The organism is Pseudonocardia abyssalis, assembly GCF_019263705.2.
Lineage (GTDB): Bacteria > Actinomycetota > Actinomycetes > Mycobacteriales > Pseudonocardiaceae > Pseudonocardia > Pseudonocardia abyssalis.
This window is the reverse complement of record NZ_JADQDK010000001.1, coordinates 454,101-566,572: the sequence shown is the minus strand read 5'-3', so window position 1 is coordinate 566,572 and position 112,472 is coordinate 454,101. Positions and strand designations below refer to the sequence as shown.

115 protein-coding genes and 2 pseudogenes (2 of these 117 cut by a window edge) are annotated in these 112,472 nt (G+C 72.6%); 47 read left to right on the top strand and 70 right to left on the bottom strand.

Going from position 1 to position 112,472, the window contains the following annotated elements; translation table 11 throughout:
• On the bottom strand, positions 1-238 hold the 5' end (the start) of the coding sequence (locus I4I81_RS02735) for a 7TM domain-containing protein (protein ID WP_225924888.1). Its footprint begins 875 nt before the window's first position; 238 of the gene's 1,113 nt are visible here — the first part of the coding sequence; it begins with the start codon at positions 236-238; the stop codon falls past the left edge of the window.
• 144 nt (positions 239-382) lie between these two features.
• On the opposite strand from I4I81_RS02735, the gene I4I81_RS02730 reads away from it, so the two are divergent.
• On the top strand, positions 383-595 hold the full coding sequence (locus tag I4I81_RS02730; protein WP_218602039.1) for a hypothetical protein: 213 nt from the start codon (positions 383-385) through the stop codon (positions 593-595).
• On the opposite strand, the gene I4I81_RS02725 is transcribed toward I4I81_RS02730, so the two are convergent.
• The 25 genes from I4I81_RS02725 to I4I81_RS02600 form a co-directional block, all read right to left on the bottom strand.
• A complete protein-coding gene (locus I4I81_RS02725) occupies positions 544-1,065 on the bottom strand; it encodes a hypothetical protein (RefSeq protein ID WP_218602038.1) in 522 nt (173 codons plus the stop codon). The genes I4I81_RS02730 and I4I81_RS02725 overlap by 52 nt on opposite strands.
• Positions 1,066-1,477: 412 nt before the next feature.
• The gene (locus I4I81_RS02720; RefSeq protein WP_218602037.1) at positions 1,478-2,044 is read right to left on the bottom strand and encodes a hypothetical protein; all 567 of its coding nucleotides are present in this window, start codon (positions 2,042-2,044) and stop codon (positions 1,478-1,480) included.
• 52 nt (positions 2,045-2,096) lie between these two features.
• Positions 2,097-2,666, bottom strand: coding sequence for a hypothetical protein (locus I4I81_RS02715; protein ID WP_218602036.1), 570 nt, complete (start codon positions 2,664-2,666; stop codon positions 2,097-2,099).
• Positions 2,663-3,502: a sugar-transfer associated ATP-grasp domain-containing protein gene (locus I4I81_RS02710; protein ID WP_226363707.1), complete on the bottom strand. Its 840-nt coding sequence runs from the start codon at positions 3,500-3,502 to the stop codon at positions 2,663-2,665. The genes I4I81_RS02715 and I4I81_RS02710 overlap by 4 nt, the downstream gene beginning before the upstream one ends.
• Before the next feature lie 83 nt (positions 3,503-3,585).
• Positions 3,586-4,827 carry a 7TM domain-containing protein gene (locus tag I4I81_RS02705; RefSeq protein WP_218615780.1) on the bottom strand — a complete coding sequence of 414 codons (1,242 nt, stop codon included), beginning with the start codon at positions 4,825-4,827 and terminating at the stop codon, positions 3,586-3,588.
• A 156-nt stretch (positions 4,828-4,983) separates the two neighbouring features.
• The gene (locus tag I4I81_RS02700; RefSeq protein ID WP_218604818.1) at positions 4,984-5,739 is read right to left on the bottom strand and encodes an MSCRAMM family adhesin SdrC; all 756 of its coding nucleotides are present in this window, start codon (positions 5,737-5,739) and stop codon (positions 4,984-4,986) included.
• A gap of 67 nt (positions 5,740-5,806) precedes the next feature.
• On the bottom strand, positions 5,807-6,472 hold the full coding sequence (locus tag I4I81_RS02695; protein WP_218604819.1) for a response regulator transcription factor: 666 nt from the start codon (positions 6,470-6,472) through the stop codon (positions 5,807-5,809).
• Entirely contained in the window at positions 6,469-7,881 is a 1,413-nt protein-coding gene (locus I4I81_RS02690) for a sensor histidine kinase (RefSeq protein WP_218604820.1), read from the bottom strand. The genes I4I81_RS02695 and I4I81_RS02690 overlap by 4 nt, the downstream gene beginning before the upstream one ends.
• A 240-nt stretch (positions 7,882-8,121) precedes the next feature.
• Positions 8,122-8,436 carry a DUF202 domain-containing protein gene (locus tag I4I81_RS02685; RefSeq protein WP_218604821.1) on the bottom strand — a complete coding sequence of 105 codons (315 nt, stop codon included), beginning with the start codon at positions 8,434-8,436 and terminating at the stop codon, positions 8,122-8,124.
• Between the two features lies 1 nt (position 8,437).
• Positions 8,438-8,809: a YidH family protein gene (locus tag I4I81_RS02680; RefSeq protein ID WP_226363706.1), complete on the bottom strand. Its 372-nt coding sequence runs from the start codon at positions 8,807-8,809 to the stop codon at positions 8,438-8,440.
• A gap of 82 nt (positions 8,810-8,891) precedes the next feature.
• The gene (locus I4I81_RS02675; protein WP_218604822.1) at positions 8,892-9,947 is read right to left on the bottom strand and encodes a hemolysin family protein; all 1,056 of its coding nucleotides are present in this window, start codon (positions 9,945-9,947) and stop codon (positions 8,892-8,894) included.
• Complete coding sequence (locus I4I81_RS02670) at positions 9,940-11,265, bottom strand: hemolysin family protein (RefSeq protein WP_226363705.1); 1,326 nt, start codon at positions 11,263-11,265, stop codon at positions 9,940-9,942. The genes I4I81_RS02675 and I4I81_RS02670 overlap by 8 nt, the downstream gene beginning before the upstream one ends.
• A gap of 79 nt (positions 11,266-11,344) precedes the next feature.
• A complete protein-coding gene (locus tag I4I81_RS02665) occupies positions 11,345-11,983 on the bottom strand; it encodes a DedA family protein (RefSeq protein WP_226363704.1) in 639 nt (212 codons plus the stop codon).
• 93 nt (positions 11,984-12,076) lie between these two features.
• A complete protein-coding gene (locus I4I81_RS02660) occupies positions 12,077-12,925 on the bottom strand; it encodes a TerC family protein (RefSeq protein ID WP_218615779.1) in 849 nt (282 codons plus the stop codon).
• A gap of 87 nt (positions 12,926-13,012) precedes the next feature.
• Positions 13,013-13,423 (bottom strand): hypothetical protein, encoded by a 411-nt coding sequence (locus I4I81_RS02655; RefSeq protein WP_218603310.1) that lies wholly within the window; start codon positions 13,421-13,423, stop codon positions 13,013-13,015.
• A 319-nt stretch (positions 13,424-13,742) separates the two neighbouring features.
• Positions 13,743-13,910, bottom strand: a complete 168-nt coding sequence (locus I4I81_RS02650; RefSeq protein WP_218603309.1) for an LPXTG cell wall anchor domain-containing protein — start codon at positions 13,908-13,910, stop codon at positions 13,743-13,745.
• Positions 13,911-13,928: 18 nt separating this feature from the next.
• Positions 13,929-14,210, bottom strand: a complete 282-nt coding sequence (locus I4I81_RS02645) for a GlsB/YeaQ/YmgE family stress response membrane protein (RefSeq protein ID WP_218603308.1) — start codon at positions 14,208-14,210, stop codon at positions 13,929-13,931.
• A gap of 145 nt (positions 14,211-14,355) precedes the next feature.
• Positions 14,356-14,532 (bottom strand): CsbD family protein, encoded by a 177-nt coding sequence (locus I4I81_RS02640; RefSeq protein WP_218603307.1) that lies wholly within the window; start codon positions 14,530-14,532, stop codon positions 14,356-14,358.
• A 366-nt stretch (positions 14,533-14,898) separates the two neighbouring features.
• Entirely contained in the window at positions 14,899-15,489 is a 591-nt protein-coding gene (locus I4I81_RS02635; RefSeq protein WP_218603306.1) for a rhodanese-like domain-containing protein, read from the bottom strand.
• Between the two features lie 95 nt (positions 15,490-15,584).
• Positions 15,585-17,072, bottom strand: coding sequence for a multicopper oxidase family protein (locus tag I4I81_RS02630; protein WP_218603305.1), 1,488 nt, complete (start codon positions 17,070-17,072; stop codon positions 15,585-15,587).
• Positions 17,069-17,299: an SHOCT domain-containing protein gene (locus I4I81_RS02625; RefSeq protein WP_218603304.1), complete on the bottom strand. Its 231-nt coding sequence runs from the start codon at positions 17,297-17,299 to the stop codon at positions 17,069-17,071. Before I4I81_RS02625 ends, I4I81_RS02630 begins: the two co-directional genes overlap by 4 nt.
• 46 nt (positions 17,300-17,345) lie before the next feature.
• On the bottom strand, positions 17,346-18,572 hold the full coding sequence (locus tag I4I81_RS31735) for a TSUP family transporter (RefSeq protein ID WP_443690149.1): 1,227 nt from the start codon (positions 18,570-18,572) through the stop codon (positions 17,346-17,348).
• Between the two features lie 34 nt (positions 18,573-18,606).
• Positions 18,607-19,992, bottom strand: a complete 1,386-nt coding sequence (locus I4I81_RS02610; protein ID WP_218603302.1) for an MBL fold metallo-hydrolase — start codon at positions 19,990-19,992, stop codon at positions 18,607-18,609.
• Positions 19,993-20,038: 46 nt separating this feature from the next.
• Positions 20,039-20,347, bottom strand: coding sequence for a rhodanese-like domain-containing protein (locus I4I81_RS02605; protein ID WP_225924880.1), 309 nt, complete (start codon positions 20,345-20,347; stop codon positions 20,039-20,041).
• Between the two features lie 113 nt (positions 20,348-20,460).
• Complete coding sequence (locus tag I4I81_RS02600) at positions 20,461-20,730, bottom strand: metal-sensitive transcriptional regulator (RefSeq protein ID WP_267461537.1); 270 nt, start codon at positions 20,728-20,730, stop codon at positions 20,461-20,463.
• 631 nt (positions 20,731-21,361) lie between these two features.
• On the opposite strand from I4I81_RS02600, the gene I4I81_RS02595 reads away from it, so the two are divergent.
• The 6 genes from I4I81_RS02595 to I4I81_RS02570 all read left to right on the top strand — a co-directional run bounded on the left by I4I81_RS02595 (position 21,362) and on the right by I4I81_RS02570 (position 28,832).
• Positions 21,362-21,553 carry a helix-turn-helix transcriptional regulator gene (locus tag I4I81_RS02595; RefSeq protein ID WP_218603300.1) on the top strand — a complete coding sequence of 64 codons (192 nt, stop codon included), beginning with the start codon at positions 21,362-21,364 and terminating at the stop codon, positions 21,551-21,553.
• Positions 21,554-21,621: 68 nt separating this feature from the next.
• Positions 21,622-22,857, top strand: a complete 1,236-nt coding sequence (locus I4I81_RS02590) for a tyrosine-type recombinase/integrase (protein ID WP_218603299.1) — start codon at positions 21,622-21,624, stop codon at positions 22,855-22,857.
• 504 nt (positions 22,858-23,361) lie between these two features.
• Positions 23,362-23,553, top strand: a complete 192-nt coding sequence (locus tag I4I81_RS02585; RefSeq protein ID WP_218603298.1) for a helix-turn-helix transcriptional regulator — start codon at positions 23,362-23,364, stop codon at positions 23,551-23,553.
• Between the two features lie 3 nt (positions 23,554-23,556).
• The gene (locus I4I81_RS02580; protein WP_218603297.1) at positions 23,557-24,840 is read left to right on the top strand and encodes a tyrosine-type recombinase/integrase; all 1,284 of its coding nucleotides are present in this window, start codon (positions 23,557-23,559) and stop codon (positions 24,838-24,840) included.
• A gap of 157 nt (positions 24,841-24,997) precedes the next feature.
• Positions 24,998-26,836: an SNIPE associated domain-containing protein gene (locus I4I81_RS02575; RefSeq protein ID WP_218615778.1), complete on the top strand. Its 1,839-nt coding sequence runs from the start codon at positions 24,998-25,000 to the stop codon at positions 26,834-26,836.
• 223 nt (positions 26,837-27,059) lie between these two features.
• Positions 27,060-28,832 (top strand): TerD family protein, encoded by a 1,773-nt coding sequence (locus I4I81_RS02570; protein WP_218615777.1) that lies wholly within the window; start codon positions 27,060-27,062, stop codon positions 28,830-28,832.
• A gap of 193 nt (positions 28,833-29,025) precedes the next feature.
• Here the strand turns inward: I4I81_RS02570 and I4I81_RS31515 are convergent.
• Positions 29,026-29,115 (bottom strand): annotated as a pseudogene (locus I4I81_RS31515) (4-hydroxy-2-oxovalerate aldolase family protein); the annotation flags it as partial.
• 1,246 nt (positions 29,116-30,361) lie between these two features.
• Here I4I81_RS31515 and I4I81_RS02560 point away from each other — a divergent pair.
• The 12 genes from I4I81_RS02560 to I4I81_RS02505 all read left to right on the top strand — a co-directional run bounded on the left by I4I81_RS02560 (position 30,362) and on the right by I4I81_RS02505 (position 40,870).
• A complete protein-coding gene (locus I4I81_RS02560; RefSeq protein ID WP_218604415.1) occupies positions 30,362-31,150 on the top strand; it encodes a phosphatase domain-containing protein in 789 nt (262 codons plus the stop codon).
• A gap of 102 nt (positions 31,151-31,252) precedes the next feature.
• A complete protein-coding gene (locus I4I81_RS02555; RefSeq protein ID WP_218604414.1) occupies positions 31,253-32,578 on the top strand; it encodes a hemolysin family protein in 1,326 nt (441 codons plus the stop codon).
• A complete protein-coding gene (locus I4I81_RS02550) occupies positions 32,571-33,641 on the top strand; it encodes a hemolysin family protein (protein WP_218604413.1) in 1,071 nt (356 codons plus the stop codon). Before I4I81_RS02555 ends, I4I81_RS02550 begins: the two co-directional genes overlap by 8 nt.
• 53 nt (positions 33,642-33,694) lie before the next feature.
• Positions 33,695-34,066 carry a YidH family protein gene (locus I4I81_RS02545; protein ID WP_226363703.1) on the top strand — a complete coding sequence of 124 codons (372 nt, stop codon included), beginning with the start codon at positions 33,695-33,697 and terminating at the stop codon, positions 34,064-34,066.
• 1 nt (position 34,067) lies between these two features.
• Positions 34,068-34,382 (top strand): DUF202 domain-containing protein, encoded by a 315-nt coding sequence (locus I4I81_RS02540; RefSeq protein WP_218604412.1) that lies wholly within the window; start codon positions 34,068-34,070, stop codon positions 34,380-34,382.
• A 141-nt stretch (positions 34,383-34,523) separates the two neighbouring features.
• Complete coding sequence (locus I4I81_RS02535; protein ID WP_226363702.1) at positions 34,524-36,056, top strand: sensor histidine kinase; 1,533 nt, start codon at positions 34,524-34,526, stop codon at positions 36,054-36,056.
• Positions 36,053-36,718 carry a response regulator transcription factor gene (locus tag I4I81_RS02530; protein ID WP_218604411.1) on the top strand — a complete coding sequence of 222 codons (666 nt, stop codon included), beginning with the start codon at positions 36,053-36,055 and terminating at the stop codon, positions 36,716-36,718. Before I4I81_RS02535 ends, I4I81_RS02530 begins: the two co-directional genes overlap by 4 nt.
• Before the next feature lie 67 nt (positions 36,719-36,785).
• Positions 36,786-37,577 carry a hypothetical protein gene (locus tag I4I81_RS02525; protein WP_218615776.1) on the top strand — a complete coding sequence of 264 codons (792 nt, stop codon included), beginning with the start codon at positions 36,786-36,788 and terminating at the stop codon, positions 37,575-37,577.
• A gap of 162 nt (positions 37,578-37,739) precedes the next feature.
• Positions 37,740-38,966, top strand: coding sequence for a 7TM domain-containing protein (locus tag I4I81_RS02520; RefSeq protein ID WP_218615775.1), 1,227 nt, complete (start codon positions 37,740-37,742; stop codon positions 38,964-38,966).
• A gap of 92 nt (positions 38,967-39,058) precedes the next feature.
• Positions 39,059-39,985, top strand: a complete 927-nt coding sequence (locus I4I81_RS02515; RefSeq protein WP_218615774.1) for a sugar-transfer associated ATP-grasp domain-containing protein — start codon at positions 39,059-39,061, stop codon at positions 39,983-39,985.
• Positions 39,982-40,326, top strand: coding sequence for a hypothetical protein (locus tag I4I81_RS02510; RefSeq protein ID WP_218606368.1), 345 nt, complete (start codon positions 39,982-39,984; stop codon positions 40,324-40,326). The genes I4I81_RS02515 and I4I81_RS02510 overlap by 4 nt, the downstream gene beginning before the upstream one ends.
• Before the next feature lie 148 nt (positions 40,327-40,474).
• Complete coding sequence (locus tag I4I81_RS02505; RefSeq protein ID WP_218606369.1) at positions 40,475-40,870, top strand: hypothetical protein; 396 nt, start codon at positions 40,475-40,477, stop codon at positions 40,868-40,870.
• A gap of 11 nt (positions 40,871-40,881) precedes the next feature.
• Here I4I81_RS02505 and I4I81_RS02500 read toward each other — a convergent pair whose 3' ends face one another.
• Positions 40,882-41,103 carry a hypothetical protein gene (locus I4I81_RS02500; protein WP_218606370.1) on the bottom strand — a complete coding sequence of 74 codons (222 nt, stop codon included), beginning with the start codon at positions 41,101-41,103 and terminating at the stop codon, positions 40,882-40,884.
• Between the two features lie 142 nt (positions 41,104-41,245).
• Between I4I81_RS02500 and I4I81_RS02495 the strand changes: the two genes are divergently transcribed.
• Both I4I81_RS02495 and I4I81_RS02490 read left to right on the top strand, forming a co-directional pair.
• On the top strand, positions 41,246-42,397 hold the full coding sequence (locus I4I81_RS02495; protein WP_218615773.1) for a 7TM domain-containing protein: 1,152 nt from the start codon (positions 41,246-41,248) through the stop codon (positions 42,395-42,397).
• Positions 42,398-42,443: 46 nt separating this feature from the next.
• On the top strand, positions 42,444-43,199 hold the full coding sequence (locus tag I4I81_RS02490; protein WP_218605331.1) for a DUF8692 domain-containing protein: 756 nt from the start codon (positions 42,444-42,446) through the stop codon (positions 43,197-43,199).
• A 175-nt stretch (positions 43,200-43,374) separates the two neighbouring features.
• Here the strand turns inward: I4I81_RS02490 and I4I81_RS02485 are convergent, their stop codons facing one another.
• The 5 genes from I4I81_RS02485 to I4I81_RS02465 form a co-directional block, all read right to left on the bottom strand.
• Positions 43,375-43,572 carry a hypothetical protein gene (locus I4I81_RS02485; RefSeq protein ID WP_218605332.1) on the bottom strand — a complete coding sequence of 66 codons (198 nt, stop codon included), beginning with the start codon at positions 43,570-43,572 and terminating at the stop codon, positions 43,375-43,377.
• On the bottom strand, positions 43,569-44,930 hold the full coding sequence (locus tag I4I81_RS02480) for a HAMP domain-containing sensor histidine kinase (RefSeq protein ID WP_218605333.1): 1,362 nt from the start codon (positions 44,928-44,930) through the stop codon (positions 43,569-43,571). The genes I4I81_RS02485 and I4I81_RS02480 overlap by 4 nt, the downstream gene beginning before the upstream one ends.
• A gap of 9 nt (positions 44,931-44,939) precedes the next feature.
• On the bottom strand, positions 44,940-45,653 hold the full coding sequence (locus tag I4I81_RS02475; protein WP_218605337.1) for a response regulator: 714 nt from the start codon (positions 45,651-45,653) through the stop codon (positions 44,940-44,942).
• On the bottom strand, positions 45,650-45,862 hold the full coding sequence (locus I4I81_RS02470) for a hypothetical protein (RefSeq protein ID WP_218605334.1): 213 nt from the start codon (positions 45,860-45,862) through the stop codon (positions 45,650-45,652). Before I4I81_RS02470 ends, I4I81_RS02475 begins: the two co-directional genes overlap by 4 nt.
• A 100-nt stretch (positions 45,863-45,962) precedes the next feature.
• Positions 45,963-46,160 carry a CsbD family protein gene (locus I4I81_RS02465; RefSeq protein ID WP_218605335.1) on the bottom strand — a complete coding sequence of 66 codons (198 nt, stop codon included), beginning with the start codon at positions 46,158-46,160 and terminating at the stop codon, positions 45,963-45,965.
• Positions 46,161-46,338: 178 nt separating this feature from the next.
• Here I4I81_RS02465 and I4I81_RS02460 point away from each other — a divergent pair, with 178 nt between their 5' ends.
• Positions 46,339-46,602 (top strand): GlsB/YeaQ/YmgE family stress response membrane protein, encoded by a 264-nt coding sequence (locus I4I81_RS02460; RefSeq protein ID WP_218605336.1) that lies wholly within the window; start codon positions 46,339-46,341, stop codon positions 46,600-46,602.
• 868 nt (positions 46,603-47,470) lie between these two features.
• Positions 47,471-48,382, top strand: coding sequence for an NAD-dependent epimerase/dehydratase family protein (locus tag I4I81_RS02455; RefSeq protein WP_218615772.1), 912 nt, complete (start codon positions 47,471-47,473; stop codon positions 48,380-48,382).
• Positions 48,383-48,625: 243 nt separating this feature from the next.
• On the opposite strand, the gene I4I81_RS02450 is transcribed toward I4I81_RS02455, so the two are convergent.
• The 5 genes from I4I81_RS02450 to I4I81_RS02430 all read right to left on the bottom strand — a co-directional run bounded on the left by I4I81_RS02450 (position 48,626) and on the right by I4I81_RS02430 (position 53,416).
• Positions 48,626-49,099: a hypothetical protein gene (locus I4I81_RS02450; RefSeq protein WP_218615771.1), complete on the bottom strand. Its 474-nt coding sequence runs from the start codon at positions 49,097-49,099 to the stop codon at positions 48,626-48,628.
• Positions 49,100-49,152: 53 nt separating this feature from the next.
• The gene (locus tag I4I81_RS02445; RefSeq protein ID WP_218601395.1) at positions 49,153-50,136 is read right to left on the bottom strand and encodes a catechol 2,3-dioxygenase; all 984 of its coding nucleotides are present in this window, start codon (positions 50,134-50,136) and stop codon (positions 49,153-49,155) included.
• A gap of 153 nt (positions 50,137-50,289) precedes the next feature.
• Complete coding sequence (locus tag I4I81_RS02440) at positions 50,290-50,868, bottom strand: flavin reductase family protein (RefSeq protein WP_218615770.1); 579 nt, start codon at positions 50,866-50,868, stop codon at positions 50,290-50,292.
• A gap of 90 nt (positions 50,869-50,958) precedes the next feature.
• Complete coding sequence (locus tag I4I81_RS02435) at positions 50,959-51,741, bottom strand: FadR/GntR family transcriptional regulator (protein ID WP_218601397.1); 783 nt, start codon at positions 51,739-51,741, stop codon at positions 50,959-50,961.
• A gap of 97 nt (positions 51,742-51,838) precedes the next feature.
• Positions 51,839-53,416, bottom strand: a complete 1,578-nt coding sequence (locus I4I81_RS02430; protein ID WP_226363701.1) for a 4-hydroxyphenylacetate 3-hydroxylase family protein — start codon at positions 53,414-53,416, stop codon at positions 51,839-51,841.
• A 253-nt stretch (positions 53,417-53,669) separates the two neighbouring features.
• Between I4I81_RS02430 and I4I81_RS02425 the strand changes: the two genes are divergently transcribed.
• Positions 53,670-54,506 (top strand): alpha/beta fold hydrolase, encoded by an 837-nt coding sequence (locus I4I81_RS02425; protein ID WP_225924463.1) that lies wholly within the window; start codon positions 53,670-53,672, stop codon positions 54,504-54,506.
• Between the two features lie 96 nt (positions 54,507-54,602).
• Entirely contained in the window at positions 54,603-55,571 is a 969-nt protein-coding gene (locus tag I4I81_RS02420) for a zinc-binding alcohol dehydrogenase family protein (RefSeq protein ID WP_218601419.1), read from the top strand.
• A 33-nt stretch (positions 55,572-55,604) separates the two neighbouring features.
• On the opposite strand, the gene I4I81_RS02415 is transcribed toward I4I81_RS02420, so the two are convergent.
• The 4 genes from I4I81_RS02415 to I4I81_RS02400 all read right to left on the bottom strand — a co-directional run bounded on the left by I4I81_RS02415 (position 55,605) and on the right by I4I81_RS02400 (position 58,571).
• Positions 55,605-56,651, bottom strand: a complete 1,047-nt coding sequence (locus I4I81_RS02415; protein ID WP_218601399.1) for a 2,3-butanediol dehydrogenase — start codon at positions 56,649-56,651, stop codon at positions 55,605-55,607.
• A 74-nt stretch (positions 56,652-56,725) separates the two neighbouring features.
• A complete protein-coding gene (locus I4I81_RS02410) occupies positions 56,726-57,151 on the bottom strand; it encodes a VOC family protein (protein WP_218601400.1) in 426 nt (141 codons plus the stop codon).
• The gene (locus I4I81_RS02405) at positions 57,148-57,516 is read right to left on the bottom strand and encodes a putative quinol monooxygenase (protein WP_218601401.1); all 369 of its coding nucleotides are present in this window, start codon (positions 57,514-57,516) and stop codon (positions 57,148-57,150) included. Before I4I81_RS02405 ends, I4I81_RS02410 begins: the two co-directional genes overlap by 4 nt.
• A gap of 26 nt (positions 57,517-57,542) precedes the next feature.
• A complete protein-coding gene (locus I4I81_RS02400) occupies positions 57,543-58,571 on the bottom strand; it encodes an LLM class flavin-dependent oxidoreductase (protein WP_218601402.1) in 1,029 nt (342 codons plus the stop codon).
• A 186-nt stretch (positions 58,572-58,757) separates the two neighbouring features.
• Between I4I81_RS02400 and I4I81_RS02395 the strand changes: the two genes are divergently transcribed.
• Positions 58,758-59,066, top strand: a complete 309-nt coding sequence (locus tag I4I81_RS02395; RefSeq protein ID WP_218601403.1) for a hypothetical protein — start codon at positions 58,758-58,760, stop codon at positions 59,064-59,066.
• 86 nt (positions 59,067-59,152) lie between these two features.
• Positions 59,153-59,935 carry an acetoin reductase gene (locus I4I81_RS02390; RefSeq protein WP_218601404.1) on the top strand — a complete coding sequence of 261 codons (783 nt, stop codon included), beginning with the start codon at positions 59,153-59,155 and terminating at the stop codon, positions 59,933-59,935.
• 7 nt (positions 59,936-59,942) lie between these two features.
• Here the strand turns inward: I4I81_RS02390 and I4I81_RS02385 are convergent, their stop codons facing one another.
• Both I4I81_RS02385 and I4I81_RS02380 read right to left on the bottom strand, forming a co-directional pair.
• Entirely contained in the window at positions 59,943-61,646 is a 1,704-nt protein-coding gene (locus tag I4I81_RS02385; protein ID WP_218601405.1) for a sigma-54-dependent Fis family transcriptional regulator, read from the bottom strand.
• 89 nt (positions 61,647-61,735) lie between these two features.
• Positions 61,736-62,899, bottom strand: a complete 1,164-nt coding sequence (locus tag I4I81_RS02380) for an LLM class flavin-dependent oxidoreductase (protein ID WP_218601406.1) — start codon at positions 62,897-62,899, stop codon at positions 61,736-61,738.
• Positions 62,900-63,130: 231 nt separating this feature from the next.
• Here I4I81_RS02380 and I4I81_RS02375 point away from each other — a divergent pair, with 231 nt between their 5' ends.
• From I4I81_RS02375 to I4I81_RS02355, 5 genes are all read left to right on the top strand, one after another.
• Positions 63,131-63,637, top strand: a complete 507-nt coding sequence (locus I4I81_RS02375) for a flavin reductase family protein (RefSeq protein ID WP_218601407.1) — start codon at positions 63,131-63,133, stop codon at positions 63,635-63,637.
• Between the two features lie 15 nt (positions 63,638-63,652).
• Positions 63,653-64,744 carry a 3,4-dihydroxy-2-butanone-4-phosphate synthase gene (gene ribB, locus I4I81_RS02370; protein ID WP_218601408.1) on the top strand — a complete coding sequence of 364 codons (1,092 nt, stop codon included), beginning with the start codon at positions 63,653-63,655 and terminating at the stop codon, positions 64,742-64,744.
• 27 nt (positions 64,745-64,771) lie between these two features.
• Positions 64,772-65,941, top strand: a complete 1,170-nt coding sequence (locus I4I81_RS02365) for an acyl-CoA dehydrogenase family protein (protein WP_218601409.1) — start codon at positions 64,772-64,774, stop codon at positions 65,939-65,941.
• Between the two features lie 11 nt (positions 65,942-65,952).
• The gene (locus I4I81_RS02360; protein WP_218601420.1) at positions 65,953-67,107 is read left to right on the top strand and encodes a CaiB/BaiF CoA transferase family protein; all 1,155 of its coding nucleotides are present in this window, start codon (positions 65,953-65,955) and stop codon (positions 67,105-67,107) included.
• Positions 67,108-67,303: 196 nt separating this feature from the next.
• Entirely contained in the window at positions 67,304-68,749 is a 1,446-nt protein-coding gene (locus I4I81_RS02355; protein ID WP_218601410.1) for an aldehyde dehydrogenase family protein, read from the top strand.
• 58 nt (positions 68,750-68,807) lie between these two features.
• On the opposite strand, the gene I4I81_RS02350 is transcribed toward I4I81_RS02355, so the two are convergent.
• The 15 genes from I4I81_RS02350 to I4I81_RS02280 all read right to left on the bottom strand — a co-directional run bounded on the left by I4I81_RS02350 (position 68,808) and on the right by I4I81_RS02280 (position 87,472).
• Positions 68,808-70,430, bottom strand: coding sequence for a GMC family oxidoreductase (locus I4I81_RS02350; protein ID WP_218601411.1), 1,623 nt, complete (start codon positions 70,428-70,430; stop codon positions 68,808-68,810).
• Positions 70,431-70,742: 312 nt separating this feature from the next.
• Entirely contained in the window at positions 70,743-70,904 is a 162-nt protein-coding gene (locus I4I81_RS02345) for a VOC family protein (protein ID WP_218601412.1), read from the bottom strand.
• Positions 70,905-70,924: 20 nt separating this feature from the next.
• Positions 70,925-71,620, bottom strand: a complete 696-nt coding sequence (locus I4I81_RS02340) for a maleylpyruvate isomerase family mycothiol-dependent enzyme (protein ID WP_226363700.1) — start codon at positions 71,618-71,620, stop codon at positions 70,925-70,927.
• Positions 71,617-73,281, bottom strand: a complete 1,665-nt coding sequence (locus I4I81_RS02335; protein ID WP_218601422.1) for a (2,3-dihydroxybenzoyl)adenylate synthase — start codon at positions 73,279-73,281, stop codon at positions 71,617-71,619. The genes I4I81_RS02340 and I4I81_RS02335 overlap by 4 nt, the downstream gene beginning before the upstream one ends.
• Complete coding sequence (locus tag I4I81_RS02330; RefSeq protein ID WP_218601413.1) at positions 73,262-75,355, bottom strand: acetate--CoA ligase family protein; 2,094 nt, start codon at positions 75,353-75,355, stop codon at positions 73,262-73,264. The genes I4I81_RS02335 and I4I81_RS02330 overlap by 20 nt, the downstream gene beginning before the upstream one ends.
• Positions 75,356-75,428: 73 nt before the next feature.
• Positions 75,429-77,003, bottom strand: coding sequence for an FAD-dependent monooxygenase (locus I4I81_RS02325; protein WP_218601414.1), 1,575 nt, complete (start codon positions 77,001-77,003; stop codon positions 75,429-75,431).
• A gap of 3 nt (positions 77,004-77,006) precedes the next feature.
• Positions 77,007-77,822: a fumarylacetoacetate hydrolase family protein gene (locus tag I4I81_RS02320; protein WP_218601415.1), complete on the bottom strand. Its 816-nt coding sequence runs from the start codon at positions 77,820-77,822 to the stop codon at positions 77,007-77,009.
• A complete protein-coding gene (locus I4I81_RS02315) occupies positions 77,819-78,910 on the bottom strand; it encodes a cupin domain-containing protein (RefSeq protein ID WP_218601416.1) in 1,092 nt (363 codons plus the stop codon). Before I4I81_RS02315 ends, I4I81_RS02320 begins: the two co-directional genes overlap by 4 nt.
• Positions 78,907-80,253 carry an MFS transporter gene (locus I4I81_RS02310; RefSeq protein WP_218601417.1) on the bottom strand — a complete coding sequence of 449 codons (1,347 nt, stop codon included), beginning with the start codon at positions 80,251-80,253 and terminating at the stop codon, positions 78,907-78,909. The genes I4I81_RS02315 and I4I81_RS02310 overlap by 4 nt, the downstream gene beginning before the upstream one ends.
• A gap of 211 nt (positions 80,254-80,464) precedes the next feature.
• The gene (locus I4I81_RS02305; protein ID WP_218615769.1) at positions 80,465-80,761 is read right to left on the bottom strand and encodes a hypothetical protein; all 297 of its coding nucleotides are present in this window, start codon (positions 80,759-80,761) and stop codon (positions 80,465-80,467) included.
• 70 nt (positions 80,762-80,831) lie between these two features.
• Complete coding sequence (locus I4I81_RS02300; RefSeq protein WP_218615768.1) at positions 80,832-81,308, bottom strand: (2Fe-2S)-binding protein; 477 nt, start codon at positions 81,306-81,308, stop codon at positions 80,832-80,834.
• Positions 81,309-81,318: 10 nt separating this feature from the next.
• A complete protein-coding gene (locus tag I4I81_RS02295; protein ID WP_218603928.1) occupies positions 81,319-83,667 on the bottom strand; it encodes a molybdopterin cofactor-binding domain-containing protein in 2,349 nt (782 codons plus the stop codon).
• Positions 83,668-83,934: 267 nt separating this feature from the next.
• On the bottom strand, positions 83,935-84,759 hold the full coding sequence (locus I4I81_RS02290; RefSeq protein ID WP_218603927.1) for a PaaX family transcriptional regulator: 825 nt from the start codon (positions 84,757-84,759) through the stop codon (positions 83,935-83,937).
• A gap of 408 nt (positions 84,760-85,167) precedes the next feature.
• Positions 85,168-85,944 carry a polyamine aminopropyltransferase gene (locus I4I81_RS02285; RefSeq protein WP_226363699.1) on the bottom strand — a complete coding sequence of 259 codons (777 nt, stop codon included), beginning with the start codon at positions 85,942-85,944 and terminating at the stop codon, positions 85,168-85,170.
• A gap of 76 nt (positions 85,945-86,020) precedes the next feature.
• Entirely contained in the window at positions 86,021-87,472 is a 1,452-nt protein-coding gene (locus I4I81_RS02280) for an amidohydrolase family protein (RefSeq protein ID WP_218603925.1), read from the bottom strand.
• A 97-nt stretch (positions 87,473-87,569) separates the two neighbouring features.
• Between I4I81_RS02280 and I4I81_RS02275 the strand changes: the two genes are divergently transcribed.
• The 4 genes from I4I81_RS02275 to I4I81_RS02265 are packed head-to-tail and all read left to right on the top strand — an operon-like array spanning position 87,570 to position 90,364.
• Positions 87,570-88,457 (top strand): LysR family transcriptional regulator, encoded by an 888-nt coding sequence (locus I4I81_RS02275; RefSeq protein ID WP_218603924.1) that lies wholly within the window; start codon positions 87,570-87,572, stop codon positions 88,455-88,457.
• 52 nt (positions 88,458-88,509) lie between these two features.
• A complete protein-coding gene (locus tag I4I81_RS02270) occupies positions 88,510-89,424 on the top strand; it encodes a fumarylacetoacetate hydrolase family protein (RefSeq protein ID WP_218603923.1) in 915 nt (304 codons plus the stop codon).
• Positions 89,421-89,744, top strand: coding sequence for an MBL fold metallo-hydrolase (locus I4I81_RS31375; RefSeq protein WP_308187728.1), 324 nt, complete (start codon positions 89,421-89,423; stop codon positions 89,742-89,744). Before I4I81_RS02270 ends, I4I81_RS31375 begins: the two co-directional genes overlap by 4 nt.
• Positions 89,741-90,364 (top strand): MBL fold metallo-hydrolase, encoded by a 624-nt coding sequence (locus I4I81_RS02265; RefSeq protein WP_308187727.1) that lies wholly within the window; start codon positions 89,741-89,743, stop codon positions 90,362-90,364. Before I4I81_RS31375 ends, I4I81_RS02265 begins: the two co-directional genes overlap by 4 nt.
• Here I4I81_RS02265 and I4I81_RS02260 read toward each other — a convergent pair.
• The gene (locus I4I81_RS02260; RefSeq protein WP_218603922.1) at positions 90,256-90,681 is read right to left on the bottom strand and encodes a hypothetical protein; all 426 of its coding nucleotides are present in this window, start codon (positions 90,679-90,681) and stop codon (positions 90,256-90,258) included. The two genes, I4I81_RS02265 and I4I81_RS02260, sit on opposite strands and share 109 nt — an antisense overlap.
• Positions 90,682-90,765: 84 nt before the next feature.
• Here I4I81_RS02260 and I4I81_RS02255 point away from each other — a divergent pair, with 84 nt between their 5' ends.
• The 4 genes from I4I81_RS02255 to I4I81_RS02240 all read left to right on the top strand — a co-directional run bounded on the left by I4I81_RS02255 (position 90,766) and on the right by I4I81_RS02240 (position 95,511).
• Positions 90,766-91,125, top strand: a complete 360-nt coding sequence (locus I4I81_RS02255; protein ID WP_218603921.1) for an ArsR/SmtB family transcription factor — start codon at positions 90,766-90,768, stop codon at positions 91,123-91,125.
• Positions 91,118-93,256: a heavy metal translocating P-type ATPase gene (locus tag I4I81_RS02250; RefSeq protein WP_226363698.1), complete on the top strand. Its 2,139-nt coding sequence runs from the start codon at positions 91,118-91,120 to the stop codon at positions 93,254-93,256. The genes I4I81_RS02255 and I4I81_RS02250 overlap by 8 nt, the downstream gene beginning before the upstream one ends.
• 79 nt (positions 93,257-93,335) lie before the next feature.
• Entirely contained in the window at positions 93,336-93,710 is a 375-nt protein-coding gene (locus I4I81_RS02245) for a hypothetical protein (RefSeq protein WP_218615767.1), read from the top strand.
• Positions 93,711-94,173: 463 nt separating this feature from the next.
• Positions 94,174-95,511 (top strand): PP2C family protein-serine/threonine phosphatase, encoded by a 1,338-nt coding sequence (locus tag I4I81_RS02240; RefSeq protein WP_218604096.1) that lies wholly within the window; start codon positions 94,174-94,176, stop codon positions 95,509-95,511.
• A 10-nt stretch (positions 95,512-95,521) separates the two neighbouring features.
• Here I4I81_RS02240 and I4I81_RS02235 read toward each other — a convergent pair whose 3' ends face one another.
• On the bottom strand, positions 95,522-96,055 hold the full coding sequence (locus I4I81_RS02235) for a hypothetical protein (RefSeq protein WP_218604095.1): 534 nt from the start codon (positions 96,053-96,055) through the stop codon (positions 95,522-95,524).
• A gap of 273 nt (positions 96,056-96,328) precedes the next feature.
• Here I4I81_RS02235 and I4I81_RS02230 point away from each other — a divergent pair, with 273 nt between their 5' ends.
• Complete coding sequence (locus I4I81_RS02230; protein WP_218604094.1) at positions 96,329-97,498, top strand: acyltransferase family protein; 1,170 nt, start codon at positions 96,329-96,331, stop codon at positions 97,496-97,498.
• Between the two features lie 58 nt (positions 97,499-97,556).
• Here the strand turns inward: I4I81_RS02230 and I4I81_RS02225 are convergent, their stop codons facing one another.
• Positions 97,557-98,426 carry an EamA family transporter gene (locus tag I4I81_RS02225; RefSeq protein WP_225924462.1) on the bottom strand — a complete coding sequence of 290 codons (870 nt, stop codon included), beginning with the start codon at positions 98,424-98,426 and terminating at the stop codon, positions 97,557-97,559.
• On the opposite strand from I4I81_RS02225, the pseudogene I4I81_RS02220 reads away from it, so the two are divergent.
• Positions 98,386-99,264, top strand: a pseudogene (locus I4I81_RS02220) (LysR family transcriptional regulator); the annotation flags it as partial. The gene I4I81_RS02225 and the pseudogene I4I81_RS02220 sit on opposite strands and share 41 nt — an antisense overlap.
• Before the next feature lie 531 nt (positions 99,265-99,795).
• Here I4I81_RS02220 and I4I81_RS02215 read toward each other — a convergent pair.
• Positions 99,796-101,556: a hypothetical protein gene (locus tag I4I81_RS02215; protein WP_218604099.1), complete on the bottom strand. Its 1,761-nt coding sequence runs from the start codon at positions 101,554-101,556 to the stop codon at positions 99,796-99,798.
• Between the two features lie 111 nt (positions 101,557-101,667).
• On the opposite strand from I4I81_RS02215, the gene I4I81_RS02210 reads away from it, so the two are divergent.
• Genes I4I81_RS02210 through I4I81_RS02200 form a run of 3 tightly spaced genes read left to right on the top strand, consistent with a single transcriptional unit; the run spans position 101,668 to position 104,661 of the window.
• On the top strand, positions 101,668-102,840 hold the full coding sequence (locus I4I81_RS02210; RefSeq protein ID WP_218604097.1) for an acyl-CoA dehydrogenase family protein: 1,173 nt from the start codon (positions 101,668-101,670) through the stop codon (positions 102,838-102,840).
• Positions 102,841-102,845: 5 nt separating this feature from the next.
• A complete protein-coding gene (locus tag I4I81_RS02205) occupies positions 102,846-103,997 on the top strand; it encodes an acyl-CoA dehydrogenase family protein (protein ID WP_218604093.1) in 1,152 nt (383 codons plus the stop codon).
• A 49-nt stretch (positions 103,998-104,046) separates the two neighbouring features.
• Positions 104,047-104,661, top strand: a complete 615-nt coding sequence (locus I4I81_RS02200) for a ribonuclease H family protein (RefSeq protein ID WP_218616514.1) — start codon at positions 104,047-104,049, stop codon at positions 104,659-104,661.
• A 3-nt stretch (positions 104,662-104,664) separates the two neighbouring features.
• On the opposite strand, the gene I4I81_RS02195 is transcribed toward I4I81_RS02200, so the two are convergent.
• The 6 genes from I4I81_RS02195 to I4I81_RS02170 all read right to left on the bottom strand — a co-directional run bounded on the left by I4I81_RS02195 (position 104,665) and on the right by I4I81_RS02170 (position 110,355).
• Positions 104,665-105,696 (bottom strand): uroporphyrinogen decarboxylase family protein, encoded by a 1,032-nt coding sequence (locus I4I81_RS02195; protein ID WP_218602846.1) that lies wholly within the window; start codon positions 105,694-105,696, stop codon positions 104,665-104,667.
• A 28-nt stretch (positions 105,697-105,724) separates the two neighbouring features.
• On the bottom strand, positions 105,725-106,684 hold the full coding sequence (locus I4I81_RS02190) for a quinone oxidoreductase family protein (RefSeq protein WP_218602847.1): 960 nt from the start codon (positions 106,682-106,684) through the stop codon (positions 105,725-105,727).
• Positions 106,681-107,538, bottom strand: a complete 858-nt coding sequence (locus I4I81_RS02185; protein WP_218602848.1) for a dioxygenase family protein — start codon at positions 107,536-107,538, stop codon at positions 106,681-106,683. The genes I4I81_RS02190 and I4I81_RS02185 overlap by 4 nt, the downstream gene beginning before the upstream one ends.
• A gap of 18 nt (positions 107,539-107,556) precedes the next feature.
• Entirely contained in the window at positions 107,557-108,336 is a 780-nt protein-coding gene (locus I4I81_RS02180) for a citryl-CoA lyase (protein ID WP_218602849.1), read from the bottom strand.
• Entirely contained in the window at positions 108,329-109,474 is a 1,146-nt protein-coding gene (locus I4I81_RS02175; RefSeq protein WP_218602850.1) for a CaiB/BaiF CoA transferase family protein, read from the bottom strand. The genes I4I81_RS02180 and I4I81_RS02175 overlap by 8 nt, the downstream gene beginning before the upstream one ends.
• Before the next feature lie 80 nt (positions 109,475-109,554).
• Complete coding sequence (locus I4I81_RS02170; RefSeq protein WP_218602851.1) at positions 109,555-110,355, bottom strand: IclR family transcriptional regulator domain-containing protein; 801 nt, start codon at positions 110,353-110,355, stop codon at positions 109,555-109,557.
• A gap of 140 nt (positions 110,356-110,495) precedes the next feature.
• Between I4I81_RS02170 and I4I81_RS02165 the strand changes: the two genes are divergently transcribed.
• Positions 110,496-111,923: an amidohydrolase family protein gene (locus I4I81_RS02165; protein WP_218602852.1), complete on the top strand. Its 1,428-nt coding sequence runs from the start codon at positions 110,496-110,498 to the stop codon at positions 111,921-111,923.
• Here the strand turns inward: I4I81_RS02165 and I4I81_RS02160 are convergent.
• Positions 111,920-112,195: a GlsB/YeaQ/YmgE family stress response membrane protein gene (locus I4I81_RS02160; RefSeq protein ID WP_218602853.1), complete on the bottom strand. Its 276-nt coding sequence runs from the start codon at positions 112,193-112,195 to the stop codon at positions 111,920-111,922. The genes I4I81_RS02165 and I4I81_RS02160 overlap by 4 nt on opposite strands.
• A 214-nt stretch (positions 112,196-112,409) precedes the next feature.
• Here I4I81_RS02160 and I4I81_RS02155 point away from each other — a divergent pair, with 214 nt between their 5' ends.
• Positions 112,410-112,472, top strand: partial view of an isopenicillin N synthase family dioxygenase gene (locus I4I81_RS02155; RefSeq protein ID WP_218602854.1) — the 5' end (the start) only. 954 nt of this gene lie beyond the right edge of the window; 63 of the gene's 1,017 nt are visible here — the first part of the coding sequence; its start codon is at positions 112,410-112,412; its stop codon lies off the right edge, out of view.

Below are 112,472 nucleotides of genomic sequence, written 5' to 3'. Positions count from 1 at the left end.
CGATCGACGATCCGGCCACCCCGGTGCTGATCTGCGCGAGCACTACCGTCGCGGACCCGTCCGGGCCGGTGACCCGCACGATCTCCTCCTCCCCGATCTCGGCCCGGTGACCCGCGGTGTCGAGGCCGCCCGGGAGCAGCAAGATGATCAACACGGTTGCCGCGAGAGCGGCCACGGCCAGCACCGCGGTGACCGCGGCGGGCAGGGGACGAAAGTTCCTGGGGCGGGGGGTCGACATCAGCACGGCGCCGACGTTAGGCACGTCTCATGAGGGCGGGATGCGGTTCCGATGAACGACCCTTCACCCGTACGGGGACGCAGATGATCGAGGCTTCATCTTGTGCGCACCGTCATTTCATCAACGGAGACCACGGTGGACACCATGAACCGGTACCCACGTCCGACGACGTCCCACCCGCCCGTGCGCCGGACGCTGCGGTCCCGGCTGGCCCTGCCCCTGGCCGTGCTGGCCGTGCCCGTCGCGACGGCCCTGGGCGGTGCGCTGCTGGCCGCCGGTCCGCCAGCAGTCACACCCCTGTCGGATCAGACCGTGCAGCTCGGCTGCGCCGGCGACGGCGCCTGCGCCCAGCCCTGACCCCCGAGCGCCGATCCGGGCGCCCAGCCCGCGCGGCCCCGTCCGGATCCCTGGGCGGGGCCGCTGCACACAGGTTGGCTGTCAGTCGCTCTCACCGTCCTCCCCCTCGCCTCTCGTACCGGCGGCGACGACCGCACGGTCAGATCGGCGCGGCCAAGTCCGTCCGCGACGAGCGTCGCGGTGTCCCGCAGCACCTGCTGCACGCACCCCCGACCCAGTGTGTCCAGCGCGTGCGGATACCACGACTCGGCGTCGATCTTCTCGACCGAGACACGGGCGCAGGGGTTGAGCTCGAGGACCACCTCGCACTCTCCGAGCAGCGGGTCGCGGTCGTCGCCCTCCTCCTGCGCGAGCGAGGGCAGCGCGGCGGCCACGGCGGGCAGCGCAATCACAGAGCCGAGCATCGGGATGCGCCGGCCGGCTCGGCGGGTCAGGACGCAGGCGCTGCCGATGCCTGCCGCGTCGCACACCAGGAGCCGGGTGCGCCGTACCAGTGCGGCGGCGGCCCGGACCCGACCAGTTCGGGATCGCGGTCACTGTCCCGGATGAGCATGGCCCGGACCACGATGCAGTCCTGATCGGCCTCCCGTCCCCGGAAGCGGCGGACGAGATCCCCTCGGTCGCGGCCTCGGGCGGTGCCGTCAACACGGTGGCCGCGGCACGGCACCCGGCCGACCTCGAACGCCTGCTGCAGCTCACCGACGAGTTGCTCGCCATCGGGCAACTCGCCGCGAGCTGCTGCTCGGCCTGTACTTCGACGAATCACAGCGCCGTGGTCACGAGCCGCTTCGACCGCCCGGTGGGCAGTATCAGGCCGACCAGGCTCGATGCTTGGCCCGGCTGCGCCAGATGCTCGGCGACCCCGGCCGGAGCGCGGTGCGGTCACAGGTTCAGGCATTGCCCCTGCTTCTGCTTCGCGACGTTGCCGCCGCCGGCGGGCGGCGGAAAGTTGTCCTGACACTGCAGGCCGTTGCCGACGACGTTGCCGGTGATCACCAGGCCGCCGGTGTTCTTGTTGGCCTGCACGCTGCCGACGATGTCGTTGCCGGTCAGCTCGACCTGGCCGAGGTTTTCCTCCAGCGCGACGTCGCCGGTGATCGTGGTCGCAGAGATGAACACCGGCCCGCCCTTGCGGAGCTGGATGCTGTTACCCAGCTGCGAGTCGCGCACGTCGACGCGGGCCGGGCTCTCCCCCTGGATGCTGCCATTGGTCTCGATGCCGGTGGCCACGAGGGTGGCCCGGGACTTGACGACGATCGACCCGAGCACCGTGGTCCCGTCGAGGGTGCAGGTGGAGTCGTCGGGGACCAGCAGGTTGCCGGCGACGGTGACCGCGCCGAGCGTGCCGCGGCACTCCAGGTCGGCGGCATGGGCTGCGGGAGCGAGACCGACGGCGAGGGGCAGGGCGATCGCGGTGACGGCTGCGGTGCGCAGTGTACGGGTGAACATTGTTCCTCCATGGGTGATTCGAGTGGCGGGTAGGGGTCGGGGGTCCACGGAATCAGTCGCCCTCCTCGTCGTCACGGGACTCGTCTTCGCCGTCCCGGTCGGTGTCGGAGTCCCGGTCCGTGTCGGAATCCGCCGGTTCCTGGTCGGTGTCGTCGGCGTCGGCGCTGTCGGACTCCCGCGCCCCTTCGGAGTCGGCGCCGCTCGATCGGCCGTCGTCGGACTCGCCGGTGCCGCCGTCGCTGGACTCGCCACGGTCGGGGTCACCGCCGCCGGAGTCACCGTCATCGGAGTCACCGAGGGTGTCGCGTCGGTCGGTCGCGTCGTCGGGAGGCGGCTTGTCGGACACGGACCGGTCGGCGTCGTCCGCGAGGGACCGCTCGTCCTCGTCGACGTCTGTGGTGGGGTCGTCCGGGACCCCGACGTCCGGGACGAGGCTGCTCAGCTCGGCTTGTTCCTGCGGGTCGAGCACCACCTCGCGGGTGGCGGTCGGTTCCAGCTCGAGCGTCCGGTCGGATCCGGGTTCACCGAACCAGAGCGCACCTCCGAGGACCGCGCCGGCGCCGGTCGCGACGGCCCAGCGCCCGATCAGCCACGGCCACCCGTTCTCCGGTTGCCAGGTCATGCCGCCACGTCCGGCGGGAGGATGTCGAGCAGCCCGCGCCCGGTCACGTTCTGGATCTGCAGGCCGGGCCGGGCGTTGACCTCCAGCAACATCGGTCCGCGGTCGGCGTCGACGACGACGTCGGCGCCGAGGTAGCGCAGGCCGGTCGCGGCGGAGCAGCGGCGGGCCGCGTCGATCACCGTCTCCCAGTGCGGGACCCGGCGCCCGGTCAGCCGGTTGCCGGTGTCGGGGTGGGTGTCGATCGAGTCCCCGCCCATCCAGGCTCGCTCGACGGTCCCGGTCGCCAGGTCCACGGACGCGCCGATGGCCTTCTGGTGCAGGTTCGCGCGCCCGCCGCTGGCCGAGGTGGGCAGCCGCAGCATCGCGGTGAGAGGTTGGTCGTCCACGCAGATGACCCGGATGTCGGGCAGCCCGCGGAACGACATGTCGTCCAGCACGGGGTGCGCGCGGATCAGCGGTTCGACGAAAGCGACGTCGTCACCGCGGGGCGAGTACTCGCCGTCGAGGATGCAGCGGACGTGCTCGCGCACGTCGCCGACGGTGATCGGGCGGCCCGAGGCGGATTCCCACCCGTCACCGGCCGGGTTGCGCCGGGCGGCCAGCAGGATCCCCGAACCTCCCAGGCTCTGGCTCGGTTTGAGAGCGAACGAGTCCGGCAGTGCGGCCCAGTCCGTGCGGGCGAGCATGCACCGGGAGTCGATGACCAGCAGGGTGTCGGCGACCGGCACGTCGTGCGCGGTCAGGACCCGCTTGGTGGCCACCTTGTCGTTCACCAGGCGGACGGCCTGGGGTGGGTTCGCACGGGCGATCAGCTGGTTGCGGGCGTTGAGGCCCATGATGCGATCCCAACGGCGTACACGCTGCGGGCGAGCCGCGCGGCCGGGCAGGGACGGGGTGCTGCGCAGGGGGGTCAGGATGCTCATCGCTTCGTCATCTCTCGGGTCGTGGCGGGGCCGCCGGCCGTGGGGATGTCCGGCGGGCCGGTGGGCAGGTCGTTGCGGGTGGGGGTGGCCAGCCGCACGGTGGCGTCGCCGGTCCCCCCCGGGATCTCGTCGGACTGACCCCGGCCGAACCGGAGCAGCTCGCTGAGCCGCAGGCCTCGGTAGGTGCCGGCGAGCCCGGCCCACACCGCGCAGGCGATCGCGAGGGTGAGCGGGGCGACGGTCGCGAGGTCCCGCACGACCGGGGCGAGCATGAGTGCGGTCACGAGCAGCGCGACCACGGTGGTGGCGGCGGCGTCGCGGGCCGCGTCGCGCCACCCGTCGAGGTCCCAGGTCTCCCAGAGCCGCTCGACCATCACGGCCGTGACGACGACGGGAAGCGCGGTGCCCCAGATCGCTCCGGTGCCGCCGCCGGCGAACTGGGTGATGGCGACGAGCACCACCGACACGACCCCGACGAGCACCGCGAGCCGGGCCACCCGGGGCAGCCGGAACCGTCGCAGCAGGGGCTGCACGACGAACCCGGCGGCGACGATGACCACCGTCAGGCCCACCCCGGCGACGAGGCCGGCCTGGGTGTAGCCGATCGCGAGCAACACCGGTGAGAATGTGCCGAGGGTCTGCACGCCGACGAACACCCGCAGCAAAACCACCACGAGAACCGCGAGCGGTAGCAGCGCGAGCAGCTGCAGCGGGCCCAGCGCGGGGGTCTGCGAGAGCAGGGTGGCCAGCGTCGAGGGGGCCCGGTCGGCGCCGGGGGTGGTCAGCAACTGCTGACCCACCTGCACCTGCAGGCCGGTGAGCTCGGAGCGGCCCAGCAGGACCGGATTGGACCGCTCGCTGCGGTCGGTCACCGAGAACCGGACGCTCTTGGGCTGCCCGGCGATCTGCAGAGCGCCGTCCACGATCGGCCGCTCCTCGCGGCCCAGCGACGACGCCACGGTGATCGTCTCAGCGTCCTCGAGGTCGAAGCCGAGGTCCTCGGCGATGCCGGTGTCGATCGACGACGCGGACGCCCCGGTGTCGATGCGGGCGACCGCTTCGACGGTGCGCCCGTTCGGGCCGGTGATGCGGACCAGCTCCTGCTCGCCGATCGTCGCACCTGCGCCTGATGTCGACTCACGGTCCGGGGTGAGCAGGACGCTGAGCCCCAGCACCAGCAGAGCACCGACGGCAAGCAGGACCTGGATGGCAGCGGGGGTGCGGGCGATTCGGTTCACAACGACGAGCTTGCGGGCCACACATGAAGCGGAGCCCCGGCTTCGATGAAGGCCTCCTCATGATGGGCCATGGGGCAGGAGGCGACGCTCGCCCGAGCCCGAACACGGCGACGCCCGGCCGGTGTCCCCGGCCGGGCGTCGCTTCACGTCTGCTCGTCAGTCCTGTTCGGACTCCGCGCCGTCCTCACCGTCACCCTCCGAACCGCCGTCCGAGGCTGCATCGCTCTGCGGCTGCTCGCTGCCCTCGGAGTCGCCCTCGCCTCTGGTCTCAGCGGCAGCGCCCTCACCCGCGCCCTCACCAGAATCACCGGCATCACCGTCGGACTCACCGCCATCACTCTCGGCGGCTGCATCACCCTCGAATCCACCTTCGCCCTCAGACCCGCCGGCATCACCTTCGGACCCGTCAGAGCTCGTGCCCCCATCCGAGTCCGCACCCTCCCCCGGGTCCGCATCGGTGCCGGTGTCTGCACCGGAACCCGGGTCCTCCTCGAAGGCGCCGGGCCCGCCTGCACCGACGTCCTCGGTCGCGCCGTCCTCCTCGCCCGCAGCACCCGGCACCACCGGATCACCACCACCGGCTCCGGCGGCGGGTTCGGCTCCCGACCCACCCGCCGCCTCCGACCCGGGCGACGGGGCCGTGAACGGAGACATGCCCGGGGTGAAGGTCAGCTCCGCGGGCGCTACCGCGCCCACCGCCGCCGGCACACCGGTGAGCAGCTCAGCCAGCTCCAGGACCGTTCCGCCGCCGCCGATCGTGGCGGTGTCGTCGGCCGGCTGGACCACGGCGGCCCCGGCGTCGAACCAGCCGTCGGCAAGGCCCCAGGTCGCCGCGCCTGCAACGAGCGGGAGAGCCAGGACGGTCGCCAGGACACCGCGTTGTCGTCTGATCGTGCTCTTCACCGGTTCCACGACCTCCATGGTGACCGCCCACCCGCAAGCGCACGTGAGAACCTGATGAAGGTTCCTTCATGGTCGCTCATCCGCACCGGTACCCCATCCTGCGGACCGTCGTGATCTTCTCGGCGCCGATCTTGCGGCGCAGCTGGCGGATGTAGACGTCGACGACGTTGGAGCCCGGGTCGAAGTCGAAGCCCCACACGTGGTCGAGCATCTGCTCCCGCGACAGCACTTGTCCGGGGTGGCGTAGCAGCAACTCCAGCAGGGCGAACTCCCGCGCGCTCAGGTCGACCGTGCGGCGGTCGTCGGTCTGGGCCCGGCGGGTCCGCAGGTCGAGGGAGAGCCCGTCGACGCTGAGCAGCGTGGGCTCGGCGACGCTACCGGGCGCGCTTCGCAGCCGCAGCCGGACCCGGGCCAACAGCTCCTCGAAGCGGAACGGCTTGGTCATGTAGTCGTCGGCGCCGCCCTCCAGACCGGCCACGGTGTCGCGCACCCCGTCGCGTGCGGTGAGGATCACCACCGGCATCGCGATCCGGGCCTCGCGCAGCTCACGCAGTACCGCGTATCCGTCGCGGCCGGGCAGTCCGATGTCGAGGACCATCAGCTGGTACTGCCCGGACATCGCGTGGTCGAGCGCGGCGTGGCCGTCGGCGACCACGCTGGTGAGGAAGCCGTTGGCGCGCAGGCCCTTGTCGACGAACCGCGCGATGCGATCCTCGTCCTCGGCGATCAGGATGCGGTTCACGCCGTGTCGTCCTCTCTGTGCTCGATGCGTTCGTGGTGACCCGCGGGCTGGGGCAGGTGCAGGGAGAACCGCGCACCGTGGCGATACGTCGTCTGCAGCTCGACGTGCCCGCCGTGCCCCTCGGCGATGGCTGTGACGATCGTGAGGCCGAGCCCGGCGCCGGTGTGGTTCGCCCGGGCCCCGCCGGCGGAGCCGCGCGAGAAGCGTTGGAAGATGGCCTCGGCGTCCTCGGGGCGTACCCCGTCGCCGGTGTCGGCGACCCAGAACGACGCCTCCGCCGCCGTCACCGCCGACCCGAAGCGGATGACGTCCCCGGCCCGGGTGTGGCCGACGGCGTTGTGCGCGAGCTGGATGACCGCCTGGGTCACCCGTTGCCCGTCGAGGAGACCCTCGCCCTCGGCGATCGACTCCAGCTCCCAGCGCCGGTCCCCGAGCGCGCCCAGCTTGGCGTAGATGTCGCTGGTCAGGTCGACCAGGCCCACCTCCCCGGCGACGACGAAGTCGGGACGTTCAGCCTTCGCCAGCAGCAGCAGGTCCTCGACGATCCGGCCCATCCGGTCGAGCTCGTCGGTGCACAGCCGCACCACCTCGGCGCGCTCGGCCGGGTCGTCGTCCCCGACGAACTCCAGGTTCCCGCGGATGATCGTGATCGGGGTGCGCAGCTCGTGGCTGGCGTCGTCGAGGAACTGACGCTGCGCGCCGAATGCATGCTCCAACCGGTCCAGCATGCCGTTGAACTGCTCGGACAGGGCCGCGATGTCGTCGCGGCCCTCCACAGCGATCCGCTCGGTGAGGTCGTCGTGGCTGATTCGGGCCGCGGCGCGGCGCACCAGGTTCACCGGCTCCAGGATCTGCCCGGACACCACCCACGACGCGATGGCCGCCACCACCAGCCCGATCGCGCTGACCAGCACCAGCGTGCGGATCGTCTCGTCGATCTCGCGGATCTCGCGGTCGATCGCATACGCGACGACGAAGGTGCCGTCGGCGTTGCCCACGTCGTCGACGACCGGCACCTTGACCCAGCGCAGCCGGCCGTCCCGGGTGGGCAGGATGTCGGTCGACGCGGGGTTGGCCACGATCTGCTGCCACCGGCTGGCACGCTCGGCCAACGCGATCGCCTCCCGGCCCCGCTGCGGCACGATCGCGCCCTCGGCGGTGATGCCCAGCACGATCTCGTCGTCGTCGAGGAACTGCCGGGAGATGTGCCGCTCCAGCAGCTCGGTGCCGTTCTCGTAACGCGCACCGGTCTCCTGGTCCACCCCGGCCGCGGCGAACTGCTTGAACTCCTCGGCCTCCTGGTTCAACGCGTCAGTGGCGTCGCTCTCCGCCTCGGCGACAAGCAGATTACGGGTGACGACGACGACGGTCACCAGCGCGACCAGCAGCAACAGCACCAGCCACGCCATGATCCGTAGACGAGCCGGGACGACCAGCCTGCGGCGCCCGGTTGCGGCGCGGCGGGGAATCTCGCCTGCGGACCGCAGGTCACGAGTGGAGACATGCGTCGGAGCCGGCGGGTCGACCTCAACCGGCCGACCGGCCCGCACTCGCTCCTCGTAGACCACAGTCCCTGCATCCTGCCCGTGCGACGGGTCCCGAGGCCCGCTGGATGAACGATTCCTCATCTACGGCCGCGGGCGATCCCCTCACCGAGCGGCCGGGAGAAGCATCGTCGTCACCGCCAGTACCCCGACGAGCACGACGACCGCGGTCACCGTCGCCACCACGGCCGGCACCGCTACCGCACGGCCGGTCATGGACGCCGCACGGAGCCTGCGCATCCGCGACGGTGCCACCACCGCGGAACACAGCACCCCACTCACCAGCAGCATCACCCCGGCCACCGCGCCCGGCCCACCCGGCGCAGCGTGCAGGACCAGCGCCCCTGCGCCGAGCGCGGTCCATCCGGTGCGCTGCCAGGCGAGCGCGGTGCGCTCCCCCGCGGCTGCCGCCACCACCACGTCAGCGACCGATCAGCAACAGCACGAGCACCCCGGCGCCCACCACGACAATCCCGCCGGCGAGCAACCGCACCGTGGTGCCGCCGACCGCGATCGGGAGGTCCTGGCGGATGGCGCGCTCCGCGCGGTCCCATCGCGCGTAGCTCCGGACCGCGACCACCACGGCCAGCACCACCAGCAGCACCGCCAGGCCGTCGCGCAGCAGCGCGGGAGTCAGGTCCGGCACCAGGCTGGCCAGCGCCACCCCGCCCGCGATCAGTGCCAGCGCGGTGCGGATCCAGGCCAGGAACGTGCGCTCGTTGGCCAGCGAGAACCGGTAGTCCGGGTCATGACCGACTTCCCGCAACGGGGGCCGGCGACGCGGCAGGGCCACTCAGCCCACCCGACCAGCACAGCAGCGAACGTGGGTCCCTCGGCCTGCGTCGTCCATGACGACCATCATCGCCGTCGCTCGTTCACGTGCTGCGCTGGGACGCGACAGGTGTGGCGGCCCCGTCGCTGATGTTCCCGACCAGCCGTTCCAGCACATCCTCCAGTGCGACCACCCCGGCGAGCCCGCCCTTCGGCGCCGGAACGGCGGCCAGGTGCGCACCGGTATCGCGCATAGCGGCCAGTGCGTCGCGCAGGGAGTCGTCCGGGGCGAGCGTCGGCCACGGGCGCGCGAGCTCCCCGGCCGTGCGGGTGTCGCCGTGCCGGTGTGCCAGGGCGTCCTTGACGTGCAGGTAGCCCACCGGGTCGCCGTTCGCGTTGACCACCGGGAACCGGGAGAATCCACTGCGCGCGGTGGCATGCTGGACCTGCTCCCCGGTGGCTGCGGAGTCGATCACTACGAGCTCGTCGCGGGGCAGCAGCACGGAGTCCACGGTCAGCTCGTCGAACGCCAGCGCCCCGGTGAGCAGCTCCTGCTCGTCGTCGTCGAGCAGGCCCTCCTGCCGCGACTCGGCGATCAGCCCGCCTACCTCGTCGGAGGTGAAGGTGGTGGCGACCTCGTCTCGGGGGGTCACCTTCATCAGCCGCAACACCCCGTTCGACACCGCGTTCAACGAGAAGATCACCGGCTTGAGGATCATCGTGACCAGCGCCAGGGGTGGTGCCAGGACGAGCGCGGCCCGCTCCGGACCGGCGATCGCGATGTTCTTGGGCACCATCTCGCCCAGCACCATGTGCAGGAACACCACGATCGCCAGCGCGATCGCGAACGAGACCGGGTAGACCAGCGGCTCCGGCAGCCCGACCGCGGCGAACGGCACCTCCAACAAGTGCGCGACGGCCGGCTCACCCACCGCACCCAACCCCAGCGAGCACGCGGTGATGCCCAGCTGGGCGCACGCCATGTTCAGCGACACGTTCTCCATCGCCCGCAGCGTGGTCCGCGCAGCACGCGAGCCCTGCTCGGCGCGCGGCTCGATCTGCGTGCGCCGCGCGGAGATCAGCGCGAACTCCGCGCCGACGAAGAACGCGTTGCCGGCGAGCAGCAGCAGCCCCAGCAGAACTCCGCCCCAGTCACCCATCGGTCGGCTCCCGTTCCTCGACGCGCATCTCGACGCGGTCGACCCGCCAGCCGTCCATCTGCTCGACGCGCAGGTGCACCCGCTGGTGGTCGACCTCCTCGGTCACCGCGTCCCCTGCCCGCGGAACCCGCCCGAGCCGGTCGACGACCAGCCCGCCGAGGCTGTCGAAGTCCTCACCATCGGGCAGTCCAACACCGGTAACCTCGGCGACCTCGTCGGGCCGTAGCAGGCCCGACAGGGACCAACCACCGTCGGTACGGCGGGCCCGGTCCCCGCCGGGGTCGTGCTCGTCGGCGATGTCCCCGACGATCTCCTCGATCAGGTCCTCCAGCGTCACCACCCCCGCGGTGCCGCCGTACTCGTCGACGACCACCGCCATCTGCAGGCCCTGGCCGCGCAGCTGCCGCAGCAGCGGATCGAGCTCCTGGCTGCCTGGTACCGGCAGCGGGTCCACCATCAGCTCCCCTACGGTGCGGCGGTCCCGCTCCGGCTCGGGCACGCCCAGGGCGTGCTTGACGTGCACGATCCCGACCACGCTGTCGACCCCGCCGCGCAGCACCGGGAACCGCGAGTAGCCGGTGCGGTCCACCGCGTCGAGCACGGCGTCAGCGGAGTCGGTGGTGGACAGGAACGTCACCTGGAACCGCGGCGACATCACGTCGGCGGCGGTGCGGTCACCGAAGGCGAGCGAGCGGGTGACCAGCTCCGCGGTCGGCCCGGCCAGCACCCCCTGCTGCGCGGAGCGGCGCACCAGCGACCCCAGCTCCTGCGGGGAGCGGGCCGAGCGCAGCTCCTCCTGCGGCTCGATGCCCAGCAGCCGCACGACCCGGTTGGCGGCACCGTTGAGCAACCGCAGCAGTGGACCGGCGGCCCGGGAGAAGCCGCGCTGGGCCCCGGCCACGGCCTTCGCCACCGGCAGCGGCCTCGCGATCGCCAGGTTCTTGGGCACCAGCTCCCCGAACACCATCTGCACGAACGTCGCCAGCACCAACGCCAGCCCGATCGCGAGGGCGGCCGAGGTGGCCTCGGGCAGACCCCATGCGGTCAGAACCGGGCCGAGCAGGGCGGCGACCGATGGCTCGGCGAGGAACCCGACGATCAGGCTGGTCACGGTGATGCCCAGCTGCGCACCCGAGAGCTGGGTGGACAGCGACCGCAGCGCGGCCAGCACACCCTCCGCACCGCGGTCTCCGTCCTTGGCGGCACGTTCCACGGTGGACCGGTCGACGGTCACCAGGCTGAACTCCGCGGCGACGAACAGCGCGTTGGCGGCCACCAGCGCGACCGCGACGGCCAGCAGCACCCACTCGATCAACACGGTCGGCCTCGCAGCGGTTCGAGATGGTCCACGGACTCATGGAATCGGACATCAGGGACTTTCGCTTGCTGTGAGTGCATCAATTCGCGTCCCTGTGAGCCGTCGTCGAGGTCCCGGTAGCTCGGCGCGAGGAAGCGCGTCGTAGGACGAGTACACCCACCGCGACGAGGACGAGCCCGACGACGACGCTGCTGGCCACGCCGGTCCATTCCTCCAGGACGGTCCAGTTCTCGCCCAGGTACCAGCCCAGACCGATGAGTAGGGCGTTCCAAATGCCGCTGCCGATGGTGGTCAGCAGCAAGAACCGGCACACCGGCATACCGGCGACACCGGCCGGGACGGAGATGACGCTGCGGACGAACGGGATACAGCGGCCCAGCAGCACCATCTTCCCGCCGTGCCGGTCGAACAGGTCCCGGCCGCGTTCGAGATCGCGCCGGCTCGCGATGACGAACCAGCGCCGCCCGGCGAGGTCGTGGAGCCGGTCGTAGCCCAACCACACCCCGAGGTAGTACACGACCAGCGAACCGGCCACCGCGCCCGCGGTCGCGGCGGGCCAGACCAACACCGGATCGATCGCCCCGGTCCGGGCCCGGAACCCGGCCAGCGGGAGCACCACCTCCGACGGGATCGGTGGGAAGAAGTTGTCCAGGAAGATCAGGAGGCCGACCCCGGCGGCGCCCAGGGTGTCGAACAGGCCGAGCACCCACTCCGTCACCGGTGCCGCTCCCCGTGGAGGCGCAAGCTCGGTCGTAGCGGGTGCGGCAGGATTCCTTCCTGTCAGGTCCGCTCGGCGGCTGGCGGGGTGTCGTCATGTGGGTGGATGGTGGCCCTGCGGATCACGGTCCGGGGCGGGAGCGGGGGTGGTTTGCGGCCCGCTCTTGACGTAGGCCGGGCGCAGGTGGACCGGCTCGACCGGCTCCGCCGAGGTCTCGGTCCGGCGGGCTCGGCGTCGGGCAGCCACGGTCTGGTAGCGCAGGTTGAGGACCTCGACCAGGATCGCGAACGCGATCGGGCCGTAGACGTAGCCCTTGGGCAGGCCGGCGTCGAAGCCTTCGGCGACCAGGCTGGCCCCGATCAGCAGCAGGAACGCCAGCGCCAGCATCTTCACCGTGGGGTGGCGGTTGACGAAGTCGCTGATGAACCCGGCCGATACCAGCATGATCCCGATGGCGATCATCACCGCGGCGACCATGATGTACAGCTCGTCGACCATCCCGACCGCGGTGATCACCGAGTCCAGCGAGAACACCACGTCGAGCACCACGATCTGACCCAGGACCGCGGCGAACGATGCCTGCCCGGCCCCGGGACCATGCCCGTCAGAGCCTTCGAGCCGGTCATGGATCTCGTACGTGCTCTTGCCGAGCAGGAACAGCCCGCCCAGGATCAGGATCAGGTCCCGGCCGGAGATCTCCTGGCCCAGAATGGTGAACAGGGGCGCGGTCAGCCCGATCAGCCACGACAGCGAGAACAGCAGCAGGATCCGGGTGACCAGCGCGAGCAGTAGCCCAATGGTCCGGGCCCGCTTCTGCTGATGGGCGGGGAGCTTGCCGGCCAGGATCGAGATGAACACGACGTTGTCGATCCCGAGCACGATCTCCAGCAACAGCAGGCTGGCGAACGCGATCCACAGCTCGGGGTTGCTCAGCAGTTCCACCAGACCTCCTGGTCAACGGGACAGAAACCAGCGGCGCACGCAGGTCTCGGTCGACGAGCCGGCACCCGTCGCGGCGAGCACAGCACGTCAGATACCGAGATCCCCGCCGACGTCGTCGAACCCGCCATCCCCCATACCCGCATCGCCGAATTCCGCACCGGCCGGATCGTCCCCGCCGGTCATCTCGCCGTCGCCTCCCATATCGCCACCGGAGTCCTCGCCCTCACCCGCGCCGTCACCACTGGCGTCCTGGCTCGGGTCGTCGAGGAACGCGCCGGCGATCGAGGTGCCGATGAACGCCCCGGCGACACTCGCCAGCAGGGAACCCGCCAGCATCCCACCCATGCCCATGCCCGCACCCCGGTTGGCGCCCAGGGTGCGTTCCATCGTTCCGGGCTCGCGCATCTCCGCGCGGGTGGCCGTGCGGGCCAGTGACTGCGGATCATCGGCGGTGTCCCGCTCGGGCTCCGGGGTCGAGGCGCTCAGCTCGGTGAGCACCTGGCGGCGCTGCTCGGGGGTCAGTCAGCTTGGCGAAGGCCTCGGCGTGGGCCTGTTCCACGGTCTCCGGGGGCGCGGTGCGCAGCATGTAGCGATATCGCTCCACCGCGACCTCATCCCGGTCGAGGCCCGCGCCCCGCTGATCCGGCGCCCGCGGCCCCGTCGCGGGGGAAACGTGCCCACCCGGATCGGCGGTGCGCCCGTGGGCGTCGCGGCCATCGTCACGCTGACGTGCGGGGTCTGTTCCGAAGATCTTGTCGAGCAAGCCCACGAGAGGCCACTCCCTTCCGGTCGTCGAGACGGGTGAAGTCGAGGTCGCTCAGCGCACTGACCGCGGCCCGGACCGTCGCTTGAGGTAGAGGTAGCCGCCGGTGGCCAAGAACAGCACAGCACCGAGGACGGTGAGCCAGAACAGCCCTTCGATGATCGCGCCGATGACAGCCACGACCAGCCAGATGACGAGTAGTACAGCGAGGAACGCAATCATGATCAGCTCTCTTCGGGGTCAGTGGCGGATGCCGCGGCGGCGGCGTCCGTAGAGGCCGGAGACGAGGGCGACCCCGACGGCGGCGATGGCGATCTGCAGGACGATCTCGATCCAGTCGATGCCGGGGGTGACCGCGACGCCGAGATTCTGGGCCAACAAGGTGCCCAGGACCGCGCCCAGCGCACCGACGACGATGGTCAGCCAGATCGGGATGGGCTGCTTGCCTGGCAGGACCAGACGCGCCAGCGCGCCGATGATCAAGCCGACGACGAGCGCAGTGAAAATGCCGGTAACGGTCACGTGTCACTCCTTCGTTGTAGGAGGCCCATACCTCCCAAGAGCAGCGGATGAACAAGGCAAGCCCCCGCGCGGATCGGGTCCAACGCGGGGGCTCGCGCGAAGCGGCGGCACCGCCGAGGTCGAGGACACCGCGAGTCAGGAGAACTCAGGGCTTCCTGACGGCGTCCTTGACGTGCTCGCCGGCCTGCTTGACGTTGGCCTTGCCCTGGTCGGCCTGACCGTCGCGCTTGAGGTCCTTGTCGTCAGTGGCCTCGCCGGCGGCCACCTTGCCCTTGCCCAGGGTCTCCTCGACCTTGTTCTTGGCCTTGTCCACGAAACTCATCTGCATCCCCTCACTGTCGCCTCGGCCGAAGCCGAGCGGCTGCCGGGATCGGTGCCGGCCGGTACCGGAACCTCAACCGACTAGGTAAAGAACTATTTACCTAGACCGGACCCTTTCAAACATCGCTCCAGCGTTCCACGATCGGTGCAGTGTTGTGGGCCGCCCGGCCGCGGCGTACGACCACGTCGGCGGTCGCCCCAGTACGAGCTCACCACCTCTGCCACCGGGGCCATCGTCGGTCGGCGGCACAGGCGGCGGCGATGCGCAGCGCGGACGCCGAGGCGGCTCGGCAACCGTAACTCTCCGCGATCATCGTAGGCCCCGCTCAGGGAGCATCCAGCACTGTGCGTTGCGTGCGCTTGACGTTCACGCCACCTTCCGGGTGACGGGAAGCTGCGCGAGTACCTCGGCTGGCGTGCGGTCGCGGGGCCCGCGGTTGTACGGCAGCGCGGACAGCACCCGCCCCATCGTGCAGGTGTCGGTCAGCGCGGAGACGGTGAGCCCGGCGCCGATTCCACCGGTGAGAAGACGCGCCTTCGGCACCCGCAGCCCAGCGGCGAGCCCGGCGAGCACCAGCGCTCCGGCGACGAGGCGGATCTGGCGCTCCAACGACCAGCGGGTCCGGCCACGGACGACGTCACCACCGACTGCGGAGTACGCGGCGATGCCGCCGTCGAGGACGTGGACGCCTTCGGCTCCGACTCCGGCGAGACGCTGATGGGCCTGCGCGGCCCGCGTGCCGGACCGGCAGACGAGGACGACCCTCCGGTCGAGCCGCGCAGCGAGCAGCTCGGAGTGGTCGCCGACCATGGTCAGCGGCACGTTGTAGGAACCGCGGATGTGCTCGGTCTCGAACTCCGCGGGGCTGCGGACGTCGATCACGGTCACTGTGCCGCGCTTTCCCAGCCAGGCGCGAAGAGTCCTTGCGTCGATATGGCGGGGGCTGGTGTGAGCCAAGGGGGGTCCTTGTCGGTAGGGGTTCTGCGCTGACTGGTGATCGAGCCGACGGCCGCGGCCAGGCGCGGGCGGCGGACGGCGGAGCTGATTCCGGCTCATGGGCGGACGTTGACGGTGGCCATCATCCCGGCGTCTTCGTGGTCGAGGATGTGGCAGTGGTAGACGCTGCGCCCCGAGTAGGTGGTGAACGGGATGTGGAGCCGGACCCAGCCGCGGGCGGGGACGAGGACGACGTCCTGCGGTACGCCGGCCGGTGGGGTGGCGTCGCTGAGTTCGATTACGGTGAATGGCCATATGTGCAGGTGGAACGGGTGTGCGAGCGGGCCGGGGTTGGTGATCGTCCATTCCTCGGTGGCGCCCAAAGTGACGTTCTGGTCGTCGCGGTCGGGGTCGAAGGTGCGGCCGTCGATGGTGAAGGCCATTCCGCCCATGCCCATGCCCATCTGGAAGGCGATCTCTCGCCGCGTGGTCACGGGTCCGGCGGCGGGCGTCTCGGCGGGCAGGGTGGTCGGCAGCGGCGGTGCGGTGACCGGGGCCCCGGCGGTGACCATGGTGGCGAGGGTGACCGGCCCGCTGCTCGCGGTGCCGCCGCCCATCATTTCGTCCATGCCGCCGCGGTCGACGGCCTCGGCGATCAGCGGGTAGCGGCCGGTGCCGGTGCCGGTGCCGGTGCCGGTGGGGCGGACGATCACGTCGGCCCGGTTGCCCGGGGCGAGCAGCACCCGGTCCGCAGCGACGGGGGCGGGCAGGAAAGTGCCGTCCTGGGCGACGTGGACGAGTTCGTGCCCGTCGAGCCGAATCGACAGCACCCGGGACACGCAACCGTTGATGACCCGCCAACGCTGCGTCGCACCGGGGACGGCGGGGATGGTGGGCTCGTGCTGGCCGTTGACCAGGACCAGCTCGCCCTGGCGGCCCATCGCCCGGTCCATGGCGCCCACCTCTGCGAGCCCGCCGGCGTCGTCGAGGGTGGTGTCGGTGACCAGCAGCACCCGGTCCTCGACGACGGGCAGGTCGGGGTCGGGCCCGGGTGGGGCGACCAGCAGTGCGCCGGCGAGCCCGCCGAAGATCTGACCGGCCACCATGCCGTGGTGGTGCGGGTGGTACCAGAAGGTGCCGGCCGGGTGATCAGGTGGGATCCGGTAGAGGTAGTCGAACGAGGCGCCGGGGTCGACGCGCAAGAACGGGTTGTCGCTGTTGCCCTGCGGAGTAACCCGCAGCCCGTGGGTGTGCAGGTTGGTCGGCTCGTCGAGCCGGTTGGTCAGGCGCACCGCGAGCTCGTCTCCGGGGCGCACCCGTAGCGTCGGCCCGGGTGAGGTGGCGTTGTAGCCCAGCGCGCGGGTGTCGTGTCCGGCCAGCCGCACCCCCGCCGCGGCGGTGAGCTCGACCTGCAGCCGCCCGTCCGCGCTGTCGAGGACCTGCGGTTGGCGCAACTCCGCTCCGGTGTCGGCGGGCTGCAGCCGGCCGCCCGTCCTCACGCCCGAGCCGGTGGCAACCCAGCCCGTCGCGCCGATGGCGAGGCTAGCGGCGCCGAGCCCGCCCAGGACGATCGCGCGGCGCCGGCTGATCGGTGCCGGGGTCATGTCAGCGTGTCGCGGCGCTGGCGGTACTCCTCGTCGTTGATCTCGCCGCGGGCGTAGCGCTCGTCGAGGATCTGCCGGGCCGAGGTCGGCCCCGCCACCGGGGCGGTGTCCGCGCCGGGTCTGCGGTTCTGGGTGAGCCGGTAGGCGAGGTAACCCAGCAGCACCAGGCCGATCACTACCAGGGTCGGCCAGACCCAGAACCAACCCATCATCGAGCCGTCCATCATGGTCGTTCCACTCCCTCGTCTCGTCGTGCCAGTTGTGGTCTGCAGATCAATCGCTGGTGAGTGCGTCGAGCGCGGCGCGGATACGCACCCCGGCCTCGTCCGCGACGGCGCGCAGGTCCTCACGCTCGGGGATGGTGACCATGATCTGAGGGTCCAGGGCCGAGACGATGCTGCGGGTGTCACCGTCGGCGCGGACCACGACGTTGCACGGCAGTAGCAGTCCGATCTGGCGGTCGACGTCGAGGGCGCGGTGGGCGAGCTGGGGGTTGCAGGCGCCCAGAATGATGTAGGGCTCCATGTCGTGGCCGAGCTTCTCCTTGAGGGTGGCGCGGGCGTCGATCTCGGTGAGAACCCCGAAACCCTGCTCCAGTAGGGCCGCCTTGACCGCGGGGACGGCCTTGTCGTAGGGCAGGTCCAGGGTGATCGTCATTCCGTAGTCCATTGCAAATGTTCCATTCGTCGAGTTGTCGGTCGTGTGCTTCAGCCGCTGCTCAGTGCGGCCGGTGCGAGAAGCGCGGCGGCGGCGACGCCGACCGCCACGGCCAGGATGAGGTAGGCGAACCCGCGCCGCAGCGCTGCGGCCGGGAGCCGGTTCGCCACGCGCCCGGCGGCCAGGGACGCGAGCAGGGCAGTGCCGGCGAATACGGCGATCACGCCGTAGTCCACGGTCGCGGCGGCGGCGGCGTGCGCGGACAGCCCGGCCAGCGAGGTGATCGTGACGATCGCCAGCGAGGTGGCGATGGCCTCGGCGGCGGTCAGCCCGAGTAGCAGTCAGGGCGGGCACGATGATGAACCCGCCACCCACGCCGAACAGGCCGGTCAGCACCCCGACCCCGGCGCCGGCGGCGAGCGCCTTGGGTAAGCAGCTGCGCCAGTCGACCCGCCCGTCGCGGATTCGGCACGCGCCGCCGGTCGCCTCCTCGGGGTTCCCGCGCAGCATCCGGACCGCGACCATGACCATCAGCGCCGAGAACGCCACCAGCAGCCATCGATCGGCGATCAGGCGGCCGAGGGCGGTACCCGCGAAGGCGGTGGGAACTCCGGCGGCGCCGAACACCAGCGCCACCGGCCACCGGATCACCCCGGACCGCAGCCGCACCGCCAGCCCGCCCGCCGCCGAGACGGCCACCACCAGCAGCGACCCGAACAGCGCGGCCTCCACCGGCTGGCCGACCCCGTAGACCAGGGCCGGGACGGCCAGGATCGACCCACCGGCACCGAGCAGCCCGAGTGCGGCGCCGATGACCAGCCCGAACACGCCAGCGAGGATCATGACTCCTGCCTCGGGCTTCGGAGCCGGGTCCCGGTCACGCGGTGGTGGTCAGCGCGACACCAACATCGGCAGCGTCGCCGAACATGTCGTCAACAACCACCACCGTCCGCCCGGCGCGCGCGAGCAACGATGCGGCCGCGGTGGCGCGGTAGCCACTGCCGCAGTGCACCCACACCGCACCGTCAGGCACCTCGGCGAGCCGGCCGTCCAGCTCCGGCAACGGGACGTGCACCGCGCCGCGCACGTGCGAGGCGTCCCACTCGGTAGCCAGCCGGACGTCGAGGACCACCTGCGCGGGCGGCAGATCCGCGACCCGCCCCCCGGACAGCTCCGCGGCCAGGTCGGCGAAACTCGCGCTCGGCAGCCCGGCCAGCCGCCCGGCGTCTTCGGCCAGCTCCCCGGGCTCGCCTGTGGCCGCCGCGACGACGTGATCGACGCCGATGCGGACCAACTCCCGCTGCGCCTGCGCGACCTGCGCCCGGTCCTCGCCGAGCAGGGTGATCGGTGCGTCGTGAGGCGCCATCCAACCCAACCAGGTCGCCATCGGCCCGTCCAGGCCCAGGCTCACCGTCCCGGTGAGGTGCGAGTCGAGGTAGGCCTTGCGGTTGCGCAGGTCGACCACCCACTCCCCGTCGTCCAGCCGGCGCGCCAACTCGGCCGGGTCGGCCGTCATCGGCGGGCGCAGGTCCACCGGAGCCGGGCCGGCGCTGTTCAGCGCGCCCATGTGCGCGTAATAGGCGGGGTAGGCACCCAACCCGGACAGCGTCTCGCGAACGAACTCGTCGCGCGCCAGCCGCAACACCGGGTTGACCTCCCTCTCGTTGCCGACCGTGGAGTCGTTCCCGGACGCGGGGCTGGCGGTACAGAAGCTGCCGAACCCGTGGGTCGGCCACACCTGCGCCCCGTCAGGTAGCTCCTCGGCCATCGACGCGGCCGAAGCGTGCTGGGCGCGGGCCAGGGTCTGCGCGTGCTCGTCGCCGAGCAGGTCGGTGCGCCCGGTAGTGCCGTAGAGCAGCGACCCGCCGGTGAACACCCCCTGCGGTCCGTCCGCGCCCTCCAACACGTAGGACAGGTGGTGGAAGGTGTGCCCCGGGGTGCCCAGCACCCGCAACCGCAGCCGCGGCGAGGCCTCCAACACGTCACCGTCGACTACGCTCGTGCGTTCGAACGCCAGGTCGTCCTGCGCCGACATCACATATGCCGCTCCGGTGAGACGCGCGAGCTCCAGACCACCGGAGACATAGTCGTTGTGCACATGGGTCTCCACGACATGGGTGATCCGCACCCCGAGCCGCCCGGCCAATGCCAGGACCCGGTCCACGTCGCGCTGCGGGTCGACCACCACCGCCACCTCACCATCGGAGGCCAGATAGCTGCGGTCACCCAGCGAGGATGTCTCGATCACTTCGACGTCGATCACAACAGATCTCCTTCGTCTCGTCGGTTCGGCCAGGTCGGTCGGGCGCTCATCGGGCGCCGGTGTCCACCGGGCGCCCGGAGCTGATCCAGCCGGCGGTCCCGCCGCCCACCGACACCGGTCGCGCCCCGGCCGCGGTCAGCGCCTCGGCCGCCTTGGCACTGCGGCCACCGGACTGGCAGATCACGTACAGCTCCTGTCCGGCGTAGCGGCCCGGGTCGGTGATCACCCGCTCTAGCGGCACGTTCACCGCGCCGGGCACGTGACCGGCCGCGAACTCCTCGGCGGAGCGCACATCCACCACGGCCACATCGCTGCGACGTCCCGTCGCGAACAGCTCCACATCAACCTCGCGCATCTGCACGACGCATCACCTCCTCATCAGGGATACTCAGGGGGGTATCCGCAAAACACAGCTCTGCCATCGGTCACAGCCTCAGAACAACCCGGAGTGAGACCCGGAGGCGTTGATCAGGCCAGCGAGAGGAACAGCTTCTCCAACTCGTCCTCGGTCATCGGCGGCTGCTCACCCCGCTCCCGGGCCGCCTGGCAATGGCGCATCCCACTCGCGACGAGCTTGAAACCGGCCCGGTCCAGGGCGCGGGAGACCGCGGCGAGCTGGGTCAGCACCTCGGCGCAGTCCCCACCCCCCTCGATCGCCCGAACCACACCGGCCAACTGCCCCTGCGCACGCCGCAACCGCACCAACGCGTCACCCACCAGCGCGGGAGTCATCTCCACGTCACACCTCCACACCCGACAACATACCCCCGGGCGTATCCATTCCCGAAGCCACGCCGACCTGGTCGCCACGCTTCCTGCTGACTTGCAATCTTGCGAATCGACCCGATACCCGCCCAGATGGGTCAAGCCACGTGTGGTGCAGCTGGTACCCCCGCAGAGCTCGGAAGATCGCCTCGCCTGGTGGCTGGCGCGTTGGCGGCACCGCGGTGATGCGCGATACGTGCCAGGGCGACGTCGCCACGCGCCGAGGCGACGTCGCCGGTGACGCCGACGCCGTCCACCAGGCTGGTCGTCAGCCGGGTAAGCCTGACCAGCCCGGTGGTGGAGACCGAGCGGAGGATGCGGCAGACGTGATCAAGTCCCAATCGGTATCGAACGCCCGCGGCATGCTGGGCAGCAACGCCAGGACCACGGATAGGCAACGCTGCGACCACGTTCGTTGTGTCGCGATCCAGTCTTGGTCGACCGAGATGTAGGCGGCGCACGGATCGGCGTGTGATAGAGGCGCGATCCCTGCTTCAGGAGGAGCCGCGAACCCGACAATCACCGCCACCGACCACGCGAAGCAACGCAGCCACAGCAACGGCCGCGAATCCTCCGGATCGAGACACAACATCCGGAGGCATCGATGGAGAGTAAGCCGCACCAGCTGTGGGGCGTTCACGAGGTCGCCACCTACCTCGGCGTTCCCGTCGCCACCCTCTACCAGTGGCGGCACCGCGCGTACGGACCCCGGGGCCGCCGTGTCGGCCGCTACATCCGCTACGACCCCGACGACGTCCGCAGATGGTTCAGCGACCAGAGCGAGACAGTCACATGATCTCCGCCGCCGCGGCGTCAAGCGGCAGGTGCCGGCGAGGTCACCAGCCGACGCACCTCGGGTAGCCGATGGCCACCGTCGACGACAACTGGTACACGCAGATCAAGCGGCCGGACGGGACCACGCAGAAGGTCCCCACCTCGCGCCACGGTGTCGGGTCCCGGTGGCTGGTCCGATGGCGCGACGACGCGGGCACACCACGGAAGAAGTCCTTCGTTCGCAAGGCAGACGCCGAACGCGCCGCGGCCGAGATCGAGACCGAACTGGCACGAGGGACCTACCTCGACCCGGACGCCGGCATGATCCGCTTCCGCGACTACGCGGAGCAGTGGCGACAGTCGCAGTTCTCCGATCCCGGGACCACCTACCAGGTCGGAATCAGGTTCCGGCTCCACGTGTACCCGACGTTCGGGCATCTGCCGCTGCGCACCATCACCCCGTCGGTCATCCGCCAGTGGACGAGCGGCCTGCGGATGGCGCGCAGCTACCAGCGCACGATCTTCGCGAACGTCTCCCAGGTCTTCGGCGCCGCCATTGCGGACGACCTCATCGCCAAGAACCCCTGCCGGTCCGGCACCGTCCGCAAACCGGTCCCCGACCCGCGCCCGATCACCCCGTGGCCTGCCCAGTGGGTGGCCGGCGTCCGCGATGCCCTTCCCGCCCGGTACGCCGTCCTCGCCACCCTCGCCGCAGGCGCAGGCTTGCGGCAAGGCGAGATCCTGGGTCTCACCCCCGACGACATCGACACCCGGCAGGGGACAGTCCACGTCCGACGGCAGGTCAAGCTCACGGCCGGCAACCAGCCCTACCTCGCCCCACCGAAGGGCCGGAAGACCCGGTCCGTTCCCGTTCCCCCATCGGTGATCGACGCCGTCCTCGATCACCTGACCGACCTACCCGCCCAGACGCTGACGTTGCCGTGGGACCGTCCAGACGGAGACCCGCTCACCGTCTCGCTGATGCTCACCAGTCGGGAGTCCACGCCGGTGAACCGGCACTACTTCAACGCGAAGATCTGGAAGCCGGCCCTCGTGGTGGCCGGAGTCCCGCCGACGCGGGACAACGGCTGTCACGCGCTTCGGCACTACTACGCGAGCGTCCTGCTCGACGGTGGCGAGTCCATCAAGACGGTCAGCGAACGCCTCGGCCACGCCGACCCGGCCTTCACCCTGCGTACCTACACCCACCTCCTTCCGAGCAGCGAGAGCCGAACGAAGGACATCATCGAAGCGGCGCTGCCGGCGCTCCCCCGGCGTCCCGGGTCGCGCCCATGTGCCACAGATGTGCCACGATCTTCGAGATGATGTTCATTCATGCAGGTCAGCGCACTACGTCTCGCTCTACTACGACGTCTGATCGAGGCGTTTTCCTGACCTCCGGGTCTGGCCCGAAACGGCGGTTGACCAGGCAAGACGTCTCTCGACGTTTGCCGGCGTCAACCGCCGTTTCTCGTGCTCGTGCGCCCCAGGTGCGCCCCAAACGAAGATCGTCTTCCGGCATCTCGCAACGCTGTGACCTGCACGCTCAGGACAGCGCGCAATGCGGGCCGATAGAGCTCGATCATGCCCGTGCGCCCTAAAGGGTCCGATGATCTTCGAAAGTCCGGTTCGACGAACGAATCGTCAGAGCGGCGTCTTCGATGGCCAACCGGGGCGTGCACGACCGACTTGTCGATCCTCCACAACCAGCACGGCCCGACCACGACCTGACCACGCCCCCGACCACACCGAGCACGACGCAGCCACGCCTCGACCGATCGCCCGCCGCAGCGTTGACAGGCATCGCGATCCCTCGATCGGAGGCCTGCCGTGGACGACCAGCCCGAGCCGCTCTGGGGCATCCCCGAGGTGGCGCAGTACCTGCAGATCCCCGTCGCCACGCTCTACCAGTGGCGCCACCACCACTACGGCCCGCCCGGGCGCCGCGTCGGGCGCTACGTCCGTTACGACCCCGCCGAGGTCCGGCGCTGGTTCACCGAGCAGTCCGACGGCGCCGCCTGACCTATGGCCCACGTCAACGACGCCTGGTACGTCGAGCGACGCCAACTCGACGGCACCACCCGCCGCCATAAGACACCGCGGCACGGGTTGGGCAAGCGGTGGATCGTGCGCTGGCGCGACCACGCCGGCGAGGACCGCAAGCAGTTCTTCGACAGGAAGAGCGACGCCGAGCAGGCCGCGGCCCGCCTCGACACCGAGCTCGCCCGCCGCACCTACATCGACCCCCGCGCCGGCGAGATCGCCTTCCGCGATTACGCCGAGCAGTGGCGCCTGGGCCAGTTCGCCGACCCCAACACCGCCTACCAGGTCCGTGCCCGGCTGCAGCTGCACGTCTACCCGAAGCTCGGGAACCTGGCGTTGCAGGTGATCACGCCCTCGCACATCCGCAGCTGGCTGCGCGGCCTCACCGTCTCGCTCAGTTACCAGCGCACCCTGTTCGCGAACGTCTCCCAGATCTTCACCGCCGCGGTCGCCGACGACATCCTGGCCAAGAACCCGTGCGCCAACCGCACCGTGCGCAAGCCCGTCGCCGACCCGCAGCAGATCGTGCCGTGGACCGCCCGGCAGGTCACCGAGGTCCACCGAGCCCTGCCCGACCGCTACGCCATCCTCGCGCTGCTCGCCGCCGGCACCGGCCTACGCCAGGGCGAGATGCTCGCGCTGTCCGCCGCCGACATCGACCTCGATCGGCGCAGCCTCCAGGTCCGGCGCCAGATCAAGCTCACCCCCGGCAACCAGCCCTACTTCGCCCTGCCCAAGGGCCGCAAGATCCGCACCGTCCCTCTGCCCGACTCCATGCGCGACGCACTGGCCGAGCACCTCGCACGGTTTCCCGCCCGCTCGGTCACCCTCGGCTGGGACGGGACCGAGGGCAAGCCCACCACCGCCGAGCTGATCCTCACCACCCGCGAGCGCAAGCCGGTCAACCGGCACTACTTCAACGCCAAGATCTGGAAACCCGCCCTCACCGCCGCCGGCATCGCGCCCACCCGCGAGAACGGCTGCCACTCCCTGCGCCACTACTACGCCAGCGTCCTGCTCGACGGCGGCGAATCCATCAAGACCGTCAGCGAGCGCCTCGGCCACGCCGACCCCGGGTTCACCCTGCGCACCTACACCCACCTGCTCCCCCAGAGCGACACCCGCACCCGCGACATCATCGACACCGCGTTCCGAGCGCTCCCCCCGCGGAGGCCGACGAGCGGTGCCCCGGCCGCGCACGCGCGACACCCCTCCGGCCCGACGAGGCCACGACGCGCACCCGGCTATTTCGGTCCACAGGGCTGACGCCGGCCGGGAACCTGTCGACCACACGAGGACCACGGGGCGACCACGACCCGACCACCCACCGGTTCCGGACACAACAGGTGAAACGCCCTGAGCAACGGGCGCGATGGCAGGGGGACGGACGGTCACGATCCGTCGTACGAGGGGGACGAACGGTATGGCGATCTTCGGGGGACGACGGCGCGCTGCGGACCTGGAGGTCGAGCTCGCCCGTGCCCACACGACGCTCGCCGAGCTCGGCGCCATGGACCACGTCGAGCGAGCCGCCCGCCGCCAGGCCGCGGAGCAGCAGCTCGCCCAGGTCCTCGCCGAGGAGCACGCCGCCCGCCGCCGCGTCACCGACGCCGAACTGGAGCTGGGTCAGCTCCGATCGCTGCTGATCGAGACGCGCGACCAAGAACTGCTGCAGTCCGCCGGGGTCTACGAGTTCACCCACCCGCTGGAGAACTCCGTCGCCTACAAGGACCGCCTCCAGCGGCTCCGCGCCGACATCAAGGCCGAGGTCACCGCCCGGCACGCGGTCACCGGCAGCGTCGACTGGCAGGTCAACGGATCACGCCAGCAGGGCGCGAAGATGGTCAAGGACTTCTCCACCCTCATGCTGCGCGCCTACAACGCCGAGGCCGACAACTGCGTGCGCACCGTCCGCCCGCACACCCTGGCCAGCGTCTGCCAGCGCCTGGACAAGACCCAGCGCACCATCGCCAAGCTCGGCGCCACCATGTCCATCGCGGTCAGCCGCAGGTACCACGCGCTGCGGACCACGGAGATCGAGCTGACCGCCGACCACCTCGCCATGGTCGAGGCCGAACGCGAACGCATCCGCGCCGAGAAGGAGGCCGCCCGCGAGGAGGAACGCGCTCGCCGCGAGTTCGAGCGGCAGCGCGAGAAGCTGCTCAAGGAGCAGGCCCACTACCGCACCGCCTACGACCGCCTGCTCGCTCTGCCCTCGGCCGACCCCGCCGCCGTCACCGAGCTGCGGGCCCAGCTCGAACGGCTCGGCACCGACATCGCCGCGGTCGAGGCTCGCGCGGCGAACACCCGGGCCGGCTACGTCTACGTCATCAGCAACATCGGCTCGTTCGGCGACCACGTGGTCAAGATCGGCATGACCCGCCGTCTGGACCCCATGGACCGCGTCCGCGAGCTCGGCGACGCCTCCGTCCCGTTCCGCTTCGACGTCCATGCCCTCGTCTTCAGCGACGACGCCGTCGGCCTCGAAGGGCGCCTGCACGCCGACCTCGCCGAGCGCCGCCTGAACAAGGTCAACCAGCACCGCGAGTTCTTCCACACCACCCCCGCCGAGGTCCGTGACCTCCTCACCCGCGCCGCCGGCAGCCATCTGCTCGAGTACACGGAATCCGTCGACGCCCTGGAGTGGCGCGCCAGCGGCGCGACCACGACCGCCGCGCCCGCCCCGCCGACGCCCACACCACCGCCACCGGCCACCGCGCCCGAGCCCCCGGCAGCACCCGCGCCCGCTGCGGACCACGACGGCCCCGCCCTGCGCACCGACGAGCGGATCGCACTGACCACGACGCACCTGCGGCTCGTGCTGCGGACCGACGACGACACCGAGGCCGACCCGATCGCGTTCCTGCTCACCCACGCCGGCGAGGTCCGCACCGACGCCGACATGGTGTTCTACGGCCAGCCCGACCACGGCAGCGGCGCGGTCACCCTGGCCGCCGACGAGACCGGTGCCGCGACCACGCTGCACCTGACCCCGCGCAAGATCCCCGCCGACGTCACCGAGGTCCTCGTCGTCGCTCAGCTCCCCGCCGACCACAGCGATCCCGGATCGGCGCACCTGATCGACCTCGACACCGGTCAACCTCTCGGCCACCTCGCCCTTCCCGCCACCGGCCCCACCGGCCTGATCCAGCTCGCCGCTCTGCAGCGCAGCGACGGCCAGTGGCACCTCCAGATGGCAGCGGCCGTCCTCGATCACGACCTCGCGGCCCTCGCCGCCGCAGCCGGGGTGTCAGTCGACTGAGCTAACCGGAACGCCCCCGTTCCGCACCGACCACGGTCGGACCACGTCAGAAGGGTCCCTTCTGACATATCTCGCTGCCCCGTGGTCACCTGGTCCCACCGACCGGTACAGCCGACGAGTAACAGGCCGGTCAACCGGCCCGATGTCCGGGCGAGACCAGGCCCCGGCACCGCGACCCGATTCCGGGCGCGCCGACGGCAGCCCGGTGGATGGGGGCGCGACGATGGGTTTCGGGTTCCGGGTCGGCGTGCCCGGACTGGGCATCCGCGTGTCGACCCGCGGAGTCCGGGCCTCGGCCGGGCCGCGGATCGCGCGCGTCAGCGTCGGGTCCGGTGGCACCCGGGTCTCGAGCGGCCTCGGCCCGTTGTTCGCCTCGACCTCGCTGAGCAGCGGCCGCCGCACGACCACCACCCGCCGCAGCGCCCCCCGCGCCCGATCCACCGGCCCCTCGCCCGCGCAGCTGGACCGCGCCCGACGCGCCGCCGAACGCGCCCAGGCCGAGGCCGAGCGCCACGCCCGCATCGCCGAGCTCCGCGAGCTGCGCCGCCGCTCCACCAGCGTGCACCTGCAGCAGTTCCCCACCGCGCACGCACCCGACATCCCGCCACCCCCCGCACTCACCCCGGCATGGGCCACCGCCGAGGCCGAGGCGTTCCACCTGCGCGGCATCGGCCGGTTCTCCCGATCTGCCCGAGCCGCCGCACGCGCCGCCGCGGCCCAGGACGCCACGACCTACCTCGCCGCCGAGCAGACCCGCCTCACCCGCCTCCACCACGACCTCGACCGCGACGCCGCCACCTGGTGGCAGGCCGTGCTCGCCAACGACGAGCAGACCGTCTGCGACGCCGTCAACGCCGCCTTCGCCGACAACCCCGCCGCCGGCTGCGCGGTCGGCCTCGAGGACGCGGTGCTCTCGGTCGTCCTGCGCCAGCAGGACATCGACACCCTCCCCGACCAGACCCCCGCACTGACCTCCGCCGGCCGCCCCACCCTCAAGACCCTCACCAAGCGCGACCGCACCCTGTGGTGGCTCACCGTCTTGGGCTCCAACGTCCTCGCCACCGTCGCCGAAGCCCTCGCCACCGCACCCGCCGTCGACGCCGTCGACCTGGCCGTCCTGAGCCGCATCCCCGACACCGGGCGACTCGGCGTCGTCGCCCACGGCCGCTGGACCCGCCACGCCCTCGCCGCCGCCACCCTGCGCACACCCGAGGACGCCCTACGGTTCCTCGACCTGGGCGAGGACGTCACCTGCACCGCGAGGACCACCACCACCCGCATCACCGCTATCGACACCGCCACGAACCCGGGCCTGCAGGCACTGGTCGACACCGCGATCGACGACGGCCTCGACGACCACCACCCCGAGCCCGCACCCGAACAGGTCGACCCCTACGCCATCGTTCCCTTCGCCGACTGGACCGCTCAACCCCCGCCAGCACTTCCGGCCCCGACGCAGGCTCAGCCCCTCACACCCGGCCAGAACCTCGTGCTCCCCGACGACGCCGAGACCGACCTGGCCCTCGACTTCCGCTTCACCGGAGCCGACGCCGACCTCACCCTGCTCCTGCTCGCCACGGACGGGCGCGTCCGCGGCGACACCGACTTCGCCTTCTACAACCATCCCGTCACCGGAGGCGGCGCAGCCCGGCTCCTCGGCAAGACAGCAGCGGGGACGCACACCGTCGAACGCGCCTCGGTGCGCCTGGCCGCACTCCCCCACGACGTCCGCCGCATCGCGATCTCCATCAACATGGACGTCGACACCGGCCTGACCTGCGGAGCCCTCCACGACGCCGCACTGACCATCACCGGCCCCAGCACCGCCTGGACCATCCCCACCCCGGCCGACCCGCAGATCCGCGCCATGGTCCTCGCCGAGCTCTACCGCCACACCCACGACACCCGACCGGTCTGGAAGCTCCGCTCCGTCGGCCAGGGCTGGGCCGACGGCCTCGCCGGACTCGCCCGCGCCCACGGCGTCGACATCACCTGAGAACCGGACCGCCGACCACGCGCGACCACGGACCGACCACGGCTCAACCACGACTTGTACGGTGGCGGAGCCCCGTTCGAACCCCATCCCGCCGTGTGTCAGACCGCCGGCTCTCGAGCGAGGCCCCGGCGACGCAGCCGACGATCAAGGCATCGCGGCACTCCGCGCAGCGAGCTCACCAGCGCCGGCTTCGCTACTTCCGGCCGGCCAGCTCCAGGGCGATGTCGACGATCATGTCTTCCTGGCCGCCGACCATCCCTCGGCGTCCGACCTCGACGAGGATGCCGCGGATAGAGGGAGGTGGGGGGGCAAACCCCTCACCCCTGCCTTGCAAACGTGCGGTGTCCGGCCTGTTCGGCCTTACCCTGCAGGTGAGCGAGATGCGGCCGCTGCCCAAGATGCCTCCATTGGATGCCACCGGCTGCGACCAGACGCCGTCGTGGATGCCGCGGTGTCTCATGTGGACGGTCGTGGCGCGCGCCGGTCGATCCCGGCGCGAACTCCTTCAGTCCCTCGTCGTCCGCGCCGGCAAGCTCCGGAACAGGTGATCAACCGACCTCCGGCAACCGTCAAGCCGCGGATACCAAGATCGGGGTCATCGGTCCGTGCGAGCGTCGCGTACCCGTTGAGCTGGCGCCGTTGATGGCCAGCACGGCTGCGTTGTACGTGGATGACCGGTCTCCATTGACAGAGTCATTGAGAGGCAGCTTCCCCCTACAAACGGCGGTCTCGTCCTGGCTAGGGGTTGTATCGATGACGTCCGGACCGCGGCCACGGTGCCCTCGACCTGCGACGTCCTTACGGCGCTGAGCGCGACGGGCTGGCGACCTTCCACGAGAGGGCAGGGACCCAGCCACAGGCAGGAGCCGGTTCCGACCGTCATCTGCGGCACCGGTCGTGCCAATCGGTTCCGTCTCCGTAGCGGATCATGAGGCTCAGACTCGTGGTGAGCACGACACCGATCCCGGCGACAGCCATCCACCCAGGGATGCCAGACCCAGTACCGCTGCCTGGCCCGGGTGCGGAGCGCCTGTCAGCTGCACGAAGATCACGCGGTCGCCGCGGAACACCACACCCGATGACGTCACCGTCCCGGTCGGGCTCCCGCCGAGCGCCCGGAGGACGTCCAGTCGGGCCTTCTCGACCCGGTGGCCACGGGCCCGATCTGGCACAGTGGAACCCAGGTGCCGGGAAGCAGGCGCCGAGAGGACGTGCGTGTGGAGAGGCATTCGGGTCAGAACCCACCGCCCGCAAAGGCGACATTGCTGGTCAGGACGGCGTATCGGCTGGAGACCGGACTGCGTGAGGCGGCGTCCCGGGTCGCCCTGCGAATAGGCTGGACCGCAGCGGTCCTGCCCTACCCCGGATACGGGACGCAGGGCCGTGCACGGGTGCTGGGGCGGGTCCTGCTGGCACCCACAGCCACCGATCCGGCGGCTCGACGAGGGGTTCCGGGTTGGCAGCGGTTGTTGACCCTCGAGCGGCCCGGGGTGGATGTCGTCGTGGAGCTGGGTGGGTCACGACGGACGGTGCGAAGCGACGAGGGTGGCATCGTCGACGCCACCCTCGATGTCCGAATGCCCGAGGGGCGGGCCACCGCCACGCTGACCGTCGGTGAGCGGTACGACACGGCGACCGTGCACGTCGCTCCCGACGATGCCCGTCTCGGCGTGGTGTGCGACATCGACGACACCGCATGGGTGACGAACCTCCACGACCCGCTGCGGGCGGTGTGGCGCACCCTGGCCCGGTCCAGCGGCGGCCGCCGGGCGGTGCCGGGGATGGCCGGCCTGCTCCAGGCCCTGCGCGGGCGCTACCCCGACGCCCCGGTGGTGTATCTGAGCAACGGCCCGTGGAACCTCGCGGGGCCGGTGGCCCGCTTCCTGGAGCACAGCGGGTTCCCGGCCGGGCCGCTGCTCATGACCGACTGGGGAATCACGCCGCGGGCGTGGTTCCGGGACGGGCAGGCACACAAGCGGTCATCGCTGGAGCGTCTGGTCGAGGACTTCCCGCAGGTGAGTTGGGTGCTCATCGGTGACGACGGCGAGCACGACCCTGACCTCTACGGTGAGTTCGCCGCGCGGCACCCTGATCGGGTGGCCGCGATCGCTCTGCGTCAGGTCGTGCCCCGACCGCGTGAGCGGGCCGTCGCGGACGATCCGCCACCTGATTCCGATCACGACGGATCGACGGCGGCACGGGCGCCGTCGGGAACGCTGGTCGTGCGGGCCCCGGACGGGACGGGGCTGCTGCGCGGGCTCCGCGACGCCCTCGGTGTGGAGCCCGACCGCGCGGGCGACGACGACGTCGGGTGGTGATCCCGCACCGCACATCAGCGGGGAACCACAGCGAGCGAAAGTCCCTCATGTCCGATTCCATGGGCGCATGGACCATCCCGAACCGTTACGCGACCTCCTGTGGTGATCGAGTGGGTGTTGCTGGTCGTCGCGCTGGCCCTCGTCGCGGCCAATGCCCTGTTCGTCGCAGCCGAGTTCAGCCTGGTGACCGTCGACCGGTCCACCGTGGAGCGCGCCGCGCAGGACGGTGACAACGGGGCCGACGGCGTGCTGACAGCGCTGCGCTCGCTGTCGACCCAGCTGTCGGGTGCTCAACTGGGCATCACCGTGACCAGCCTCGTCGTCGGGTTCCTCGCCGAGCCGTCGCTGGCCACGTTGCTCGGACCTGTCCTGACCGCGGCCGGGTTACCGGAGGCCACCGCGCTCGCCGTCGCGATCGGGCTGGCTCTGGTGCTCGCGACGTTCGTGCAGATGGTCTTCGGCGAGCTCGTGCCGAAGAACCTCGCGATCGCGCGCCCACTGCCCGTCGCGAAGGCGGTCGCCGGGCCACAACGGGCCTTCTCCCGGGCAGTCGGTCCACTGCTGAGCTTCCTGAACGGCACCGCCAACCGGATCGTCCGGCTGTTCGGGATCGAGCCCCAGGAGGAGCTGCGTTCGGCCCGCTCCCCGCAGGAGCTGGGGTCGCTGGTGCGCCGCTCCGCCCAGGAGGGGGTGCTGGCCGGTCCGACCGCGGACCTTGTCACCCGCTCGCTGGCGTTCGGGGACCGCACCGCCGCCGACGTGATGACGCCGCGGTTCCAGGTGACGTTCCTGGCCACCACCGACACCGCCGATTCGGTGCTCGATGCCGTGGAACGCACCGGCCACTCGCGGTTCCCGGTCCTGCGCGGGGGCGTCGACAGCGTGGTGGGGATCGTCCACGTCAAGCACGCGCTGGCGGTGCCGGAACCCGAGCGTGGTGGCCGCACCGTCGCCGACCTGATGGTCCCCCCGCTCCCGGTGCCCGGCAGCCAGGAGCTGGACCCGCTGCTGCCGCTGCTGCGTGCGCAGGGCCTGCAGATGGCCGTCGTCGTCGACGAGTACGGGGGCACCGCCGGCGTGGTCACGCTGGAGGACCTGATCGAGGAGATCGTCGGGGACATCGCCGACGAGCACGACGCGCGAGGCGACCGCGCCGTCCCCGCGGACGACGGGGGCTGGACGCTGTCGGGCCTGCTGCGCCCCGACGAGGTCGCCGAGCTCAGCGGGATCCGGCTGCCCGAGGGGGACGACTTCGACAGCCTCGGCGGCCTGGTCGTCGACCGGCTGGGTCGGGTCCCACGGGCCGGTGACACCGTCACCGAGGAGATCGACGGGCACCGCGTACAGCTGCGCGTCGAACGCATGGACGGCTGGCGGGTGGACCGGGTCGGGATGTCGGTCGACGGGACGGAGCAGGTCGATGGGTGACGGCATCGCGATCCTCGTCGGGCTCGCCCTGCTCGCGGGCAACGCGTTCTTCGTCGGCGCCGAGTTCGCCCTGATCTCGGCCCGGCGCACCCAGATCGAGCCCCGCGCGGAAAGCGGCTCCCGCGCGGCGAGGATCACGCTACGGGCCATGGAGAACGTCTCGCTGAACATGGCGTGTGCGCAACTCGGCATCACCGCGTGCTCGCTGGGTCTGGGTGCGGTGGGGGAACCGGCCGTGGCGCACCTGCTGGAGGTGCCGTTCGCGGCGGTCGGACTGCCGGAACCGCTCGTCTACCCGGTCTCCTTCGCGATCGCGCTGGCGATCGTGGTGTTCCTGCACATGGTGCTGGGCGAGATGGTGCCCAAGAACATCGCCATCGCCGGCCCGGAGCGTGCCGCGCTGGTGCTGGGGCCGCCGTTGGCACTGGTCACGATGGTCCTCAAGCCGGTGATCCTGCTGCTCAACGGGGTGTCCAACCTCGTGCTGCGGATGCTCAAGGTGACGCCGCGGGACGAGGTCGCCACCACCTTCACCACCGACGAGGTGGCCGGGCTGATCGCCGAGTCGCGGCAGGAGGGACTGCTCGACGACGACGAGGAGGAGCTGCTGACCGGGGCGCTGGAGTTCGCGGAGCTGACGGTGGACGCAGTAGTGCTGCCCCGCGACGCCCTCGTCGTCATCGACGCGGACGCGACCGGGAGCGAGGTGCAGGCGGCCACCGCACGCAGCGGCTTCTCCCGCTTCCCGGTACTCGGCGCGGACGGGGAGCCGGTCGGCTACCTGCACGTCAAGGACGCCCTGGCGCACCGTGGCGGCGACGCCCGCACCGCCGGCGAGCTGGCCCGCCCGCTGCCGACGCTCTCCCGTGACGACACGCTGCGCGACGCGCTGGCCGTGATGCGCGACGCCGGCGCACACCTGGCCGCCGTCCCGGCCCCGCAGGGCGGGCTCGCCGGGGTGGTCGCACTGGAGGACGTGCTGGAGCGACTGGTCGGGCAGATCCACGACGGGGCCGCCGCCCCCGTGGCGTCCCGACCTGGCACCCCGGCCGGGGGACGGTGATGATGGACGCCGTGGACGACGCGACAGCCGAGTACCCCGGTCTGGCGGACTGAGTGGCCCTGCCACGGCGCCGGCCACCGCTGCGGGACGTCGGCCACGACCCCGACTACCGGTTCTCCCTGGCCAACGAGCGGACGTTCCTGGCCTGGATCCGCACCTCGCTCGCGCTGATCGCCGGCGGGGTGGCACTGGCCAGCCTGGTCCCGGAGCTGACCCCCGAGGCGTTGCGCGACGGCCTGGCGGTGCTGCTGGTGGTGCTGGCCGTCGTCGTGGCGCTGCGCAGCTACGCGCGGTGGGACCGGGCCGAGCGCGCCATCCGCCAGGACCTCCCGCTGGCGGTCGGGGGAACCACGGTGCGGATACTCGCCGCGGGGATCGTCGTCGTGGGTGCCGGGGTGCTCGCGCTGCTGCTGCTGGGGCGCTGACGTGCCGGCCGTCGTCGCGGGAGAGCGCACCGCGTTGGCCTGGCAGCGCACCGGATGGACCGCCATCGGGGCCGGGGCGGTGGTCCTGCACGCCGCACCGTCGTGGCCGGGCATCGTCGCGGGCGTCATGTTGCTGGTGAGCGGGGTGCTCTGCTCCGCGGTCGTGGCTCCGTCGCGGATGCGGGTGCTCGCGGGGAGCGATGCCGACGGCCGTGGGGTGGCGGCGCCGGCGGCGGTGGCCGGGGTGTCCGCGGTCGTGCTCGTCGTCGGGGTACTCGCAGTGGTGACGGTGCTCCTCCCGGCCCGAGGCGGCTGAGGCCCGGCCCGCACGTCCTCGGTGGTCATGCGGCATACGGCGGCAGATGAAGAAGTCCTCATCCAGTGTGCCCCCGGCCCGGCCCGCGGGCAGGATACGGAGACTGTGGCCCACGACGAGCGAGTGCGGAGTGCACGGCCGGTGGACGCCGGCCCGCCCGCGCCGACGCACGTCTCCACCCGCGATCTCCGGTCTTCCCACGAGATCCCGCGCCGAGACGCGACCCGTCGCCGGCTGGTCGTGCCCGCCCGGCTGCGGATCATGGCGTGGCTGGTGCTGCTGCTGCTGGTGGCGCTGGTGACCGTCGTGGTCGTCACCCGCAACCTGCTCGTCGCCGAGGCGCAGAGCGACGCCACCGACGCGCTGAACCAGGAGGCCGAGGAGTTCAAGCAGTTCGCCGCGGCCGGTGTGGACCAGGAGACCGGCGCCCGGTACGCGAACGGCACCGAACTGCTGGAGCGGCACATCTCGCGGCAGTACCTCGACGACGACGAGATCGTGCTGGGCGTCACCGCCGACGGCATGATCGTGCCGCAGCGGGGCCGGGAGGCGATCGCGCTCGCGGAGCGGGACAACCGCTGGCAGCAGATCGTGGACAACCCGGCGACCACCGACATCCTCCCGACGCGCGACGGGCAGCTCCGCTGGATCAAGGTGCCCATCGTCGACGACGAGGGCAACCCCGACGGCACCTTCATCGTGGCCTACGCGATCGACCGCGAGACCCGCGAGATCGACAACACCATCCGCACGCTGGTGATCGTCAGCGGGATCGGGCTGATCGTCGCGGCCGTCGCCTCGTGGGTGGTGTCCGGGCAGATCCTCGAACCGGTCAACCTGGTCCGGCGCGCCGCCGCCCAGATCAGCCACGACGACCTCACCGAGCGGATCGCGGTGGAGGGCCACGACGACATCGCCGCGCTGTCCGACCAGTTCAACGGCATGCTCGACCGGCTCGAACACGCCTTCGGTGCACAGCGCCAGTTCCTCGACGACGCCAGCCACGAGCTACGCACCCCGATCACCATCATCCGCGGCAACCTGGAGTTCGTCGAGGACGACGACCCGCGGGAGCGGGCGGAGGTCGTGCGCCTGTGCACCGACGAGCTCGACCGGATGAGCCGGATCGTCGAGGACCTGCTGCTGCTCGCGAAGTCCGAGCGGCCCGACTTCGTCAGCGCGGAGGAGGTCGGGTTGGTCGATCTCACCAGCGACATCCACGCCAAGCTGAGCCTGCTGGGCGACCGTCGCTGGGAGCTCGAGTCGATCGCCGAGGGCGACGGCCTGCTGGACGCGCAGCGGGTGACGCAGGCGGTCATCCAGCTGGCGCACAACGCCGTCGTGCACACCCTGCCGGGGGACGTGATCCGGTTCGGGTCCGCGGTGACCGCAACCGAGGTCACCTTCTGGGTCGCCGACACCGGCCCCGGGGTGCGTCCCGAGGACGCTGAGGCGATCTTCCAGCGGTTCTCCCGCGGCTCCACCGGCGGCGCACGGGCCAACCACACCGGTGCCGGGCTCGGCCTGACGATCGTCACCGCGATCGCGGAAGGCCACGACGGGCACGTCGAGCTGCGGACGGCGTACGGCCACGGCGCACGCTTCTCCCTGCACCTGCCCCAGCCCGCGGGCTACCACGAACGCATCGACCACCGAGAGGACAGCACGGCGTGAACCGCATCCTGATCGCCGAGGACGAGGACCGCATCGCGCGGTTCGTCGACAAGGGCCTGCGCGCCAACGGCTTCCTCACCAGCATGGTCTCCGACGGTCACGCCGCGCTCGACCACGCCCTCTCCGGCCAGTACCAGCTGATGGTCCTCGACATCGGGCTGCCCGGCCGCGACGGCTACGCGGTGCTGCGCGAACTGCGCGAGGCCCGGGTCGCGATGCCGGTGGTGATCCTCACCGCGCGCGACGGGGTACGCGACACCGTGGCCGGGCTGGAGGGCGGCGCCGACGACTACATGACCAAGCCGTTCCGCTTCGAGGAACTCCTCGCCCGCGTGCGGCTGCGGCTGCGCAGCGCGCCGGGCAGCGTCTCCGAACCCACCCTGCTCAGCGTCGACGGACTGTCGCTGGACCTGCGCACTCGCCGGGCCCAGACCGACGACCGGCGCACCGTCGACCTGAGCGCCCGAGAGTTCGCCCTGCTGGAGCTGCTGCTGCGGCACCCGGGGCAGGTGCTGTCCCGCGAGCAGATGCTCGACCACGTCTGGGGCTTCGACTTCGACCCGGGCTCCAACGTCGTCGACGTCTACATCCGCCAGCTACGCCGCAAGATCGGACCGGAGAAGATCACGACGGTCCGGGGAATGGGGTACCGGTGCGGCTGACCCCGGATGAAGAAACCTTCACGGGACCTTCATGCGTCCCTCGGAACGTGCCGACAGCATGGGATGCGTGGATCAGGTGAAGAGCAACCTCAGACGACAGCGCGGCGTCCTCGCGACCGTCCTGGCGCTCCCGCTCGTCGCGGGCACGGCGACCTGGGGCCTGGCCGACGGCTGGTTCGCCGGCGGTGCCGCCGTGGTCCGGTCGGCCGACGACAGCACCACCACGATCGGTGACGGCGCGGGGTCGGTCCCTCAGCTTCCCCCCGAGCTGCTCAGCGGCGAGCCCGCGCTACCCGGGGCTACTACTCCGGCACCGGCCGCTCCGGCACCCGGGACCGGGGCGTCCCCGCTCACCGCCACGGCACCCGGGACCGGCGGCGCCGGATCGGGGACCGGCCCGGCGCCCGGCGCCGGTGGCGGTGGCGGTGGCGGTGGCGGTGGCGGTGGCGGTGGCGGTGGCGGTGGCGGTGGCGGAGGTGTCGCCGCCGAGGAGGATCCGGGTGACGGCGACGAGGTCACGGAGTCCGGCGCGGACGGCGACTCCGGCGAGGACGGCGACTCCGGCGAGGCGGGCTCCGACGGAGACGCCGGCGGGGCGGACGTCGGCGAGGGTGAGTCCGACGGCGGTGACTCCGGCGGCGGGGAGTCCGACGGCGGTGACTCCGACGGCGGGGAGTCCGACGGGGGTGAAGCCCGCGAGAGCGACGAGGCCGATTCCGATGGGCGCGACGCCGACGCCCCAGAGGCCCGGGAGAGCAACGAGTCCGGCTCCGAGTCATCCGAATCCGAGGGTGGTGACTCCGACGGGGGTGACTCCGACGGGGGTGACTCCGAGGAGGGTGACTCCGAGGAGGACTGACCTCCGCCGACCCACGTGGACCTGACGAACGCCCGGCCGAACCGGCCGGGCGTTCGTCGTGTGTCGGGACGTGAGCGGCGTCTCCACCGGAACGGCGGATCATGAGGGCGCCTTCATCGAAGCCGGGCGTCCGTTTCATGTGCGGCACGCAGGCTCGTCCTCGTGAACCGAATCGCCCGTACCCCCGCTGTCGTCCAGGTCCTGCTCGCCGTCGGTGCTCTCCTGGTGCTGGGGCTCAGCGTCCTGCTCACCCCCGACCGCGAGTCGGCCCCCGGTGCCGGGGCGACGATCGGCGAGCAGGAGCTGGTCCGCATCACCGGCCCCAACGGGCGCACGGTCGAGGCGGTCGCCCGGATCGACACCGGCGCGTCCGCGTCGTCGATCGACACCCGGATCGCCGAGGACCTCGGCTTCGACCTCGACACCGCCGAGACGATCACCGTGGCGTCGTCACTGGGCCGCGAGGAGCGGCCCGTCGTCGACGGCGCACTCCAGATCGCCGGACAGCCCATGAGTACCCGGTTCTCGGTGACCGACCGCAGTGAGCGCTCCAACCCGGTCCTGCTCGGCCGCTCCGAGCTGGGTGCCCTCCAGGTCCAGGTCGGTCAGCAGCTACTGACCACTCCTGGCGCCGACCGGGCCCCGTCCACCCTCGCCACGCTGCTGTCCCAGACCCCTGCCCTGGGCCCGCTGCAGCTGCTCGCGCTGCTGCCGCTGGCGGTCCTCGTGGTCGTCCTGCTCCGGGTGTTCGTCGGCGTGCAGACCCTCGGCACGTTCTCCCCGGTGCTGCTCGCGATCGGTTACACCCAGGCGGGGCTCGTCGCCGGGGTGGGCCTGACGGTGGTCATCGTGGCGGCCGGGTTCGTGGTCCAGCCGCTGCTGCGCCGCTTCCGCCTGCCACGGGTGGCCCGGCTCGCCGTCCTGGTCGGGGTCGTCTCCGTCGTGCTCGTCGCCATCACCCAGTTCGCCGGCGGCGGCACCGGGGAGATCTGGGGGACCGCCCTCCCCGTCGTCGTCACCGCCGTGATGGTCGAGCGACTGTGGGAGACCTGGGATCTCGACGGCTGGCCGGACGCGGCCCGGGACGCCGTCGCGACCACCGCGGTCGCGCTGCTGGTGACCGCGCTGCTGCTGGCGCCGGTCATCCGGGACCTCGCGACCGTCGCCCCGCTCGCCCTCGCGATCGCCTGCGCGGTGTGGGCCGGCCTGGCCGGCACCTACCGCGGGCTGCGGCTGAGCGAGCTGATCCGGTTCGGCGGTGGCCGGCCGGACGTGACCGCCCCGGCGACCGACGCCGCCACCGAGCGGATCGCCACACCCACCCTGACCGACCTGCCCGCCGGACCGACCGCGCCCGCCGAACCCACCCGGGAGCTGGCCCGACGGTGAACGGCCGCCGGCGAGCGACCCCGCACCCCCCGAACCCGAATCCGACCCCGCGCCAGCGCCCCGCGCCGGCCGATCCCGAACGAGGAACAGCGATGAGCATCCTGACCCCCCTGCGCAGCACCCCCTCCCTCCCCGGCCGGTCCGCCCGCCCGGCCCGCGTGCGTCGCTGGGACCGCATCATGGGCCTCAACGCCCGCAACCAGCTGATCGCCCGGGCGAACCCACCCCGCGCGGTGCGCCTGGTCAACGACAAGGTCGCGACCAAGCGGGCCCTGACCGCGCACGCCGTGCCGGTCGCCGACACCCTCCTCGTGATCGACTCCCGGCGCACGCTCGCCCGGCTGGACCTCGACGCCCTCCCGGACTCCTTCGCCCTCAAGCCGAGCCAGAGCCTCGGCGGATCGGGCATCCTGCTCGCCGCCCGGCGCCGGGCGGACGGCGACGGATGGGAGTCCGCCTCGGGCCGCCCGATCACCGTGGGCGACGTCCGCGAGCACGTCCGCTGCATCCTCGACGGGGAGTACTCCCCCCGCGGTGACGACGTCGCGTTCGTCGAACCGCTCATTCGCGCCCATCCCGTGCTCGACGAGATGTCCTTCCGGGGGCTCCCGGACATCCGGGTCATCTGCGTCGACGACCGGCCGCTCACCGCGATGCTGCGGCTGCCCACCTCGGCCAGCGGCGGGCGCGCCAACCTGCACCAGAAGGCGATCGGCGCGTCGGTCGACCTGGCGACCGGCCTCGTCGAGCGGGCCTGGATGGACGGGCGGTCGATCGAGACCCATCCCGACACCGGCAACCGGCTCACCGGGCGCCGGGTCCCGCACTGGGCGACGGTCGTCGACGCGGCCCGCCGCTGCTCCGCGGCCACCGGCCTGCGCTACCTGGGCGCCGACGTCGTCGTCGACGCCGACCGCGGCCCACTGCTGCTGGAGGTCAACGCCCGACCCGGCCTGCAGATCCAGAACGTCACCGGCCGCGGGCTGCTGGACATCCTGCCCTCGGAGGTCGCGGCATGACCTGGCAGCCGGAGAACGGGTGGCCGTGGCTGGCCGGACGCTGGGCCGTCGCCGCCGGCGCCGGCGCACTGCTCGGGGGCGCGGTCTGGCTCGGCGAGCCGGGACCGGACCGGACCCTCGCCCTGGAACCGACCACGGTCCGCGAGGTGGAGCTCGACCCGCGCGAACAGGCCGAGCTCAGCAGCCTCGTCCCCGACGCCGACCCGCCGGACGCGCCCGCCGTCGACACCGTCGATGAGCCGGACGAGGCATCCGATGGTCCCGACGCAGACGCCGGGGAACCGGATCGTGACGCCGGGGTCGCAGAAGGCGGCGAGGACCGCGGCGAGGACGGGGACTGAGTTCGCACCCATTCACCTTGCATCCACATGCTCGGCCGTGATCCCGGCACCACCGCAGCAACAGACCCGACGCCTAGGAGCACGCCGCGAGAGCCGTAGCGACCGTCAGTGATCGGAACCCACCGACCCGGCCGCCGTCACCCGCGACGTGCACCTCCGCTGCGTCGGGTCCCAGCGGCCCGACGAACCTGGCTCGGACCCCCGTGCAGCCTGGCCCGAGATCGAGGCGCTGGCGTTCCTCGTCGCCCCGGTCGACGTCGTGATCGAGGTCGACGGGGTCCGCACTCGGGAGCGGCTGCCCGCGGGCGTGTCGGCGACCCGGGCTCCGCTCGCACCGGGTGCCGTCGGAGCGGAGGCGGTGCGCGGCGGGGTCGTCGTGGCCACGGTGCGCTCCCCGTGGGAGGTCGGGGCGGCGCGGGAGGTGCAGGATCTCGGTTACCGGTTCACGGCGAGCACGGCACGGTGCCCGTACGGGTGCGACCGGACCGCCGGGCGGGTCGAGGTCCCTGTACCGCCTGCTCCGCCCGGCCTCGCCCGCTGCTGAGCCCCGATGGATCAGGGCCTGCTGAAGTCGCAGTCGCCGTCGTCGGCACAGCCGAGCCGGACGGTCTGGTCGGTCAGCGGTACGACCGGCGGCGGGGCGGTGGTCAGCAACGCGCCGCCGAGAGCCGTCCCGACCGGCACGGCGAGCACCGCCAGTGGCACGGCCAGCCGGGACCACAGCGTCCGGCGCGCGGGGCGCAGCAGGGAAGACGGCTCACGTGGGTACCGGTTCATGGTGACCATCGTGGTTCCCGCGCATGAAACGACGGCGCGGAGAAGATGAAGCGTCGATCATCTGACCCACGATGGGTGAAGGGTCGTTCATCCAATCCGCACGCCGCCCTCATGAGCCGTCCTTAACGTCGGCGCAGTGCTGATGTCGACTCCCCGCCCCCGCCTCCCTCGCCACCCCCGGACCCTGCCCGCCGCGGTCACTGCCCTGCTGGCCGTCGCCACCCTCACCGCTGCCGCACTGATCACCCTGCTGCTCCCCGGTGGACCGGACTCCGCAGGCCACCGCGCGGAGGTCGGCGAGGAGGAGCTGGTCCGGGTCACCGGCCCGGACGGGGCCGGGGCGGTAGTGCTCGCGCAGATCAGCACCGGGGTGGCCGGATCGTCGATCGACACCGACCTGGCCGACGAGCTGGGCCTGCCGCGCACCGACGCCGACCGCGTCACCGTCACCTCGGCGTACGGCGTACAGATCCGGGACCGCGTGCCCGCAACGGTGCAGCTCGCCGGACAGCCGCAGAGCACCCGGCTGGTCGCCGTCGACCTGCTACCGGGGGAACCGGTGCTGACGATCGGCCGATCCGAGCTGGGCGGCCTGCTCGTCCGTCCGGGGATGCGCCTGCTCTCCGAGCCCGGACCGGTGCGGGATGCGCCCGCGCTGGGGTCGCTCCTCACCTCCAGCACCGCGCTCGACGCCGTGCAGGTGCTCGCGCTCATCCCGGTCGCGGCGCTGCTCGTGGTGCTGCTGCGCACCCTGGTCGGGCTGCGCACGCTCGGCACCTTCTCCCCGGTCCTGCTGTCGCTGGGTTACACCCAGTCGGGGCTCGTGGTCGGGCTCGGATTGACGGCGATCCTGCTGGTCTCAGGGCTGGTGGCGGTACCGGTGCTCGCGGCCACCCGAATGCCCCGCATCGCGCGCCTGGCCGTGCTGGTCGGGATCGTGTCGGTCGTCCTGGTCGGCGTCACCCACCTGGCCGGCCCCGGGGTGGGTTCGGGCTGGAGCACCGCGCTGCCGGTCGTCGTGACCGCGGTGGTGGTCGAGCGGCTGTGCGAGGCCGGGGAGCTCGACGGGTGGGGACGTGCCGGAACTGAGGCGCTGCTCACCCTCGTGGTCGCGGTCGGGGTGACGCTGCTGCTGTTCGTCCCGGCGGTCGGCGACGTCGCTTCCGCACACCCGCTCGCGGTGGCCGTGGCCGCCGTGCTCGCCGCAGCGCTCACCGGCACCTACCGGGGCGCCCGCCTGCTGGACCGGTGGATTCGGCCCGTGGCCGATCGGGCCGAACCGGTCGTCGCGTAACCCCTCGATGCCCTTCATGTTCGCCCTCCGGCTACCGTCCGGCCACATGACGTCCACAGGCCCGTCACCCGGTCGGGTCGGCCGGACGCTGCTGGTCGCGGCCGTGACGGTTGCGGTCACCGTGGCCGTCCTCGCCGCCTTCGTCGTGCTCGCCGGCCTGCTCGATGTGCGGTTCGAGGACTTCAGCCGCGACCCGGCGACAGTGACCGGCGGGTCGTTCCACGCCGGCTACCTGTCGCAACTGTTCGTGCTGGGGTGGAACCTCGCTGCCGCGGTGGCCCTGTTCTCGGCCGCGGTCCTGCACCGGGTCGGGCACTCCGCGGGCGCCCGGTTGCTCGTGGCGGGTGGGGCCATCACCGCCGCGATGGCCCTGGACGATCTGCTGCTGCTACACGACGCCGTCTACCTCGCAATCGGCATCCCTGAGTCGCTCGTGTACCTGCTCTACGGCCTGGCGATCGGCGCCTTCACCATCGGTTTCCGCGGCCGGTTGGGCCCGGCGGTGCTGCTCGTCGGTGGTGCGGCCGTGATGTGGGGAGCGTCGGCGGTGATCGATCTGACCCTCGGGGGCGCGGGTGCGTCGTTCGTGTTGGAGGACGGGTCCAAGGTGGTGGGCGTCGCCCTGTGGTCGGTGATGCTCGTCCGTCAGTCCTATGCCGAGCTCGGCGTGCTCCTGCCGGCCGGCGACGACCCGGAGACCCGGTCCCGGCACCGTCGTCAGCCGATCCGTCGCCGGGCGGCCCCGCCCCGGCCAACGGGGAGTCCCGCTCACGCACAGGCGGGTCACCTGACGAACGACTGACGATCGGCGCGACCGGCGCCCGCGGCGGTCGCCGATCCACTAGAACTGGTGGTGGTGGCCGCCGGACCGTCGTTCCCGGGAGTGCGGTATCCGTGGACGGAAGCGGCTGGGGAGCCCGCCGAACCCACTGGACGCAGCTCCTGGTGACACCTGGGGAGAGGGGACGGTCCGGTGGTCATCCACCGGTCGGGGCCGGCGACATGGTGGCGTCGGGCGCCGGCGCCAGATCCTGGCGCTGGGTGACGGTCGGGACCGCCACCGGCGGGATCGGCGCGTCGGTGAGGGGAACCGGTTCGGGCTCGTCCCCCACACCGCAGCCGGCCACGGTGAGGCAGCCGAGCAGGACGAGGGCCGCGACGCGACGGGGCATCATGTGGCCTCCGGCAGTTCGACGACGAACCGGGCGCCACCGCCCGGACGGTCCTGCACGTCAACGGTGCCACCGTGCCGGGCGACGTGCTGGGCGACGAGCGCCAGCCCCAGGCCGGTCCCCACATCGTCACCTCGTCGTCCGGCCCGCAGACCACGGGTGAACCGCTCGAACACCTGTTCCCGCAGGTGCGCGGGCACACCGGGACCGGCGTCGTCCACCTCGACGCGGGCTCGTCCGGCGTGCCGGGTCACCCCGATCCGCACCGGCCCGCCGCCGTGGTGGTCGGCGTTGTCCAGCAGGTTCACGATGATCCGGTCGAGCCGCCTGCGGTCGCCCTGCACGAACACCGGCGACCCGTCGCGGTCGACGCCGGGCGTCGGCGCCGGCCGCACCGCGACGACGGCGCTGACGAGCTCGCCGAGGTCCAGGGTCTCGGTGGGATGGACGTCGTCGGACTCGTCCCGGGAGATCTCCAGCAGGTCGACGACCATCCGCTGGAAACGGTCGACCTCGCCGGTGAGCAGGTCCAGGGCCTGCCGGGCGGTGCCCCCGAACTCGTCCCGCCTGCGTTCCAGCACCGCCGCGGCGTTGGCCATGGTGGTGAGCGGGGACCGCAGCTCGTGGCTGACGTCCCCGGCGAACCGGATGTCGCGGCGCACCCGGCGCTCCAGGGCGTCGGCCGTGTCGTTGAACGACGAGGCCAACGGGGCGAGGTCGGGATCGGCACTCGCCGGAAGACGTGAGCCCAGATCCCCACCGGCGACGCGTGACGCCGCGTCGGTCAGCTCCGTGAGTGGGCGCAGCGCCCGTCGCGCGACCCAGGACCCGAGCGTGACGCCGAGCAGGACGCTGGTGGCCACACCGGCGATGAGCACACCGCTGAGGAAGCGGAAGGTGCGGTCGAGCTGAGGAAGCGGGTAGAGCTCGACGTAGGCCGAACCGTCGGTGGCGACCGGCATGGTGACCGCGATGACCAGTACGCCGTCGACCACCACCCGCTGCCGGGCCGGGAGTCCACCGTCGGCGAAGTCCATGAACGGCCCGGGCAGGGACTCCGGGTCGACCTGCCGACCGCTGGTGAGCCAGCCGTCCCCACGCCGGAGCAGGACGGTGGAGTCGGAATCGGTGGTGAGCCCGGCCAGGAGATCGCGCAGGCCTCCCGACCCGGCCCGGAGCGATGCCTCGACCAGCCGGACGTTGACCGTCGCCTGGACGACGGCGCTGTCCTCACGCTGACGCAGCATGTAGCCCGACGCGAGGTTCCAGGTCACCGTGGCCAGCGCACCCGTCAGCACCAGCGAGACCAGCCCGAACGCCACCGCCACCCGCCAGCGCAGGGACAGCTTGACGACACGCACACGGTCTCCTCAGTCGGCCTGGCCGATCTTGTACCCGCTCCCGCGGACGGTCAGTACACACCGCGGGTCGTCCGGATCGCGCTCGACCTTGCGGCGCAACCGCCGGATGTGGACGTCGAGCAGGCGGGTGTCGCCGAAGTAGTCGTACCCCCAGACCCGGCGCAGCAACTCCTCCCGGGTGACGACGCGCCCGGCCGCGGTGGCGAGTTCCAGCAGGAGGCCGAACTCGGTGCGGGTCAGGTGCACCGGCTTCCCGTCGCGCAGGACCAGCTGCTCGTCGGGTCGGACCTCGAGGTCGCCGACCCGCACAGCCGTCGCGCCGGCGCCCGGGCCCGGCTGCCTGCGACGCAGGAGCGCCCGGATCCGAGCGACGAGGACCGCGGCGACGAGAGGCTTGGTGACGTAGTCGTCGGCACCCGCCTCCAGGCCCGCGATGACGTCCCGGTGGTCGGTCCGCGCGGACACGATGATGATCGGCAGGTCGCCTCGGGCGCGCAGGGTCCGGCAGACGTCCAGGCCGTCGACGCCGGGCAGCATCAGGTCGAGCAGCACGACGTCGACCCGGGTGTCGGCCAGCGCGGCCAGCGCCGACTCCCCGTCGGGCGCCTCGACGACCTCGCAGCCCTCGTCAGCCAACGCCAGACCGAGCGCCTGCCGGATCCGGACGTCGTCCTCGACCAGCAGCAGGCGCGTCGGCGCGTCGGTCCTGCGGTCGGTACTCAGCGTCGGACCACGACCCAGCCGCGCAGTCGGTAGGACGCGAGACGGTGCAGCATCTCCGCGAAGGATCCGGCCGGGACCTGCCCCCGCAGTTCCCGCGCAGCGACCGAGACCTCACGACGGACGACGTCGGCCGGGACCAGATCGGAGAACTCTTCGGTGAGGCGGCGGACCACGTCGGACCGGTCGACGGTGGACGGTTGACCGGGCATGGGGCTCCCCTCGTCGTGCGACTCCTGCCGATACTGGCCGATCCGGGCCCGTCGCGCGCCTGACGCTTGTCTGACGATCGGTGCAGGCATCGTCCCTACGTCACTTGCCGGTCACCGCGTCCTTGACCTTCGACGCCGCATCCTTGACCTTCTCTCCCGCCTGCTTCAGCGCGCTCTCCCCCTGGTCGGCCTGGCCCTCCGCCCGGAGCTGGTCGTCGCCTGTGGCGTCACCGACTGCCTCTTTGCCCTTACCCGTCCACTCCTGGGCCTTGTTCTGGATCTTGTCGTCGGCTCCCACGGGACCTCCTCGTATCGGTGATGGGTCGACGTCGAAGTTAGGCCTGCGCCACCGTTCGCGCTGTCAGGACCGGGCTGGAGGACGGATCGTCAGGAGATCGTCAGGCGCGGGACCGTTGGCCGACGGCGGCACGGGGAAGTCCTGGAGAGCTCACCGAACTTCATCCCTAGGAGTAGTCATGATCGGATTCATCGTCGCCGGCCTCGTCATCGGTGCTCTCGCCCGGCTGATCAAGCCCGGCAAGCAGCGACTGAGCGTCGTCGCGACCCTCCTGCTCGGCCTGGCCGGATCGGTGATCGGCGGAGTGATCGCGAACCTGCTCGGCACCGGTGACATCTTCGAGCTCAACGTCCTCGGCTTCATCGTGGCCGTCGTCGCCGCGGTCGCACTGATCGGCGTCGCCGAGACCCTGAGCGGTCGCCGGGCCGTGAACCGGACCTGACGGCATCGATCACCCCCGGTGCGCCGTCCGGCACTGATCCGCGCAGATGGACTCATGTGCGGCGCCGACACCGGCTTCCTGCTTGAGTGGCCGGGACGTAGGGGTCGAGAGGAACCCTGTGCAGCCCCTACAGCAGGACCTCTACCGACGGGCGCGCTCAAACCCCGGCAAAGCGCGACGAGGTCGAACAGGTCCACGTCGCCTTGCTGGGTCAGGCCCGGGATGACGACGATCAAGGCGTCGGCCACACGAATCCGGTACTCCGGGCGGCCGCGATCCATCGCCTCCGCCACCAGAGCGTCGGATGCTGCTTCGGCCGCATCCGCTCTCGTCACTGAGATCCCGCCGGCCAGAGGATGCACGTTCTCCGCACCGGTGCTGAGCACGCCTACAGTGCAGGTGATGTCCATCCCCGCAGAATGACGGCTTCGGGGCGGACTGAGAGTTGCGGCGTCGGTGGTGCACCGCCGAGGGGGAAGTGACGGGGGCTGCGGCGATGACCCGTCGACCACGCATCGACCCACACTCACGTCCAGCAGCCGTGGTCGCTCCAGGCCGCCGAAACGGCACGATCGGCACGCCGTTCCAGCCCACGATCGGACAGACTCCCCCGGTGCTCGTGCGCCCCAGATGCGCCCCAAACGGCCGTTCGATCTTCATCTGCGCAGCTCAGAGGCCTACGACCCGCTCCACTACGACGTCTGATCGAGACGTTCCGCCGATCTCCTGATCAGCGCCGATCGGCGGTCGACCAGGTACCACGTCTTCTGAGGGGTGCCTGCGTCGACCGCCGTTCTCGTGCTCGCGTGGACCCGACCCCCGTCAGCCGGACATGCTCCGGCCCCCCGGGAGTGCTTGACTCGGCCTCATGAGGATCTTCTTCACCGGCGGCAGCGGCAAGGCCGGGCACCACGTCGCGCCCTACCTCGCCTCCCGCGGCCACCAGGTCACCAACGCCGACCTCACCCCGCTCGGCCACGACGACGTCACCGACCTGCGGGTGAACCTCACCGACGCCGGCGCGGTCTACTCGGCGCTGGCCGGCGTCCCGACCCAGGACGACTTCGACGCCCCCCGCCCCGAGCCGTACGGCGGGTCGGCCTACGACGCGGTCGTCCATTTCGCCGCGGTCCCCCGCCCCCTGCTCGCCTCCGACCAGGCCACCTACGCGACCAACGTCCTCGCGCACTACAACGTCCTGGAGGCCGCCACCGCCCTCGGCATCCGCAAGATCGTGTTCGCCTCGTCGGAGACGACCTACGGCGTCTGTTTCGGGCGCGGTGATCGCAAGCCCCTCTACGTCCCGGTCGACGAGGAGCACCCGGTCGTCCCCGAGGACTCCTACGCCATGTCGAAGGTCGCGGGCGAGGTGACCGCGCGGTCCTTCCACGCCCGCACCGGCGCCGACGTCTACGGACTGCGCATCAACAACGTCATCGAACCCCACGAGTACACCGAACTCTTCCCGGCCTTCCTCACCGACGCCGGCCTGCGCAGGCGCAACCTGTTCGCCTACATCGACACCCGCGACCTGGGGCAGCTGACGCTGCGCTGCCTGGAGACCGACGGGCTCGGCTACGAGGTCTTCAACGTCGCGAACGCCGACATGTCGGTCGCCGCCACCACGAGCGAGATCATCGACCGGTTCTACGGCGGTGTGGAGGTGCGGCGTCCGATGGGCCGCGACGAGACGTTCTACTGCATCGACAAGGCCCGCCGACTCCTCGGCTACGAGCCGCAGCACTCCTGGCGCGACGTGCTGCCCGACCCGGGCCTCTGACGGGCACCGGCCGTTGGACAGCGCCGGCGGGTCGCGACGGCAGGCCGCGAGCCGACTCCCGTTCGGTGGTGTCCGGGGGAGCGGCGGCCGTCGTCGCTCAGCTGCGGACGGGCGCGCGGATCGACGCACTCGTCGATCTCGCTCGCGACGGTGCCCACCGGTGCGGCGGAACGGGTCACCGCGCTGCTCTCGGTCCGGTCTCCGCACATCCGCTCGGATCGCGGCTCACGAACGCCGACGGCGTCACACCCGCCCAGCGCCGGAACGCGCGGGTGAAGGTGCCGACGTCGCGGAATCCACCGCGACCCCCACCGGTGTCCCCTCCAGCAGCGGCCGCCGCGCGAGCAGGAGGCGCTGCTCCCGGATGCAGCGCGCCGGCGAGTCCCCGTCCTCGGCGAACAGGGACTGCAGCAGGCGCAGGGAGATGTGGTGCTCGCGGGCGAGCCACCGGGGGTCAGCGAAGAGGCCGTCGCGACCGGCGTCGACGGGGCCGTGGCATCCGGCGGTCCGGTCCTGGAAGGACAGCACGGTCCCCCGACCGTTCGGCAGGTCGATCGGCGCGGCGGACCAGGCGATCGGCAGCAGGGAGCCGTCGCGACGGGTGGAGATCGGGCATCCGCAGACCGAGCCGGTCGCGCCGGCGGGAACGGCGGGGCGGGGGGCCCGCCCGGGTCTCAGGGCGCCCGACCAGCGCCGGAACGGCGGTCGACCGGGCATCACGTCTCCGACGCGACGCCGGCCCCGACCGCCGTTCTCGTGCTCGGGCGCCGTCAGGTGGCGACGTTGAAGAAGCTGTCCGGCAGCTGCCCGCCGTACCAGACGATGGCCTTCTCGATGTTCGCACCGTCCCAGATGATCGGCTGCCAGTCCGGGCCGTGGATCGGGTAGCCGCCGGAGAACAGCTCGACGCGGTTGCCGCCGGGCTCGAAGACGTAGATGAAGAACGCCTGCGTCAGGCCGTGCTTGCCGGGGCCCGCGTCGATCGGGGTGCCCTCCTCGACGAAGGTGTCCGCGGCCCGCAACAGGGTCTCCGGGGTGTCGAGGTAGTAGGCGATGTGGTGCAGGCGGCCGCGCTCGCCCATGCCGTCGCGCATGATCGCCAAGTCGTGGACCTGCGAGGTGACCGACATCCACACCCCGATGTCACCCTCCGGGGTGCGGGCGGCCTCGCGGAGCTTGAACCCGAGGACGTCGGTGTACCAGTCACGGGCCTCGTCGACGTCGCGGGCGGTGATGTTGAGGTGGTCGAGGCGACGCGCCCCGATCCCGGGGGTCGGGAACTTCACGCACTGGCTCAGCAGCGCGGACGGCGTGTCGGACTCGAAGCGTTCGAAGTCGTAGAACAGCTCGGTGCGGTGCCCGAACGGGCCGGTGAAGCTGAGGGTGTCGCCCTGGGCGAAGCGCGAGCCGCCGGCCTCCAGCTTGTGCTCGACGCCCTTGTCCCGGAACCGCCGCGCCCAGCCCTCGACCTGGTCGGGCTCGGCGACCTGCCACGCCATGTGCCCGAGACCGGGCTTCGGGCCCTCGGTGAGGATCGTGGAGTAGCGGGCCCACTCCCCCGCTCCGCGCAGGTACACCGACTGGCCCTCGCGGTGGGTCTCGTGCAGGCCCAGGACGCGGGTGAAGAAGTCCAGGGACTCGTTCGGCTTGGGGGTGAACACCTCGACGTGGTGCAGGTTGTGCACCCGTGGGGTGCTGACCTCCATGTACTCGCGGGTGTCGGGCTGGGTCTCGGGCTGGGTCACGGTGGTCACGTGGCCGTCTCCTTCCTGGGGCGGGTCGCAGTGGCCGGTGGGTCCGGGCTGCGCCTGCGGTGGGTCCGGTCGTGGTGCGGGCGTGCGGCATCGCCCGCCGCCCGATGGCCGGGCAGCGGTGGGATCCGTGGGAACGTGTGGGGTGTCGGGAGGTCAGATCCAGCCGGCGACGAACTCCCGGCTCAGCTCCTCCATGGCCTCGACCTGCAGGGGCAGGGCGATGGGCGTCGATCCGCGGGTGCTGCGCCCCGAGGAGTCCAGCCCCTCGCCGCGGCGGTGGAACGATCCGCCGTAGAACAGCAGGGGCTCGCTGTCCCGGATGGCGATGGCCTCGACGAGGCCGAGGTACAGCACGTGGTCGCCGCCGTCGTAGGAGCGCCACGGCGTGCACTCCAGGGTGGCGTGGGTATGGCGCAGCCGGGGGGCGTGGCGGCCGTGCTCCCACTCGATGACCGCGGCCTGGTCGGGGCGCCCGGCGAAGGTCATGGCCACCCCGATCTGGCGGGAGGAGAGGACGTTGACGGTGAAGGGCCGGTCCTGCAGCAGCGGGCACGCCCTGGACGTGCGGGCGAGGGACACCAGGATCAGCGGCGGATCGAGCGACACGGAGCTGAACGCGTTGACCGTGGCCCCACGGGGCTGGTCGTCGTGGGTGTAGCTGACCACGGTCACCCCGGTGGCGAACCGCCCGAGGCACGAGCGCAGCTGCCCGGGCTCGATCACCTCCGTCACGGTGTCCGGTGTGCCTGCTCCGGGCGTGGTCGGGCTCCCCATGGTGGCTCTCTCCCTCGTCGGACGAACCGGGTCGATGTGGACACGTCGTCAGCCGACGTCGTGCGTGGCGGTGCTGCCGGTGGGGCTCAGGTCGATGTGGACGACCGGGGACTTCTCCGGCTGGGCGATGCTGACCATGTCGACCCGGTGCAACCGGGTCGCGGTCTCCAGGCGCTTGCGGTCCTTCGCGCGGATGGCCTCGAGGATCTGCCCGTGCACCCGCAGGTTGTGGTCGATGGTCTCCTCGTGGCCGTCGGTCCAGACGGCCCGGACCAATGCGCCGGTCAGGACGGTGACCAGGCTGTCGTAGATCGAGGTCAGCACGGTGACGCGCGTCGAGGCGGCGATCGCCCGGTGGAACTCGACGTTGGCCTCGAAGAACCCGCGCGGGTCGCCCGCGGAGGTGGTCATGCGCTGCAGACCGCGCTCCATCGCGACGTGGTCGTGCGGGGTGGAGTGCTGCAGCGCGAGGTTGTTGAACATCTCCTCCAGCAGCATGCGGGACTCGAAGATCTCCAGCGGCGGGATGGTCAGACCCTGGAACCACAGGTCCAGCGCACCCAACCGGACACCGGGTGGCTGGTCGGCGGTGAACACGCCACCGCTCGGACCGGGCTTGACGGTGATCAGCTCCCGCTCCCGCAGCAGCCGCAGCGCCTCGTTCATCACGCCGGGGCTCACCTCGAACCGGCTGATCAGCTCGGTGCGCAGCCCGAGCCTGGTCCCGGCCGGGTGCCCGGAGCGCAGGATCTCCATCTCGATCCGGTCCGCGATGTCCTCGGCCCGCGAGGACGTCCCGCGCACCGCCTTCGGACCCGTCTCCCTGACCACGTGTGCCTCCCTGCCGCCGCATCCGTCAGCCCGTCCCGCGGGCCGTGCCGGCGCCAGTGTCTCGGGCGCCGGCACGGCCGCGGGCGCGTACCCGTCCTCAGCGACCGCTACCGCCGTTGTGCCGGACGTCGTCGTTGTCGACCAGGTCGGGCACGGTCCAGCCGTTCAGGTCGTACTCGGACATGCAGCGGTCGACCATCTCCTGGTAGCCGGCGATCTGACCGGTCTGCAGCTGGCCCAGGTAGGCCTCGATCCGCAGGTTCTCGTGGTTGCCGGAGTAGTTGCGCTCGTAGAGCTCGTGGCGCCCGCCGAACTCCGACCCGATCGCGTCCCAGATCAGCTTCATCAACTTGACCCGGTCCTCGGCCGACCGCCCGCCGGAGCCGCGCACGAACTGGTCGAGGTACGGGCGGAGCTCGGCGTTCTTCCAGTCCTCCGCGCTCGACGGCAGGTAGATCAGCGCGCTGGCGACGTCCTGCTCGAAGATCTCCTTCGCCCGCGGGTAGGCCTGGGTCATCATCAGCCGGTAGACCCCGGCGGAGTCCGGGTTGGGCACGTAGGTGCCGTCCGCCCACTGGGCGGGGTTGTCGACCATCGAGTCGACGCAGGCCCAGAACAGGTTGCGCAGGCAGACCAGCTCGCCCACCCGCGTCTGGACCCCGCGGAAACCCGACGTGCCCGTCATCTCCAGGGCCTTGGTGAGCAGCCCGACCAGGAAGTCGAACTTGACCGCCAGCCGCACACAGCCGTGCAGCATCGCCCGGAACACGAACCCGGACCCGGCGAAGAAGTTGTTGGCCTTGTCGACGTCGTAACAGAAGACGCTGTCCCACGGGACCAGTACGCGGTCCATGACCAGGATCGAGTCGTTCTCGTCGAGCCGGCTCGAGAGCGGGTAGTCGAACGGGCTGCCGTTGGTGGCGGCGTTGAGCTCGTAGGACTGGCGGCAGATCAGCTTCAGCCCGGGGGTGTTCATCGGGACCATGAAGATCGCCGAGAACTCCTTGGACTTCACCGGCAGCGGGCCGTAGTTGCCGACGAAGTTGTAGTGGGTCAGCACCGAGTTGGTGGCCACCACCTTCGCCCCGGACACGATCAGTCCCTCGTCGGTCTCCTCGACCACGCGCATGAACACGTCACCGGCCGCCTCCATCCCCAGATCCCGGTCGACCGGCGGGTTGATGATGGCGTGGTTGACGTAGAGCAGCCGCTCCTGCGCCTCGGCGTACCAGCGCTTCGCGTTCTCCTGGTACGGCGCGTAGAACTCGGTGTGCGAGCCCAGCGTCGACAGGAACGCCGCCTTGTAGTCGGGGCTGCGCCCGAGCCAGCCGTAGGTCATCCGGGCCCACGCGGCCGAACCCTCCGCTCCCGCGCGCAGCTCGGCCGGCGAGTAGGGCGCCTTGTAGAACGGGTGGGTGAACCCGCCGTTGCCGGTGTCGGTCGGCACCGCGAGGGTGCCCTCGTTCGCCGGGTCGTGCATGGCGTCGTAGAGCCGGGCGACCATCCGGGCGGTGTTGCGGAACGCCGGGTGCTCGGCGACGTTCTGCACCCGCTCACCGTGGATCCACACCTCTCGACCGTCGTCGAGGCTCTCCAGGTACTCCGCGCCGGTGAAGGGCCGACGGGAGTTCTCCCCCGCGGTCGCGGCGGACGTCTCGCTGATCGTCTGCGTCACTGCAGCACTTCCTTCGTGGGAGATCGACGTCCCGCCGGGTCGGACCTGATCCGACGAGGCCGGGGACGGGCTGGAAGGTTTGTGATTCTGCATGAAGGTAACGCGCACCGCGCTCAGCGTCAACGGGGCATCTACCTGCGGATCGGTGGACCAAGCGCTCTGGGTCACACCTTCTACGTAGCGAATGTTCTTGCTACTGTTCGAGCGAACCGGGGGTGGTGTCGCGCCCCGAACCACGAACGAGAGGTCAGTGATGACCCAGACCGTGACCGAGGCGGACCCGGAGATCGGCCGGAGCATCCAGGCGGCCGGGATCCGCACGAACTACCACGACCAGGGCACCGGAGCGCCGGTGCTGCTGGTGCACGGGTCCGGTCCCGGTGTCTCGGCCTGGGCCAACTGGCGCGGGGTCCTGCCCGCCCTGTCGACCGAGCGGCGGGTGATCGCGCCGGACGTCGTCGGCTTCGGCTACACCGACCACCCGACCGGCTTCGAGTTCACCCGGCAGGCGTGGGTCGACCATCTCGTCGGCCTGCTCGACGCCCTGGACCTGCCGACGGTCTCCGTCGTCGGCAACAGCTTCGGCGGCGCGCTGGCGCTCTGGCTCGCCGACCGCCACCCCGACCGCGTCGACCGGCTCGTGCTCATGGGCAGCGCCGGCACCCGTTTCCCGCTCACCCCCGGCCTGGACGCCGTCTGGGGCTACGAGCCCTCGGTCGAGAACATGGCCGCCCTGCTCGAACTGTTCGCCTACGACCGGTCGTTGCTCGGACCCGACCTCGCGCGGCTGCGCTACGAGGCCTCGATCCGCCCCGGCGTCCACGAGTCCTACTCCGCGATGTTCCCCGCACCCCGCCAGGACGGCGTCGACGCCCTCGCCCTGCCCGACGCGTCGTTGCGGGCGATCCGACACGACACCCTCGTCGTGCACGGCCGCGACGACCGCGTCATCCCCCTGTCCTCCTCGATTCGCCTGAACGAGCTGATCCCCCGCTCACAGCTCCACGTGTTCAACCGGTGCGGGCACTGGACACAGATCGAGAAGGGCGCCGAGTTCGTGCACCTGCTCCGCGGTTTCCTACCCGCCTGATCCCTGCCGGGCGAGCCGGAATCATCACCGTCGGATCTCCGTTACGCGGGGTACCGATCCGGAGGAGCCCCGATGACCGTCGCCGTCCCGGCCACCATGCGCGCCGTCGTGCTCGACGGACCCGGGCCGCCCGCGGCGTTGCAGGTCAGGACGATCCCCGTCCCGCACCCCGCACCCGGCTGGGTGCTGATCCGCGTGACGGCGTCCGGCCTCAACCGCTCCGAACTGCACACCCGCCTCGGTCTCGGCGAGGGCGTCACCTTCCCGCGGGTTCCCGGCATCGAGGCGACCGGAGTCGTCGCCGTCTGCCCCGGCGGCGAGTTCGATCCCGGTCAGCAGGTCGCGGCCATGATGGGTGGTATGGGCCGCACGTTCGACGGTGGCTACGCCGAGTACACCTGCGTGCCGGCGACCCAGGTCATCGCCTTCCGCAGCGACCTCGACGCCGCCACCCTCGGAGCGGTCCCCGAGATGCTCCAGACCGCGTACGGCGCCCTCACCGTCGGGCTCGACGCCCAGCCCGGACAGACGTTGCTGATCCGCGGCGGGACGTCGTCGATCGGGCTGGCTGCCGCCGTCCTGGCCAAGCGGCGCGGCCTGGCGGTCCTGGCGACCACCCGCGACCTGGGCCGGGCCGACGTGCTGCACCGCGCCGGGGTCGACCACGCCGTACTCGACGACGGCGCCGTCGCCGCGCGGGTCCGCGCGATCGTGCCGGACGGCGTCGACGTCGCCCTCGAGCTCGTCGGCACCCCGACGCTGCCCGACACGCTCGCCGCGACGCGCGTCCACGGCGTGGTCTGCTTCGCGGGAATGCTGTCCAACCGCTGGACCGTCCCCGACTTCTACCCCATCGAGTACCTGCCCCGCGGCGTCCGCCTCTCCGCCTACGGCGGCGACGCCTCCGACCTCCCGCCCGCCGTGCTGCAGGAGTTCCTCGACGACGTCGCAGGCGGCCGCGCCGTGGTGCCCCTGGACCGCACCTTCGACCTCGACGGCATCGTCGAGGCGCACACCCTCATGGAGCACGGCGGCACCGCGGGCAAGCTCGTCGTCGTTCCCTGATCCCCCGTTCCCCGATCCCCCGTTGCCCGAGCCTCAGCGCGTCGGGTCGACCAGCACCTTCATCTTCTGCCCGGCGCGCAACGCCTCGAAGCCCTCCGCGAGCACGTCCCCCATCGCGATCTGCTCGACCCAACCGGTGGTGTCGTAGTGCCCGCGGGCCATCAGGTCGATGACGGCCCGGTAGTCGTCACCGGTGTAGCAGAGGGTGCCCTGGATGCGGGCCTCGCGGAGCACCAGCTGGATCAGCGAGGTCTCCAGAGGCTTGTCGTAGATCGCGACGCTCACCAACGCCTTCGTCGGGCCCAGGCACAGCAGCGCCCCCTCGACCGAGGCCCGCACGCCCGCGGCGTCGAAGGCGGCGTCGACCCCGCGGCCGTGGGTGTGGTCGGCGACGAAGGCGGGGACGTCGGTCGTCGTCGGATCGAGGGTACGCGCGCCGAGCCCCTCGATCGCCGCCCGGCGCACGGCGGACGGCTCGACGACCAGCACGTCCTCGATGCCCCGCCCCCGCAGCGCGAACCACAGGCCGATGCCGATCGGACCGGCGCCGAAGACGATGCTGGTGCCGTCCGGCGCGGCGTCGCTGAGCATGGTGGCGTGGTAGGCCACCGACATCGGCTCGACCAGCGCGCCGAGCTCGGTCGAGACGGAGTCGGGCAGCTTGTGCGCCATGATCTGGTCGATGACGGTGTACTCGGCCATCCCGCCGTCGGTGGACAGCCCGTGGAAGCCGACGCTGGTGCAGATGTTGTAGCGCCCGGCCAGGCACGGTGCGCACTCGCCGCACCGGTACACCGGCTCGCACGCGATGCGGTCGCCCTCGGACAGGCCGGTCACACCCGTCCCGACCTCGACGACGGTCCCGGCGAACTCGTGACCGAGCACGACGGGCAGCTGGTCGTGGGTGAGCGGGTGCGGCTCCGTCGGCACGAAGATCGGACCGTCGAAGTACTCGTGCAGGTCGGTACCGCAGATCCCGTTGAAGCCGACCCGGACCCGGACCTGCCCGGCGCCGAGCCCCGGCTCCGGTACGTCGGTGACCGCGATGTCGTTGCGCCCCCGGTAGACGACTGCTCGCATGCTTCGAACTCCTCGTGGTCTCGGGTTGTGGATGAGGGAAGGTTCTCGGCGGCCGGCGGTGGGCTCCGCGACCGTCACCCGTTGCGGTGGAACAGCTCCAGCTGGATCCCGTCGGGGTCCCGGAAGACGATCGCCGAGTACTTCCGTGCCGCTTTGTCGATCACTCCGGAATGGGGCACACCGATCTCGTCGAGCCACCGGGCCCACGCGTCGAGATCGGACCGCTTCCGCACCCCCCAGGCGATGTGGTCGAGCCCTGCCCGTTGCTCGTCGAACGCCCCGCCGTGGTGCCCGTCGTGGTGGTGCAGCCCGATGAGCAGCCCGGTCCGCCGGTCGAGCAGCAGGATCGCGTACCCGCCGTCCTCGTCCCCGTGGTGGCGGGCCTCGCCGGGTAACCGGTCGAGGTCGAACACGCGCGTGTACCAGGCGGCGGACGCCTCCACGTCGGAGACCGTGGGCGAGAAGTGGTGCACCCCGGTGGTGGGCGGGGCCCCGGTCATCGGGCGTCGGACTGCGTGTAGCCGAGGAACGGCGTCATGTAGGTCGAGCCGAACCCGTCGAGGATCTTCTTCGCCGCCTCGTCGGGCCGGCCGTAGACGACGAACCCGTCGATGGTGACGAGCCGGCCGAACTCCTCGGCGAACCGGGAGAACGTGTCCTCGACGTGGGTGACCACCGCGGCCGAGTCGCGGTAGCTCTCGTAGATGTGGACCACGGTGCGGTCACTGCTGACGCTGTAGTCGTAGGCGTTCGAACCCGGCTCCTCGCGGGTGGCCGCCACGAGCGGGGTGATCGCCTCGGTGAAGGCGTCGTAGTCGTCGGGCCGCAGTGCTGCGGTGACGACCCAGTAGATCTCGTCGCGCATGATGGTCGCCTCTCGATGGACGCTGGTCAGACCGTGGCGGTGGTGGGCTCGAGCCGCTGCTGCACCGCGGGGATCACGTGGTCGGCGATGTACTGCACGCGTGCGGAGCCCGACTCGACCGTCTCGCCGGGGAACTGCGCCCAGAAGTGGAAGTCGCGGATCTGCGGGTTCTGCTCGGCGAGTGCGGTCATCTCCTCGATACCGGCGGCCGCGTCCCAGAGCTTGTAGACGCCGAAGTCCAGGAGCTGCTGGGGGGTGTCGAAGTGGTCCGGCACGCCCGACCCCTCGAACGAGCCCCACTCGATGTACTTGTTGACCTGGTACAGCACGTGCTCGCCGATCCGGGCCCACTCGCGTTCGGGATCCTCGGCCAGCACCACCCACTGGCTGGCGTAGATGGCGCCGTCCTCGAGGCTCTTGCCGTTGGCGACCAACGCGTCGAGGTACACCTGGAAGTGGTCGTTGGACAGCGTGATGACCCCGTCGCCCAGGCGCGCGGCGCGCTCCAGCCCCTTGGGGGCCACGGCGCCGATGGGCATCCGCGGCGTCTTCTCCGCCATCGGTGTGACCCGCACGGCCGGCATCGACAACCGCTTGCCCTCGTAGCCCGCGTCGCTCCCGCTCCACGCGGCACGGATGATCGCGATCGCGTCCTCGAACAGGCTCGGCCGCTGCTTGCGGACCCGACCGAACGCGGTGAACTCGCGCTCGTTGTAGCCGAGCCCGACGCCGAGGTCGAACCGCCCGTCGGTGATCAGCGACAGGGCGTTCGCGTCCTCGGCCAGGCGGACCGGGTTGTGCAGGGCGGCGACGATGATGTTCGTCGCGAGCCGCATCTCCGTCGTGCGCGCCCCGACGGCCGCGGCGGCGATCAGCGGCGAGCAGGCGTAGTCGTCGGGCGCGAAGTGGTGCTCGCTGAACCACGCGGACCGGAAGCCGAGCTGCTCGGACCAGACGGCCTGGTCGATCGTCTCCCGGTACAGCCGGCCGATCGGCTGGCTCCACTGCGCGGGGTTGCGGAAGTCGTACCAGAGACCGAAGGTCGGTGCGGGCATCGTCGTCCTCACTCGGGGTCGGATCGAGACCGGCACGTCGTCCGCCGGTCGAGGGAGATCACGGTCACACGACCGGGGCCCGCGGTGCTGTTCGGTTCTGGGACACATCCGGCGTCCCACGTCCGTACGGCGACGCTGTGCCAGGAACGGACACCGCATGCGGGGAGAACCGGCGAGACTGCCCGCATGCACTTCGTCATCAGCACCGGTTCGGTCGAGCTCGTCGACCCGCAGGACGTGACGGCGTTCTCCGTCCACTGCCCCGCAGAGCTCGACGACGGGGATCTCGCCGCGAGTGCCGAGCGCGCCGGGCTGGGCGAGGTCCTCGAGTCGGGCCACGTCATGGTGCCCGTCGCGACGATCCGCCGGATGGCCGGCGACCGGGTCGGACCGGGGTGGGAGGACGACCTCGCGGGGATGCTCGCCTACGCCGCGCGCAAGGGCTGGACCAGCGAGGACGGCACCCGGGTGCGTGCGCACGTCGAACGGACCTGAGCGCCCGATCTGTTTCAAGACCGAACACCCGCCGGTCGGATGCCCGCCGAGACTGGTCGTCTCAACGTCGAGCGGAGGGATGCGTCATGGGTGACATCTCGGGGTCGGTCGCACTGGTGACCGGGGCGGCACAGGGCATCGGGCGGGCCATCGCACTGCGGCTGGCCCGCGACGGCGCCGACGTGGCCGTCGTCGACCTCAACGACGCCAAGGCCGCGACGGTGGCCGACGAGATCCGCGCGATCGGTCGCCGGAGCGCGTCGATCCGGGCCGACGTCAGCGATCGGGACCAGGTGTTCGCCGCCGTCGCGCAGGCCCGTGCCGAGCTCGGACCGCTCGACATCATGGTCAACAATGCCGGAATGGTGCAGGTCGAGCCGCTGCTCGACGTCACCCCCGACAAGCTGGACGCGATCATCGGGGTGAACCTCAAGGGCGTGGTCTGGGGCATCCAGGCCGCGGCGGCGACGTTCCGCGAGCACGGCACGAAGGGCGCGATCATCAACGCGTCGTCCATCGCGGGGCACGACGGCTTCGCCATGCTCAGCGCCTACTGCGCGACGAAGTTCGCCGTGCGGGCACTGACCCAGTCGGCCGCGAAGGAACTGGCCGCGGACGGCATCACCGTCAACGCCTACTGCCCCGGTGTCGTCGACACCGACATGTGGGTCACGGTCGACGAGGAGTTCGCCCGCCATACCGGGGCCGAGAAGGGTGCCACCTTCGAGCAGTTCGTGGGGACGATCGCGCTCGGCCGGGCCGAGACGCCGGACGACGTCGCCGGCTTCGTCTCCTACCTCGCCGGGCCCGACGGCCGGTACATGACCGGTCAGTCCGTGCTGATCGACGGGGGCATGGTCTACCGCTGAGGCGCGGTCAGGTCAGGTGGAACTCCCGCATCTTGCGGTAGAGCGAGGATCGGGAGATCCCCAGCTCGGCGGCCGTCGCGGCCTTGTTGCCGTCGTGCGCGGACAGCGATGCGCTGATCGCGTCGGCCTCCGCAGCCTGAATGGCGGTGAGCCCGGCCCGGGCCGCGTCGCGCGACCACCGCGCCGGCAGGTCCGCGACGTCGAGCACCGGTCGGCGCTGGTTGCCGATCCAGCGCCGGAACTCCTCGAGCTGGCGGTGGTTGCCGGGCCACGGGTGGCGTTCGACGAGGTCGACGGCCGCCGGGGAGAGCACCGGCATCGTCGCGCCCTGGTCCACCAGTCGCCCGGTGATGTCCTGGGGGCGCCGGCGCAGCGGCGGGACCTCGAACGGCTCCGAGGCGAAGCGGTCGAGCACGGACTGCAGCGCGGGCCCGGCCTCCACCCCGGTCGGCGTCCAGGTCGCGATGACCCGCAGCGCGCCGCCGGACCGCGGCAGGCCGTCGAGGATCCGGCCCAGCGACCGGGACGCGCCGAGGGTGAGTGACTCCAGGTGCGACAGCAGCAGCGCCGGCTCCGCGGGGTCTTCCACGGTACGGGTGAGGAGTTCCCGTGCCACCGCGAGCCACTGCCTCGACCCGACCTCCTCGGCCTCGGCGCCGTCGAGCTCGGGCAGTGGCCCCGATGACCCGAACGTCTCCTGCACCAACGTCCGCTTCCCGACACCGGACTCTCCCGTGACGAGGAAACGGTCCGAGCCGCGGGACACCGACCGCAGGCGGGCGGGCAGGTCGGACCAGTGCGGGGTGCGCGGCGCGATGGTCAGGCCACCCGGCGACGCGGCGGCCGGGGAGTCGTCAGCCGGGGGGTCGGCGACGATCACCAGTCCGACCACCGAGCCGGCGTGCTCGATCGCCCGCCAGCTGATCTCCTCGGAGCGCTCGAGCACCACCTCGGCCGTCCGCACCCGACCGGCCGCCACCTGGTTCCACAGTGAACGGTGGTCGATGCCGAGCTTGGCCCCGGCCTTGTTGGCGATGACCGTGTCCCCGTTCACCACCACGACAGCGCTGTCCGCCCGTCGTCGCTCGGCCAGGAAGTGGTGGAGCAGCTCGCGCTCGCGCAGCGTGCTGGCGCCGTAGAGCTGCTCCTCCACCTCTCTGACGAGCTTGAGCAGCGTGGCTGCCATGAGCGGGCTCGCGTCCTGGTTCAGGCTGGTGACGCTGAGCGTGCCCGCGACCCGTCGCGTGATGGGGTGGCGGATCGCGGCGCCCGCGCACGTGAAGGGGTGCAGGGCCTCGGCGAAGTGCTCCGATCCGTGGATGGTGATCGCTTGCGCGGTCTCCAACGAGGTACCGAGTCCGTTGGTGCCGACGACGTCCTCGCTCCACCGGGTGCCGACGACCGCGGAGTTGCGGTCGAGCAGCGCGCTCAGCCGGCTGTCCTCGTCCCAGCGCCAGAGCATGGTGCCGTCGGGGGCGCTGAGCAGGAGGCTGGTGTTGGCGCCGATCAGGACCTCGGCCATGGAGCTGAGGACCGGTACCGCGACCCGCGCGATCTTGGAGTCGAGCGGGGCGTCGCCGGGCAGGATCGCCACCGTGTCGGGGCTGACGCCGCTGAGCCGGCTGCGGCGCCAGGAGTTCGCGATCTCCGGGCGCAGCACAGAGCCGGGCCGGCTGCCGTTCTCCAGCCATTCGCGATCGTCGTCGATCATGAACCCATCCCTCCGGGGCACCCCGTCCAGCGTCCCCGATCCTCCGCGCGGCGTCGACCCCCCCACGGTCGACGCCGCGTCTGCGTCCGTCAGGCCTTGCCCGCGTCGGCGCGCTCCTTGGCGTGCCGGTCGGTCGCCGCCTGGATCGCGGCGCCCTGACGGTCGTTGAGCTCGGTCCAGCGCGACGTCGCGTAGTCCGAGGCCTGCTGCAGGCGCGACGCGCTGCCCTGGAACTTCGGCCTCACGTACTCGGCGAACAGCTCGTAGCTCCTGAGCGTGGCGGCGTGCCGTGCCCACTCGTGGTGGATGAGCAGGTAGGACCCGAAGCCCTTGGACTGCTTCTCCAGCCGCTCGATCTGGGCGACGGCGTCGTCCGGGGTGCCGATGACGCCGAGACCCGACTCGTTGACGAAGGCCACCCGCTCCTCGAACGTCTCACCGGCGGCGCGGAAGTGCGGGGCGGCGAGGATGTGCTGGGTGTAGTGGCACCAGTCGTCGAGGCCGTGGCGGACGTCCTCGATGGCCTGCTCCCTGGTCTCCGCCAGGTGCATCGGGCCCGCGAGACGCCAACCTGCCCGGTCCGGGGTGTGCCCGAACTGCGGGGCCCGCTCCTCCATGACGTCCCAGTGCAGGGCGAGCGCGTCGAATCCGCCGGCGGCCGTCGCGCCGACCGACAGGAGGTTGATGCCGTTCTTCGCCGCCACCCGCGGGCCGGTCGGGCTGGCGATGGCCGCGCAGACGATGTCGAAGTCGCTGTAGGGCGCGAACTGGGTGCGCGCGTCGTGCAGTCGGTAGCGGGGCGTCTCGTGGGTGACCGTCTCGCCCCGCAGGATCGCCATCAGCACGTCGACGTCCTCCTCGAAGGCGCCGCGCTGCTCCTCCAGAGACAGGCCGATCATCGTGGCGTCGGTGGGCAGTGCGCCCGGACCGAGGCCGAGCATGAACCGGCCGCGCAGCAGCCGGTCGGTGAACAGCGCGCGGTCCGCGATCCACAACGGGTTGTGGTACGGCAGCGACACCACTCCGGTACCGAGCTTGATGTGCTTGGTCTCCTGCGCCGCGTAGGCGATGAAGATGAACGGGTCCGGGATCAGCTCGGCACCGCACGAGTGGTGCTCCCCGATCCAGGCCTCCTCGAACCCGAGCATGTCCATGTGCCGGATGACGGCCAGGTCGCGCTCGATCGCGTAGGTGGGGTCCTGGCCCACGGGGGTGTGGAACGGGGCCATGAACGTCCCGAACTTCAGTGCCATGTCAGCTCCCTTGCTGGGCCGAGCGGGTCGACGTCGGCGCCGCGGTGCAGCGCGTCGGAACGGCAGGTTCACACGAAGGCAAGAGGACGGAGTGTTCTCTTCTGGGACACTCGTCACGCACGACCGCCGATGCCCGGGAGTGGCCGATTCTGCAACAGTCCGCGGACCTCGCCCGGAGCTAGCGTCCCCGTCGTGGGTGTCGGAGCGGACACCCCGGGAGGGAGCGGCCCGATGGACGGGCGGAACAGGCGCATCGAAGCGGTGACGGCGGTGGACCAGCTGCGCCGGGCCTTCGGATGCTTCCCCTCGGGCGTCACCGCGGTCTGCGCGGACGTCGACGGCGTCCCCGTCGGGCTGGCGGCGAGCTCGTTCACCTCCGTCTCGGTGGAGCCACCGCTGGTGTCGGTGTGCATGCAGCACAGCTCCACGACCTGGCCGGTCCTGCGGCGAGCGCCCCGGCTCGGGCTCAGCGTGCTCGCCGAGGGCCAGGACGACGTCTGCGCCCGGCTGGCGAGCAGGACCGGCGACCGGTTCGCCGGCACCGACTGGACCGCCTCCGACGACGGCGCCGTCCACGTGCACGGCGCCACGCTGTGGCTCGACTGCACCATCCACGCCGAGGTCCCGTCCGGCGACCACGACATCGTGCTGCTGCGCATCCACGGCGTCAGCGCCGATCCGGACGCCGCGCCCCTCGTCTTCCACGGCAGCCGCTTCCGGCGCCTCGCCGCACTCTGACCGGTGAGGACACCCGTGGACACCCCCTCGAACGACCGCGTTCGCGCCGCCCTCGTCGCGCTGGCCGCCGGTCGACCGGTCGTGGTCGTCGACGACGCCGACCGGGAGAACGAGGGCGACCTCGTCTTCGCCGCCGCCCTCGCGACCCCGCAGCTGGTCGCGTTCACCGTCCGGCACACCTCCGGCTTCGTCTGCGTCGCCCTGCCGGAGGCAGAGTGCGACCGCCTCGCCCTGCCGCCGATGCATCACGACAACGCCGACCGGTTCCGCACCGCCTACCGCGTCACCGTCGACCTCGCCGGCACGGGTACCGGGATCTCCGCCGCCTCCCGGGCCGCCACGATCGCCGCGCTCGGCTCACCCACCGCGACCGCCCGCGACTTCGTCCGGCCGGGGCACGTCGTCCCGCTGATGGCCAGGGCCGGCGGGGTGCTGGTGCGCCCGGGGCACACCGAGGCCGCGGTCGACCTCACCCGGCTCGCCGGCCTCGCGCCGGCGGGTGCGCTGTGCGAGATCGTCTCCCGGGACGCGCCGGGAGAGATGGCCCGCGGCCCGGAGCTCGGGCGCTTCGCTGCGGAGCACGGCCTCGTGATGCTGTCCGTGGCCGACATCGTCGACCACCGGCTCCGGACCGAGCCGCAGGTGCAGCGCGTGGTCGGCACCGTCCTGCCGACGGAGTTCGGGCCCTTCCACGCCGTCGGCTACCTCGGCTGCACCGACGGTGCCGAACACATGGCACTCGTGGCCGGCCGACTCGACGCCATCGATGCGGACGTGCCGGTCCACGTCCACATCCGGTGCCTCAGTGGCGACGTCCTCCGCTCGGCCCTGTGCGACTGCCGTCGCTCGCTCGACGACGCCCTGCAGCGGTTCTCCGAAGACGGCCGCGGCATCGTCGTGTACCTGCGCCCCACCGGGGCCACCGCCGCGTGCGCGCTGCTCGACGGTGCACCCGAACCGTCCCCCGTGCTCGCCGCCGCGGTGGACGGGATCCTCGCCGACCTCGGCGTGAGGACCCCGAGCACCGGACCGGCACACCCCCGGTTGGACACCCTGGCCGCCGCACGCGCCCGCCGCACCGCCGGCGAGCAGCGCATCGCCGGCTGACGACCCCACGAGAGGAAGCCCCCGATCATGAGTGAGACATCGGTGTCGGCCGAGGACTTCGAGTTCATCCGCAAGCAGGTGCGCACCTTCATCCGGTCGACGGTCGTGCCGCGCGAGAACGAGATCATGACGACCGACCGCATCCCCGACGACCTCCGCACGGCGTCCGCGGAGATGGGGCTGTTCGGCTACGCCATCCCCGAGCAGTGGGGCGGGCTGGGTCTCGACCTCACCCAGGACGTCGAGCTGGCGATGGAGTTCGGCTACACGACCCTGTCGCTGCGTTCGATGTTCGGCACGAACAACGGCATCGCCGGGCAGGTGCTCGTCGGGTTCGGCACCGACGAGCAGAAGCAGAGGTGGCTCGAACGGATCGCCTCGGGCGAGGTCGTCGCGTCGTTCGCCCTGACCGAGCCGGGTGCGGGCTCCAACCCGGCCGGTCTGCGCACCCGTGCGCGCCGTGACGGCGAGGACTGGGTGATCGACGGCCGCAAGCAGTACATCACCAACGCCCCCATCGCGGACCTGTTCGTCGTCTTCGCCCGCACCGCCGAGCCCCAGCCGGGCAACCCGGGCATCGCCGTGTTCCTGGTCCCTGCGGACACGCCGGGCGTCGAGGTCGCGCCGAAGGACGCCAAGATGGGCCAGGAGGGCGCGTGGACCGCCGACGTCGCGTTCGACGGCGTCCGGGTGCCGGGCGACGCGCTCGTCGGCGGCGAGGAGGCCGCCGGCTACCGGGCGGCGATGACCTCGCTGGCCCGTGGTCGCGTGCACATCGCGGCCCTCGCGGTCGGCACGGCGCAGCGCGCACTCGACGAATCCGTCGGCCACGCCGCCCACACCAGGCAGGGCAGCGACCGCATCGGCGACTTCCAGCTGGTCCAGGCCATGCTCGCCGACATGGCGACCGGCGTCCTCGCCGGGCGGGCCATGGTCCGCGAGACCGCCCGCGCCTACGTCAGCGGCGAGGACCGGCGGATCGCCCCGTCGGCGGTGAAGCTGTTCTGCACCGAGATGGTCGGGAAGGTCGCCGACCTCGCCGTCCAGGTCCACGGCGGCGCCGGCTACATGAAGGAGATCCCGGTCGAGCGGATCTACCGCGACGTCCGGCTGCTGCGCCTCTACGAGGGCACCAGCGAGATCCAGCGCCTCATCATCGGCGGTGGCCTGGTCCGCGCCGAACTCGCGAAGTCGTGAGCCGGACCCACATGGACGCCGCACTCCCCCTGGCCGGCATCACCGTCGTCGCCCTCGAACAGGCCGTCGCCGGGCCGCTCGCCACCCGGCACCTGGCCGACCTCGGCGCCCGCGTCGTCAAGATCGAGCGGCCGGGCGAGGGAGACTTCGCCCGGCACTACGACCACGCCGTCCACGGGCTCGCCTCGCACTTCGTGTGGCTCAACCGCGGAAAGGAGTCGATCGTCCTCGACCTCAAGACCGACCGCGGTCTCCTCGTCGCCCGCGAGCTGATCGCACGCGCCGACGTGTTCCTGCACAACACCGCGCCCGGCGTCGTCGAGCGGCTCGGTCTCGACGGGCCGACCCTGCGGGCCGCGGACCCGCGGTTGGTCGTGGTCAACATCTCCGGGTACGGCACGCGCGGTCCGCGCAGGGACCGCAAGGCCTACGACATGCTGATCCAGGCCGAGTCCGGGATGGTCGCCGTGACCGGCACCCCCGAGACCCCCACGAAGACGGGCGTGCCCAGCGCCGACATCGCCGCGGGCCTGTACTCGACGACGTCCGTGCTGGCGGCGCTGTTCCGGCGGGAACGGACCGGTGAGGGCGCGGTCGTGGACGTCTCGATGTTCGACTCCGCCGTGGAGTGGATGGGACACCCCCTCTACATGCAGCTCTACGGCGGCAGGCAGATCCCGCGGATGGGGCTCAGCCACGCCGCGATCGCCCCCTACGACGCCTACCCGACGAAGGACGGGCAGGTGCTCATCGGCGTGCAGAACGACCGCGGCTGGCGAGCGCTGGTGACAGAGGTGTTCGGCGCCCCCGAGCACGCGGACGACCCCCGCTTCGCCACCAACGTCCAACGCGTGCGGCACCGCGCCGAGTGCGACGCACTGGTCGCGTCCTTCACCGGCACGTGGACCACCGAGGACCTCGACGACCGGCTCGCCGAGGTGGGCGTCCCCGCCGCGCAGATCAACTCGACCGCCGCACTCGTCGAGCACCCGCAGCTGCGCGACCGCTGGCGGTCGGTGGCGACCGAGGCGGGCGAGATCCGGGGCGTGCTGCCGCCGATGACCTTCCGCGACGTCGAGCTCCCGATGGGGGCGGTGCCCGCTCTCGGCGAGCACACCGCCGCGATCCTGGCCGAACTGGGGATCGATCACGCCGGTGAGCCGTAGAACGTCTCGAACGTCCGCACATGCGCCTCGAAAGAGGATAATCCTCCGCTGATCGGGATTGACAGCGTCCGGGCCCGGCACCATCATGGCGATGAACCATGGACGACGGCCGTCTGAGAAACGTCACATCTACGGCATCAGGCCTCCGGCCGTGCGAACACCGAGGTTCACGCCCCCACCGAGAGGACCACCGGACATGACCCCGACCACCGTTCCCGAGATCGGGCACCTGATCGACGGGCGGACATCCGCCGCCGACCTCCGCGAGCTGCACGACCCCGGCAAGCTCGACGACGTCGTCGCGCGCGTCGCGGTCGGCACCGTCGAGGACGTCGACCGCGCCGTCCGTGTCGCCCACGCCGCTTTCCCCGGCTGGCGCGACACCCCCGCCGCCGACCGCGTGCAGAAGCTGCTCGCCGCAGCCGACATCCTCGGCGGCAGCGGCGAGGAACTGGCGCCCCTGCTCGTCCGCGAGCACGGCGGAGTGTTGTGGGAGGCCCAGACCGACTTCGGACTGGGCACCGGCGTGCTGCAGCACACGGCGAGCCTGGTGGAGGAGTTCGTCGAGCCGCTGCAGTTCGACGACGAGCAGAGCTTCATCAGCGTGGAGAAGACCCCGCGCGGCGTGGTCGCCGCCGTCGTTCCGTGGAACATGCCGGTCGTGCTGACGATGATGAAGCTGGCCCCGGCCCTGGCCACCGGCAACACCCTCGTCCTCAAGCCCTCCCCGTTCGCCCCCGCCGCACTGACGCTCGCCCTGCAGCGGATGGCCGAGGTCCTGCCCGCCGGGGTGCTCAACGTCGTCCACGGCGAGGGTGACGTCGGCGGAGCCCTGGTCAGCCACCCCCTCGTCCGCAAGGTCGGATTCACCGGCGGGACGTCGACCGCGCAGAAGGTCATCGAGGGGACCGCCTCGACGATCAAGAACCTCACCCTGGAACTGGGCGGCAACGACCCCGCGATCGTCCTCGACGACGCCGACATCGACGCCACCCTCGAGCGCATGCTCACCGGCGTGTACACCCGCACCGGCCAGATCTGCTTCGCGATCAAGCGGATCTACGTTCCGCGCGGGATGTACGCGCGGTTCGCCGACGCGTTCTGCGAGCGGGTCGACCAGTACGCCGTCGGTCACGGCCTCGACCCCGAGTCCAGCTTCGGGCCGCTCAACAACGAGGCCCAGTACAAGAAGGTCCTCGACCTGCTCGACCGCACCCGCAACTCCTCGGCCCAGCTCGTCCAGCTCGGCCGCAAGGTCGACGCGTCCTCGTGGGACAACGGCTACTACGTGCTACCCCACGTCGTCCGCGACGTCGAGCACACCGCACCGGTCTCGTGCGAGGAGCAGTTCGGGCCGGTCGTCCCGCTCATCGCGTACGACGACGAGGACCAGGTCGTCGCGTGGGCCAACGACAGCGACTACGGTCTCGCCTCCTCGGTCTGGACCAGCGACGCGGGGCGCGGCCTGGCCCTCGCCCGCCGCATCGAGGCGGGCAGCACGTTCGTCAACACGCACTCCTTCGCCTCGCTCGACCTGCGCATGCCCTTCGGAGGCATCAAGCAGAGCGGCATCGGCCGCGAGTTCGGCACCGCCGGCCTGTCCGCCTACGTCGAGGAGCACTCCATCCGCCACCTCAAGTGATCGGACGGAGCGGATCCGGTTCCGGCAGGTCCTCGTCGGAACCGGATCCGCGCGACCGTCAGCCGCCGGCTCCCAGGATCTCCGCCATGCGCGCACCGATCAGCACGCACGTCGCCATGGTCGCGACGCCCGGGATGCGCGGCATGACCGACGCGTCGGCGACGCGGAGGTTCTGCACGCCGTTCACGCGCAGCTCGGGATCGACGACGGCCGCGGAGTCGCGTCCCATGCGGCAGGTGCCGGCCTCGTGGAAGTAGGTGGTGGCCCCGTTGCGGACGAACTCGACGAGCTCCGACGGCGAGAGCTCCCGGCCCGGCGCCACCTCCCGCTTGGCGAACGGACGCATCTGCGGGGAGTTGCCGAGCTCGCGGCACAGCTCGATGCCCTTCGCCAGCGCCGCCACGTCGTCCGGGTGCGAGAGGAAGGCGGCGTCCAGGACCGGCCGGTCCCGCGGATCGGCCGAGCGCAGCGTCATCCGTCCGCGGCTCTTCGGCGCGACCAGTCCCGCGCACAGGGCCCAGCTGGAGGGCGGCGGGGCGTACTGCGCGGCCACCACCTCGCTGGCGTACGGGATCTCGATCTGCACGATGTTGATGTCGGGCGAGGCCAGGACGCCGTCGGACTTCCAGAAGCCCGCGGCGTTCGCGGCGCTGTTGCGCGGCGCCTGCGCCTCGTGCGGCTCCCACAGGCAGCCACCGTGCAGGATGTGGTCCTGGAAGTTGGCTCCGACCTCGGGCGAGTCGGCGACCACCTCGATGCCGTGGCCGCGCAGGTCCGCCGCGTCGCCGATCCCGCTGAGCATGAGGATCTTGGCCGTGTTGATGCCGCCCGCGCTCAGCACGACCTCGCTGCCGGCCCCGATGACCCGGCGCCCGGCGCCGACCGCCACCTCGACCCCGGTGGCCCGCCCGCCCTCGATCACGACCCGGTCGACGTGCGCCCCGGTCAGCACGGTGATGTTGTCCTGCGCGAGCACCGGGTAGAGGAACGCCGCGGCCATGTTGCGACGCCGGCCGTCGCGGATGATCTGGTTCATCAGCGCGAAACCGCCTGCGCTCTCCTCGCGGGCGCCGTTCTGGTCGGCCAGGACCGGGTGGCCCAGTCCCGCCGCCGCGTCGAGCAGCGCGGGGACGAGCGGCGACGGGTCGTGCGCCGGCTGGCACCAGACCGGGCCGCCCTTCCCGCGGTAGCGCGGGTCGGCGTCGCCCTGCCAGTCCTCGACCTGCCGGAAGATCTCCAGGCCGTGCTCGTAGCCCCAGGCCGGATCGCCGGTCACCTCGGCCCAACAGTCGAGGTCGGCCCGGAACGGACGCGCCCAGATCGTCGCGTTGATGCTGGTACCGCCCCCGACCACGCGGCCCATGTGCTCCGGGATCGCGCGGCCGTTGACCCCGGGGCCCGGGATCGCGACGTCGCCCCAGTCGCGGTCGGTGCCGAGGTTCGTGAACCACTGGCCCGGGTCTAGCACCTGCTCCGCGGTGTCCCAACCGCCCGCCTCGATCAGCAGGACGCTGACCGACGGGTTCGCCGCCAACCGCGAGGCGACGACGCAGCCCGCGCTCCCCGACCCGCACACGACGTAGTCGTAGGCCGGCTGCAGGTTCTCCGCCCGCCGGTCCTGGTTCGCCCGGACGGCTCCGAACCCGTCTGCCACCGCCGTGCCCGCGCCGTTGTTCGACATGTTCCGCCCTCGATCACGGTCGGCGTCCTCGATGACACCGGCACCAACCCGAAAGGTACAACGTGATCTTGACGAGCGTCTACGTTATGAAACATTGCTACGCCCCCCCTGCCGACAGCCCTACCCGCCTGTTCCGCATATGCGGATTCCTGACGCGCGTTCCACCTCTGGAAGGACCACCCCGGGCAGACGTCCGTCACCGATCCGCGTGAGCTGCACGACCCCGGCAGGCCGGGCGCTGGAGGGACACCCCGGCGGGCGAGCGGGCGCAGCAGCCGGACCCCGCCGTGCTCGCGGACCGGTAGGGGCTCCTCAGGTGGCGACGGCGGGGAAGCTGTCCGGCAGCTGCCCGCCGAACCAGACGATGACCTTCTCGATGTTCGCGCCGTCCCAGCTGATCGGCCGCCGGTCCGGGCCGTGGATCGGGTAGCCGCCGGAGAACGGCTCGACGCGGTTGCCGCCGGGCTCGAACACGTGGCTGGAGAACGCCTGCGTCAGAGCCAGCGCGGCAGCGCGGGCCGGGAACCGTCGGCGATCCGTCCGGTGACCCAGCCCGCGAGGTCCGCCGCGGTGGCGGTCACCGTCGCGGTGGGCGGCGCCTCGCCCAACCGCCACGCCCGGTCCCGGTCGACCGCGACGAGGTCCAGCGCCGGGCACCCGTCCCGGCCCGACAGGGCGGCCGTGACGTCGTCGAGCAGGAGGTCGACGACGCCGTGGGGCAGGTCGCCGAGGCCGCCGCCGAGGTCCACGGCGTGCAGCCACACCTCCCGGATCCGCATCCACGGCACCTCCGCCGCCGGGATGGCCCGGCCCAGCGCACTGCGGACCTGCGCCTGCCACTGCTCCGGGGTGAGCGCGGACAACGCTCCGTCGAGGACCTCCGCCGTGCGGGCGAGGTCCTCGCGGAGGGTGGGCGGAGGGAGTGCCGACGATCGCTCGATCTCCGCGGCCCGCTGCTCGCGGTCGGCGTACATCGGGGTCTCCTCGCCCGTCGCGGCCCAGACCGTGAGCCGGTGCAGCGCCTCGGCGTTGCGGGCGACGTGCCCGACGACGTGGCCGCGGGTCCAGCCGGGCAGCGCGCTGGGCTCGGCGAACTCCTCGTCGCCCAGCTTCCCGACGATCCCCAGCAGGTGCGCCGTGCCCTCCCGCATCCAGGGCAGCGTCACCGTCGTGTCGTGCCGGGCGCTCACGCCGGTGTCCCGCTGAGCCGGTCGGCGATGTCGGCGCGCAGGGCCTTCTTGTCGATCTTCCCGACCTTGGTGGCGGCGAGTTCGTCGACCAGGACGAGGTGCTCGGGCAGCTTGAAGCGGGCGACACCGATCGCGTCCATCGCCTCGCGGATCTCCTCCAGGGTCACGGTCGCACCCGGCCGCGGCACCACGTAGAGGCAGACCCGCTCCCCCAGCTGCGGATCCGGCATGGCCACCGCGGCCACCTGCGCGACCGACTGCAGCTGGTAGACGAGGTTCTCGACCTCCTCGGCCGAGATCTTCTCCCCGCCGCGGTTGATCATGTCCTTGTCGCGGCCCTCGACGACCAGGTTCCCGTCGGGGGTCTGCCGGCAGATGTCACCGGAGCGGTACCAGCCGTCGTCGGTGAACGCGCGGGCGTTCTGCTCGGCCGCCTTGTAGTAGCCGCGGGGGGTGTACGGGCCGCGGGTGAGCAGGGATCCCGGCTCGCCGTCGGGGACGTCGTGGTCGAGCTCGTCGACGAGCCGGACCTCGTCGTCCGGGCACATCGGGCGGCCCTGGGTGGTGCAGACGACGTCGTCGGGGTCGTCGAGGCGGGTGAAGTTGAGCAGCCCCTCGGCCATCCCGAACACCTGCTGCAGCGTGCATCCGAGCGCCGGTGCGACCTTGCGGGCCAGCTCGTCGGCGAGCCGGGCACCGCCGACCTGCAGCACCGCGAGCGTGGTGAGCTCGCCCGCGCCGTGCTCGGCCGCGTGGTCGAGCCAGCGACCCGCCACCGCGGGGACGACCGCGGTGTGGGTGACGCCCTCCGCGGCGATCGTCGCGAAGGCCCGCACCGGCTCGGGCGAGGGCAGCGTGACGACCGAGCCACCGACCAGGAGGACCCCGAGGATGCCGGGGCAGGCCAGCGGGAAGTTGTGCCCGGCGGGCAGGCTCACCAGGTACACCGACGTCGCGTCGAGCGCGGCCATCTCGGCGCTGCGGCGCGCGTTGTAGGCGTAGTCGTCGTGGGTGCGCGCGATCAGCTTCGGCAGCCCGGTCGTGCCGCCGGAGAGCAGGAAGACCGCGACATCACCACTGTCCGGGCCGGCGGCGTCGGTCGCGGGACCGGGGGCACACAGCGCGCGCAGGTCGACGCTGCCGGGCGCCACGTCCGGGCCGGCGACCAGGACGTGCCACGGGCCGCCGGTGATCTCCTGGACGTCGTCGGCGAGCTCGTGGGCCAGCGCCTGGTGGTCGAAGTCCCGCATCCGGTCGGGGACGGCGATGGCGGTCGCCTCGGCGTGCCGGGCGAGGTAGGCGAGCTCGGTGCGGCGGTGCGCGGGCAGCGCCATGACCGGCACGATCCCGGTGCGCAGGCAGGCGAGCGTCAGTACGACGAACTCCCAGCCGTTGCCGAGCTGCACGACGATCCGGTCGCCCCGCGACAGACCGAGGTCGAGCAGCCGCGCGGCAGCGGCGTCGGCCCGGTCGGCGAGCTCGCGGTGGGTCAGGCGCACCCCGTCCGCGGCGTCGACCAGCGCGGGCGCGTCGGGAGTGCGGTCGGCCACCTCGCGCAGCAGTGCGCTCAGCGTCGACCCGGCCCAGTACCCCTTCGCGCGGTAGTCCTCCGCGACGGCGGGCGGCCATGCCACGGTGTGGTCACTGATTGGGGTGGGCATCATCGGCCTCCTGGGACACGGGAAGGGCGGGCGCCGGAACGACGACGGCGTCGAGGGCGACGAGACCGTCGGCGGTCAGGCGGAGCGGGTTGATCTCGACCTCGTCGAGGCCGGGGTTGGCCACGAGCAGGTCACCGAGCCGGGCGACGACCGACCCGAGGTCGGCCGGGGCGAGGACGGGTCCGCCGCGCCAGCCGTCGAGCAGCGCCCGTCCGGCCAGGTCGCCCGGCATACCGGCCGCCTCCCCCGTGTCGAGCGGGGCCAGCCGGATGGCGACGTCGGCCAGCGCCTCGGCCGTGGTTCCGCCGAGCCCGAGTAGCAGGATCGGCCCGAACACCGGGTCGCGCCGGGCGCCGAGAACCAGGTCGACGCCGGACGGCGCCATCTTCTCGACGAGGTAGCGGTCGGCACCGATGGCGTCGAGCCGGTCCAGTGCCGCGTCGAGCGCGGGGGCCTCGGTGATGCCGAGGTGGACGCCGCCGATCTCGGTCTTGTGCAGGATCGCGGCGTCGAGGATCTTCACGGCGACCGGGCCACCGAGCTCGGCGAGTGCGGCGTGGGCCGCGGCGCGGTCGGCGCAGACCCGCCGCGGCGGGGTGGCGATGCCGAGGCGATCCAGCAGGGTCTTGGCCTGGTCCTCGTCGTGCGCGCCGCTGATCCCCGTGGGCACCTGCTGCGCGGGTCCGGCGGCCACCGGGCGCGCCTGCGCGCGGGCGTCGGCCAGCAGCGCTCCGACCGCGGCCGCCACGCCACGCGGCTCGGAGGCGACGGCGATCCCGGCGTCGAGCAGGGCCCGCCGTGATGCGACGACGGCGTCCCCGGTCCCGCCCACGCCGAGGACCACCGGGACGCCGGGCACCCGGCCCTCCTGCGCGGCCGCGACGAGGTCGACCGCGTCGGGTTCGTGCAGCGCGTACCCGGCGACCAGGTCGACCTGCGGGTCCGAGGCGACGGTGTGGAAGACCTGCCCGAGCTCGGGGCCCGGCCGGCCGGTGTCGACGGGGTTGGCCTGGTAGGTCAGCGGCGGGAGCAGGGTCCCCAGCGTGGCCTGGGTCGCCCCGGTCAGCTCCGGCACGCGGGCGCGCCGCCCGCGCAGGTCGTCGAGCAGCAGCAGCCCGGGCCCGGCCTGCGCCGTGACGACCCCGACGCCGGGATCGGCGCCGGGCCGCGTGCGGGCGACCGACAGGGCGCCGACGGCGTCGACGAGCTCGCGCTCGTCGTCGACCAGCACGGCACCGGCCTGGGCCAGCGCGGCCCGGGTGGTGCGCCACGAGGTGGCGAGCGCCCCGGTGTGCGACGCGGCGAACGCACCGATGTCGTGCTGCCCGACGACGAGCGCGACGACGGGCGTGCGGGCGGTGAGACGCCGCACCGCCGCGACGAGCCGGGGGCCGTCGGCGACCGACTCCACGTGCAGGGCGACGGCACCGGTGTCCGGGTCGGTGACGAGGTGGTCGAGCACGTCGGGGGCCGACACGTCGACGCCGTTCCCGATCCCGACCGCGAGGCTGATCCCGTGCCCGGCCTCGGTGAGCAGGAACGCCAGTGCGTGGTTGACCCCGCCGCTGGCCGCGACGACCGCGACCCGCCCGGGGCGGACCTGGGCCACGCCGGGCACGAAGCTGGCCGTGACGCCGGCGTGCGGGGCGAGGAACCCGCTGGTGTTGGGGCCCAGCAGCCGGATACCGGTGTCGGCGACGACCGCGGCCACGGCGTCCTGGAAGTCGACGCCGGGGCCACCCGCCTCGGCGAAGCCCCCTCCGCAGATGACCGCCGCACCCGCGCCGGCGCGTGCGGCGTCGGCGAGGACCTCGGCGCAGGCGGCGGCGGGCACGCAGATCATGGCGAGATCGACCGGGCCCGCCTGCGCGGCGGCCGTGACGGAGGGGTGCATCGTGTCGTCGCGGCCGTTGACCAGCGCCAGGTGGCCCCCGGCCGCGGCGAAGCCGCTCAGCGAGCGGGCCAGTGCCGCGCCGAGCTTGCCCGGTTTGCGGGAGGCACCGACGACGGCGATGCCGCGCGGCGCGAAGAGCGCCGACAGCCCGGTCGCGGCGCGCGGGACGGTGGTGGTCATGTCGACTCCTCGCTGGCGCTCGTCGCCGACCTGCCCGACGGAGCTGTGCTGAACGGTGACCTCGCAAGCTCGGTCACGCTGTCACCCCCACGAGGTCGGCGCGCCCGGACAGGACCGTCGTCAGCGCGCGGTCGCGTGCGGAGTCGTCGTGGCCGTCCGGGTCGACGAGCAGGGCGGGCAGGCCGTCGTGCAGCCGGGCCTGCTCGCACAGTCGCGTGCGGGTGAGCGCGGTGCCGCCGTGCACGGCGACGAGCACGGGCTCCCCGCCCCACGCGGCGAGCCGCGCCAGTGCGTCCGGCAGTCCCGCCTCGTCCTCCGGGGCGGCGAGGACGGCACCCCACGACCCGGGACGCGGATCGCCGAGCGGCAGGGACCCCTCCGCGGCGACGACCTCGGTGGGTACGCCGTCGGTCGTGCGGACGGTCACGAGCCTGCTCGCGGACGTCCAGCCGTTCCGCTCGAACGGGGTCTCCAGGGGCTCGGCCCCGTGCGCGGCGACCCACCCGCCGTGGCTGGCGGCGACGAAGTCGGGGGCGCGCTTCGCCAGCCGCGCGTCGGTGATGCTGCGGGAGAGGAAGTGGTACGCGAACTGCCAGGGCTCGAAGGCGTCGTGGTACTCGCCGAAGTGCTCCCACCAGGCCAGGCTCGGCCGGGCCGAGTCCTGGATCTTGCGCACGGACGGCTGCGCGGCCTGCTCGTAGGCGGCCAGGGCGGCCGGTAGGTCGTCCGGGTGCGCGGCCAGCGCGGCGGAGAGCGCGACCGCGTCCTCCATCGCCATCTTCGTGCCCGACCCGACCGAGAAGTGCGCGGTGTGCACGGCGTCGCCGAGCAGCGCGACCGGCCGGGGATCCAGCGCGTGCCAGCGCCGGGTGCGGCGGGTGCGGAAGTTGCCCCAGCGCGAGTTGTTGGTGAGCAGCCGCTTCCCGTCGATCTGGTCGGCGAAGAGCTTCTCCAGGTAGTCCTTGGTGAGCAGGTCGCTCGCCCCCGGCGGCTGGGTGACGTCGAACTCGTCGAGCCCGGCCCGGCGCCAGGACGCCTCGTCGGTCTCGACGATGAACGTGGAGACGGCGTCGGAGATCGGGTAGCCGTGCACGGCGAACACCCCGTCGGGGCTGCGCTCGTGCACGAACGTCAACCCGTCGAACAGATAGTCGGTGCCGAACCAGATGAACTTCGCCGTCGCGGTCTCCACCTCGACACCCAGGTCGGCGTCGAGCTGCTCCCGGATGCGCGAGCCGGACCCGTCCGCGGCCACGACCAGGTCGTAGCCGGCCAGGTCGTCGAGGGAGACCTCCGAGGAGAACCGCAGGTCGGCGCCGACGTCGCGGGCCCGGGCCTGCATCAGCGCGAGCAGGGTCTTGCGCACGACCGCCGCCATGCCGTTGCCGCCGCAGCGGATCCGCTCCCCCTTGAGCCGCACCTCGATGTCGTCCCAGTGCCGGCCGTGCTCGGTGAGCGCCTGGCGCAGCACCGGATCGGCCTCGTGGATGCCGGCCAGCGTCCGGTCGGAGAACACCACGCCGAAGCCGAAGGTGTCGTCGGCCTTGTTCCGCTCGAAGACGGTGACCTCGATCGACGGGTCGGCCCGCTTGATCAGGGTGGCGAAGAACAGCCCACCAGGGCCACCTCCGGCGACGGCGATGCGCATGCCTCAGTTCCCCTTCACGAGGGTGTTGCGCTGCTCGCCGACGCCCTCGATCCGGGTGACCAGCTCCGAGCCCTCGGCGAGGTAGCGGGGGGGCTTGCGCTTGTGCCCGACCCCGCCCGGGGTGCCGGTGGCGATGAGGTCGCCCGGGACCAGGGTGATGATCTGCGAGATGTAGGCGACCAGTTCGGCGGCGGAGAACACCAGGTCGGAGGAGTCGGCCTTCTGCACCACGTCGCCGTCGACCTCGCAGGAGATCTCACCCGGGGTGCCCTCGTCGACGACCAGCCAGGGGCCGACCGGGGTGCTGCGCTCGAAGGTCTTGCCCTGCAGCCACTCGATCGTCCGGTACTGGAAGTCCCGGGCGGTGACGTCGTTGACCACGGTGTATCCGGCGATCGCCGCGGCGGCCTGCTCGGGCGTGGCGTGCCGGACCTCGGTGCCGATCACGACGCCGAGCTCGGCCTCCCAGTCGACCTGCTCCGACCCGGCCGGCATCTCGACCGGGTCGTGCGCACCGACCAGTGCCCGGGCGAACTTGGCGAACAGCGCCGGGTACTCCGGCAGGTCGCGGCCCATCTCCAGGATGTGCGAGCGGTAGTTCAGCCCGACGCAGAACACCTTCTCCGGGCGCGGGATCAGGGTGGCGTAGTCGAGGCCGGCCAGGTCGTGCCGGGGGCCGTCGGCGGCCGCCGCGACGGTCTTCCAGTCCGGGTTCGCCAGGAACTCGCCGAGGTCGGCGGCTCCCAGCTCGACGGCGCCGCCGTCGTCGATGCGGACGGCAGCGGTGCCGGTGGCGGTGCGGATGGTCGCGAGCTTCACGAACGGTCCTCTCGTGCGGTGCGGGCGAGGCCGAGGGCCTCGAAGACGGGGTCGTCGGAGAATCGGAAGGCGTCGAGCCCGGAGTCGGTGTCGAAGGCCAGACCGGCCCAGGACGGCACACAGAACAGGTCGCCCTGGCCGACCTCGTAGCGCTCGTCGCCGACCGTGACCACGCCGGAGCCGGAGAACACCTGCCAGACCGACGATCCGGCGGTGCGGGTCAGCGCGGTCGACGTCGCGGCACGCAGCCGGTGCATCTCGCAGCGCATCGTCGAGAGGCAGTCGCCCGCGGTGGCCGGGTTGGTGAACCGGACGACGGCGTGCCCGGGCTCGACGACGCCGGGGAACCCCTCGCGCTCGAGTTCGAGCTGCGCGGTCAGGGCGGCGTCGGTGTGCTCCCAGCGGTAGGCCATCAGCGGCGACGCCTTCGCCGCCGGCGCCCCGACGGGGGTGAGCCCCGGGTGGGCCCACAGCCGCTCGTTGCGCGACACCGCAGGGGTCTCGGTCGTCGACAGCACGTCCGGGCCGAACTCGAAGAAGCCGGCGTCGATGGTGCGGACCAGCGGGATGTCGAGCCCGTCGATCCAGGCCATCGGGTGGTCGGTGGTGTTGTGGTGCTCGTGGAAGTGCATTCCCGGGGTGAGCAGCAGGTCGCCGCGGCGCATCGCGACCGGGTCGCCCTCGACGTTGGTCCACACGCCCTCGCCCTCGACGACGAACCGGAACGCGGTCTGCGTGTGCCGGTGCGCGGGCGCCTCCTCGCGCGGGCCGAGGTACTGGATGGCCGCCCACAGCGTGGGGGTGGCGTAGGCGGTGCCGGGCAGGCCGGGGTTGGCCAGGGCGATCGCGCGACGCTCCCCACCGCGGCCGACGGGCACCAGCTCGCCCGCCTGCTCGGCCAGCGGCAGCAGGGTGGACCAGCGCCACAGGAACGGCACCGAGTCCGGCCGCGGGCTGGTCGGCATGAGCCCGCCGATCTGGGTCCACAGCGGCTTCATGTGGGCGGCGTCGAACGCGGCGTACAGCTCGTCGAGCTGCTCCTGCTCCTGCGCGGAGATCGCGTTGTCCTGGGGCACGGTCGAGGTCATACCGTCGTCTCCTCCTTCGGTCCGGCGTTCGTCGTGCGGGCCGGCGTGGCTGCCGGCGATGGGGCGTGGTCGTCGCGGCGACGCGGGACCAGGCCGATGAACAGGGCGCCGAGCAACGCCGGTACGGCGAACCCGTAGAAGTTCCACTCGAAACCGATGCCCGCCGCCAACACCCAACCACCGAACAGCGGTCCGATGATGGCCCCGGCCCGGCCGACGCCGAGGGCCCACCCGAGCGCGGTGGCGCGGATCGCCGTCGGGTAGTGCACGGCGACGTAGCCGTTGACCAGGATCTGGGTGCCGACGCTGCCGAGGCCGGCGACCGCGACCGCGACGAACAGCAGCCCGGTGCCGACCCGCTGGCTCAGCACGAGCAGGCACAGCGTGGCGAGCAGGAACGCGGCCACCGTGACCGGCTTGGACCCGAAGCGGTCGGCCAGTGCGGACGCCGCGATCCCGCCGACGATGGCACCGAGGTTGAGCACGAGCAGGAACGCCAGGGCGGACCCCAGCGGGTAGCCGGCCTCGCGCATGATCTGCGGCAGCCAGGTGTTGAGTCCGTAGACCAGCAGCAGGCCGCAGAAGCTCGCGGCGCCGAACAGCAGCGTCGCGGCGCGTGTGCCGGACCGGAACAGGGTGCGCGGACCGGTGCTCCCCGAGGACGCGGCGCGTTCGGCGCGCAGCGCGTCCAGGTCGACGCCGTACCGGTCCGCCAGCACGGCGGCCTCGTCGTCACGGCCCTTCGTGATGAGGAAGCCCACCGACTCCGGCAGGAAACGCCAGGCCAGCGGCAGGACGACCAGCAGCGGCGCACCGCCGATGGCGAACATCAGCCGCCAGCCGTGGTCGGCGACGAGCAGGATCGCCAGTACCGCGGCGAGCACGCCCCCGACGGAGTAGCCGACGAACATCAGGGCGTTGTAGAGCTGCCGGCGGTGCCGGGGCGCGTACTCGAAGGTCAGCGCGATCGCCGACGGGATCACCCCGCCGAGGCCGAGACCCGCGAGGAAGCGGAGGACGCCGAGCACAGCCGGGTTCGGCGCGAAGGCGCACGCGACCATCAGGATCGAGAACGCCGTGATCCCGCCGAGCATGATGCGCCGGCGTCCGAGGGCGTCGGTGAGAGCGCCCGACGCCAGTGCGCCGACCAGCATGCCCGCCAGGGCGTAGCTGCCGATGGCCCCCGCTCCGGCCGGGCCGAGGTTCCATCCCGGCTCGGCGAGCAGGCTCGGCACCACCGAGCCGTAGACGATCAGGTCGTAGCCGTCGAAGACGATGGTCAGGAAGCAGAGAGCGACGACGACGAGGCCGGATCGGGCCGCTGGTCGGGTCTGCTGTGACACGAGCACCACACTCCTCGTCGAGGGGCGCACGACGCCGCCCTGGCGCGTGCCCACGTAAGATACAACAGATTCGCGTCGCTCGTCGATTATTCGACACAAATGAGCCTGGCCAGCCCGTGAGCGTAGGCACACCGCAGGGCCGGGAGCGGTCCTGCCGCTACCCCGGCCCCGGGTGCGCACGGGCGGCGTTCGCTGCCGCCGGGGGCGGTTGCTAGTCGAACGGACCGTTGAGCAGCCCGCCGACCGGGCCCTCGACGTAGCGGGGGTCGGCGGGCGGGAACTCGTTCTCGACGCCGTTGGCGCCGTCGGGCCGGTTGTCGCCGTTGAGGGCGTCGGTGCCCTGGAAGGTGAGCTCGCCCAGGATCGCCGTGACCGAGGTGCCGACCTGGCCCGGGTTCTGGGTGTTGGTGTAGTCCGCGTCGTTGTCGTCGGCTGCCGCGACTCCGGCGCCGATCAGCAGCAGGCCACCGGCAACGACGGCCAGGGTCACGCGCTTTGCTGTGTTCATGCGGTTCGTCCTCGTCTCTACTTGAAGGATGGGGAGGTGGGCCCGGGAGCAGATCCCGGGCCCACCGCGATCACATGTTCTCGGCGCCGGCGTAGATCGCCTCGCGGATGCGGTTGTAGGTGCCGCAGCGGCAGATGTTGCGGATCTCCTCGATGGCGGCGTCGTCGAGCTTGCGGCCTTCGTCGGCGCACTGGCGGACCTTGGCGACGGCGGCCATGATCTGGCCGGGCTGGCAGTAGCCGCACTGGGCGACGTCCTTGTCGATCCAGGCTTCCTGCATGGGGTGCAGGTCGGCGTCGACGGTGTCGGCGAGGCCTTCGATGGTGGTGATCTCGTCGTCGGCGGAGATCTCGCCGACGGGGACGCTGCAGGGGTTGAAGGCCTTGCCGTTGATGTGGCTGGTGCAGGCCTTGCAGACGTTGATGCCGCAGCCGTACTTGGGGCCGGTGACGCCGAGGATGTCGCGGATCACCCAGAGCAGGCGGACGTCGTCCTCGACCTCGACGGTGACCTGCTCACCGTTGAGGTTGAAAGTCTGTGTGGGCATGTCAGGCTCCTCAGAAGGTGAAGTCGAGGCCGTCGGTCGGCGAGGTCGGGATCGGCGGCACCGTCGGGTACGGCTCGAACGGCAGCGGCTCCTTGTGCATGATCGGGAAGTACTCCGGCACGACCCCCGTCGCCCGCGCGTAGGCGCAGGCGATCGCGCCGCAGGTCGCGGCCAGGCCGAACTCGCCGGCGCCGCCCGGCTCCGGGGCCTCCGAGTCCTCGATGACGACGATGTTCATCTCCGGCGGGGTGTTCCACTGGCGGGTGTAGAAGTAGTTGTCCCAGCTCGCCTCGAGGAAGTGGCCGTCCTGCAGGTGCAGCCCGGCCGTCAGCGTCATCGCCAGCGCGTCGTTGATCCCACCCATCATCTGGGCCTCGACGCCCCGCGGGTTGATCACGAGGCCGACGTCGACCACGAAGGTCACCTTCGTGACCCGCGGGCCGGTCCGGGCCTGGCGGATGGATCGGCCCACCGTCTCGGGGCGGCAGTCGATCTCCACCACGCAGGCGGACGCACCCTTCATCTCCACGTGCAGCCCGATGCCCTGGGCCGTGCCCTCCGGCATCGACCTGCCCCAGTCGGCCTCGTCGGCGACCCGCTCGAGGACCCGGCGCCAGCGGTCGAGCTTGGTGTACTCGACGCGGAACTCGTACGGGTCCTTGCCCATCCGCTCCGCGATCCGGTCGACCATCAGCTCGCGCGCGGTGGCCACGTCCGGCGCGTAGACGTCCCGCACCGCCGAGGTGTTGAACCGCATGTCGACCTCGTTGAGCACGCGGGTCGAGACCCCGAAGTTGTACGGCGTGAGGTTGGCCAGCTCGAACTGGATCTGGGAGAGGGTGAGGTTGCCGCCCGGCAGCTTGGCCGCCTGCGCGGTCAGCGCCTCCCCGAACCCGGGGTTGAGCTCCATGGCGACGCCGGTGTGCCGCTGCTCGAAGCTGAGGACCGAGTCGTTCGTGATCTGGGCGCGCACGCGCGAGGTGGCCAGGGGGTGCTGGCGGCCCTGGCGGGAGTCGTCGGCGCGGGTCCACATCAGCCGGACCGGCTTGCCGAACTTCTGCGACGCCTCCGCCGCCTCCAGCGCCGCGTCGAAGAACAGCTTGCGACCGAACGACCCACCGCCCTCCGGCACGTGGAAGGTGACCGCGTTCTGCGCGAGACCCAGGGACCTGGCGATCTCGGCCTGCGCGGCGATCGGGTTCTTGCACGGGGACCAGATCTCGGCGGAGTCGGCACGCACGTCGGCGATCGCGCAGTTGGTCTCCAGCGGGCTGCCGCTGCGGAAGTAGAAGACGAAGGCGCCCTCCAGGGTCTCGCCGACCGCCGGCGGCACCGCCAGTGGCAGCTCGGCCGCCCGGACCCGCGTCAGGACCGACTCGTCGTCCTCCCCCTCGACGGTGCCGCCGTCCCAGGTGACCCGGAGCGCGTTCACGGCGTCGATCGCCTGCCCGAACGTCACGGCCCGGACCGCGACACCGGTGCTGACCTCCGCGACGTCGGTCACACCCGGCATGCGGCGGACCTCGTCGATGTTCTCGACCCCCGTCGCGACCGAGTTCAGGTTCGGACCCCGGCAGATCACCGTCGGGAGCGCGTCCGGGACCTGGATGTCGGTGGTGAACCGCTTGCGCCCGGTCACCATGGCCAGCGCGTCGGACTTGCCCCGCGGCGTGCCGATGACGCGGAACGTCTCGCGCTCCTTCAGCACCACCTCCACCGCCTCGGTGACGGGCGCCGCGGCCCGCTCGGTCAGCTCCCCGAAGGGCAGCGCCTCCCCGTTCTGCCCGGTGATCACACCCAACCGGCTCGTCAGCACGGCCTTCTCCTGCCCGAGCTGTGCTGCGGCGGCGTCGAGCAGACGGCCGTGGGCGAGCGCGGCGGCGACGCGGATCGGGGTGAAGGTGGAGAACGTGGTGCTCGACCCACCGGTCAGCTGGTTGAACACGAGCTCGGGGCGCGCGTCGGCCAGGGTGACGACGACCTGGTCGGGGTCGAGGTCCATCTCCTCGGCGATGATCATCTGGGTCGACGTGATGATCCCCTGGCCGTTGTCCGAACGGGGCAGTGCGAACGAGACGGTCCCGTCCCGGTTGACCTCGACCCTGATCAGGTCGGCCGTGGGTCGCATCGAGTCGCGCAGCGCGTCGAGCAGGTCGTACACGTCCGGCGGCTGCGGCGTCGACGGGATCGGTGAGGCGGATGCCGACGACGCGCCGAACACCTGCTCCCGGGTGAACTCGGCGGCGACCACGAGGGTGGGTGCGGCGATCAGGTAACCCAGGAACCGGCGGCGCCCGACGGGGGTGCGCAGACCCTGGCCGGTCGTTCGGGTCGAGGGAGCGAGACGGTGATGGGCCATCAGAGTCCTCTTCGTCGGGGACGTCCCGCACGCCGCCGACCGGCGCCCGGTTTCCCCGGTTCAACGCCTGCGATGTGTGACAGTTACGCACCGACCGTCGAGAAATCTCAGCTCTTCGATCGCGACGTCACCGCCGGGCGGACGCCGTGGGGTACGAGTTCGTACTGGTCACGACGTACTCGGTGGACACCCGGGTGCCCGCGAGCACCGACGACCGTCGACAGAATCGCGCATATCGGGCGCGCCGGCGGGGTGCCGACGACAGACTCAACCCGCTTCCTGGACGGGCCGCGAGACCTGTCCGAGGAGGGCGTCGACGCACGCCTCCGCCGGTCCCCGGAGAAGGCCGTGCATGTCGACGAACAGCTGGTGTGCCTCGCGACCCGGCCAACCGACCGGGAGCAGCTCCGGAGGCAGGTCCGGATCCCGGAACGGGAACCGGCGGTAGTCGTGCACGAACCGCATGCGCTCCACCAGCGCGTCGACACCCTGCAGCCCACCGCTCCGGTAGGTGGTCAGGCGCGGCCGGTACTCGGAGAGGAACTCCGCGTAGGCATCGTGCAGCTGGCCCAGGTCCCACGCGCGACCCGCGATGTCCTGGTCGGCCCCGAGTCCTTCCGAACGGGAACGGAACAGGTCCAACCGCACCGACGCCTCGTCGGCGAATGCCTCCCGCACCTGACGCAGCCGGTCGTGCGGACTCACCCACACCGACGAGGACAGCGAACCGAACCCGAGCCACGACAGCTTCTTGCGGAGCTGTTCGCGGAGCGCGCGCTCGGTCTCCGGGACCGTGTAGAGGATCATGCGCCACTGCCCGTCCCACGGACCCGTCGCACGCTGGAAGATGCGTTCCCGCCCCTCGTCGAGCAGCGCCCAGGCCGCGTCGGAGAGCGAGTAGATCGTCTCCCGGCCGTCGCGGCGGCTGACGAGCCAGCCCTCCTTGCGCAGGCGGGTGACGACGACCCGCACGGTCGGCTCCGCCACGTCGAAGCACCCCATCAACGACACCAGGCCGCGCAACCGCACCTCGCCACCGCGGTAGCGCAGGTAGTCACCGAAGAGATCGAAGACGAGCGACCGGGCCTTCATCGATCTCCTCCAGCCGCAGCACGGGCGCCGGACTGCAGTCCGGCGCCCCGCAGTGTCTCACCAGCGGTCACCCGGACGGCCCATCGCTCGTATCCCGGGACACGGGATCGGGAGTCGGACCCGCTCGTCGGTCGCCGACTGGAAGGTGTGGGTGCACGGCCCGGGAGCGGAGGCGTGGGAGGTGTACACGGTCGAGGCCGACGCCCCGGCCCCGCACCCACCGGCGCGTCCGGGGCGCCGCTCGCGGACTCCTGCTGCTGAGCGTCGACGCGGCGCAGCGGCCTCGCCGGACCCCCGACGGGCCGGGGACCCGCGGGGCCGACGTCGAGCACGGTGTGCCATCCCGTCGACGGCTTCGCGGGCCTGGCCGGGGACCGGCGCCGTCGTCCGCCCGGCCGGGCGGACCGTTCAGCGACGCGCCAGGTAGAGCGTGTTCGACGACCGCCCACCGGTGAGGGGGTTGGGGAAGTCGACGACCTCGGCCCGTTCGGCGGAGAAGACCTCGCCCAGCACCGCTCCGAACACGTCGAGCGGCGGGCGGTCCGACCACAGGCCCAGCACCCCGCCCTCGCGCAGCGACGGCAGGAGCCGGCGCAGGCCCGCCGCGGCGTAGAACTCCGCGTGGGCGGGGGCGAGCACGTGGTCCGGGGCATGGTCGATGTCGACCAGGACGGCGTCGTAGCGGCCGCCGGGGGCCTCGGGGTCGAGGCCGTCGCCACCCGCCACCTGCGCGAAGAAGTCGGCGCACCGCAGCACGACCCGGGGATCACCCGTCAGCCGCTCCGACACGGGCAGCAGGCCGTTGCGGTGCCAGCCGATCACCTCGGGCAGGGCCTCCACCACGGTCACCGAGCGCACCCGCGGGTCGTCGAGCACGGTGACGGCGGTGTAGCCGAGCCCCAGCCCCCCGACCACGACGTCGAGCGCGTCACCCTCGACGGCGGCGAGGCCGCGCCGCGCGAGCTCGATCTCCGCGACGGTGAAGAGGCTGGACATGAGGAACTCGTCGTCGAGCTTCGCCTCGAACACCTCGACGTCGGCGACGGGATCGTGCCGGCGGCGCAGGCTGATCTCGCCGATGGCGGTGTCGGCCCGGTCGAGCACGAGGAGGCGGGCACCAGGGCCCGCGCCCGTCCCCCGGCGCGCCGAACGCCGGCCGGACCGGCCGGGCACGGGTGCGGACACGGTCCTCCGATCGCCGGGCACCGGGAGCGGGGCCGACGGCGAGCCGCGATCGTGTCACACGCCGCGGCCGGCCGGGTCACACCCGCGCGCCGCGGGCCGCCACCGCCCGCACCGCCTCGTCGCGGAAGCCTCGGGCCACCGGCTCCAGCGCCTCGAACGCCCCCGGCGGGGTGCCCGGCAGCGTGCGGCCCGCGTCGCGGACCCGGCCGAGGATCGCCTCCGCCGCGGTGTCGGCCTCCGCGGTGAGCCGGGGCAGGTCGACGCCGGTGAGCACGCCGTCGCGCTTGACGACCCGGCCGTCGACGAGCACGGTGCGGACGTCGGCGGCCGTGGTCTGGAACAGCAGCGTGGCGTAGGGGTCGATCCGCGGGTGCTGCTCGATCGCCCCTCCCCCGACGAGCTGCAGGTCGGCCCGCTTGCCCGCCGTCAGCGAGCCGATCCGGTCGCCCAGCCCGAGCGCGTCGGCGGCGTTGACGGTGGTCCAGGCCAGCGCCTCCTTCGCGGTGGTGGTCACCTGCTCCGGCATGGCACCCGCGAGGTTCGTCGCCTCGGTCGCCTCCCAGCGCGTGAGGCCCAGCCCGAACCGCATCTCGTGCCACAGGTCGCCGGAGTTGAGCGAGATGACGTCGGCCGACAGGGTCGGCGCGATCCCGTGCCTGCGGCAGCGCTCGAACACCGGGCGACCCATCCCCATGTTCAGCTCGGTCTCCACGGAGATCGAGACCTTCCCGCCGCTGCGCACGAGCGCCTCCCACTCGGCGTCGTCGAGCGCGTTGCAGTGCACGTGGACGATGTCGGGGCCGAGCAGGCCGTTCGCGTCGAGCTCGGTGATCCCGCCGGTCAGCACGCTCCCCCACACGCACCCGGTGTGATTGACGACCAGCGCGCGGCGCTCGCGGGCCGCGGCCAGCTCGGCGACCGTCCGGTCCCACGGCAGCCCGTAGAGCTCGGAGAGGGAGACGCCGAGGGTCAGCAGCCCGTCGGAGGCGAAGTGGGTGTCGGCGATGCGGTGGAAGTCGGCGAGGCGCGCGTCGTGGTCGCCGAACCGGGTGGCCTCCGGCGAGCTCTCGAAGAACCCGTAGCAGAACGCGGCGCGGATCCCGGCGTCGCGCAGGCCGAGGACGGCGCCGTCGCTGTGGTCGGGGGTGTTGTTGCAGTGGGAGAAGTCGAGCAGCGTCGTCACACCGGCGTTGAGCGCGTCGAGGGCGCCGAGCCGGTTGCCCAGCCGCACGTCGTCGGCGGTGTAGGCCGGGGAGATCGCGAGCCGGATGCCGAAGTAGTAGTCGCCCAGCGTCCAGTCGCCGCAGATGCCGCGGACCAGCGACTGCCAGGTGTGGCGGTGGGTGTCGACGAGCCCGGGCAGCACGAGGTGGCCGGTCGCGTCGATCACCTCGGCGTCGGTCACGGGCAGCGACGGGGCCACGGCGGCGATCACCCCGTCCTCGATCAGCACGTCGCCGGAGGGGAGGTCACCGAGGACGGGGTCCATGGTCAGGACGTGCCCGCCACGGACGAGGGTGCGTGTCATGGGCCCAGCGTGGCGGCGCGGCCGCCGGGGAACATGGACCGAAGAGGTTGCGATCGCGGGGGCCGGGAGTCGTAGCATCGCCCGCGAGGTGGTGGATATGGACGTCCGTTCGCTCCGGTACGCGGTGACGCTCGCCGACACCCTCCACTTCGGACGCGCGGCGCAGGCGCACTGGATCGCGGCGCAGCCCTTCGGCCGCCGCATCCAGGCCCTGGAACGCGAGATCGGCGAACCGCTGTTCGCCCGCACCAGCCGCCGCGTCGTGCTCACCCCGGCCGGCGAGCGCTTCCTCCCCCGGGCCCGACAGGTCCTGGCCCAGCTGGACGCGCTGCTCGCCCCGGCGGAGGGGTGCCGCGACGAGCCGGGCGTCCTGCGGATCGGGGTGCTCGGGTTCGGGCTCGCCGACCTGTGGCCCGACGCACGCGAGCTCGTCGGGGCGCGACTCCCGGACCTGGCCCTGTCGACGGTCGAGCTCGCCTGGGAGGACCAGTACGACGCCGTGCGATCCGGAGAGGTCGACGTCGCGATCGTCCACGACGTCGGCGGGGCGGACGACCTCGTCCTGGACCGGGCGCTGGAGATGGACCGCTACGCCGTCGTCCCGGTGGGGTCCGACCTCGCCGGGGCCGACCGGCTCACCGCGACGGACGTCGACGGGCGGCGGTGGGTCTCGCCGGTCGGCGGTGTCCCCGGACTGGCGGAGTGGGGCGACACCAGCGGCCGCCGCGGCAGCGTCGACGTCCGGTCACCGTCGGGGATCCCGACCGCGGTGGCCACGAGCGGCTGGCTCGGGCTGCACGGGGAGCCCGCGCGCCGGTTCTTCCCGCACCCCGGGGTCCGCTACGTCCCGATGGAGGGCCCCGGCGCGACCGTGTCGGTCGCGAGCCGCCCGGACGACCGGCGCGAGTCGGTGGCGGTGTTCCGGGCCGCCGCCCACGCCGTCGCCGCTGTGGCGCTCCCGGATCGCAACCGACTCGGGCCATGATCGGCGGGGCCGTCCCGGGGCACACTGGGCGGCCGATGACGAGGGGAGCCCGATGCGCTGGAGCAGCTACGCCGAGGCCGACGGCACCGTCCGCGCGGCGGTGTGGGAGGGCGACCACCTGCATCCCGCGCCCGCGGGCACCGCGCTGGTCGACCTGCTGGGCGACGACGGCACGCGGCTGCGCGCGGCCGCGGACGACGCGCTCACCGGCCCGGCCGTCGACCCGGCGACGGTGACGCTGCTGGCCCCGGTGCCGCGCCCGCCGTCGGTCCGCGACTTCATGGCGTTCGAGGAGCACGTGGTCACGGCCAGCGCCGCGATCGGGCTCACGGTCGACCCGCTGTGGTACCGCCAGCCCGTCTTCTACTTCACCAACCCCGCGGCCCTGCGCGGCCCGCACGAGCCGGTGGCGATCTCCCCCGGCAGCGCCGCGTTCGACTACGAGCTCGAAGTGGCAGCCGTCATCGGGCGGGAGGGGGCGGATCTGAGCCCGGAGGAGGCACTCGACCACGTCGCCGGCTACCTGGTGTTCTGCGACTGGAGCGCCCGGGACCTGCAGGGCGAGGAGATGAAGCTCAACCTCGGCCCCGCGAAGGGCAAGGACTCGGCGTCGAGCTGCGGGCCGTGGATGCTCACCCCCGACGAGCTGCCCGCGGCCGCGGCGATGACCGCGTCGGTCAACGGGAAGCCCTACAGCGCGGGCCGCCTCGACGCCCTGCACTGGAGCTTCGGCGAGATGATCGCCTACGCCTCGCGCGGCACCCGCGTCGTCCCCGGTGACCTGATCGGCAGCGGGACCGTCGGCACGGGCTGCATCCTCGAACTCTCCCGCGTCCACGGGGCCGACGCGTTCCCCTGGTTGCGCCCCGGCGACCGCGTCCGCCTCGAGGTCGACGGCCTGGGCGCCGTCGACGCCCCGATCATCGAGGGCGCCGCCGTGCGCCCGCTGCGGAAGGACCTCGCGTGAGCGCGCACTCCCATGACGTCACCGTGCCCGGGCCACCCCGGCTGGAGGAGGTCTCGGACGGGATCTTCGCCTACGTCCAGCCGGACGGGACGTGGTGGATCAACAACACCGGCTTCGCGGTGGGCCCGCAGGGGGTGGTCGCCGTGGACTCCTGCTCCACCGAGCGCCGCACCCGCGCCTTCGTCGACGCCATCACCTCGGTGACCTCCGCCCCCGTCCGGACGCTGGTGAACACCCACCACCACGGCGACCACACCTGGGCAACGCCCTGTTCGGCGCTGCCACGATCGTCGCCCACGAGCGCGCCCGCGACGAGATGATCGCGTTCGGGCCGCCGCGGGAGCTCCCGTTCTGGGACCACCCGGAGTGGGGCTCGCTCCCGCTCGACCCGCCCTTCCTGACCTTCGCCGACGGCGTGACGCTGCACGTCGGCGACCTGCGCGCCGAGGTCCGGCACGTCGGGACCGCCGCGCACACCACCAACGACTCACTGGTGTGGTTCCCCGAGCGGTCCACGCTGTTCTGCGGCGACCTGATCTTCAACGGCGGCACGCCGTTCCTGCTCATGGGCTCGGTGGTCGGCGCGATCGACGTCCTGGAGAACGTGGTGGCACCGCTGGGCGCGGCCACGACCGTGCCCGGCCACGGTCCGGTCTTCCACGACCGCGCCCCGCTCGACGCCACCCTGGACTACCTGCGCTTCGTGCTCGACGTGGCCGAGCGGGGGCGTGCGGCCGGGCTCACCCCGCTGCAGGCGGCCCGCGACACCGACCTGGGCCGGTTCGCCGACTGGCCGGACGCGGAGCGGATCGTCGGGAACCTGCACCGCGCCTACGCCGAGCTCGACGGCGGCGGGCGCGGCGTCCCGGTCGACGTGATGGCGGCGCTGGGCGACATGGTCACCCACAACGGGGGGAGGCCGCTGACCTGCCTGGCCTGAGCGGCGTCAGTGGTGTGGCCGTCGTCGTGCCGGACGGCCGCGACGACGGTGTCGGCGGTGAAGTCGGCCGCGACGACGGTGTCGGCGGTGAAGTCGGCCGCGACGACGGTGTCGGCGGTGACGACGTCGGCGACGTCCGCGGGTCCGGGACGGAGGCGGGTCAGCAGCGCGGCGATGTCGGGCGTGCTGTCGACGACCTCCTCCGCCGGCACGACCGGTCCGGCCCCGCAGGCCGCCGTCGCGCCGGGCAGGACCCACGTCAGGCCACGCCGGCCCGGTAGCCGGGCGGGACCGTGGGCCCGGGTGCGCACGCTCACCCGGCGGCGCTCGCCGGGGGGCGGTGTCGCCGACCGCGTCCCGCGCGTCCACCCGATCGAATCAACATACGTTAGATTGTCGATGTGACCCGCGACGAGTGCGAGCTGCTGTGTCTGGACCTCCCCCACGCCGAGGAGGTCCGGTCCCGGATGCCGGAGGAGCCGACGGCCGCGGCCGCGCGCGCACGGGCCCTGGGTGATCCGACGCGGCTGCGGGTCGCCTCGGCGCTGGCTCTGGGGTCGGAGCTGTGCGTCTGCGATCTCGCGTGGGTGTGCGGGCTCGCGCAGAACCTCGTCTCGCACCACGTACGGCTGCTGCGCACGGCCGGGCTCGCCGTGTCCCGGCGCGACGGGAAGCTCGTGATGTACCGGCTGACCCCGCTCGGCGGGGCACTGCTCACCGCCGTCCTCGGCACCGACCTGGAGGTGGGTACCGGTGGGTGACGTCTGCTGCGGCGGGGAGCCGACCCCGCCGGCCCGAGGCCGCCCCGACGAGCCGCAGGAGGCGTTCTGGCGGCTACGGGCCGTGCGGGCCGCGGCCGTCTCCGGCATGCTGCTGGCGGCCGGGCTCGTCGCCGCGCGGTGGGGATCCGACGCCGTCTCGCTCGTGCTGCTCGGCGGCGCGCTGCTCGTCGGCGGCGCCACCTTCGTCCCCCAGTCGCTGCGCGCACTGCTGACCGGGCGCCTCGGCGTCGGAACGCTGATGACGATCGCCGCGATCGGCGCGGTGGTGCTCGGCGAGGTCGGCGAAGCCGCCGGGCTGGCGTTCCTGTTCTCGATCTCCGAGGCGCTGGAGTCCTACTCGCTGGACCGCAGCCGGCGCAGCCTGCGCGCGCTGCTCTCGCTCGTCCCCGAGCGCGCCACCGTTCTCCGCGGCGACATCGGGACCGACGTCTCCCCAGCCGACCTCGAGCTCGGCGACGTGCTGGTGGTCCGGCCCGGTGAACGCGTCGCCACCGACGGCACGGTGCGCAGCGGCCGCAGCGCGCTGGACGTCTCCGCGATCACCGGCGAGTCGGTGCCCGTCGAGGCCGGGCCCGGCGCCGCGGTCTTCGCCGGGTCGATCAACGGCAACGGCGCACTCGAGGTCGAGGTCACCGCTCGGGCCGAGTCCAACTCACTGGCCCGGATCGTGCACATCGTCGAGGAGGCGCAGGAGCGCAAGGGGTCGAGCCAGCGGCTCGCCGAACGCATCGCGCGCCCGCTCGTCCCGGGCGTGATGGTCCTGGCCGCCGCGATCGCCGTGGTCGGGAGCCTGCTCGGCGACCCCGCGGTCTGGACCGAGCGCGCACTGGTCGTGCTCGTCGCCGCGGCGCCGTGCGCGTTCGCGATCTCGGTGCCGGTCACGGTGTTCGCCGCCATCGGCGCCGCCGGCCGCTCCGGGGTGCTGATCAAGGGCGGCGCCGCGCTGGAGGCCCTCGGCCGGATCCGCGCGGTGGCGCTGGACAAGACCGGGACCCTGACCCGCAACCACCCCGCCGTCATCGACGTCGTCGCCATCGACGGTGTCGCACGCGCACGCGTGCTGGAGGTGGCCGCGGCGCTGGAGTCGCGCAGCGAGCACCCGCTCGCGGCCGCGATCCTGGCCGCCACCCCCGGGTACGGCACCCCCGGGTACGGCACCCCCGGGCACGGCACCCCCGGGCACGGCACCCCCGGGCACGGCACCCCCGGGCAGGACACCCCCGGGCAGGACACCGCCGACGGCGTCGAGGCCGTCCCCGGCGCCGGCCTCACCGGCACCGTCGACGGCCGGCCCGCCCGGCTCGGCCGCCCCGGCTTCCTCGACGCGGGCCCGCTCGCCGCGCGGGTCGCCGAACTGCAGGGCGCGGGCGCCACCGTCGTGCTCGTCGAGCACGACGGCGCACTGCTCGGCGCCGTCGCCGTCCGTGACGAGCTGCGCCCCGAGGCCCCCGCCGTCGTCGCCGCACTGCGCGGTGCGGGCCTGCGGGTCGCGATGCTCACCGGCGACAACCGGCGCACCGCCGACGCGCTCGCGCACGACGCCGGGATCACCGACGTGCACGCCGACCTGCGCCCCGAGGACAAGGCGCGGATCGTCACGGAGCTGCGCGGACCCGTCGCGATGGTCGGGGACGGCATCAACGACGCCCCCGCGCTCGCCACCGCCGACAGCGGCATCGCCATGGGCGCGATGGGCACCGACGTCGCGATCGAGGCCGCCGACGTCGCACTGATGGGCGAGGACCTGCGGCACCTGCCCGCCGCGCTGGCCCACGCCCGCCGGGCCCGCCGCATCATGGTGCAGAACCTGGCGATGTCGGGCGTCATCCTGCTCACCCTCGTGCCGCTGGCCGCGTCCGGCGTGCTCGGGCTCGCCGCCGTCGTCGCCGCGCACGAGCTGGCCGAGGTCCTCGTCATCGCCAACGGCGTGCGCGCCGGGCGGCGCACGCACCTCACCCTGCCCGCCGCTGCGGCCGCGGCGCCCACCGACACCCCCGCCGACGGGGGCTGCACCGACGGGTGTTGCCCGCCGCCGGAGGCCGGAGCCCGTGCGCGCCTCCAGGCACCGGATCCGGTCCGGGCCGGCGACCGTGTCCCCGGTCGGCGGTGACCGGACCCACCGCACGCCACCGGCTACCCTCGGGGCGCCGGAGAAACCCCCCGGACGGTCCCCGGAGGAGATCCCGATCATGCCCGCTGTCCCCCGTGGTGGTTCCACCGTCGTCGCGGCCACCTGGGCCGTCGCCGGGGTCGTCCACCTCGCGATCGGGCTCCGCACCGACGGCGCGATCGCCGTGCTCGCGTTCGCCCTGGCCGCGGTGGCTCTCGTCGGGGCCGTCGCACTGGTCGCGGACCCCCGCCCCGAACTGCTGGTCGTGGCCGCCGTGGCCGGGGTCGTCGGAGTGGGGTGGTTCGCGCTGCCGCTGATCCTGCCGCTGCTGGGGATCGGCAGCCCGGCCGCCGATCCGCTCGACGCGTGGCGGATCGGCGGCTTCGTGGTCGACGCGCTGACCGTCCGGCTCGCGGCGTTCACCCTGCGGCGTGCCGGACGGGCCCGGGCCTGACCCGGCACCGACCCGCCCTCCCGTTCGCCCACGCCGCCCCGATGATCGCCACGGTGACGCCGACGGAGGTCGCACCACCCGTCGCCGGTCATACCGGGAAGCTGCCTTCCCCACCCCGACCGGCGCGTCGCCGCGCAGGGGTGATGCGTGCGTGCCGCGGCGCCGGGTCCCGTGGTCGCGGTTCGCGTGTGTACCGGATGTCCTGCATCGCCACGTCCCCGCAGGCCCAGCGGTGCCGGCTCCACCCGTTCGACACCCCGGCGATCCGCACCCACACCTCACCACGTCGCACCCCGGTCCGGTCAGCTGTGTGTGCCGGCGACCGGCGGGGCCACGGGCGCGTACCGTTCCGGGGGTCGTCCGTGACCCCACCCACGTTCACCCAGGGGGTGCCACCGTGCCGGCGAGCAGTGTTCGACAGCCCCACCACCGACCTGCCCCCGAGAACCCACCGGGAGCCGGGGTGCACTCCGCCGACCGCGTCGCCGCGGTCCGCACGAGCGGGCTCCTCGAGACCGGGCCGGAGGAGGCGTTCAACCGGCTCACCCGGCTGGCCGCCATCGTCCTCGGTACGCCGATGGTCGCCCTCACCGTCGTCGACGACGTGCGGTCGGTCCTCAAGGGCGCACCGGACCCGTCGCTGCTCGGCGGGACCTACGAGTCACCGATCGAGGACGCCGCCTGCCGGTTCGTGATCGACACCGGTGCGGAGGTCTGCACACCCGACGTCAGCCTGGACCCGCGCCTGCGCGACCTCCGGCAGATCCACGACTTCGGGGCCGCGTCCTGGGTCGGGGTGCCCGTGCTCGACCCGGCCGGCCGCGTACTGGGCAACCTGTGCGCGATGGACGGCGTCGTCCGGCACTGGACCGAGCTGCACCTGGAGACGCTCCGGACGCTGGCCCTCGCAGCGGGCGGCGAGATCGCGCTGCGCCTCGCCCTGCAGGAGGCGGACCACCACGCCGCGCTGGCCGACCTCCACGCGGAACAGGCCGACCGGCACGCCACCGAGGCCGCGGAGCTCGCCGCGACCCTGCAGCAGAGCCTCCTGCCCGCCCATCCGCCCCGCATGGACGGGGTCGTGGTCGGCGCCCGGTTCCGGCCCGGCGGCACCGGCGTCGAGGTGATGGGCGACTTCTACGACGTCGTCCCGGTCGACGGGGGCTTCGGCGTCGTGATCGGCGACGTCTGCGGCAAGGGCGCGCCCGCCGCCCGGACCACGGCGATGGCCCGGTCCGCCCTGCGGACCGTCGCGCACACCGAGTCCGACCCGGTCCGCGTGCTGCACACCCTCAACGAGGTCCTGCACGTCTGGTTCGACGGCCGCGCGAGCTTCGTCACCGCCCTCTACGCGACCTTCACCCGGCCGGCGGGGACGCCACCCGGTTCGTGGCTGGTGGCGATGGCCTGCGCCGGCCACCCGCCCGCGTTCGTGCGCCGCGCCGACGGATCCGTGGAGCCGCTCGCCGGCGGCGGTCGGGTGCTGGGCATCCTCCGGGAGTCGGTCGTCGCGCGACAGACCGCGCTCCTCGCGGCGGGCGACGCACTGGTCCTGCACACCGACGGCGTCACCGAGGCCCGCAGCGCCGTCGGCGCCGAGCAGTTCGACGAGACCGGCGTGGCCGCGGCCCTCGCCCGGTGCGCCCCCGGCGCCGGCGCCGACGCCCTGGCCGGGGCCCTCGTCGACGCCGCGAACCGGTACTCCGGGGACCGGCCCACCGACGACATCGGCGTGGTCGTCGTCCTCGCCGACCCGCGGGCCACCGCCCGGGACCGCCCGCGACGGTCGGACCCGGGGTAGGCCGCGGCCGTCACCGCACGAGACGCAGGTGCGGGCGACCGGGCGGGGGTGAGCCGACGGGATGGGCGGCTCCGAGGGTGCGCCCCAGCGCGAGCCCGACCACGAAGTCCGCGACGGTCTGCGCGTCCGGGAGCAGGTCGGGATGCAGGAAGCACCGCGACGGACGGGCGGGGTCGCCGTCGAGCTCGACGCACCAGCCCTCCTGCTCGTCCCACAGCGCGCTCACGGGCGACGGGCGGGCCGGGTGCACCGCCCCGCCGAGGGACTGCCGCTCCGGGTTCGACCGGGCGGCGCGGTGCCACGCGGCGAGGCGCACGGCGGTGCAGTCGAGGACGACGGTGCCGGCCAGCCGGTGGGTGGCGTCGGTGCGCTGCGGGGCCCCGGCGAGAACCCCGTGCTCACGCAGCGCATCCACGACCCTGCCCAGGTAGGCGTCGAGCCGACCGCCGACGGCGGTGGGGTGCCGCGCTGCGGACTCCCCGGCGAGGTCGCCGCCGGGGGCCGGTCCGTCGAGGGCCCCGGCGTCGATGCGCGTGATCGTCACGACCCCGCCCGCCCCTGCACGGCCGGTGTCGGGGCGGATGGTCCGTGGCCGGTGCGCATGCGGGTGCCGCCGCTCCCGCCGGTCCGACGGGTCCCGCGCGACCGGCGTGTGTGGATCGGTGACCGCCGGGGACCGGGGCGGAGGATGGACCCATCATGCGCCTCCCGGGCGCGCCTGCACCGGCATCCGGGTGCCCGGGTCCGTCGATGGGTTGATCCCCGGGGGGCCGGACGTCGGACGACGGGGGGCCGGGCGCTGCCTAGCGTCGCTGTCATGACCACCGCCACGACGTCCGGACCCGTCCGCCGGCACGGCCTGGACGCCCTGCGGGCCGCCGCCCTCGGCCTGGGGATCGTCCTGCACTCCCTGATCCCGTTCGCCCCCGGTGCGCTCTGGCTCGTCACCGACTCGCAGACGTCGGAGGCCGTCGGCGCCCCCCTCGTCCTCATCCACCTGTTCCGGATGGTCCTGTTCATGATGCTCGCCGGCTACTTCGGCCGGATGGTGCTGCACCGCCGCGGCGCGGGCGCCTACCTGCGGGACCGGACCCTGCGGATCCTTATGCCACTGGTGGCGTTCTGGCCGGTCGCGGTGCTCTCGCTGGGGATCCTCGCCGGGGTGAACGTCGAGCTGCGCGGCGTCGAGGCCCCGGCGATGGTGACGACGGACGTGTCGTCCCCGCTGCTCGCGTTCACCCCGGGACAGCTCTGGTTCCTCCTGGTGCTGATGGAGTGCGTGCTGATCACCGTCGCGGTCCGGGCGGTGGCCCGGCGCGTGGTGGGGCCGGACCGGGTCTCGCGGCTGTCCGGGCGGGCCGGTGCGCTGCTCGCGTCGCCGTTCGGCGTCGTGCTCGCGGCGGCGCCGTACCTGGCCGGTCTGCTGGTCCAGGGCCACACGGCGGGCGGGATCGTCGAGCCGTTCACGGTCCTGCCGGAGGTCGCCCCGCTCGTCACCTACCTGGGCGCGTTCCTCGTCGGCTGGTTCCTGCACGGCCACACGGCGGCGCTGCCCCGCCTCGGCGCGACCTGGCCGGCGCACCTGGTCGCCGCGGTGGCGCTCAGCGCGGCCGTCCTGCTGGGGTCGGCCGCGCTGCCGCTGTGGGCCGCGGCGGTCCTGACCGCCGTGGCCGGCTGGACGTGGACCTACGGTCTGGTCGGCCTGTGCAGCCGCCACCTCACCCGCGAGCGGCCCGCCGTGCGGTACCTGGCCGACGCCTCGTACTGGATGTACCTGCTGCACCTGCCCCTGCTGGTCGGCATCGAGATCGTGCTCGCCGACCTGACCTGGCCCATCCCGGTCAAGCTCGCGGTCACCTGGGTCGGGTCCGGCGTCGTGCTGCTGCTCAGCTACGACCTGCTGGTGCGCGACACCTGGCTCGGCCGGTGGCTGAACGGCCGCAGGCACCCGCGGGCGCTGCGGCGTCAGGCCGTGCCGGCCGGCTGAGCGTCCCGAGCAGGCGTCCCGAACGGGGCGTCCCGAACGGGGCGTCACCGAACGGGCGTCACCGCGCCGGAGCCCCGTCCACGACGAGCGGGCGGGCGCCGGCCCGCGCGGCACCGATACCTGCGGCGACGACGAACCCGATCCCGACGACGGCACCCCAGCCCGGCACCTGGTGCAGCGCGACCAGCCCGATCAGCAGCGCGATCGCCGGTTCGAGCGCCATCAGCGTGCCGAACGCCGCGGTGGTGAGCCGGCGCAGCGCCAGCATCTCCAGGCTGAACGGCACCACCGGGAGCAGCACGGCGAGCCCGAGCCCGACCAGCAGCAGGCCCGGGTCCAGCGCGGCGAGCACCGCGGGCCCGTCGGTGACCGCGACGACCGCGGTGGCCGTCAGGCCCGCGACCGGCATCGAGACCGCGAGGCCGCGCAACCCGGTCGCCTCGTCCCCGACCTTCTGGGTCAGCACGATGTACCCCGCCCAGCAGACCGCCGCGGCCAGCGCGAACCCGACGCCCGCGGGATCCGTCCCGCCGTGCCACGGCTCGGTGAGCAGCAGCACGCCGGCCGCCGCGATCAGTGCCCAGCGGCGCGCACGGCCGCGGCCCCGCGCGACCGCGACTCCGAGCGGCCCGAGGAACTCCAGAGCGCTCGCGGTGCCGAGCGGGATCCGGGCGACGGCGGCCATGAACAGCAGCGTGACGCCCGCGGTCACCATCCCGAGCAGGACACAGTTCAGCAGCCCGCGGCGGGTGAACCCGCGCAGCGACGGCCGGACGAGCACCGCCAGCAGGACACCGGCCCACGCCAGGCGCAACCAGGCCGTGCCGGTGGTGCCGAGCCGGTCGATCAGCCCGACGGACACGGCGAGGCCCAGCTGGACGCAGACCATGGAGACGACCGCGAGGGACGCACCGGTCCGGGTGCTCATGGGGACCATGAGAGGCCATCGGGACCGTTCATGTCCACGTGACTTTCCTGCACATACCGTTCACGATTCGCGGATGGAGACCCGACGGCTGGAGATGCTGGTCGCACTGGCCCGGCTCGGATCGATGCGCGGGGTGGCCGACGAGCTGGGCGTCACGACGTCGACGGTGTCGCAGCAGGTCGCCGCGCTCGCCCGCGAGACCGGCACGACGCTGCTCGAACCCGACGGGCGCCGCGTCCGGCTCACACCGGCCGGGCGGCGGCTCGCCGACCACGGCCTGACGATCCTCGCCGCGGTCGACGCCGCCCGGGCCGACCTGGACCCGTCGGGCGAGCCGTCGGGCACCGTGCGGGTCGCCGGCTTCGCGACGGCGATCCGCCGCTCGCTGCTGCCGCTGCTCGCGTCGCTGCGCGACACGCGGGTCCGGATGCTGATCGCCGAGCACGAACCCGCCGAGGCGCTGGTCCTGCTCGCCGGGGGCGCGGTCGACCTCGCGCTCGTCTACGACTACGCGCTCGCCCCGCGGACGTTCGACCCCAGGTTCGAGGTCACCCCGCTCTGGACCGCGCGCTGGGGCCTCGCGGTCCCCGCCGGCCACGCCGCGGAGGACCTGCCCGCCGTCGCGACCGTCGATCGCTTCCGCGACCACGACTGGATCGTCAACTCCCGCAACGACGCCGACGAGCGGGCGGTCGCCGCGCTGGCCGCGCACGCGGGGTTCACACCGCGGATCGTGCACCGCGCCGACGGGCTCGACCTGGTCCAGGACCTCGTCGCCGCGGGTCTCGGGGTGGGCCTGCTCGCCGAGAGCGTCCCGGTGCAGCCGGGCGTGCGGTTGCTCCCCCTGCGCCGGCCGGACGTGCTGCTGCGTGCGTTCGCGGTCGTCGGACGGGGGCGGGCGGTCTGGCCCCCGCTCGCGCTGGTCGCGGGCCGGCTCACGCTCTGGCGCTTCGCTGTCCGGCCGCGCTGTCACAACCGCCGCCCGCGCGGCGTCCTCCTCCACGAGACCGCGCCGAACACCCGAACCGAGGAGACCGACATACCCGACGTCATCTCCCCGAGTACGAGATCGCCCTCGGGTACGAGATCGCCCTCGAGTACGTCGACCTGGACGGCGACGGACGCCTGGGGACCCTGCTGGAGGCTGAGCGGCCGCGAGATCACCCCCGTCACGCTCTCCGACCAGCAGTGCACGGCGGACGCACCCCGCGCGCGGGGTCCCGGAGGCCAACGCCCGGATGCTGCTCGGGATGTTCCTCGCGAGCCGCCGGGGCGCCCTCGCCGCCGTCGACCCGACGCCGGGGACGCTCCTGGGCCGCCCCGGCGAGCACGTTCGGCGAGGCGCTGGCCGCGTCGATCGGGGGCCGGCTCAGCCGGGGAGGCGGTCCAGACCCCGCCACACGGCGACGTCCCCGACGTACTCCGGCTCCGCCCCCACCAGCGCGGTGGTCTGCAGCACCAGCGCATCGACGTTGCGGGACGGGCCGAGCACGGCCGAGCACGCCCCCCAGCGCGCGACGTCGGTACGGAAGCGCTCCCGCACCGCGGGGGTGACCTCGCGGACGACGCCGTCGACGTGCACGTCGTGCAGCAGTCGCCCGGTGTGCGTCGGCTGCCCGCCGACGTAGGCGCGCCCGTCCGCCGCCGGACCGATGAAGTAGCCGCCCGGGATGGCGAAGGAGAGCCCCGCGGCCTGCTGCCAGGCCATCGCGTCGGTGTCGGGGGCGGTGGGGAAGGGCAGGAGCAGCACGCTGCCGCCGGGGCAGTCCAGCGCCGGGTCGCCGGAGGTCAGGAACGCGGGCGCCACCGGGGCGTCCTGCGCGGGGAGCGGCCCGGGAACCAGCGGCAGGAGCGCGACCCCCACCGCGAACGCCGTCGCGGCGCGCACCGCGGCCACCTCGCCGCGCACCCGGTCCAGGGCGATCGCGAGCGCGGTCCCCGCGAGCACCGCGGTGAACAGCGGCAGCCGGGTGGCGATGACGTGCTCGAACCCGGGTGCCCCGGCGAGCAGCGCCCACGGCAGCGGGACGCCCGTGCGCACGCCGTCGACGACCAGTTCCGGTCCCAGCGCCAGCACCGCCGTCACCACCGCGACCGGCGCGACGGTGCGCACGCGGGCGTCGCGGCGGTGCAGGACCAGAGCGACGAGCAGCACGAGCAGCAGCGGGATCCCGAGCAGCGCGGTGTGCTCCTCGATCCCGCCCGCGAACGCGGTCGAGCGGGTGGCGGCGGCGTCGGTGGTGAGGACCTGCAGCGGGGTGCCGACGACGAGGCCGGCGAGGTCGGTCGAGTAGTACGCCGTGGCGAACGGGCTGCCCTCCTGCTGCAGCGGCCCGAACAGCTGGAACGCCAGCCCCGGGCCGCCCACCAGTGCGAACACGCCGAGCGCGAGCAGCGCCCGCCCGGTGACCCGGCCCGCACGGGCCCACGCCTCCCGCGGACGGGAGACCACCAGCACCACCAGGAGCACCGCGACGACGACGCCGGAGAGGAACAGGATCTCCTCCCCCACGTACACCTGCAGCCCGGCGGTCAGGCCGAGCAGCACCGCGGTGGACCGGGCGGGCCGCTCGTCGGTGAGCAGCCGCGCCGAGAGCAGCAGCAGGACGGGCACCGCCGGATTCAGTACCAGGTTCGGGTGCCCGCCCGCCGCCTGCGCCACCATCGCCGGGGAGAACCCGGCGAGCAGCCCGCCGACGGCCGCCGGACCGGTCCCGACGCCCAGCGGCTGCGCCCGCAGGCACCAGAACGTGGCCGCCGCCGTCGCGGCGAGACCGAGGGTCGTCAGCACCGTGACCGAGCCCAGGCCCCCGAACGCCACGGTGACCGGCGCCAGCAGCAGCCCGGGCAGCACCATCCCGTTGTTCCACATCAGGTTGATGCCGTCGGGGTGGTGCAGCGCGTCGGAGTACAGCGGCAGGCGGCCCTGGGCGAGTGCCCGTGGGGTCCAGGTGAGCAGCCAGCCGAACAGCACGGAGTCGGGTTCGTTGACCGAGGTCACCCGCCCGCCGAGCGGCGTCCACCATCGCCCGGTGACGACCAGTGCCAGCACGAGGTAGCCGAGCGGGACGCCGGCACCCGCGACGGTGCGCGACCGCGGCCGATGCCGGGACACCCGCGCGGTGAGCACGCCGGTGATCGTTCCACAGAGAGCACGTGCCCCCGCCTGCGCGACCCCCCGCACAAGTCCTACTCTCAGGTAACCGGGCACCCGCCCGTCTCGAAGGGAAGGCAGAACCCGATGCGATTGCAGCTGTCCCCGGAGGACGAGAGCTTCCGGGAGGAGATGCGGACGTTCTTCACGACCGCCATCCCGAAGTCGATGCGCGACACCGTCGCGGCCCGCGGGGAGCTCTCCCGCGAGGAGTGGATCGAGAGCCACCGCATCCTGCACGCCGCGGGCCTCGCCGTGCCGGACTGGCCGGTGGAGTGGGGCGGGCGGGACTGGAGCCCCCTGCAGCGCCACATCTGGCGCTCGGAGCTGCAGCTCGCGGGCGTCCCCGAGCCGCTGGCGTTCAACGCCAGCATGATCGGCCCGGTCATCGCGGCGTTCGGCACGCAGGAGCAGAAGGAGCGGTTCCTGCCCGCCACCGCCAACCTCGACATCTGGTGGTGCCAGGGCTTCTCCGAGCCCGACGCGGGCTCCGACCTCGCGAGCCTGCGCACCACCGCCGTCCGCGACGGCGACGAGTGGGTCGTCAACGGCCAGAAGACCTGGACCACGCTGGGCCAGCACGCCGACTGGATCTTCTGCCTGGTGCGGACCGACCCGTCGGTGAAGAAGCAGCGCGGCATCTCGATGATCGTCTTCCCGATGGACTCCCCCGGCGTGAGCCTGCGCCCGATCGAGCTCGTCGACGGCAGCGTCGAGGTCAACGAGGTCTTCTTCTCCGACGTCCGGGTGCCCGCGGAGAACCTGATCGGCGAGGAGAACAAGGGCTGGGACTACGCCAAGTTCCTCCTCGGCAACGAGCGGGTCGGCATCGCCCGCGTCGGCTCCACGAAGCGGCTGCTCGCGAGCGCCCGCCAGTACGCCCGCGAGATCACCGCCGACGGCCGCCCGCTCATCGAGGACGCCCGGATCGCCGCGCGCCTCGCGGAGCTGGAGAACGAGATGGTCGCCCTGGAGCTGACCGCCCTGCGGGTCGTCGCGCACTCGGCGGGCGGGCGTCCGCACCCCGCGTCGTCGGTGCTCAAGCTGCGCGGGTCGCAGCTCGAGCAGGACGCCACCGCGCTGGTCATGGACATCGCCGGGCCGCTGTCGATCGCGGCGGAACCCGACGCGGAGTCCGACGTCCCCGAGTGGGCCCGCATCTCCGCCCCGGGCTACCTCAACGACCGCAAGGTCTCCATCTACGGAGGCTCGAACGAAGTGCAGCGGACCATCATCGCCGGCACGATCCTGGGGCTCTGACCATCATGGACTTCACCTTCGACACCGAGCAGAACGACCTGCGCGACGCCGTCCGCAGCATCCTCGAGCGCGCGTACGGCGCGATCGACCAGCGCCGTAAGGCCGTCGCCCAGGACCCCGGCTTCGACGAGCGCCTCTGGGCACAGCTCGCGGAGATGGGCCTGCTGGGCCTGCCCTTCGACGAGGCCGTGGGCGGCACCGGCGCGGGCCCGGTCGAGGTCGCGATCGTGGCCGAGGAGATCGGGCGGGTCATCGCCCCCGAGCCGTTCGTCGAGGCCGTCGTCCTCGCGGGCGGGCTCGTCGACGCCGCGGGCACCGACGCGCAGCGCGCCGAGGTGCTGGGCGGGATCGCCGACGGCAGCGTCCTGGCCGCGTTCGCGCACACCGAGCCCGGCAGCCGGTGGAGCACCACCGCCGCCGCGGTCACCGCGACGGAGGCCGACGGCGGATGGCGGCTCACCGGCGTCAAGGAGCCGGTGCCCAACGGTGCCCGCGCCGACGTGCTGGTGGTCAGCGCGGTCGCCGACGGCGCCACCCGGCTGTTCCTCGTGCGCGGCGACGCCGAGGGCGTGGCCCGGCACGGCTACCGCACCCACGACGGCGGCCGCGCGGCCAAGGTCCGCTTCGACGGGGCCCCCGCCGAGCTGCTCGGTGAGGGCACCGGCGACCGCCGCGCCGACATCGAGCGGGCGCTCGCGGTGGCCCGGATCGCCTACGCGCACGAGTCGGTCGGGGCGATGAGCACCGCCCTGACCACCACGACCGAGTACCTGAAGACCCGCAAGCAGTTCGGGGTCACCCTGAACACGTTCCAGGCGCTCACGTTCCGGGCGGCGGACATGTACGTCTCCCTGGAGCTGGCCCGCAGCATCGCGCTGTGGGCGACGCTGGTGGTCGACGCGGGCGGTGACGTCGTCACCGCCGCGGCCCGGGCCCGGCTGCAGACCGCGAAGGCCGGGCGGCACGTCGGCCAGGAGGCCATCCAGCTGCACGGCGGGATCGGCATGACGGCGGAGTACTCGGTGGGCCACTACACGAGCCGGCTCACCGCGATCGACCACCTGCACGGCGACGGGGACTGGGCGCTGGGCCGGCTCACCGCCGACGTCGGCGAGCGGGACGTCGTCGACCCGCTCGGCGCGCCCTACACCGGCTGAGCCCCTCCCTCCTCGGCACCCGGGCCCCGGATACGGTGTCCGGGTGCCGATGACCGCCAAGTACGCCACCACCTGCGGCGTCTGCTCGAACCGCGTCTCACCCGGCGAGGAGATCGCCCGCGCCGGCACCGGCTGGGGCCACGTGGCCTGCGCCGACGCCGCTCCGGCGGCGGGGAAGCCCGCGGCGAAGGCACCCGCGCGCGCGAAGAAGCCCGCCCGCCCCGACATGCCAGCCCCCGACGGCGCGCTCGAGGTCTGGACCGACGGCGCGTGCTCGGGCAACCCCGGCCCCGGCGGCTGGGCGTGGGCCACGCAGGACGGCCGCCGCGGCGCGGGCGGGGAGTCGCCGACCACCAACCAGCGCATGGAGATCCGGGCCGCGCTGGAGGCCGTCCGGGCGCTGGACGGGCCGCTGGTCGTCGTCAGCGACTCGACCTACGTCGTCAACTGCTTCCGCGACCGCTGGTGGAAGGGCTGGATCGACCGCGGCTGGGTCACCAGCGCGAAGAAGCCGGTCGTCAGCCGCGACCTGTGGGAGCCCCTGATCACCCTGGTCAACGAGCGCGGTGACGTGTCCTTCCGCTGGGTCAAGGGCCACTCCGGGGACGCCATGAACGACCTCGTCGACGAGCTCGCGGTGGAGCAGGCCCAGGCCGTGGCCTGAGCGTTACCCCAACTCGGCGCGCAGCAGCGCCGCCGCCCCGGACATCGCCCGCATCTTGCCCTCGGCCGCCTCGCGCGGCAGGTACTTCATGCCGCAGTCGGTGGAGATCACGATCCGCTCCGGGGCCGTGTGCGCGAACGCGCGACGCACCCGCCCGGCCACCGTCTCCGCGGTCTCGACGGCCGGGTCGGACAGGTCGATCACCCCGAGGATGATCGTCTTCCCGGCCAGGTCGGCGAGCACGCCCAGGTCCAGGCCCGACTGTGCGGTCTCGATCGACACCTGGTCGACCGGGCAGCCCGCCAGCTCCGGCAGGAACGAGTACCCCTCCGGCCGCTCGTGGATGATCGCGGCGTAGCCGAAGCAGATGTGCACCGCCGTGGTGCCGGTGACGCCGTCGAGCGCGGCGTTCAGCGCCGCGAGGCCGTAGGCGCGGGCGGCGTCCGGTCGGGCCTGCATGTACGGCTCGTCGATCTGCACGACGTCGGCGCCCGCCTCGTGCAGGGCGCGGATCTCGGCGTTCACCGCGGCCGCGTAGTCCATCGCGGCGGCCTCGGCGTCGGGGTAGTGGTCGTTCTGCGCCTGCTGGCTCATCGTGAACGGGCCGGGCACCGTCATCTTGATCGTCCGATCGGTGTGCGCGCGCAGGAACCGCACGTCGTCGACCTCGACCGGACGCGTGCGCCGGATCGGGCCGGTGATCCGCGGGACCGGGTTGGGGTGCCCGCTGCGGTCGAGGGCACTGCCGGGGTTGTCGACGTCGACGCCGTCCAGGGCCGTCGCGAAGTGGTTGGAGTAGGACTCGCGCCGGATCTCCCCGTCGGTGACGACGTCGAGCCCGGCGTCCTCCTGCGCGCGGATCGCGAGCAGCGTCGCGTCGTCCTGGGCCTGGGCGAGGAACTCCGGGGCCACGCGCCACAGCTCCTTCGCCCGCACCCGGGGAGGGAAGCGACCGGCCAGCTTCGCGCGGTCGATCAGCCAGTCGGGCTGGGCGTAGGAGCCGACCAGCGACGTCGGGAGCAGGGGCAGGCTCACGGGAGCTCCGTTCTCGGGGGTCTGGCGGTCAGGGGACGAGCACGATCCGCCCGCGGGCGGTCCCGTCGCGCTGGCGGGTCCAGGCGTCGGTGGCGTCGGTGAGCGGCACGCGCTCGTACCCGACGGTCAGGCGGCGCTCCGCGGCGAAGCGGCACACCGCCTGCACCGCGTCGCGGCGGGTGTCCGTGTCGAGGGAGGCGTTGGTGTAACCCAGCACGTCGAGGGAGCAGCTGCGCAGCGTCGCCGAGTCGACGGGGCTGGAGTCGGCGGCCGACCCGCCGAGGTTCACCAACCGGCCGCCGGGGCGCAGCGTCGACAGGGCGGCGGCGGCCGGGGCACCGGAGAGCGGGTCGATCACCAGGTCCGCGCCGCCCGAGGCCTCGGCCAGGCGGGCGGCCAGGTCGTCGCGGGCGTCGAGCAGCACGGTGGCGTCGGCGCCCCGCGACCGGGCCAGGTCCAGCGCCGACGCCGACCGCGCGCACGCCACGACCCGGCCCGCCCCGGCGAGGCGCGCCAGCTGCACCGCGGCCTGCCCGACGACCCCGCCGGCCCCGAGCACGATCACCGTCTCCCCCGGGGCCAGGCGCCCGCGCCGGGTCAGGCACATCCACGCGGCCACGGCCGAGAGCCCCAGCGCCGCGGCGAGCACCGGGTCGACGCCCGGCGGCAGTGCGACGACGTCGGCGGCGGTGACCGCGGCGCGCTGCGCCAGGCTGCCGTCGCCGGGGGCCATCCCGGCCGTCGTCGCGAACCAGACGGGGGTACCCGCGGCGAGGTCGCCGAGCGGACCGGCGAGCGTGCCGACGCCCTGCACCCCCGGGACGTACGGCGTGGCGGGCGCCCCGAAGTAGGAGGTGCCCGACGCGCACAGCAGGTCGAGCGGGGTGATCGGCGCGGCCTGGACCGCGACCAGCGCCTCCCCCGCCGGGTCGGGCAGCTCCGCGACCTCGGGCGCCTGCCCGGGTGCGCGGATCTGCGCGGCGATCACGTGGGCTGCAGCACGACGTCGAAGCGCGCCTCGAGCCACGGCACGTCGCAGGTGCCGCCGTCCGGGGTCGGGCCGGGCCCGCGCTCGGTGAACGCCACGACCAGCTCCGGCTTCGTCCCGAACACGACGTCGCTGTCGAGGTACTCCGCCCCCTCCCGGAACAGGTGCGTGATCAGCGGGTGGAACCCCGGGACGTCGACGAGGACGTGCACGTGGGCCGGCCGGTAGTGGCTGATCGCCGTCTGCGCGATGAGTTCGCCGACCGGGCCGTCCATCGGGATCGCGTAGCCCTTCGGCGCGATGGTCCGCACGCAGTACGTCCCGTCGGGCCGGGCGGTGTACTTCGCGCGCAGCCGGGCCTCGTCGACGGGGAGCTGGGCCTCGTAGGCGCCGTCCTCGTCGGCCTGCCACACGTCGAGCACCGCCCCGGCGACGGGCGTGCCGTCCAGCGCGCGGACCGTGCCGGACAGGTAGAGCGGCGCCCCGGGCAGGCCCTGGCTCATGTCCTCGCCGAACCCCAGCTCGGGCGAGCCGTCGATGTGGAACGGCCCGAGCACCGTCGCGGGGGTCGCCGCCGGGTCGAGGTCGTGGTTGAGCTGCACGACGAGCATGCTCAGCCCGAGCACGTCGGAGGCGAGGATGAACTCCTCGCGCTTGGCGTCGCTGATCTGGCCGGTCCGCGTCAGCCACCGGATCGCCGCCATCCACTCGGCCTCGGTGAGCCTGACCTCGCGCGCGAAGTCGTGCAGGTGCCGGACCAGCGCCGTGAGGACCTCGCCGGTGCGCGGGTCGTGCGCGGTGCCCCAGCGCTGCACGGCGAGGTCGGTGACGGTGTCCTCGGTGACGGCGTCCATCGCTTCCCCTTCAGTCCTTCAGTACGGGTCGGGCTCGACGGACCGGTTGTTGAGGTCCACCGACAGGAAGATGTCGTTGCCGACGGGGTGGCGCAGCTCCTCGGCGAGCTGCCCGATCAGGCCCGCGGTGCGGGCGAGGAGCGCGAACCCGCGCAGCAGCTCCAGCGGGAGCCCGAGATCGGCGAGCGCGGCGCCGCAGACACCGGCGCCGTTGAGCGGCAGCGTCTTCCCCAGCACCTGCGGGTGCACCCGGCCGATCGCGGCGAACAGCGACAGGTGCGGCCCGTACAGGCCCTCCTCGGCGGCGATGGCGAACAGCCGCGGGGTGCGGGGGTCGCCGTCCTTGTGCACGTGGTGGCCCAGGCCCGGGACGAACCGCTTCGCCTCGCGCTGGGCGCGCACCACCTCCAGCGCGACCGCGTCCCAGCCGGCGTCGTCGACGGGGAGGTCGGCGGGCAGGTGGGCGTGCAGGAAGCGGCCGCAGTCCTCGGTGACGCCCAGGAACCGCGACCCGCCGCCGAGCAGGCCCGCGGCGAGCGCACCCTGCACGGAGTCGGGCGCGGAGAGGTAGGTGAGCCGGGTGACGATCGCGGTCGGGGTGAACCCGTGGTCGGCGAGCGCGGCGAGCACGGCCTCGAAGACGCGGGTCTCCCCGGGCGTCGGGCGGCGCTGGGTGGCGAGCCAGAACGCCAGCTCGCCGAACCCGACCGTGCCCATGACGTCGTCGGCGAGGTCGTGGCCGAGCAGGGTGATCGTCTCGCGGGTGGAGGCGCCCAGCGCGGTGGGGTACTCAGGCATCGGGCTCTCCCAGCCACTTCCGCAGTTCGGCCCCGTGCTCGTCGAGCTCCGGCGGGGGGAGCCGGTAGGACGCGGGGGTCGCGGAGAACCGGATCGGGTGCCGGGTCGTGGGCACGGCGCGGTCGCCCTCCCCCACCTCGACGACCGGGTCGAGGCCGAACCGCTCGGCCATCGCGAACCCGCCGTCGATGCTCTGGATCGGCCCGCACGGCACACCGACGGCGGTGAGCGCCTCGAACCACTCGACGGCGCCGCGGGTGGCGAGCCGCTCCTCCAGGACCGGACGCAGCTCCTCCCGGTTCCTCGTCCGGTCGGCGTTGTGGGCGAAGCGCGGGTCGTCGGCCACCCCGGGTATCCCCAGCACGTCGCACAGCCGCCGGAACTGGCCGTCGTTGGCCGCGGCGACGATGAGGTCGTCGTCGGCGGTGGGCAGCGGCTCGTAGGGGAAGACGCTGGGGTGCGCGTTGCCCATGCGGGTCGGCACCACCCCGCCGGCGACGTAGGCCGAGCTGTGGTTGACCAGCCCGGTCAGCGCGGAGGACAGCAGGTTGACCTCGACGTGCTGGCCCTCGCCGGTCGCGTCGCGGTGGCGCAGGGCGGCGAGGATGCCGATGACGGCGTGGTTGCCCGCCATCACGTCGAACACCGAGATGCCCGCGCGGTACGGCGGCCCGTCCGGGGAGCCGGTGAGGCTCATCAGGCCGGAGATCGCCTGCACCATCAGGTCGTAGCCGGGCACGTGCGCGCCCGCGCCGGACCCGAACCCGCTGATCGAGGCGTAGACGGTGCGGGGGTCGGCGGCGCGGACGGACTCGTAGTCCAGGCCGTACTTGGCGAGACCGCCCGGCTTGAAGTTCTCGATCACGACGTCGGCGCGGCGGGCCAGCTCGCGGGCCACCGCGGCGTCGGCGTCGTCGCGCAGGTCGAGCGCGATCGACCGCTTCCCGCGGTTGACCCCCAGGTAGTACGTGGAGGTCTCGTCGCGGACGGGCGGCATCCAGGTGCGCGTCTCGTCGCCCTGCGGGCTCTCGACCTTCACGACCTCGGCACCCAGGTCCGCCAGCAGCATCGTGGCGTACGGCCCGGCGAGGACGCGGGAGAGGTCGGCGACCAGCACCCCCGCCAACGGTCCCGTCATGCACCCTCCTCGTCCGTCGGGCGGACAACTGTCCGCCCACTCGCGAGTCTGCGCCCGGGCCCCGCGGAGGTCAAGTCGGGTCAGGACACCGCGACGTGCGGCACGTCCTGCACCCGCGCGAAGTCCGCGCTGATCTCCCCCGCGGCCTGCAGCAGCAGCGGGAGGTGGTGCCCCAGCAGGTGGTCGACCGTGGTCTCGGCGGCGTGGCAGTTGACGTTGAGCCCGGCGATCACCCGCCCGGACCCGTCGCGCAGCGGGGCGGCGACCGACCGGATGCCGAGCGTCAGCTGCTCGTCGGTCAGCGCCCAGCCCCGCGCCCGCACCTCGCGCAGCGCGGCGTCGCGCTCGGCGCGGTCGGGCCGCCAGCGGGCCGTCAGCCCGGAGCGGGTGGGCTGGGCCAGCACCGCCTCCAGCTCGTCGACGGGCAGCGCCGCGAGCTGGACCTTGCCCAGCGACGTCGGCAGGGCCGGGAACCGGGTCCCGATCTGCACGGTCAGCGACACGATCTTGGGGACCGACACCCGGGCGACGTAGACGATGTCGGAGCCGTCGAGCTGCGCGATGGAGACCGACTCGTTCGTGCGGGCGCCCAGCTTCTCCATGTGCGGGCGGGCGACGTCCCACAGCCCCTGCGACCGGACGTAGGCGACGCCGAGGTCGAGCACCCGCGGCGTGAGCGCGTAGCCGCGGCCCTCGCTGCGGACGTAGCCGAGCTCGTCGAGCGTGATCAGGATGCGCCGGGCCGTGGGGCGCGCGAGGCCGGTGGCCGCGGCGACCTCGGCGAGCGACATCGACGGCCGGTCGGGTCCGAAGGCCGCGATCACCTCCAGACCGCGGGCCAGCGCCTCGATGAAGTCGGGGCCCGCGCCTTCGCGTGGCATCGCACGGTCCCCTCTCGACGCGGCCGGTCCTGCGCAGGGTAACCGACCGGATTGACAGCGACGCCGACCTGCGCGACAGTCAGCTCGATCCCACTTGTCCGTCAGACGGACGAGTGTACGCAGATGGAGGAGTGACCGCGATGAACGAGCGTCCGGTGGTCCTGCGGGGCGGCACCGTCCTGACCGTCGACGCCGGGCGCAGCGTGCTGCCCGGGCACGACGTGCTGGTCGTCGGCGACGTCATCGCCGCGATCGGGCGCGACCTGGAGGTGCCCGCCGGCACCGAGGAGATCGACGCCACCGGCGGCGTCGTCATGCCCGGCATGATCGACACCCACCGGCACATGTGGCAGACGGCGATGCGCGGCTACGGCGCCGACTGGACGCTCACCCAGTACTTCGTCTGGTACTACCTGGAGTGGGGCAAGATCTTCCGCCCGGAGGATATCCACGCCGGCAACCTGCTCGGGGCGTGGGAGGCCCTCGACGCGGGCGTCACCACCACCGTCGACTGGTCGCACGGGCTGCAGACCACCGCCCACGCCGACGCCGCCGTCGACGCGCTGGAGGCGGTGCCGGGCCGGTTCGTCCTCGCCTACGGCAACATCCAGGACGCCCCCGCGAACTGGACGGCCACCCCGGAGTTCCGCGACTTCGTCTCCCGCCGCGGCTCCGGCACCGACCTGCTCGGCTTCCAGCTCGCCTTCGACGTCACCGGCGACCCGGCGTTCCCCGAGAAGCCGGCGTTCGAGGTCGCGCGCGAGCTCGGCGTGCCCGTCAGCACGCACGCCGGGGTCTGGGGCGCCACGAACGACGACGGCATCAAGCTGATGCACGACCACGGGTTCATGACCCCGGAGACGGTGTACGTCCACGCGGCCACGCTGTCGGCCGACTCCTACCACCGCATCGCGGCGACCGGCGGGTCCGTCTCCGTCTCGACGGAGAGCGAGCAGAGCGCGGGCCAGGGCTACCCGCCCACGTGGGCGCTGCGCGCACACGGCATCCCGGTGTCGCTGTCGATGGACACCAGCGTCTGGTGGAGCGGTGACCTGTTCTCCGCGATGCGCAGCACGCTGGGCGCCGACCGCTCGCGCGAGCACCTGGAGGCACACGCGGCGGGCGAGACCGTCACGCACTCGTCGCTGCGCGCCGACCAGGTCGTGGAGTGGGCCACCCGTGGCGGGGCTGCGGCGCTGGGCCGGGAGTCGGAGCTGGGCAGCGTCGAGGTGGGCAAGAAGGCCGACATCGTGCTGATCAGGAACGACCACTCCCCCGTGTCGTTCCCGCTGCTCAACCCGCACGGGCACGTCGCGTTCCAGGCGCAGCGCGCCGACGTGCACACCGTGCTGGTGAACGGGCGCGTGGTGAAACGCGACGGCCGCCTCGTCGACGTCGACCTGTCCGCCGTGCGGCACACCGTCGAGCGGACGGTGGAGCACCTGCGCTCCACGATGGGCGAGGACGCCTGGCTGCAGGGGATGAACCCCGACGTCCCGGAGACGAAGGTGCTGGACAACCCGTACACCTACACCGACTACCGGAGCGCCGGGACCCACGGTTCCTAGAGGCGGTTCTGCTTGCGGCCGGTGACCCGGTTGTAGACCAGCAGCACGATCACCGCACCGATGATCGAGCCGATCCAGCCGGCGGGCTGGAAGCCGCGGAAACCGACCGTGAGCAGGCCGAAGATCAGCCCACCCAGCACGGACCCGACGACGCCGACCGCGATCGTGCGCGCGATGCCGATGTGGTCCTTGCCGGGCACGATCGCGCGGGCGATGAAGCCGGCGATCAGGCCGAAGACGACCCATCCGATGATGGTCCCGATGACTCCCATTGCCCGGCTCCTCGGTCGTGACGGTGGCACACGTGATCAGGTGCTGGTTCCGTTGTACCGCTGGACCCGGCCCGGCGCATGCGACGGCCCCGGGTCACCGGTGACCCGGGGCCGCGCACGTGGCGCGTCCGCTCCCCAGCGACGCGCAAGAGTTGCCGAGGAAGGATTTGCCGGTCGTTGCCGAGGCGTTACACCGGCGTCCAGACTGGACGACATGGCCGACCCGATCCCCGTCCTGTCGCTCGCCGGGTCCCGCGGCGCCGACGGCCGGTTCACC

Bases quoted from the DNA above. Each gene is read 5' to 3' on its own strand.
- I4I81_RS02730 (WP_218602039.1), top strand. From the start codon at position 383: ATGAACCGGTACCCACGTCCGACGACGTCCCACCCGCCCGTGCGCCGG.
- I4I81_RS02720 (WP_218602037.1), bottom strand. From the start codon at position 2,044: ATGTTCACCCGTACACTGCGCACCGCAGCCGTCACCGCGATCGCCCTG.
- I4I81_RS02715 (WP_218602036.1), bottom strand. From the start codon at position 2,666: ATGACCTGGCAACCGGAGAACGGGTGGCCGTGGCTGATCGGGCGCTGG.
- I4I81_RS02710 (WP_226363707.1), bottom strand. From the start codon at position 3,502: ATGGGCCTCAACGCCCGCAACCAGCTGATCGCCCGTGCGAACCCACCC.
- I4I81_RS02690 (WP_218604820.1), bottom strand. From the start codon at position 7,881: ATGGCGTGGCTGGTGCTGTTGCTGCTGGTCGCGCTGGTGACCGTCGTC.
- I4I81_RS02675 (WP_218604822.1), bottom strand. From the start codon at position 9,947: ATGGGTGACTGGGGCGGAGTTCTGCTGGGGCTGCTGCTGCTCGCCGGC.
- I4I81_RS02650 (WP_218603309.1), bottom strand. From the start codon at position 13,910: ATGATTGCGTTCCTCGCTGTACTACTCGTCATCTGGCTGGTCGTGGCT.
- I4I81_RS02640 (WP_218603307.1), bottom strand. From the start codon at position 14,532: ATGAGTTTCGTGGACAAGGCCAAGAACAAGGTCGAGGAGACCCTGGGC.
- I4I81_RS02630 (WP_218603305.1), bottom strand. From the start codon at position 17,072: ATGACCCCGGCACCGATCAGCCGGCGCCGCGCGATCGTCCTGGGCGGG.
- I4I81_RS02625 (WP_218603304.1), bottom strand. From the start codon at position 17,299: ATGATGGACGGCTCGATGATGGGTTGGTTCTGGGTCTGGCCGACCCTG.
- I4I81_RS31735 (WP_443690149.1), bottom strand. From the start codon at position 18,572: ATGATCCTCGCTGGCGTGTTCGGGCTGGTCATCGGCGCCGCACTCGGG.
- I4I81_RS02605 (WP_225924880.1), bottom strand. From the start codon at position 20,347: ATGCGCGAGGTTGATGTGGAGCTGTTCGCGACGGGACGTCGCAGCGAT.
- I4I81_RS02595 (WP_218603300.1), top strand. From the start codon at position 21,362: ATGGAGAGTAAGCCGCACCAGCTGTGGGGCGTTCACGAGGTCGCCACC.
- I4I81_RS02590 (WP_218603299.1), top strand. From the start codon at position 21,622: ATGGCCACCGTCGACGACAACTGGTACACGCAGATCAAGCGGCCGGAC.
- I4I81_RS02580 (WP_218603297.1), top strand. From the start codon at position 23,557: ATGGCCCACGTCAACGACGCCTGGTACGTCGAGCGACGCCAACTCGAC.
- I4I81_RS02575 (WP_218615778.1), top strand. From the start codon at position 24,998: ATGGCGATCTTCGGGGGACGACGGCGCGCTGCGGACCTGGAGGTCGAG.
- I4I81_RS02570 (WP_218615777.1), top strand. From the start codon at position 27,060: ATGGGTTTCGGGTTCCGGGTCGGCGTGCCCGGACTGGGCATCCGCGTG.
- I4I81_RS02550 (WP_218604413.1), top strand. From the start codon at position 32,571: ATGGGTGACGGCATCGCGATCCTCGTCGGGCTCGCCCTGCTCGCGGGC.
- I4I81_RS02515 (WP_218615774.1), top strand. From the start codon at position 39,059: ATGAGCATCCTGACCCCCCTGCGCAGCACCCCCTCCCTCCCCGGCCGG.
- I4I81_RS02510 (WP_218606368.1), top strand. From the start codon at position 39,982: ATGACCTGGCAGCCGGAGAACGGGTGGCCGTGGCTGGCCGGACGCTGG.
- I4I81_RS02500 (WP_218606370.1), bottom strand. From the start codon at position 41,103: ATGAACCGGTACCCACGTGAGCCGTCTTCCCTGCTGCGCCCCGCGCGC.
- I4I81_RS02495 (WP_218615773.1), top strand. From the start codon at position 41,246: ATGTCGACTCCCCGCCCCCGCCTCCCTCGCCACCCCCGGACCCTGCCC.
- I4I81_RS02490 (WP_218605331.1), top strand. From the start codon at position 42,444: ATGACGTCCACAGGCCCGTCACCCGGTCGGGTCGGCCGGACGCTGCTG.
- I4I81_RS02485 (WP_218605332.1), bottom strand. From the start codon at position 43,572: ATGATGCCCCGTCGCGTCGCGGCCCTCGTCCTGCTCGGCTGCCTCACC.
- I4I81_RS02470 (WP_218605334.1), bottom strand. From the start codon at position 45,862: ATGCCCGGTCAACCGTCCACCGTCGACCGGTCCGACGTGGTCCGCCGC.
- I4I81_RS02460 (WP_218605336.1), top strand. From the start codon at position 46,339: ATGATCGGATTCATCGTCGCCGGCCTCGTCATCGGTGCTCTCGCCCGG.
- I4I81_RS02455 (WP_218615772.1), top strand. From the start codon at position 47,471: ATGAGGATCTTCTTCACCGGCGGCAGCGGCAAGGCCGGGCACCACGTC.
- I4I81_RS02450 (WP_218615771.1), bottom strand. From the start codon at position 49,099: ATGCCCGGTCGACCGCCGTTCCGGCGCTGGTCGGGCGCCCTGAGACCC.
- I4I81_RS02425 (WP_225924463.1), top strand. From the start codon at position 53,670: ATGACCCAGACCGTGACCGAGGCGGACCCGGAGATCGGCCGGAGCATC.
- I4I81_RS02420 (WP_218601419.1), top strand. From the start codon at position 54,603: ATGCGCGCCGTCGTGCTCGACGGACCCGGGCCGCCCGCGGCGTTGCAG.
- I4I81_RS02415 (WP_218601399.1), bottom strand. From the start codon at position 56,651: ATGCGAGCAGTCGTCTACCGGGGGCGCAACGACATCGCGGTCACCGAC.
- I4I81_RS02410 (WP_218601400.1), bottom strand. From the start codon at position 57,151: ATGACCGGGGCCCCGCCCACCACCGGGGTGCACCACTTCTCGCCCACG.
- I4I81_RS02405 (WP_218601401.1), bottom strand. From the start codon at position 57,516: ATGCGCGACGAGATCTACTGGGTCGTCACCGCAGCACTGCGGCCCGAC.
- I4I81_RS02400 (WP_218601402.1), bottom strand. From the start codon at position 58,571: ATGCCCGCACCGACCTTCGGTCTCTGGTACGACTTCCGCAACCCCGCG.
- I4I81_RS02395 (WP_218601403.1), top strand. From the start codon at position 58,758: ATGCACTTCGTCATCAGCACCGGTTCGGTCGAGCTCGTCGACCCGCAG.
- I4I81_RS02390 (WP_218601404.1), top strand. From the start codon at position 59,153: ATGGGTGACATCTCGGGGTCGGTCGCACTGGTGACCGGGGCGGCACAG.
- I4I81_RS02385 (WP_218601405.1), bottom strand. From the start codon at position 61,646: ATGATCGACGACGATCGCGAATGGCTGGAGAACGGCAGCCGGCCCGGC.
- I4I81_RS02380 (WP_218601406.1), bottom strand. From the start codon at position 62,899: ATGGCACTGAAGTTCGGGACGTTCATGGCCCCGTTCCACACCCCCGTG.
- I4I81_RS02375 (WP_218601407.1), top strand. From the start codon at position 63,131: ATGGACGGGCGGAACAGGCGCATCGAAGCGGTGACGGCGGTGGACCAG.
- I4I81_RS02365 (WP_218601409.1), top strand. From the start codon at position 64,772: ATGAGTGAGACATCGGTGTCGGCCGAGGACTTCGAGTTCATCCGCAAG.
- I4I81_RS02360 (WP_218601420.1), top strand. From the start codon at position 65,953: ATGGACGCCGCACTCCCCCTGGCCGGCATCACCGTCGTCGCCCTCGAA.
- I4I81_RS02355 (WP_218601410.1), top strand. From the start codon at position 67,304: ATGACCCCGACCACCGTTCCCGAGATCGGGCACCTGATCGACGGGCGG.
- I4I81_RS02350 (WP_218601411.1), bottom strand. From the start codon at position 70,430: ATGTCGAACAACGGCGCGGGCACGGCGGTGGCAGACGGGTTCGGAGCC.
- I4I81_RS02335 (WP_218601422.1), bottom strand. From the start codon at position 73,281: ATGCCCACCCCAATCAGTGACCACACCGTGGCATGGCCGCCCGCCGTC.
- I4I81_RS02330 (WP_218601413.1), bottom strand. From the start codon at position 75,355: ATGACCACCACCGTCCCGCGCGCCGCGACCGGGCTGTCGGCGCTCTTC.
- I4I81_RS02325 (WP_218601414.1), bottom strand. From the start codon at position 77,003: ATGCGCATCGCCGTCGCCGGAGGTGGCCCTGGTGGGCTGTTCTTCGCC.
- I4I81_RS02315 (WP_218601416.1), bottom strand. From the start codon at position 78,910: ATGACCTCGACCGTGCCCCAGGACAACGCGATCTCCGCGCAGGAGCAG.
- I4I81_RS02305 (WP_218615769.1), bottom strand. From the start codon at position 80,761: ATGAACACAGCAAAGCGCGTGACCCTGGCCGTCGTTGCCGGTGGCCTG.
- I4I81_RS02300 (WP_218615768.1), bottom strand. From the start codon at position 81,308: ATGCCCACACAGACTTTCAACCTCAACGGTGAGCAGGTCACCGTCGAG.
- I4I81_RS02295 (WP_218603928.1), bottom strand. From the start codon at position 83,667: ATGGCCCATCACCGTCTCGCTCCCTCGACCCGAACGACCGGCCAGGGT.
- I4I81_RS02290 (WP_218603927.1), bottom strand. From the start codon at position 84,759: ATGAAGGCCCGGTCGCTCGTCTTCGATCTCTTCGGTGACTACCTGCGC.
- I4I81_RS02280 (WP_218603925.1), bottom strand. From the start codon at position 87,472: ATGACACGCACCCTCGTCCGTGGCGGGCACGTCCTGACCATGGACCCC.
- I4I81_RS02275 (WP_218603924.1), top strand. From the start codon at position 87,570: ATGGACGTCCGTTCGCTCCGGTACGCGGTGACGCTCGCCGACACCCTC.
- I4I81_RS02270 (WP_218603923.1), top strand. From the start codon at position 88,510: ATGCGCTGGAGCAGCTACGCCGAGGCCGACGGCACCGTCCGCGCGGCG.
- I4I81_RS02265 (WP_308187727.1), top strand. From the start codon at position 89,741: ATGATCGCGTTCGGGCCGCCGCGGGAGCTCCCGTTCTGGGACCACCCG.
- I4I81_RS02245 (WP_218615767.1), top strand. From the start codon at position 93,336: ATGCCCGCTGTCCCCCGTGGTGGTTCCACCGTCGTCGCGGCCACCTGG.
- I4I81_RS02230 (WP_218604094.1), top strand. From the start codon at position 96,329: ATGACCACCGCCACGACGTCCGGACCCGTCCGCCGGCACGGCCTGGAC.
- I4I81_RS02225 (WP_225924462.1), bottom strand. From the start codon at position 98,426: ATGAGCACCCGGACCGGTGCGTCCCTCGCGGTCGTCTCCATGGTCTGC.
- I4I81_RS02210 (WP_218604097.1), top strand. From the start codon at position 101,668: ATGCGATTGCAGCTGTCCCCGGAGGACGAGAGCTTCCGGGAGGAGATG.
- I4I81_RS02205 (WP_218604093.1), top strand. From the start codon at position 102,846: ATGGACTTCACCTTCGACACCGAGCAGAACGACCTGCGCGACGCCGTC.
- I4I81_RS02200 (WP_218616514.1), top strand. From the start codon at position 104,047: ATGACCGCCAAGTACGCCACCACCTGCGGCGTCTGCTCGAACCGCGTC.
- I4I81_RS02185 (WP_218602848.1), bottom strand. From the start codon at position 107,538: ATGGACGCCGTCACCGAGGACACCGTCACCGACCTCGCCGTGCAGCGC.
- I4I81_RS02180 (WP_218602849.1), bottom strand. From the start codon at position 108,336: ATGCCTGAGTACCCCACCGCGCTGGGCGCCTCCACCCGCGAGACGATC.
- I4I81_RS02175 (WP_218602850.1), bottom strand. From the start codon at position 109,474: ATGACGGGACCGTTGGCGGGGGTGCTGGTCGCCGACCTCTCCCGCGTC.
- I4I81_RS02170 (WP_218602851.1), bottom strand. From the start codon at position 110,355: ATGCCACGCGAAGGCGCGGGCCCCGACTTCATCGAGGCGCTGGCCCGC.
- I4I81_RS02165 (WP_218602852.1), top strand. From the start codon at position 110,496: ATGAACGAGCGTCCGGTGGTCCTGCGGGGCGGCACCGTCCTGACCGTC.
- I4I81_RS02160 (WP_218602853.1), bottom strand. From the start codon at position 112,195: ATGGGAGTCATCGGGACCATCATCGGATGGGTCGTCTTCGGCCTGATC.